This is a genomic window from Nesterenkonia maliinae (genome assembly GCF_051262655.1).
In the GTDB taxonomy this organism is placed as follows: domain Bacteria; phylum Actinomycetota; class Actinomycetes; order Actinomycetales; family Micrococcaceae; genus Nesterenkonia.
In genome coordinates this window covers 55,819-168,642 of record NZ_JBIMEY010000006.1, presented here as the reverse complement: position 1 = coordinate 168,642, position 112,824 = coordinate 55,819, and the positions used below count along the sequence as shown (strand labels likewise).

Annotated in this window: 105 protein-coding genes and 1 tRNA gene (2 of these 106 cut by a window edge); 40 read left to right on the top strand and 66 right to left on the bottom strand. The window is 68.3% G+C overall.

What is annotated here, in order from left to right:
- Positions 1–384: the 5' portion of a calcium/sodium antiporter gene (locus tag ACHAA4_RS11775; RefSeq protein ID WP_435774402.1), read on the bottom strand. It extends 864 nt beyond the left edge of the window; the window shows 384 of its 1,248 coding nt (coding positions 1–384); the start codon lies at positions 382–384; its stop codon lies beyond the left edge, outside the window.
- Positions 385–473: 89 nt separating this feature from the next.
- Between ACHAA4_RS11775 and ACHAA4_RS11770 the strand changes: the two genes are divergently transcribed.
- Entirely contained in the window at positions 474–977 is a 504-nt protein-coding gene (locus ACHAA4_RS11770; RefSeq protein WP_435774362.1) for a DUF2505 domain-containing protein, read from the top strand.
- A 54-nt stretch (positions 978–1,031) separates the two neighbouring features.
- On the opposite strand, the gene ACHAA4_RS11765 is transcribed toward ACHAA4_RS11770, so the two are convergent.
- The 11 genes from ACHAA4_RS11765 to ACHAA4_RS11715 all read right to left on the bottom strand — a co-directional run bounded on the left by ACHAA4_RS11765 (position 1,032) and on the right by ACHAA4_RS11715 (position 9,921).
- Entirely contained in the window at positions 1,032–1,232 is a 201-nt protein-coding gene (locus tag ACHAA4_RS11765) for a hypothetical protein (RefSeq protein ID WP_435774361.1), read from the bottom strand.
- Between the two features lie 40 nt (positions 1,233–1,272).
- On the bottom strand, positions 1,273–1,467 hold the full coding sequence (locus tag ACHAA4_RS11760) for a hypothetical protein (RefSeq protein WP_435774360.1): 195 nt from the start codon (positions 1,465–1,467) through the stop codon (positions 1,273–1,275).
- Positions 1,468–1,545: 78 nt separating this feature from the next.
- Positions 1,546–2,217 carry a BON domain-containing protein gene (locus tag ACHAA4_RS11755; protein ID WP_435774359.1) on the bottom strand — a complete coding sequence of 224 codons (672 nt, stop codon included), beginning with the start codon at positions 2,215–2,217 and terminating at the stop codon, positions 1,546–1,548.
- 123 nt (positions 2,218–2,340) lie between these two features.
- Positions 2,341–2,988, bottom strand: a complete 648-nt coding sequence (locus ACHAA4_RS11750) for a response regulator (protein ID WP_435774358.1) — start codon at positions 2,986–2,988, stop codon at positions 2,341–2,343.
- A complete protein-coding gene (locus ACHAA4_RS11745; RefSeq protein WP_435774357.1) occupies positions 2,985–4,658 on the bottom strand; it encodes a GAF domain-containing sensor histidine kinase in 1,674 nt (557 codons plus the stop codon). The genes ACHAA4_RS11750 and ACHAA4_RS11745 overlap by 4 nt, the downstream gene beginning before the upstream one ends.
- Before the next feature lie 116 nt (positions 4,659–4,774).
- Positions 4,775–5,353 carry an aminoacyl-tRNA hydrolase gene (gene pth, locus ACHAA4_RS11740; protein WP_435774356.1) on the bottom strand — a complete coding sequence of 193 codons (579 nt, stop codon included), beginning with the start codon at positions 5,351–5,353 and terminating at the stop codon, positions 4,775–4,777.
- A gap of 35 nt (positions 5,354–5,388) precedes the next feature.
- Positions 5,389–6,027, bottom strand: a complete 639-nt coding sequence (locus ACHAA4_RS11735; protein ID WP_435774355.1) for a 50S ribosomal protein L25/general stress protein Ctc — start codon at positions 6,025–6,027, stop codon at positions 5,389–5,391.
- 195 nt (positions 6,028–6,222) lie between these two features.
- Positions 6,223–6,969: a 3-oxoacid CoA-transferase subunit B gene (locus ACHAA4_RS11730; RefSeq protein WP_435774354.1), complete on the bottom strand. Its 747-nt coding sequence runs from the start codon at positions 6,967–6,969 to the stop codon at positions 6,223–6,225.
- Positions 6,966–7,655, bottom strand: coding sequence for a 3-oxoacid CoA-transferase subunit A (locus tag ACHAA4_RS11725; RefSeq protein WP_435774353.1), 690 nt, complete (start codon positions 7,653–7,655; stop codon positions 6,966–6,968). The genes ACHAA4_RS11730 and ACHAA4_RS11725 overlap by 4 nt, the downstream gene beginning before the upstream one ends.
- Positions 7,656–7,659: 4 nt before the next feature.
- On the bottom strand, positions 7,660–8,910 hold the full coding sequence (locus ACHAA4_RS11720) for a thiolase family protein (protein WP_435774352.1): 1,251 nt from the start codon (positions 8,908–8,910) through the stop codon (positions 7,660–7,662).
- A gap of 180 nt (positions 8,911–9,090) precedes the next feature.
- Positions 9,091–9,921: an IclR family transcriptional regulator domain-containing protein gene (locus ACHAA4_RS11715; protein ID WP_435774351.1), complete on the bottom strand. Its 831-nt coding sequence runs from the start codon at positions 9,919–9,921 to the stop codon at positions 9,091–9,093.
- Positions 9,922–10,066: 145 nt separating this feature from the next.
- Here ACHAA4_RS11715 and ACHAA4_RS11710 point away from each other — a divergent pair, with 145 nt between their 5' ends.
- Positions 10,067–11,854, top strand: coding sequence for a bifunctional sugar phosphate isomerase/epimerase/4-hydroxyphenylpyruvate dioxygenase family protein (locus ACHAA4_RS11710; RefSeq protein ID WP_435774350.1), 1,788 nt, complete (start codon positions 10,067–10,069; stop codon positions 11,852–11,854).
- A gap of 198 nt (positions 11,855–12,052) precedes the next feature.
- Positions 12,053–13,534: a sodium/glutamate symporter gene (locus tag ACHAA4_RS11705; protein WP_435774349.1), complete on the top strand. Its 1,482-nt coding sequence runs from the start codon at positions 12,053–12,055 to the stop codon at positions 13,532–13,534.
- Positions 13,535–13,551: 17 nt separating this feature from the next.
- Here ACHAA4_RS11705 and ACHAA4_RS11700 read toward each other — a convergent pair whose 3' ends face one another.
- A complete protein-coding gene (locus tag ACHAA4_RS11700; protein WP_435774348.1) occupies positions 13,552–15,015 on the bottom strand; it encodes a dihydrolipoyl dehydrogenase family protein in 1,464 nt (487 codons plus the stop codon).
- Between the two features lie 232 nt (positions 15,016–15,247).
- On the opposite strand from ACHAA4_RS11700, the gene ACHAA4_RS11695 reads away from it, so the two are divergent.
- The 6 genes from ACHAA4_RS11695 to ACHAA4_RS11670 all read left to right on the top strand — a co-directional run bounded on the left by ACHAA4_RS11695 (position 15,248) and on the right by ACHAA4_RS11670 (position 20,692).
- On the top strand, positions 15,248–15,787 hold the full coding sequence (locus ACHAA4_RS11695) for a TRAP transporter small permease (protein WP_435774347.1): 540 nt from the start codon (positions 15,248–15,250) through the stop codon (positions 15,785–15,787).
- The gene (locus ACHAA4_RS11690; RefSeq protein WP_435774346.1) at positions 15,784–17,058 is read left to right on the top strand and encodes a TRAP transporter large permease; all 1,275 of its coding nucleotides are present in this window, start codon (positions 15,784–15,786) and stop codon (positions 17,056–17,058) included. The genes ACHAA4_RS11695 and ACHAA4_RS11690 overlap by 4 nt, the downstream gene beginning before the upstream one ends.
- Positions 17,055–17,957: a shikimate dehydrogenase gene (locus ACHAA4_RS11685; protein WP_435774345.1), complete on the top strand. Its 903-nt coding sequence runs from the start codon at positions 17,055–17,057 to the stop codon at positions 17,955–17,957. The genes ACHAA4_RS11690 and ACHAA4_RS11685 overlap by 4 nt, the downstream gene beginning before the upstream one ends.
- The gene (locus ACHAA4_RS11680; RefSeq protein WP_435774344.1) at positions 17,954–19,006 is read left to right on the top strand and encodes a DctP family TRAP transporter solute-binding subunit; all 1,053 of its coding nucleotides are present in this window, start codon (positions 17,954–17,956) and stop codon (positions 19,004–19,006) included. The genes ACHAA4_RS11685 and ACHAA4_RS11680 overlap by 4 nt, the downstream gene beginning before the upstream one ends.
- Positions 19,007–19,025: 19 nt before the next feature.
- The gene (locus ACHAA4_RS11675) at positions 19,026–19,988 is read left to right on the top strand and encodes a phosphotriesterase family protein (RefSeq protein ID WP_435774343.1); all 963 of its coding nucleotides are present in this window, start codon (positions 19,026–19,028) and stop codon (positions 19,986–19,988) included.
- 62 nt (positions 19,989–20,050) lie between these two features.
- Positions 20,051–20,692, top strand: coding sequence for a TetR family transcriptional regulator (locus ACHAA4_RS11670; RefSeq protein WP_435774342.1), 642 nt, complete (start codon positions 20,051–20,053; stop codon positions 20,690–20,692).
- A 123-nt stretch (positions 20,693–20,815) separates the two neighbouring features.
- Here the strand turns inward: ACHAA4_RS11670 and ACHAA4_RS11665 are convergent, their stop codons facing one another.
- The 3 genes from ACHAA4_RS11665 to ACHAA4_RS11655 all read right to left on the bottom strand — a co-directional run bounded on the left by ACHAA4_RS11665 (position 20,816) and on the right by ACHAA4_RS11655 (position 23,540).
- The gene (locus ACHAA4_RS11665) at positions 20,816–21,796 is read right to left on the bottom strand and encodes a ribose-phosphate diphosphokinase (RefSeq protein WP_435774341.1); all 981 of its coding nucleotides are present in this window, start codon (positions 21,794–21,796) and stop codon (positions 20,816–20,818) included.
- Between the two features lie 56 nt (positions 21,797–21,852).
- Positions 21,853–23,334: a bifunctional UDP-N-acetylglucosamine diphosphorylase/glucosamine-1-phosphate N-acetyltransferase GlmU gene (glmU, locus tag ACHAA4_RS11660; RefSeq protein ID WP_435774401.1), complete on the bottom strand. Its 1,482-nt coding sequence runs from the start codon at positions 23,332–23,334 to the stop codon at positions 21,853–21,855.
- A gap of 134 nt (positions 23,335–23,468) precedes the next feature.
- A tRNA-Gln gene (locus tag ACHAA4_RS11655) sits at positions 23,469–23,540 on the bottom strand.
- Positions 23,541–23,727: 187 nt separating this feature from the next.
- Between ACHAA4_RS11655 and ACHAA4_RS11650 the strand changes: the two genes are divergently transcribed.
- Positions 23,728–25,605, top strand: coding sequence for an ABC-F family ATP-binding cassette domain-containing protein (locus ACHAA4_RS11650; protein WP_435774340.1), 1,878 nt, complete (start codon positions 23,728–23,730; stop codon positions 25,603–25,605).
- 16 nt (positions 25,606–25,621) lie between these two features.
- On the opposite strand, the gene ACHAA4_RS11645 is transcribed toward ACHAA4_RS11650, so the two are convergent.
- The 5 genes from ACHAA4_RS11645 to ACHAA4_RS11625 all read right to left on the bottom strand — a co-directional run bounded on the left by ACHAA4_RS11645 (position 25,622) and on the right by ACHAA4_RS11625 (position 29,561).
- Positions 25,622–25,942 (bottom strand): hypothetical protein, encoded by a 321-nt coding sequence (locus ACHAA4_RS11645; protein WP_435774339.1) that lies wholly within the window; start codon positions 25,940–25,942, stop codon positions 25,622–25,624.
- A 102-nt stretch (positions 25,943–26,044) separates the two neighbouring features.
- A complete protein-coding gene (locus ACHAA4_RS11640; RefSeq protein WP_435774338.1) occupies positions 26,045–26,362 on the bottom strand; it encodes a hypothetical protein in 318 nt (105 codons plus the stop codon).
- A 212-nt stretch (positions 26,363–26,574) separates the two neighbouring features.
- A complete protein-coding gene (locus ACHAA4_RS11635; RefSeq protein WP_435774337.1) occupies positions 26,575–27,561 on the bottom strand; it encodes a 4-(cytidine 5'-diphospho)-2-C-methyl-D-erythritol kinase in 987 nt (328 codons plus the stop codon).
- Between the two features lie 9 nt (positions 27,562–27,570).
- Positions 27,571–28,590, bottom strand: coding sequence for a 16S rRNA (adenine(1518)-N(6)/adenine(1519)-N(6))-dimethyltransferase RsmA (rsmA, locus tag ACHAA4_RS11630; protein ID WP_435774336.1), 1,020 nt, complete (start codon positions 28,588–28,590; stop codon positions 27,571–27,573).
- Positions 28,587–29,561: a TatD family hydrolase gene (locus tag ACHAA4_RS11625; protein WP_435774400.1), complete on the bottom strand. Its 975-nt coding sequence runs from the start codon at positions 29,559–29,561 to the stop codon at positions 28,587–28,589. The genes rsmA and ACHAA4_RS11625 overlap by 4 nt, the downstream gene beginning before the upstream one ends.
- Positions 29,562–29,879: 318 nt before the next feature.
- Here ACHAA4_RS11625 and ACHAA4_RS11620 point away from each other — a divergent pair, with 318 nt between their 5' ends.
- Positions 29,880–30,824 carry an endonuclease domain-containing protein gene (locus ACHAA4_RS11620; protein WP_435774335.1) on the top strand — a complete coding sequence of 315 codons (945 nt, stop codon included), beginning with the start codon at positions 29,880–29,882 and terminating at the stop codon, positions 30,822–30,824.
- Between the two features lie 308 nt (positions 30,825–31,132).
- Here ACHAA4_RS11620 and ACHAA4_RS11615 read toward each other — a convergent pair whose 3' ends face one another.
- On the bottom strand, positions 31,133–33,007 hold the full coding sequence (locus ACHAA4_RS11615) for an AMP-dependent synthetase/ligase (protein ID WP_435774334.1): 1,875 nt from the start codon (positions 33,005–33,007) through the stop codon (positions 31,133–31,135).
- Between the two features lie 66 nt (positions 33,008–33,073).
- Positions 33,074–33,997 (bottom strand): 16S rRNA (cytidine(1402)-2'-O)-methyltransferase, encoded by a 924-nt coding sequence (rsmI, locus tag ACHAA4_RS11610; protein ID WP_435774333.1) that lies wholly within the window; start codon positions 33,995–33,997, stop codon positions 33,074–33,076.
- A gap of 52 nt (positions 33,998–34,049) precedes the next feature.
- Between rsmI and ACHAA4_RS11605 the strand changes: the two genes are divergently transcribed.
- From ACHAA4_RS11605 to ACHAA4_RS11590, 4 genes are all read left to right on the top strand, one after another.
- Positions 34,050–35,720 (top strand): dolichyl-phosphate-mannose--protein mannosyltransferase, encoded by a 1,671-nt coding sequence (locus ACHAA4_RS11605; RefSeq protein ID WP_435774332.1) that lies wholly within the window; start codon positions 34,050–34,052, stop codon positions 35,718–35,720.
- Between the two features lie 92 nt (positions 35,721–35,812).
- Positions 35,813–36,985 carry a hypothetical protein gene (locus tag ACHAA4_RS11600; RefSeq protein WP_435774331.1) on the top strand — a complete coding sequence of 391 codons (1,173 nt, stop codon included), beginning with the start codon at positions 35,813–35,815 and terminating at the stop codon, positions 36,983–36,985.
- A gap of 4 nt (positions 36,986–36,989) precedes the next feature.
- Positions 36,990–37,787 (top strand): 5-formyltetrahydrofolate cyclo-ligase, encoded by a 798-nt coding sequence (locus ACHAA4_RS11595; RefSeq protein WP_435774330.1) that lies wholly within the window; start codon positions 36,990–36,992, stop codon positions 37,785–37,787.
- 73 nt (positions 37,788–37,860) lie between these two features.
- Positions 37,861–38,208 carry an FmdB family zinc ribbon protein gene (locus ACHAA4_RS11590; RefSeq protein ID WP_435774329.1) on the top strand — a complete coding sequence of 116 codons (348 nt, stop codon included), beginning with the start codon at positions 37,861–37,863 and terminating at the stop codon, positions 38,206–38,208.
- Here ACHAA4_RS11590 and cpaB read toward each other — a convergent pair.
- The 5 genes from cpaB to guaA form a co-directional block, all read right to left on the bottom strand.
- Entirely contained in the window at positions 38,188–38,937 is a 750-nt protein-coding gene (gene cpaB / locus ACHAA4_RS11585; RefSeq protein ID WP_435774328.1) for a Flp pilus assembly protein CpaB, read from the bottom strand. The two genes, ACHAA4_RS11590 and cpaB, sit on opposite strands and share 21 nt — an antisense overlap.
- Positions 38,938–39,396: 459 nt before the next feature.
- The gene (locus ACHAA4_RS11580) at positions 39,397–39,765 is read right to left on the bottom strand and encodes a hypothetical protein (protein WP_435774327.1); all 369 of its coding nucleotides are present in this window, start codon (positions 39,763–39,765) and stop codon (positions 39,397–39,399) included.
- A complete protein-coding gene (locus tag ACHAA4_RS11575) occupies positions 39,753–44,039 on the bottom strand; it encodes a DUF4011 domain-containing protein (protein WP_435774326.1) in 4,287 nt (1,428 codons plus the stop codon). The genes ACHAA4_RS11580 and ACHAA4_RS11575 overlap by 13 nt, the downstream gene beginning before the upstream one ends.
- Positions 44,040–44,211: 172 nt before the next feature.
- Complete coding sequence (locus ACHAA4_RS11570) at positions 44,212–44,724, bottom strand: DUF456 domain-containing protein (protein WP_435774325.1); 513 nt, start codon at positions 44,722–44,724, stop codon at positions 44,212–44,214.
- A gap of 12 nt (positions 44,725–44,736) precedes the next feature.
- A complete protein-coding gene (guaA, locus tag ACHAA4_RS11565) occupies positions 44,737–46,317 on the bottom strand; it encodes a glutamine-hydrolyzing GMP synthase (protein WP_435774399.1) in 1,581 nt (526 codons plus the stop codon).
- A gap of 156 nt (positions 46,318–46,473) precedes the next feature.
- Between guaA and ACHAA4_RS11560 the strand changes: the two genes are divergently transcribed.
- Positions 46,474–47,301, top strand: coding sequence for an alpha/beta fold hydrolase (locus ACHAA4_RS11560; protein WP_435774324.1), 828 nt, complete (start codon positions 46,474–46,476; stop codon positions 47,299–47,301).
- 14 nt (positions 47,302–47,315) lie between these two features.
- Positions 47,316–48,617 (top strand): MFS transporter, encoded by a 1,302-nt coding sequence (locus ACHAA4_RS11555; RefSeq protein ID WP_435774323.1) that lies wholly within the window; start codon positions 47,316–47,318, stop codon positions 48,615–48,617.
- Here the strand turns inward: ACHAA4_RS11555 and ACHAA4_RS11550 are convergent.
- Both ACHAA4_RS11550 and ACHAA4_RS11545 read right to left on the bottom strand, forming a co-directional pair.
- Positions 48,611–49,177, bottom strand: a complete 567-nt coding sequence (locus ACHAA4_RS11550; RefSeq protein WP_435774322.1) for a DUF3817 domain-containing protein — start codon at positions 49,175–49,177, stop codon at positions 48,611–48,613. The genes ACHAA4_RS11555 and ACHAA4_RS11550 overlap by 7 nt on opposite strands.
- Before the next feature lie 6 nt (positions 49,178–49,183).
- Positions 49,184–50,029 (bottom strand): SURF1 family protein, encoded by an 846-nt coding sequence (locus tag ACHAA4_RS11545; RefSeq protein WP_435774321.1) that lies wholly within the window; start codon positions 50,027–50,029, stop codon positions 49,184–49,186.
- A 137-nt stretch (positions 50,030–50,166) separates the two neighbouring features.
- Between ACHAA4_RS11545 and ACHAA4_RS11540 the strand changes: the two genes are divergently transcribed.
- Entirely contained in the window at positions 50,167–50,811 is a 645-nt protein-coding gene (locus tag ACHAA4_RS11540) for a VOC family protein (RefSeq protein ID WP_435774320.1), read from the top strand.
- A 73-nt stretch (positions 50,812–50,884) separates the two neighbouring features.
- Here ACHAA4_RS11540 and cuyB read toward each other — a convergent pair whose 3' ends face one another.
- The 4 genes from cuyB to ACHAA4_RS11520 form a co-directional block, all read right to left on the bottom strand.
- On the bottom strand, positions 50,885–51,616 hold the full coding sequence (cuyB, locus tag ACHAA4_RS11535) for a cysteate racemase (protein ID WP_435774319.1): 732 nt from the start codon (positions 51,614–51,616) through the stop codon (positions 50,885–50,887).
- Positions 51,617–51,671: 55 nt separating this feature from the next.
- On the bottom strand, positions 51,672–53,405 hold the full coding sequence (locus ACHAA4_RS11530) for a TIGR01906 family membrane protein (RefSeq protein ID WP_435774318.1): 1,734 nt from the start codon (positions 53,403–53,405) through the stop codon (positions 51,672–51,674).
- A gap of 193 nt (positions 53,406–53,598) precedes the next feature.
- Entirely contained in the window at positions 53,599–54,201 is a 603-nt protein-coding gene (locus ACHAA4_RS11525) for a signal peptidase I (RefSeq protein ID WP_435774317.1), read from the bottom strand.
- 480 nt (positions 54,202–54,681) lie between these two features.
- Positions 54,682–55,215: an alternate-type signal peptide domain-containing protein gene (locus ACHAA4_RS11520; RefSeq protein WP_435774316.1), complete on the bottom strand. Its 534-nt coding sequence runs from the start codon at positions 55,213–55,215 to the stop codon at positions 54,682–54,684.
- Between the two features lie 287 nt (positions 55,216–55,502).
- Between ACHAA4_RS11520 and ACHAA4_RS11515 the strand changes: the two genes are divergently transcribed.
- Entirely contained in the window at positions 55,503–56,216 is a 714-nt protein-coding gene (locus ACHAA4_RS11515; protein ID WP_435774315.1) for a helix-turn-helix domain-containing protein, read from the top strand.
- 132 nt (positions 56,217–56,348) lie between these two features.
- Here the strand turns inward: ACHAA4_RS11515 and ACHAA4_RS11510 are convergent, their stop codons facing one another.
- Both ACHAA4_RS11510 and ACHAA4_RS11505 read right to left on the bottom strand, forming a co-directional pair.
- Positions 56,349–59,267: a helix-turn-helix transcriptional regulator gene (locus ACHAA4_RS11510; RefSeq protein WP_435774314.1), complete on the bottom strand. Its 2,919-nt coding sequence runs from the start codon at positions 59,265–59,267 to the stop codon at positions 56,349–56,351.
- Between the two features lie 164 nt (positions 59,268–59,431).
- Positions 59,432–60,421 carry a stage II sporulation protein M gene (locus tag ACHAA4_RS11505; protein WP_435774313.1) on the bottom strand — a complete coding sequence of 330 codons (990 nt, stop codon included), beginning with the start codon at positions 60,419–60,421 and terminating at the stop codon, positions 59,432–59,434.
- An 88-nt stretch (positions 60,422–60,509) separates the two neighbouring features.
- Here ACHAA4_RS11505 and ACHAA4_RS11500 point away from each other — a divergent pair, with 88 nt between their 5' ends.
- Both ACHAA4_RS11500 and ACHAA4_RS11495 read left to right on the top strand, forming a co-directional pair.
- Positions 60,510–61,283, top strand: coding sequence for an isocitrate lyase/PEP mutase family protein (locus ACHAA4_RS11500; protein ID WP_435774312.1), 774 nt, complete (start codon positions 60,510–60,512; stop codon positions 61,281–61,283).
- Between the two features lie 67 nt (positions 61,284–61,350).
- Positions 61,351–62,163, top strand: coding sequence for an RDD family protein (locus ACHAA4_RS11495; RefSeq protein WP_435774311.1), 813 nt, complete (start codon positions 61,351–61,353; stop codon positions 62,161–62,163).
- Here ACHAA4_RS11495 and ACHAA4_RS11490 read toward each other — a convergent pair.
- Positions 62,154–62,642 (bottom strand): DUF4188 domain-containing protein, encoded by a 489-nt coding sequence (locus tag ACHAA4_RS11490; protein ID WP_435774310.1) that lies wholly within the window; start codon positions 62,640–62,642, stop codon positions 62,154–62,156. The two genes, ACHAA4_RS11495 and ACHAA4_RS11490, sit on opposite strands and share 10 nt — an antisense overlap.
- A gap of 130 nt (positions 62,643–62,772) precedes the next feature.
- Between ACHAA4_RS11490 and ACHAA4_RS11485 the strand changes: the two genes are divergently transcribed.
- Positions 62,773–64,203 (top strand): aminobutyraldehyde dehydrogenase, encoded by a 1,431-nt coding sequence (locus ACHAA4_RS11485; RefSeq protein ID WP_435774309.1) that lies wholly within the window; start codon positions 62,773–62,775, stop codon positions 64,201–64,203.
- Here ACHAA4_RS11485 and ACHAA4_RS11480 read toward each other — a convergent pair.
- Complete coding sequence (locus ACHAA4_RS11480) at positions 64,184–64,867, bottom strand: TetR/AcrR family transcriptional regulator (protein ID WP_435774308.1); 684 nt, start codon at positions 64,865–64,867, stop codon at positions 64,184–64,186. The genes ACHAA4_RS11485 and ACHAA4_RS11480 overlap by 20 nt on opposite strands.
- 194 nt (positions 64,868–65,061) lie before the next feature.
- On the opposite strand from ACHAA4_RS11480, the gene ACHAA4_RS11475 reads away from it, so the two are divergent.
- The 5 genes from ACHAA4_RS11475 to ACHAA4_RS11455 are packed head-to-tail and all read left to right on the top strand — an operon-like array spanning position 65,062 to position 71,807.
- Entirely contained in the window at positions 65,062–66,504 is a 1,443-nt protein-coding gene (locus ACHAA4_RS11475) for a flavin monoamine oxidase family protein (RefSeq protein WP_435774307.1), read from the top strand.
- On the top strand, positions 66,497–67,378 hold the full coding sequence (locus ACHAA4_RS11470) for a universal stress protein (RefSeq protein ID WP_435774306.1): 882 nt from the start codon (positions 66,497–66,499) through the stop codon (positions 67,376–67,378). Before ACHAA4_RS11475 ends, ACHAA4_RS11470 begins: the two co-directional genes overlap by 8 nt.
- A gap of 14 nt (positions 67,379–67,392) precedes the next feature.
- On the top strand, positions 67,393–68,919 hold the full coding sequence (locus tag ACHAA4_RS11465; protein WP_435774305.1) for an APC family permease: 1,527 nt from the start codon (positions 67,393–67,395) through the stop codon (positions 68,917–68,919).
- 9 nt (positions 68,920–68,928) lie between these two features.
- Positions 68,929–70,014 (top strand): agmatine deiminase family protein, encoded by a 1,086-nt coding sequence (locus tag ACHAA4_RS11460; protein WP_435774304.1) that lies wholly within the window; start codon positions 68,929–68,931, stop codon positions 70,012–70,014.
- On the top strand, positions 70,011–71,807 hold the full coding sequence (locus ACHAA4_RS11455) for an amidase (RefSeq protein WP_435774303.1): 1,797 nt from the start codon (positions 70,011–70,013) through the stop codon (positions 71,805–71,807). The genes ACHAA4_RS11460 and ACHAA4_RS11455 overlap by 4 nt, the downstream gene beginning before the upstream one ends.
- 58 nt (positions 71,808–71,865) lie before the next feature.
- On the opposite strand, the gene ACHAA4_RS11450 is transcribed toward ACHAA4_RS11455, so the two are convergent.
- From ACHAA4_RS11450 to ACHAA4_RS11425, 6 genes are all read right to left on the bottom strand, one after another.
- Positions 71,866–72,123, bottom strand: a complete 258-nt coding sequence (locus ACHAA4_RS11450; protein WP_435774302.1) for a hypothetical protein — start codon at positions 72,121–72,123, stop codon at positions 71,866–71,868.
- A gap of 34 nt (positions 72,124–72,157) precedes the next feature.
- Positions 72,158–73,648: an adenosylhomocysteinase gene (ahcY, locus tag ACHAA4_RS11445; protein WP_435774301.1), complete on the bottom strand. Its 1,491-nt coding sequence runs from the start codon at positions 73,646–73,648 to the stop codon at positions 72,158–72,160.
- A gap of 82 nt (positions 73,649–73,730) precedes the next feature.
- On the bottom strand, positions 73,731–73,937 hold the full coding sequence (locus ACHAA4_RS11440) for a hypothetical protein (RefSeq protein WP_435774300.1): 207 nt from the start codon (positions 73,935–73,937) through the stop codon (positions 73,731–73,733).
- A gap of 92 nt (positions 73,938–74,029) precedes the next feature.
- The gene (locus ACHAA4_RS11435) at positions 74,030–75,553 is read right to left on the bottom strand and encodes a SulP family inorganic anion transporter (RefSeq protein ID WP_435774299.1); all 1,524 of its coding nucleotides are present in this window, start codon (positions 75,551–75,553) and stop codon (positions 74,030–74,032) included.
- 191 nt (positions 75,554–75,744) lie between these two features.
- A complete protein-coding gene (locus tag ACHAA4_RS11430; RefSeq protein ID WP_435774298.1) occupies positions 75,745–76,125 on the bottom strand; it encodes a helix-turn-helix domain-containing protein in 381 nt (126 codons plus the stop codon).
- An 81-nt stretch (positions 76,126–76,206) separates the two neighbouring features.
- Positions 76,207–76,659, bottom strand: a complete 453-nt coding sequence (locus ACHAA4_RS11425; protein ID WP_435774297.1) for a DUF3499 domain-containing protein — start codon at positions 76,657–76,659, stop codon at positions 76,207–76,209.
- Positions 76,660–76,865: 206 nt separating this feature from the next.
- Between ACHAA4_RS11425 and ACHAA4_RS11420 the strand changes: the two genes are divergently transcribed.
- Positions 76,866–77,447 carry a dihydrofolate reductase family protein gene (locus tag ACHAA4_RS11420; protein WP_435774296.1) on the top strand — a complete coding sequence of 194 codons (582 nt, stop codon included), beginning with the start codon at positions 76,866–76,868 and terminating at the stop codon, positions 77,445–77,447.
- Between the two features lie 76 nt (positions 77,448–77,523).
- On the opposite strand, the gene ACHAA4_RS11415 is transcribed toward ACHAA4_RS11420, so the two are convergent.
- The 4 genes from ACHAA4_RS11415 to ACHAA4_RS11400 are packed head-to-tail and all read right to left on the bottom strand — an operon-like array spanning position 77,524 to position 84,459.
- Positions 77,524–78,360 (bottom strand): alpha/beta fold hydrolase, encoded by an 837-nt coding sequence (locus ACHAA4_RS11415; RefSeq protein ID WP_435774295.1) that lies wholly within the window; start codon positions 78,358–78,360, stop codon positions 77,524–77,526.
- A 53-nt stretch (positions 78,361–78,413) separates the two neighbouring features.
- Positions 78,414–80,120 (bottom strand): DUF5719 family protein, encoded by a 1,707-nt coding sequence (locus ACHAA4_RS11410; RefSeq protein ID WP_435774294.1) that lies wholly within the window; start codon positions 80,118–80,120, stop codon positions 78,414–78,416.
- Positions 80,117–83,794 carry a hypothetical protein gene (locus tag ACHAA4_RS11405; RefSeq protein ID WP_435774293.1) on the bottom strand — a complete coding sequence of 1,226 codons (3,678 nt, stop codon included), beginning with the start codon at positions 83,792–83,794 and terminating at the stop codon, positions 80,117–80,119. Before ACHAA4_RS11405 ends, ACHAA4_RS11410 begins: the two co-directional genes overlap by 4 nt.
- 56 nt (positions 83,795–83,850) lie before the next feature.
- Entirely contained in the window at positions 83,851–84,459 is a 609-nt protein-coding gene (locus ACHAA4_RS11400; protein WP_435774292.1) for a WhiB family transcriptional regulator, read from the bottom strand.
- Between the two features lie 178 nt (positions 84,460–84,637).
- Here ACHAA4_RS11400 and ACHAA4_RS11395 point away from each other — a divergent pair, with 178 nt between their 5' ends.
- Complete coding sequence (locus ACHAA4_RS11395) at positions 84,638–85,462, top strand: TIGR03089 family protein (RefSeq protein ID WP_435774291.1); 825 nt, start codon at positions 84,638–84,640, stop codon at positions 85,460–85,462.
- Between the two features lie 171 nt (positions 85,463–85,633).
- On the opposite strand, the gene ACHAA4_RS11390 is transcribed toward ACHAA4_RS11395, so the two are convergent.
- Genes ACHAA4_RS11390 through ACHAA4_RS11370 form a run of 5 tightly spaced genes read right to left on the bottom strand, consistent with a single transcriptional unit; the run spans position 85,634 to position 91,043 of the window.
- Complete coding sequence (locus ACHAA4_RS11390) at positions 85,634–86,146, bottom strand: GtrA family protein (RefSeq protein WP_435774290.1); 513 nt, start codon at positions 86,144–86,146, stop codon at positions 85,634–85,636.
- Positions 86,143–87,495, bottom strand: coding sequence for a mannose-6-phosphate isomerase, class I (manA, locus tag ACHAA4_RS11385; protein ID WP_435774289.1), 1,353 nt, complete (start codon positions 87,493–87,495; stop codon positions 86,143–86,145). Before manA ends, ACHAA4_RS11390 begins: the two co-directional genes overlap by 4 nt.
- A 19-nt stretch (positions 87,496–87,514) precedes the next feature.
- A complete protein-coding gene (locus ACHAA4_RS11380; RefSeq protein ID WP_435774288.1) occupies positions 87,515–89,152 on the bottom strand; it encodes an LCP family protein in 1,638 nt (545 codons plus the stop codon).
- Positions 89,149–89,760, bottom strand: a complete 612-nt coding sequence (gene purE, locus ACHAA4_RS11375; RefSeq protein ID WP_435774287.1) for a 5-(carboxyamino)imidazole ribonucleotide mutase — start codon at positions 89,758–89,760, stop codon at positions 89,149–89,151. The genes ACHAA4_RS11380 and purE overlap by 4 nt, the downstream gene beginning before the upstream one ends.
- A complete protein-coding gene (locus ACHAA4_RS11370; RefSeq protein WP_435774286.1) occupies positions 89,757–91,043 on the bottom strand; it encodes a 5-(carboxyamino)imidazole ribonucleotide synthase in 1,287 nt (428 codons plus the stop codon). Before ACHAA4_RS11370 ends, purE begins: the two co-directional genes overlap by 4 nt.
- Positions 91,044–91,221: 178 nt before the next feature.
- On the opposite strand from ACHAA4_RS11370, the gene ACHAA4_RS11365 reads away from it, so the two are divergent.
- Positions 91,222–92,409, top strand: coding sequence for a S8 family serine peptidase (locus ACHAA4_RS11365; RefSeq protein WP_435774285.1), 1,188 nt, complete (start codon positions 91,222–91,224; stop codon positions 92,407–92,409).
- Positions 92,410–92,411: 2 nt separating this feature from the next.
- Positions 92,412–92,678, top strand: a complete 267-nt coding sequence (locus tag ACHAA4_RS11360; protein ID WP_435774284.1) for a hypothetical protein — start codon at positions 92,412–92,414, stop codon at positions 92,676–92,678.
- A gap of 32 nt (positions 92,679–92,710) precedes the next feature.
- Here the strand turns inward: ACHAA4_RS11360 and ACHAA4_RS11355 are convergent, their stop codons facing one another.
- The 4 genes from ACHAA4_RS11355 to glpX all read right to left on the bottom strand — a co-directional run bounded on the left by ACHAA4_RS11355 (position 92,711) and on the right by glpX (position 95,353).
- The gene (locus tag ACHAA4_RS11355; protein ID WP_435774283.1) at positions 92,711–93,013 is read right to left on the bottom strand and encodes a putative quinol monooxygenase; all 303 of its coding nucleotides are present in this window, start codon (positions 93,011–93,013) and stop codon (positions 92,711–92,713) included.
- Positions 93,014–93,122: 109 nt separating this feature from the next.
- Positions 93,123–93,827: a nuclease-related domain-containing protein gene (locus tag ACHAA4_RS11350; protein ID WP_435774282.1), complete on the bottom strand. Its 705-nt coding sequence runs from the start codon at positions 93,825–93,827 to the stop codon at positions 93,123–93,125.
- A 234-nt stretch (positions 93,828–94,061) separates the two neighbouring features.
- Positions 94,062–94,253 (bottom strand): hypothetical protein, encoded by a 192-nt coding sequence (locus ACHAA4_RS11345; protein ID WP_435774281.1) that lies wholly within the window; start codon positions 94,251–94,253, stop codon positions 94,062–94,064.
- Positions 94,254–94,288: 35 nt separating this feature from the next.
- Positions 94,289–95,353 (bottom strand): class II fructose-bisphosphatase, encoded by a 1,065-nt coding sequence (gene glpX, locus ACHAA4_RS11340; protein ID WP_435774280.1) that lies wholly within the window; start codon positions 95,351–95,353, stop codon positions 94,289–94,291.
- 134 nt (positions 95,354–95,487) lie between these two features.
- Between glpX and ACHAA4_RS11335 the strand changes: the two genes are divergently transcribed.
- The 4 genes from ACHAA4_RS11335 (at position 95,488) to ACHAA4_RS11320 (ending at position 97,899) form a co-directional block, all read left to right on the top strand.
- A complete protein-coding gene (locus tag ACHAA4_RS11335) occupies positions 95,488–96,111 on the top strand; it encodes a DUF4245 domain-containing protein (protein WP_435774279.1) in 624 nt (207 codons plus the stop codon).
- Positions 96,108–96,737 (top strand): carbonic anhydrase, encoded by a 630-nt coding sequence (locus ACHAA4_RS11330; RefSeq protein WP_435774278.1) that lies wholly within the window; start codon positions 96,108–96,110, stop codon positions 96,735–96,737. The genes ACHAA4_RS11335 and ACHAA4_RS11330 overlap by 4 nt, the downstream gene beginning before the upstream one ends.
- An 88-nt stretch (positions 96,738–96,825) precedes the next feature.
- On the top strand, positions 96,826–97,353 hold the full coding sequence (locus tag ACHAA4_RS11325) for a prepilin peptidase (protein WP_435774277.1): 528 nt from the start codon (positions 96,826–96,828) through the stop codon (positions 97,351–97,353).
- A gap of 9 nt (positions 97,354–97,362) precedes the next feature.
- Positions 97,363–97,899, top strand: coding sequence for an NUDIX domain-containing protein (locus tag ACHAA4_RS11320; RefSeq protein ID WP_435774276.1), 537 nt, complete (start codon positions 97,363–97,365; stop codon positions 97,897–97,899).
- Between the two features lie 79 nt (positions 97,900–97,978).
- Here ACHAA4_RS11320 and ACHAA4_RS11315 read toward each other — a convergent pair whose 3' ends face one another.
- Together ACHAA4_RS11315 and ACHAA4_RS11310 are read right to left on the bottom strand one after the other, a co-directional pair.
- A complete protein-coding gene (locus ACHAA4_RS11315; protein WP_435774275.1) occupies positions 97,979–99,400 on the bottom strand; it encodes a class II fumarate hydratase in 1,422 nt (473 codons plus the stop codon).
- Between the two features lie 140 nt (positions 99,401–99,540).
- Positions 99,541–99,882: a MarR family winged helix-turn-helix transcriptional regulator gene (locus tag ACHAA4_RS11310; RefSeq protein WP_435774274.1), complete on the bottom strand. Its 342-nt coding sequence runs from the start codon at positions 99,880–99,882 to the stop codon at positions 99,541–99,543.
- Positions 99,883–100,276: 394 nt separating this feature from the next.
- Here ACHAA4_RS11310 and ACHAA4_RS11305 point away from each other — a divergent pair, with 394 nt between their 5' ends.
- Positions 100,277–100,987 (top strand): rhomboid family intramembrane serine protease, encoded by a 711-nt coding sequence (locus ACHAA4_RS11305; protein WP_435774273.1) that lies wholly within the window; start codon positions 100,277–100,279, stop codon positions 100,985–100,987.
- A gap of 84 nt (positions 100,988–101,071) precedes the next feature.
- Here the strand turns inward: ACHAA4_RS11305 and phoH2 are convergent, their stop codons facing one another.
- The gene (gene phoH2, locus ACHAA4_RS11300) at positions 101,072–102,421 is read right to left on the bottom strand and encodes an RNA 5'-3' helicase PhoH2 (RefSeq protein WP_435774398.1); all 1,350 of its coding nucleotides are present in this window, start codon (positions 102,419–102,421) and stop codon (positions 101,072–101,074) included.
- A gap of 360 nt (positions 102,422–102,781) precedes the next feature.
- Positions 102,782–103,564: an isoprenyl transferase gene (locus tag ACHAA4_RS11295; RefSeq protein ID WP_435774272.1), complete on the bottom strand. Its 783-nt coding sequence runs from the start codon at positions 103,562–103,564 to the stop codon at positions 102,782–102,784.
- A gap of 173 nt (positions 103,565–103,737) precedes the next feature.
- Here ACHAA4_RS11295 and trhA point away from each other — a divergent pair, with 173 nt between their 5' ends.
- Positions 103,738–104,415 carry a PAQR family membrane homeostasis protein TrhA gene (trhA, locus tag ACHAA4_RS11290; protein WP_435774397.1) on the top strand — a complete coding sequence of 226 codons (678 nt, stop codon included), beginning with the start codon at positions 103,738–103,740 and terminating at the stop codon, positions 104,413–104,415.
- Positions 104,416–104,419: 4 nt separating this feature from the next.
- Here trhA and ACHAA4_RS11285 read toward each other — a convergent pair whose 3' ends face one another.
- From ACHAA4_RS11285 to mca, 4 genes are all read right to left on the bottom strand, one after another.
- Complete coding sequence (locus ACHAA4_RS11285) at positions 104,420–106,660, bottom strand: thioredoxin domain-containing protein (protein WP_435774271.1); 2,241 nt, start codon at positions 106,658–106,660, stop codon at positions 104,420–104,422.
- A 99-nt stretch (positions 106,661–106,759) separates the two neighbouring features.
- Positions 106,760–108,928 carry a dipeptidyl-peptidase 5 gene (locus ACHAA4_RS11280; protein ID WP_435774270.1) on the bottom strand — a complete coding sequence of 723 codons (2,169 nt, stop codon included), beginning with the start codon at positions 108,926–108,928 and terminating at the stop codon, positions 106,760–106,762.
- 135 nt (positions 108,929–109,063) lie between these two features.
- Complete coding sequence (locus ACHAA4_RS11275; RefSeq protein ID WP_435774269.1) at positions 109,064–109,438, bottom strand: hypothetical protein; 375 nt, start codon at positions 109,436–109,438, stop codon at positions 109,064–109,066.
- 118 nt (positions 109,439–109,556) lie between these two features.
- Entirely contained in the window at positions 109,557–110,414 is an 858-nt protein-coding gene (gene mca, locus ACHAA4_RS11270) for a mycothiol conjugate amidase Mca (RefSeq protein WP_435774396.1), read from the bottom strand.
- 212 nt (positions 110,415–110,626) lie between these two features.
- Between mca and ACHAA4_RS11265 the strand changes: the two genes are divergently transcribed.
- The 3 genes from ACHAA4_RS11265 to greA all read left to right on the top strand — a co-directional run bounded on the left by ACHAA4_RS11265 (position 110,627) and on the right by greA (position 112,639).
- Positions 110,627–111,064 carry a DUF4307 domain-containing protein gene (locus tag ACHAA4_RS11265; RefSeq protein ID WP_435774268.1) on the top strand — a complete coding sequence of 146 codons (438 nt, stop codon included), beginning with the start codon at positions 110,627–110,629 and terminating at the stop codon, positions 111,062–111,064.
- Between the two features lie 108 nt (positions 111,065–111,172).
- Entirely contained in the window at positions 111,173–111,994 is an 822-nt protein-coding gene (locus ACHAA4_RS11260) for a molybdate ABC transporter substrate-binding protein (protein WP_435774267.1), read from the top strand.
- Between the two features lie 144 nt (positions 111,995–112,138).
- The gene (gene greA / locus ACHAA4_RS11255; RefSeq protein ID WP_435774266.1) at positions 112,139–112,639 is read left to right on the top strand and encodes a transcription elongation factor GreA; all 501 of its coding nucleotides are present in this window, start codon (positions 112,139–112,141) and stop codon (positions 112,637–112,639) included.
- 108 nt (positions 112,640–112,747) lie between these two features.
- Here greA and ilvA read toward each other — a convergent pair whose 3' ends face one another.
- Positions 112,748–112,824 carry the final stretch of a threonine ammonia-lyase gene (ilvA, locus tag ACHAA4_RS11250; RefSeq protein WP_435774265.1) on the bottom strand. The gene runs 1,210 nt beyond the window's last position, so only the last 77 of its 1,287 coding nucleotides appear in the window; its start codon lies beyond the right edge, outside the window; the stop codon is at positions 112,748–112,750.

The following is a 112,824-nucleotide window of genomic DNA, read 5'->3' as shown; positions in this document are numbered from 1 at the left end:
CGACCCCTCAAGCGTGCTGATGTTGCCGTCGAGGGCCATGAGCAGCGCGATCACGGAGAACCCGATCATGATCGGGATGTCGATCTTGATCAGCTGGACCTTGACCACCAGCGCACCGAAGATGGCCGTGAGGCCCAGCACGAAGAGGATGTTCACGATGTTGCTGCCCACGACGTTGCCCAGCGCGAGCCCGGGAGAGCCGCTCAGCGCGGCGCCGGTGCTCACCGCGAGCTCCGGAGCCGAGGTGGCGGAGGAGACCACGGTCAGGCCGATGATCAGGGAGGACAGGCCCACGGTGCGGCCCAGCGAGGCTGCGCCCCGCACCAGGGCCTCACCACCGCCGACGAGCAGGACGAAACCGCCGAGGAGCAGGAGAAGAGTCATGATAGTCACCGGTGCAACTTTACAATGAGTAGGTTCCGTGACCGCCGTCGCAGAACGCCTTCAGCAAGACGTCAACGAGGAGACCATCAGTGGCACTTGAATCAGAGCTTGTGATTCCGCACAGCGCGCAGGACATCATCGAGGCCTACGCCGACCGAGACTTCAATGAGCACCTGTCCAAGAAGGTCGGGGCGAAGCTGCTCAGCTTCGAGGTCGTCGGCCCGCTGGACGGCCCCTTCGAGATCGTCACCGAGCAGTCGATGTCGGCGGAGAAGCTTCCGGAGATCGCCAAGAAGGTCATCAAGGGGGAGGTCACCGTGCGCGTCACGCATTCCTGGGGCGCACCCGATGAGGCCGGGTCACGTCGCGCGGACACTGCGGTGAAGATCGCCTCCGCCCCGGTCTCGGCGCAGTCCGCGCAGAATCTGCATGTGCGCGGGGCCTCCGAGACGCTCTCCACGGTCCGCGGCGATGTCAACGTCAGCATCCCGATCGTCGGCAAGAAGATCAAGGCGGCCGCTGAGCCGTATATGCGCAAGTTCGTGGATCTGCAGGCCAGAGAAGTCAGCGCCTGGATCTCCAGCCGCGGCTGATCGGTCTGCCATCCCTCGACGAGGGCCGCGTGACCCTCCGGAATGATCCGGAGCTCATGCGGCCCTCTTCGTGGGGTTCTCCCCGACCGCGCCGGCTCCCGGAGTGTCGGGCCGGGCGGCGCTCCGGGCGCCCCGGCGAGCTCTGGGTGCCCGGGTCACGACGTAGATCATCACGATGAACACCGGGATGAACACGAGCGAGAGCAGCGTGAAGAAGGACCAGATGAGGTTCCAGAAATAGAGCCAGTCGAACATCACGCCCCCTGTCGCTTGACGGTCGCCGGTCGCGCCGGAGTCAGTTCTTGGAGTGTCCGCGGGTGATCGGGATCGGATGGGAACCTGTTCCCGGCGTCGGCAGGACGGGCACGCTCAGCACGCCGATGCTCGACGTCCCTCCGCGCAGGCCGCGAAAGGTGCCGGCGTCGAACGGGTCACGGCGCAGACTGTCCAACCCTTCCAGCGGGTCGAGACGGGCGAGATGATCGGGCATCGTGGTTTCCTCTCCTGGACCTGATCCTGAGGCGGAGTCGCTGGGCCGTGCCGCCTTTGTTGACTCAGGGTGGGCGCCTCAATAGGGGCGCACGTTGAGGCGGTTGTCGAGCGTGGTGACATCGGGTGAGGCCCAGGCGACGGCGCCGGCCTGGGTCTTCTGCACCAGCGACTTCACGTATCCGGTCAGCACTGCGGTGTTGCCCAGGACCGAGACCCGGATGTGTCCGGCGTCGAGCTGCGGGTTTCGGGACAGGGCGCTCTTGATCTGTTCCGCCGCATCCTCGGAGACCGGGCGCGGGATCAGCGTGATCTCATTGCGCACGGTGTGCACACCGCGGATGTTCTCCACGGCTCGCTCAGCGGCCTCGCGCTGGAAGTCCCAGTCGACCTGCCCCGTGAGCGTGACGCACCCGGCCTCGACCTTGGACCTGACCGAACCAGGGATGTTGGCGGACCAGGTCAGGACGCGTTCAGCCACGCGCCCGATGTCGGCGTCGGTGACCCACCTCGCGGATCGGGGGATCACGGTCAGCCTGTTGAACACCGCGGCGATCCCATGGACACGTCTCATGGCGCGCGAGGCGGCGAGGTACTCGAAGTAGTCGCCGACTTCACCGGACAGCGTGACGACTCCCGCCTCGACCTCGACCTGAACCTCCGCGGCGTCGACCTCCGGCGTCCACTCGAGTTCGGCAAGGACGAGCGAATGGATCTTGTTGTCTGACCGGTTTCTTGTGGCGATGATCACAGCTGGATTCCCTTCATGTCGCGTGCAGTGCTGCAGGCTGGGTCCAGCCTCTCCCATCGAGGTCGGGGCGCTGTAGGGCCATTGGTCCTACCGCACCGCGGCGGTCCCCGCCAGGCCCTCATCTCAGCTGTGGAGATCCCGGCCCTGGCCAGTGGCCCCGTAGGCGGCGACCTGGGTCCTGCGCTGCATCCCGAGCTTGGCCAGCAGCCCGGAGACGTAGTTCTTCACGGTCTTCTCCGCGAGACCCAGACGCTGCCCGATCTGCCGATTGGTCAGCCCCTCGGTGATCAGCCCAAGCACCTGCTGCTCGCGCAGCGTGAGGGTCACGCCTGGACGCGGCGCGTGCTTGGCCTGGGCCGAGAGGTCGCGGCGCACCCGCTCGGCGATGGACCCGGTGATCAGACTTCCACCCTGGGCCACCCGTTGGATGGCATCGACCAGGTGCCCCCCGCGGATGGTCTTGAGCACGTACCCCGAGGCCCCGGCGATCACCGCCGCGGCGCTGGCGCTCTCGTCATCGTCGGCGGTGAGCATCAGACAAGGGATCTCCGGGTGCGCGGATCGGATGCTGCGGCAGAGGTCGATCCCGGTGCCGTCGGGCAGGTGCACGTCCAGCACGACGACGTCGGGGCGCATGGCCTCCACCCGGTCGAGGGTTCCGCGCACCGCTGCGGACTCTCCCACCACCCCCAGGCCTGGTTCGGCGTCGATGAGCCCAGCGATGCCGCGACGCACGATCTCGTGGTCATCGACGAGGAACACCCTGATCATCGATCATCCTCACCTTCGAAGGGAACGTGCCAGCGGGCCCGAACACCCCCGGTCCGCCGGTGGGTCAGCTCGAAGACGCCGTCGCGGGCTCGGGCCCTGGCCCGCAGATTCGCGGTTCCACTCTCGGCCTTGTCACAGGCCGAAAGGCCGACGCCGTCGTCCTCCACGAGGACGGTGATGCCCGCCTCTGCGGCTTGAACCTCGATCGACACCGCCGTCGCCCTGGCGTGACGGGCCACATTGGTGACCGTCTCGCGCAGGACGGCGACGACGTCGTCGGCGAGACCTCCTCTGATGTCCTCATCCACCGGACCCGTGAAGGTGACCTGCGGCGCTAGACCCAGTCCGGCGGAGAGCTCGGTGACCACGTCGAGGAGCCGATGTCGGGTGGTCCTGGCGGTCTTGCGCGTGCGCAGGGTGAAGATGGCATTGCGGATGTCCTCGATCGCGGCGTCGATCTCCACGACGTGACGGTCGATCGTCGCTGCATGGCGGGGGTGGGCCGAGGCGAAGGCCTGGAGTCCCAGGCCCGTGGCGAAGAGCCGCTGGATCACATGATCATGGAGGTCACGGGCGGTGCGCGCCCGGTCCTCGATGACGCTCAGTCGCTGCCGATCCGCCCGAGCCCAGGACAGTGCCACCGCCAGCCCCGCCTGGGTGGCGAAGTCCGAGAGCAGCGCGAGGTCACCGGCTTCGAATGCAGGCCGATCTGCGGCGCGTGTCGCGCAGATCGCGCCGATCCGGTCCCCCGAGACGACCAGCGGAACGGCGATCACTGAGGCGCCAGGGACCAGACCCCCGAACGGTGGTTCGTCAGCTGCCTCGGGTGACGAGATGCTCGGCTCGCCCTCCATGGCGCAGCAGACTGCTCCGTCGGCCCAAGGCAGCACCTCCCCCTCGATCAGCGACGCCCCCTGTCCGCGGGCGGTGTCCACGAACATCTCCTCACCGACGTCGTCGGAGGTCACGATGGCCGCGAAGTCCGCCTGGGTCAGGGTGACGACGCCGTGGGAGAGCACGCCGAAGACGTCGATGCTCTCGGAGGCGAGCAGCGCCGAAGTCACGTCGCCGAGGATGGCGCTGAGCTGCTGCGCCCGGCGGGCCTCTTCGTAGAGCCGGGCATTGTTGATCGCGGTGGCGGCCGTGGCCGCCAGCGCGGTGACCAGCTCCTCGTCCTCCGCGGTGAACGGGCCATCGGCGCGGTTCGTGAGGTAGAGGTTCCCGTAGGTCTCACCGCGGATCGTGATCGGGACCCCCAGAAAGCTCGTCATCGGGGGGTGGTGGTCGGGGAAGCCGACGGCCCGGGGGTCGGTCGTGAGCTCGGTCAGCCGGATCGGGTTCCTGCTCTCGATCACCGCGCCGAGGACCCCGTGCCCTGCTGGGAGATTTCCGATCTGCTCGGAGACGTCCCGCGGCATCCCGACGTGGATGAACCGCTCGAGGTGACCATCTGCTGCGATCACGCCGAGCGCCGCGAACTGGGCATCGGCGACCGTGAGGGCCTCCTCGGCGATGCGGCGCAGCACCCGCTCCAGATCCAGGTCGCTGGCGACCACGTTGCTCGCGTCGAGCAGGGTCTGCAGGCGGCGCTGGGAGCTCAGGACCCGGATGGTCCGGGCAATGGAGTCCCCCACCACGCCGTTGACCTCCAGCGTAGGCAGGTCAGCCACACGAAGTTCCTCGGGATCCATAACCATCCTTGCGCCAAGAAGTCACCCTATTCTAGGCGTTCGTCCAGGAAACGGAGAAGCCCTTCGACTCCGCGCTGCGGGGAGGTCGTCGAGGGTCAGTGCACCGCGTTCTGGGCTGCCGGGAGCCCGTCGGAGATCAGCAGCTCCGCCGCGTCGGCCAGCCGGGAGATGAAGATGCCCAGCTCCTTCTGCTCGGCGGCGCTGAACTTCTGCAGCACGTAGTCGGCGCTGTCCATGCGTCCGGGGGGCCTGCCCACACCGGCGCGCACGCGAAGATAGTCGCGGTCTCCGCCCAGGTGAGTGGTGATGGATTTCAGCCCGTTGTGCCCGCCCTCGGATCCGCCCCGCTTGAGCTTGGCCCGACCGAAGTCGAGGTCGAGCTCGTCGTGGACCACGATCAGGTTCTGCGTGGGGACGGAGAAGTAGTCCATGAGTCCGCGCACCGGCTTGCCGGAGAGGTTCATATATCCCTCGGAGATCGCGAAGACCACCTTCGGACCACCGGGGCCCAGCCGGGCCGCGACGGCCTTGGCCCCGACCTTGGTGCGCGTGTACTTCGCGTCCATGCGGTCGAGGAGTTCATCGAGCACCATGTGCCCGATATTGTGCCGGGTATGACGATAGCGGGACCCGGGGTTCCCGAGTCCCGCTATCAACCACGTCTCTGAAGCCATGCTTCGAGCCTAGTGGAGTCTCAGCGCCAGCTTGTTCAGCTGTCTTCGCCTTCGGCGTTCTCTTCGGACTCGCCCTCGGCGGCCTCGTCCTCAGCGGCCTCGTCCTCGGTGGTCTCTTCCTCGTCGCCCAGGTCCTGCTCGACGGGCTCGTGGATGGAGACGACCGGGGACTCCAGGTCGGTCAGGGCCAGCGTGACACCCTTGGGCAGCTGGATGTGCTCCGGCAGCGCGTTCTCGTCGCGGTCGGTGATGTCCACGGTGACGTGCTCGGGCAGGTGGGTCGCCTCGGCCTCGACGGAGACGGTGGCCTGCTCGAGAATCCACTCGAAGCCGACGGCGGGCTCGCCGGTGACCTCGACGTAGACGTCGACGATGACCTTCTCGCCGCGGCGCACGGTCAGCAGGTCCATGTGGTCGATCGAGCGCTTGATGATGTCGCGCTGGATGGCCTTGGGGATCACCATCTGCTCGGTGCCCTCGATGTCCAGGGTGATCAGCGCGTTGGGGTTACGCACTGCCAGGTGGGTCTGGTGACCGGGAAGCACCACGTGGATGGGGTCTTCGCCGTGGCCGTAGACCACTGCCGGGATCAGGTCGTCGCGGCGGGCCTTGCGGGCTGCGCCCTTGCCGAACTCGGTGCGCTTGGTGGCGGGAATGACGATCTTGTCAGCCATGGTGTTGTCCTTCGTTGGTTGGATTCGTATTGATCCAGGCACCAACGACAAGTGAATTCCAGGCTCTCCGCGCTGTGAGCGGCGGTGATGTTCTCCTGCAAGTTCGCCTCGTCGATCACGGGGCTGACGTCCGCCGGAATGGATCCTGCGACGTCGCCCCCTCGCCTGGGCACAGCTGTTGACTATACCAGCTGACTAGCCGGCGATCACCACGGGGAAGTCGAACCGCTTGACGAGTTCCTCGGGGGCGATGCCGTAGGCCTCGCGAAGCACCAGCCGGGGTCCGGCCTCGTGCGCCTCGATGAGGAACACCCCATGGTCGGTGTACACCCGGCTCACGCAGCCCAGCCCGGTGATCGGGTAGGTGCAGTCGGCGACGATCTTCGGCGTCCCATCCTTTGCGAACAGCGACATCATCACGAACACCTCTTTGGCGCCGATGGCGAGATCCATGGCGCCTCCGACGGCGGGGATGGCATCGGGGGCGCCGGTGGACCAGTTCGCCAGGTCTCCGCCGGCCGAGACCTGAAAGGCTCCCAGAACGCAGACGTCGAGGTGTCCGCCGCGCATCATCGCGAAGGAGTCGGCGTGATGGAAGTAGCTGGCTCCCGGCAGTTCGGTGACCGGGATCTTTCCCGCGTTGATCAGCTCGTCGTCGATGTCCTCACCTTGCGCCTGCGGGCCCATGCCGAGCATCCCGTTCTCGGTGTGCAGGGTGACCTGCTGCTCGGGGGTCAGGTAGTCCGAGACCTTCGTGGGCTGGCCGATGCCCAGGTTCACATAGGCTCCCGGCGCGATGTCGGCGGCGACGAGCTTCGCGAGGTCCTCGCGGGAGAGCGGCTGGCCGGGCCGGGCCGCGTCGTCGGGCTGGCTGTTCTGGCTTGGAGGGCTGGGCTGGCTTGGAGGGCTGGGCTGGCTCGTGGGGCTGGTCTGGCTGCTCATGCTGGTTTCACTTCCTGGGTCTCGCGCGGGGTCAGGGCGGTCACCATGTCGACATAGATCCCGGGGGTGACCACGTTCTCCGGGTCGAGGGAGCCGCTGGGGACCAGCTCCGCGACCTGCACCACGGTGTGGGAGGCGGCTGCAGCCATCACCGGGCCGAAGTTCCGTGCCGTCTTGCGGTAGACGAGGTTGCCGGCATCGTCGGCGGCCAGCGCCTTGATCAGTGCGACGTCGCCGCGGATCGGGTGCTCGAGCACGTAGTGCCGGCCCTCGATCTCGCGGGTCTCCTTGCCCTCGGCGAGGCTGGTGCCGTAGCCGGTGGGGGTGAAGAACGCCCCGATGCCGGCTCCGGCGGCGCGCAGCCGCTCGGCGAGGTTGCCCTGCGGGACCAGCTCGAGCTCGAGCTCTCCGGCACGGTAGGCCGCGTCGAAGTGCCAGGAGTCGGACTGCCGCGGGAAGGAGCAGATCACCTTGCGCACCCGGCGCTCCTTGATCAGCAGCGCAAGTCCGCGATCCCCCTGCCCGGCATTGTTGCTCACCACGGTGAGGTCGGTGGTGCCGGACTCTAGTAGCGCGTCGATGAGCTCCATGGGTTGTCCGGCGTTGCCGAAGCCGCCGAGAAGGACGGTGGCGCCGTCGCGCACGCCGGCCACCGCCTCGGCGGCGGTGTCTACAAATTCAGTCATAGGTTCATCCCTCGTGGTTCTGGGTGGTCTGAATGGACGGTGTGGGCTGGACGGGCTGGCTGGCGACGTTCTCGAGGACCACTGCCAGGCCCTGGCCGACCCCGATGCACAGCGTGGCCACCCCCCAGCGTTCGCCGCTGAGCTGCATCCGCTTCGCCAGCGTGGCCAGGACCCGGGTGCCGGAGGCTCCGAGGGGATGGCCGATGGCGATCGCGCCGCCCCAGGCGTTGACGATCTCCGGGTCGACCTGCCAGGCGTCCAGGCAGGCCAGGGACTGTGCGGCGAAGGCCTCGTTGAGCTCCACCGCGCCGACGTCTCCCCAGCCGATGCCGGCGCGCTTGAGCGCCTTGTTGCTCGCCTCCACGGGGGCATAGCCGAAGTACTGCGGCTCATTTCCCGCGGCGGCCCATCCGGCGATCCGCACCTGCGGGGTCAGACCCAGCTGCTCGCCGCCTGCGGCGGAACCGAGCCAGACGGCGGAGGCGCCGTCGTTCATCGGGGAGGCGTTGCCGGCGGTGACGGTGCCGTTCTCGCGGCGGAAGACGGTCCGCAGACCGGCGAGCTTCTCCGTCGTGACGCCGCCCCGGATGGTCTCATCGGTGTCCAGGTCCACGCCGGGCACTGCCACGGTGAGGTCACTCAGGTGCCCCTGCGCCCAGGCGCGGGCGGCGAGCTCATGGGAGCGGGCGGCGAACGCGTCCATCCGTTCACGGTCGATGCCGTGGCGCTCACGCAGCTGCTCGGTGGCCTCGCCGAGGGAGACCGTCCACTCCCTGGGCATGCGCTCGTTGATCAGGCGCCAGCCCAGCGTGGAGTTGACCAGCTCCAGGTTGGTCATTGGGAAGGGCCGCTCGGTCTTGGGCAGCACCCAGGGTGCCCGCGACATGGATTCCACACCGCCGGCGAGGATCACGTCGGTCTCCCCCAGCGCGATCTGCCGGGCACCGGAGATCGCGGCGTCCAGGGATGAGCCGCACAGCCGGTTGATCGTGGTGGCGGGCACGCTCACGGGCAGCCTGCCCAGCAGCCAGGCCATCCGGGCCACATTGCGGTTCTCCTCGCCGGCGCCGTTGGCGTTGCCGAAGATCACCTCACCGACGATCTCGCCGACGTTCTCCGGGTTCAGCCCCGGGGCCTGTTCCACGAGGCTCGAGATGACCAGCTCGGCCAGATCATCGGGACGCTGCCCGGCCAGGGCACCGCCGACCTTGCCGAAGGGGGTGCGCAGACCCTGGTAGACGAAGACATCCTGCATTGCGGCTCCCTGCTCACGATCCGGTGCGCCTTGGCCCCACAGGACCAATATGTTCGCTATGCAAACATGTGTGCGCTATGTGACATGAGCATAGTCCCACCGGGCGGGTATTTCCAGAGGCGACGCGTCATGAGCCTCGACGCCGGAGCGCAGAGGTCCCGAAGCTCAGGGCTCCGCAGCTCAGAGACCCTGGGGCACGGTGAGTCGCTGGACGTCGTCGCCGAGGGAGCGGATGAGATCTTCCACCGCTGCGGCGCAGCGCTGCAGGTCCGGCAGCGTCCGGTCCAGAGACTCCTGGGCAGTCTCCCTGCCGGCCGAGAGCGAGGTGTTCAAGGCCAGCACGATGTTTCCGCCCACGTCGCGGACCGGGACGGCCAGCGAGCGCAGCCCCTCCTCCAGCTCCTCATCCACGAGGGCATAGCCCTCATTCCGGACGGCTGCGATGATCTCGCGCAGCCGCCCCGGGTCGGTGACGGTGCGCGCGGTATACGCGCGTCGGTCTGCGGTGCGCAGGCGCTCCCCGAGCGCCTCCTCCCCCAGGCCGGCGAGCAGCACCCGTCCCATGGAGGTGGCCAGCGCCGGCAGCTTGGTGCCCAGTCCAAGGTCGATCCGCATGATTCGACGCGTGTGCACCCGGCAGACGTACATCACCTCATCGCCGAGGAGCAGCGCGGCCGAACAAGATTCGGTCAGCTTCGCGGAGAGCTCGCCGAGCGAGGGCTGCAGCAGCTCGTGCCAGCCGCGCCCGGACCAGTATCCCTGTCCCAGGCCCAGCACCTTCGGGGTCAGTTCGAAGAACCGACCGTCCGTGTACGCGTACCCCTCCTGGACCAGGGTGAGCAGCATGCGTCGGGCGGTGGCCCGGCTGACTCCGGCACGCCGGGCGACATCGGAGAGCGTGAGCTTAGGGTCCGAGGCCGAGAAGGACTCAAGCACCCGCAGGCCGGTGGAGAGCGATCGGACGAACTCGTTGCGATTGACGCCGGGCGCTCCGGGGGGCTCCTGATCCATGCTGTGATCCTATCCACCCGCCCGACCTCCTCCCTCGGTGCGGGACGGATCCTCCGACTGGCTGGCGCAGCTTTCGAGTCTGAATACCCGAAAGATCCGCCGCTCAGCACTGACCCACGAATGTAATGTTTGGTACATTGCCGCTATGCGCACCTCAATCGCCACCGTCTGCCTCTCCGGAAGCCTCACCGACAAACTCCAGGCCTGCGCCGAGGCGGGGTTCGACGGCGTCGAGATCATGGACACCGACCTCACGGTCTCCTACGAGTCCCCCGAGGAGATCCGCGCGCTGTGTCAGCGCCTGGGGCTGAGCATCGACCTCTTTCAGCCCTTCCGTGACTTTGAGGGCGTCAGCGAGGAGCTCCTGGCGGAGAACCTGCGTCGCGCCGAGGCAAAGTTCCAGCTGATGAACCGACTGGGCGCCGACACCATCCTGGTCTGCAGCAACGCCGGCACCGCGACCGTGGACGACGACGCGGTCGTCGCCCGACAGCTGGGGGCGCTGGCCGACCTCGCCGCCGGCTACGGCATCCGGATCGCGTACGAGGCTCTGGCCTGGGGACGCTACGTCAACGACTACCGCCACGCCTGGCGGCTGGTGCAGCTCGCCGACCGCCCGAATCTGGGCACCTGCCTGGACAGCTTCCATATCCTGGCCCGCGGGCACGATCCGGCGGAGATCGAGACCATCGACGGGGAGAAGATCTTCTTCATCCAGCTCGCCGACGCCCCGCAGCTGGACATGGACGTCCTGTCCTGGAGCCGGCACCATCGGCTGTTCCCGGGTGAGGGCTCCTTCGACCTCAGCGGCTTCCTGACCCATGTGCTCAAGGCCGGGTACACCGGCCCGCTCTCGCTCGAAGTCTTCAATGACACCTTCCGGCAGACCGACGTCACCAGCACCGCCGCCCATGCGCGCCGGTCGCTGACCTGGCTGGCGGACCGCGCCTCGGCGTCGAACGGGTGGAGCACCGATCGCCTGCCCTCCGCGCAGAGTCCGCGCAGCGTGGACTTCGTGGAGATCACCGGCTCCGACCTGGGCACCGCCGATGAGACCCTGAACCAGCTTGGCTTCACCTTCCGCGGCAAGCACCGCACCAAACAGGTGCGGCTCTGGACCATAGGCTCGACCCGGATCATCCTCAACGAGCAGAGCCAGCAGCCCGATCCACACCTCTCCGCGATCGGCCTGCTGGTCGACGACGCCGGCCAGGCCCTCGCCCGCGGAGCTGCGCTCGGGGCACCGGTGGTCTTCCGCCGGACCTATGCCGGGGACCATGAGCTGCGTGCCCTCGGCGCCCCGGACGGGACGGTCATCTACTTCAGCGATGCTCCCGCCGAAGACACCTGGGTCACCGAGTTCGAAGGCGGTCAGCCCGCGCATGACTCGACCCACGCGGTGGACCACATCAACCTCTCCTACCGCTGGCACGAGTTCGAGGAGACGGTGCTCTTCTTCCACAGCGTGCTCGGCCTGCAGGCGCAGACCCCGGAGAACGTGCCCAGCCCCCAGGGTCTGGTGCGCAGCCAGGTGATGCGCACCGCCGACGCCACGGTGCGGCTGCCGCTGAACCTGGCCCCGCCCACCGCGCCGCTGCCTCCTCGGCATATCGCGGTGACCTGCACGGACATCGTCGAGCTGGCGAGCCGGGCACAGGAACGCGGGCTGCGCTTCCTCTCCATCCCGGACAACTACTACGCAGATCTCCATGCGCGCTTCGGGCTGGACGCGGACTATCTGGCGCAGCTCGAGCGACTCAACCTGCTCTACGATCGCGATGCCGACGGCGAGTTCATCCATTTCTACACCCCGACCATCGGCGGGCTCTTCCTGGAGATGGTCCAGCGCGTGGGCAGCTATGACGGCTACGGCGCCGCGAACGCGCCGGTCCGCCTGGCGGCCCAGCGGCGGCAGCCCCGGCGCACCCACTGAGGACCCGCCCCCGTCCACCTCTTTGTCGAGGGGAGGAATCTCTGGACAGCTGACCCGATCTTCGGCCCCGGGCGGTCGTAGAAGGCACGCCTCGACGGGGTTCGTCTCCGGGGGCCCTCGCCAGCACGCGCGATGTGTGATGTGCTTCTCAGCAAGTCGCGGCCGCTCTCGGCGGCCCGTTGCGGAGAGGGGCGTCCGATGAGTCCAGAAGTAGTCGGGTTCGCGATCGTGCTGCTGGCAGCTGTGATGCTGATCGGCAAATTCGTGCGCGTCAAGGTGAAGTTCATCCAGAAGCTTCTGCTGCCCAGTGCGATCATCGCTGGGTTCATCGGACTCATCGTCGGCCCCCAGGTCATCGGACGCCTTGCCGAACCCCTCGGCTGGGGATGGCTGGGAGACGGTGGACTGCTCACCCAGGGCATCTACGACGTCTGGGGAGAACTCCCGGGTCTGCTGATCTCAGTGGTCTTCGCGACCCTCTTCCTGGGCTCCCGGATTCCGTCCCCGGTCCGAGTGGCCAAGCTGGTCGGGCCCCAGCTCTCGATCGGTGTGGCCTACGGCTCCGGTCAGTACGTGGTGGGCATCGTGCTGGGGCTGCTGGTGCTCTCCCCGCTGTTCGGTGTCGACCCGGTCTTCGGTGCGCTGCTGGAGATCGCCTTCGAGGGCGGCCACGGCACGGCGGCGGGCATGGAGCCCGCCTTCGACGACATGGGCATTCCCGAGGCCACGGATCTCGCCCTGGCCATCGCCACCGTGGGCCTGGTCTTCGGCATCATCATCGGCATCTCGGTGATCAACTGGGGTGTGCGCACCGGCCGGACCCGCGTGATCAAGAACGTATCGAAGCAGTCCAAGGCCGAGCTGCGCGGACTCTACAGCGACAGCGAGAACGTCTCCACCGGCCGGATGACCTCGCGACCCAGCTCGATCGAGCCGCTGACCCTGCATGTCGCCGTCGTCGGACTGGCCATCATCATCGGCTGGCTGATCCTTGAAGGACTGGTCTGGATCGAGGATCAGCTTTGGGGACAGCCCGGGTCGCCCTGGTCCGAGGAGGGCCTGACCCTGCTGGGTTATGTGCCGCTGTTCCCGCTGGCGATGATCGGCGGGGTGATCATCCAGGTGATCCTGGATCGCACCGGCAACACCAGCCTGCTGGACCACGAGACGATGAAGCGGATCCAGGGTCTCGCCCTGGACATCCTGATCGTCGCGGCGCTGGCGACCATCTCGCTCGACGCCATCGCCGCCTACTGGGAGACCTTCCTGGTCATCTCGATCGCCGGGATCCTGTTCTGCACCACGGTCCTGCTGGTCTTCACCCCGCGGATCATCCCGGAGTTCTGGCTCGAGCGCGGCATCGCCGACTTCGGCCAGTCGATGGGCGTCACGGCCACCGGCCTGGTCCTGCTCCGCGTGGCGGACCCCTACGACGAGTCCCCTGCCCTGGAGGCCTTCGGATATAAGCAGCTGTTCTTCGAGCCGTTCTTCGGCGGCGGACTGGTCACTGCTCTGGCGATCCCGATCATGGTCGCCACCGGCAACGTCTACATCGTCCTGATCCCGATGGCCGTGCTGTTCGTCGGCTCCCTGGTGGCGGGCCACATCTACTTCCGCGGGGTGCGCTCGGGCCGGTGGCGGGACCCCTCCGTGGAAGCGGCCAAGGCGCAGCAGGAGTGAGCCGGCACCAGCTGAGCTCAAACCGTTGAGGGGCGGCCGTAGGTCTCCAGCAGGCGCAGCCAGATCTCGTTGATCGTGGGATAGGCCGGCACGGCGTGCCAGAGCCGGTCCAGCGGCACCTCGGCGCTGACCGCGATGGTCGCGGCATGCAGCAGCTCCGCCACGTCAGGACCGACGAAGGTCACGCCGAGGATCACGCGTCGATCCTCGTCGACCACCATGCGCGCCTGACCGGAGTAGCCGTCGGCGTGCAGGGCCGAACCCGCGACGTCGCCCAGCGCGTAGTCGACCACACGGATCCGGTGGCCCGCCTCCCGCGCCGCGGCCGCGTTGAGCCCGACGGAGGCCACCTCGGGATCCGTGAAGGTCACCTGGGGCACCGCGGCGTGATCCGCCGTGGCGACATGTGCACCCCAGGGCGCGTCATCGACCCTGCGACCCTGGGCGCGGGCAGTGATCACATCCCCGGCAGCCCGGGCCTGGTACTTCCCCTGGTGGGTCAGCAGCGCGCGATGGGTGACGTCGCCGACGGCGTAGAGCCAGTCGAACCCGGGGACCCGCAGAGTGTCATCGGTGTCGATCCAGGTGCCCGGCTCCAGACCGATGCTCTCCAGGCCGAGGTCGTCCGTGCGTGGGGTGCGGCCCGTGGCGGTGAGCACCTCCTCGACCAGCAGCGGTTCACCGTGCTCGGTCTCGATCCTCACCCCCTCTGCTGTGCGGGAGACCCGCTGGGGAGAGGTGTTCAGCCGCAGGGTCACGCCTTGGGCCTGCAGCGCCTCCGCCACGAGCTCGCCGGCGAAGGGCTCCATTCCGCCGAGCAGCCCGCTGCGCGCCAGCAGGGTGACCTCGGCGCCGAAGGCCGCGTAGGCGGTGGCGAGTTCGGCGGCCACCGCGCCTCCGCCGATGATCGCGAGGCTGCGCGGCACGATCTGGACACTGGTTCCCTCGCGGCTGGTCCAGGGATGGGAATCATGCAGCCCCTCCACTTCCGGGATGGCCGCGGCGGAACCGGTGGCGATGGTCACGGCGTGCCGGGCGGTGAGCGTGGTGGCGCTCCCATCGGCCGCGGTGACGGTGACCTGCTTGGGTCCGGTGATCCGGCCATGGCCGCGCACCAGCGCGATCCCGGCGTCCTCGAGCCAGCGCACCTGCCCGGCGTCCTTCCATCCGCTGGTGAAGGAGTCACGCCGGGCCAGCACCGCCGCGACGTCGAGCTCCCCGGTGACGGCCTGGGCGGCGCCGTCGACGCTGCGGGCGGCCCGCAGCGCCTGGGTCGAGCGCAGCAGCGCCTTCGAGGGCATGCACGCCCAGTAGGAGCATTCCCCGCCGATGAGCTCAGCCTCCACGAGCACCACGCTCAGGCCGCCCTGCACCGCGCGACCGGCCGCGTTCTCTCCCACGGCCCCGCCCCCGATGACGATCACATCGAAGGTCTGTTCCTGCGGGGTCTGCTGGTCGGGTGCTTGCGAAGGGGATTCCATGGCTGCTCCTGAGGGTCCGGTGACGCTGAGGTTCTGAAGAGGCGGGGGTCTGGTGGGGCTCGGTCCACAGGATGCCACTGTGCCCGCTGTCGAGGTCAACACCCCATCGCTTCGGCGTATTCGTCGCCTGAAGAGCCGAAGCCCGCTGTGACCTTTGACACCTAATGTACGAACCGGTACGTTTGTTTCAGTCGATGTGGCACACGCCACTTTTCATGATCAAAGGAACCCCGTGACCGACACCAGGAAACCCCTGAGCCGCCGAGTGGTGGACACGCTCACGCGCATCGAACTCGGCTTCGCGGGCGTGATGCTTCTCGTGATCCTCGTCCTCGTCTTCACCCAGGCCGCCCAGCGCTACACGTCTTTCGAGGGCATCGCGTGGACGGGCGAGATCTCTCGCTTCGGTCTGGCGTGGATGACCTTCTCCGTGGCCGGCGTTCTGATCACCCTGCGCGGGCACATCGCCCTCGAGGTGGTGGACACCCTGCCGGCTCCGCGGCTGATCCGCACCGTCCAGGTCCTGTCCCTGGTCATCGTCGCCGTCATCGCCATCGGTCTGACCATGGAGGCCTGGAGCCTGGTCCAGACGCAGGGGGCGCTGCGCTCCCCCGTGCTGGGCATGTCCATGGCGCTGGTCTATCTCCCGGTGCTCGCCGGGATGGTCAGCACCGTCATCCGCTCCCTGGTCGCCGCGTTCATGATCGCCAAGCACGGCCCGATCCTGCCCACCGTCGACCAGACGCCCGCCACCGTGAAGGACCCCTCGTGACTCTCCTCCTGCTGGGCGTGGCCATCGCCGTACTGCTGATCATCCGCGTACCGGTCGCCTTCGCCTTCCTCGGCCCCTCGCTGGTCTACATGCTGCTCGACGGACAGTCCTCCGGCACCAGCCTGCGCCAGGTCACCAACGCGGTGCAGAGCTTCCCGCTGCTGGCCGTGCCGCTCTTCGTCTTCCTGGGCACCCTCGCCAACCACGCGGGCCTGGCGGACCGGCTCTTCCGTTTCGCGATGGCGGCGCTGGCCAAGATCCGTGGCAACCTCGGCTACGTGACCGTCGGCGCCAGCGTCGGGTTCTCCTGGATGAGCGGCTCCGCCGTGGCCGACGCCGCCGCGCTGGGCAAGGTGCAGATCCCGGCCATGCTGCGCAACGGCTACACCCGCCGGTTCGCCACCGGCCTCTCCGCCGCCTCCTCGCTGATCGCCCCGGTCATGCCGCCCAGCATCCCCGCCGTCATCTACGCCGGCCTCGCCGCGGCGTCCACCGGTGCACTCTTCGCCGCGTCGGTGGTCCCCGCGCTGCTCATGGCATTCGGCCTGTGCGTGGTGGTCTGGATCCTGGTCCGCCGGAACCCCAACCTCACCGCCGGTCGCTTCGACCGCCACGAGCTGGTCGCCTCGACCAAGGGCGTCCTGCTGCCGGCCGTGACTCCGGTGATCATCCTGGGCGGCATCCTCGGCGGCCTGTTCACCCCCACCGAAGCGGCCGCCGTCGCCGTCTTCTGGGTGCTGCTGATCTCGCTGATCCAGCGCTCGCTGTCCTGGAAGGGCTTCCTCGCCGCGATCCGCGAGACCGCGATCACCACCGGCGCGATCATGCTGATCGTGGCGTCGGCCGCACTGCTGGGCCACATCATGGCGCTGGAACGGCTGCCGCAGCTGCTCACCGAGACCCTGCTGGGGATCACCGAGAGCCCCCTGGTGTTCCTGCTCCTGGTCGCCCTGCTGATGCTGATCCTGGGCACGGTCATCGACGCCACCGCCATCCTGGTGCTCGTGGTCCCGATCCTGCTGCCCATCGCCCTGCAGTACCAGATCGACCCGATCGTGCTGGGCGTGGTGCTGATCCTCTCGCTCATGATCGGCCTTCTCACCCCACCGGTGGGCACCGCGCTGTTCGTCACCGCCTCAGTCTCCGACACCCGGGTCGGAGAGGTCTTCAAGGGAGCGCTGCCCTTCGCGATGCCTGCGGTGATCGTGCTGCTGCTGGTGATCATCTTCCCCGACGCGCTGATGTTCTTCCCGGAGGTGCTCGGACTGTGAGCGCACCAGACACCGGACGCAGCATTCTGGCCGGGCTGATCGGCCACGGCGTCGGACCTTCGCTGACCCCGCCGATGCACGAGCTCGAAGGCACCCGGCACGGCATGCGATACATCTACCGCAGCATCGAGTTCGCCGGCGGGGAGGATTCCCTGGACGAGCTGGGCCAGCTGCTCGCGATGGCGCAGCGGCTGGGCTTCAACGGACTCAACATCACCTTCCCGGCGAAGCAGAACATCATCCCGCTGCTCGACGAGCTGGGCCCCTCCGCCGTCATGATCGGTGCGGTGAACACCGTGGTGTTCGACGACGGCGCCGCCATCGGGCACAACACCGATGTCACCGGCTTCAAGGCGTCCATCGACGACGCCCTGGCGCAGACCCGATGCGGGCACGTGGTGCTCGTGGGTTCCGGAGGTGCCGGCTCCGCCGTGGCGCATGCCCTGGTCATGCGCGGAGTGGAGAGCCTGCAGGTGGTGGACGTGGACGCACAGAAGTCCGCCGCCCTCGCGGCGAGCGTGCACGCCGCCCACGATTTCAGCATCGGGCAGGCCACCCCGGCACAGCTGCCCGAGCTGCTCACCCAGGCCGACGGCGTGGTCAACGCCACTCCGTTCGGCATGGCCCACCACCCCGGCACCCCGTTCGACCCTGACCTGCTGCTACCGCGGCACTGGGTGGCCGACGTCGTCTACCGCCCGGTGGACACTGCGCTGCTCCTCGCAGCGCAGAGGCGCGGCTGCCTCACCATCTCGGGGCTCGGCATGGCCATGCACCAGGCCGCCGACGCCTTCGAGATCTTCACCGGCGAGACCGCGAACCGGTCCTCCATGCTCAATGACCTCAATGCCCTGATCACTGCTGAATCACTCCCCCCTCGTGCAGCGTTGCACCGATGAAAGGAACACCCATCATGTTCAAGTCCAAGAAGACCCTCAGCAAGGCAGCCGTGTTCGCCGCCGTCCCGATCCTGGCCCTCACGGCCTGCGGCGACAACGGCGACGGCGGAGACGGCGGAGACGCAGGCGGCGACGGAGAGTCCGTCGAGCTGACCCTCGCGCACAGCTACAACGACGACCAGCCGCAGGCCCGCTGCGGCGCCGACGTGATCAAGGAAGAGGTCGAGGCCGCCGACGTCGGACTGACCATCGAGATCTATGGCTCCAGCCAGCTCGGCGGCGACGCCGACCGCATCGCATCGGTGGCCTCGGGTGACGTGGATATCGACATCCAGGGCGCCTCGGCGCTGGGTGCGGTCTACGAGCCGATCAGCGTGCTCGACGCTGCCTACGCCTTCGACGACGCGGATCACCTCGCTCGTTTCATGGAGAGCGAGGACGGCATGGCGCTGACCGAGTCCTTCGCCGAGGAGGCCGGGATCCAGACCTTGGGCGCCTGGTCCGCCGGAGCCCGCCACTTCACCTCCAACGAGCCGATCAGCTCTCCCGAGGACCTCGAAGGCATGCAGATCCGCTTCCCCGGTTCGCCCCAGTTCCTGATGAACGCTGATGCCATGGGTGCGAACGCGGTGGAGGTCGCCTACGAGGAGCTCTACCTCTCGCTGCAGCAGGGCGCCGTCGACGGCCAGGAGAACCCGATCACCAACATCGAGTCGGAGAACCTCAACGAGGTCCAGGACTACCTGAACCTCACCTCCCACCAGCTCAACACCAACCTGGTGATCATGTCTGAGCGGTGGAACGAGCTCGACGAGGAGCAGCAGGAGGCGCTGAGCAGCGCCGTGGAGACTGCCGTGACCGAGGTGACCGACTGCGTCGCCACCGACGAGGAGGAGACCCTGGCCGAGTGGCAGGAGGGCTCCGACTGGGAGGTCAACGACGACGTCGATGTCGACGCGTTCCAGGAACAGACCGTGAGCAACCTTGAATCCGCCCTCGAGGGCGAGTCCCTGGAGGCCTTCGAGGCCATCCGCGGCACCAGCGAGTGATTCGACCACTATGTCCAGCATGATCCCCACTCTCACCGGAGAGGTCTCCGGCGCGCAGCTGGGCACCACCCTGGTGCACGAGCACCTGATCGTCGGCGATCCTCAGCTCGATCGAGATCTCCCGCATCCTGAGTGGGATGCCGAGGCCGTGATGGCCGCGGCGCAGACGCAGCTGCAGGGGCTCGCCGCGCTGGGCGTAGACACGATCGTGGACCTCACCGTCCCCGGTCTCGGACGAGATGTGCGGCGGGTCGCTGAACTGGCCCGCCGCACCTCGGTCCGCATCCTGGCGGCCACCGGCTGGTACACCAGCAACGTGCTGCCGCACTTCTTCCACCTCAATGGTCCCGGCCGTCTGGTCCAGGGTCCCGATCCGCTCCTGCAGCTGTTCCTGGGCGACATCCAGTCAGGCATCGCCGGCACCGAGCTGCGCGCGGCGATCATCAAGGTCTGCTCGGACACGGCCGGGATCACCGACGACGTGGCCCAGGTCTTCACCGCGGCGGCCCAGGCGCACCGGATCACCGGCGTTCCGATCACCACCCACTCGGACCCGAGCTCACGCGGAGGCCTCGACCAGCAGCGGCTGCTCGGGCGCCTCGGCGTGGACCTGACCCGGGTCGTCATCGGGCACAGCGGCGACTCCACCGATCTGGAGTACCTGGTGGAGCTCGCCCAGGCCGGGTCCTTCCTCGGCTTCGACCGCTTCGGCATGCGCCACACCGGGTCCGACGCGGACCGGGTCACGATGCTGCTGAACCTGCTGGAGCTCGGCTTCGAAGATCAGCTGCTGCTCTCCCACGACGCAGCCGTCTTCAGCCGGATCACCCCGCCCTCCTGGCGGGCGGAGCACGCCCCGCACTGGAGGATGGATCACCTGCATCGACGCATCCTGCCCCAGCTGCGGACACAGGGCATGGACTCTGCCCTGGAGCATCGACTGCTGGTGGAGAACCCGCGCCGGATGCTGACAGGGGCATGAGCGACGGCGGCCCTGGCGGTGGAGCATCTGATACTCTCGCGGCTGAGCCAGAGGAGAATACCGTGACGCAGACGCCCGCCCGACAGCGAGACGCCGTGCGCACCCGCGCCGAGGTCTTGGCGGTGGCCACCGAGGCCTTCGCCGATGATGGGTATTCCGGCGCCCGAATCGATGAGATCGCCCGCCGCACCCGCACGACCAAGCGGATGATCTACTACTACTTCGGCGGCAAGGAGAAGCTCTACCTTGCGGTGCTGGAGAACGCCTACCGCGGCATCCGCAAGGCCGAGCAGTCACTGCACGTCGATGAGATGCAACCGATCGACGCCCTGCGCCAGCTCGCCGAGCTGACCTATGAGCACCACCTGCGCAATACCGCCTTCATCCGGCTGGTCTCGATCGAGAACATCCACCGCGGCAAGTTCATCCGGAAGCTGGAGACCCTCGGCGACCTCGGCATGCCGGCCGTGACGATCCTGGACGGGATCATCGCCGAGGGCAAGAAGCAGGGCGCCTTCAGCGAAGAGGTCAACGCCCTGGATCTGCACCTGTTGATCAGCTCCTACTGCGTGTTCCAGGTCGCGAACCGCTACACCTTCGGACACCTCTTCGACCCGGACTTCACCACCGAGGCCCGCCAGGCGCACATGCGCCGGTTCATCGGCGACGTCGTCGTCGCCTGGGCCACCCAGCCGCAGAGCTGACCCCACCCCGCTCCCCCACCCAAACACGTTGAGGGGCGGATTCTGCGGGTATCTGACCCCTCTCGAGGCCTCAGATAGTCGCAGAATCCGCCCCTCAACGTAGAGGTGGGGTGCGGCGGGTGCTTATGCGTGACCGTCGAAGAGTGAGGTCACCGAGCCGTCGGTGAAGACCTCCTTGATCGCGCGGGCCAGGATCGGCGCGATGGAGAGCACCGTGAGGGTCTCGAAGCGTTTGTCCTCGGGGATCGGCAGCGTATCGGTCACCACGATCTCGCGGGCACCGCAGTTCGCCAGCCGCTCGGCGGCGGGATCGGAGAACACCGCGTGGGTCGCGGCGATGATGACGTCCTTGGCGCCGGCATCCTTGAGCACCTGCACGGCGCCGGAGATGGTGCCGCCGGTGTCGATCATGTCGTCGATGAGCACGCAGGTGCGACCCTCGACCTGACCCACGACCTGCTTGGAGACCGCCTTGTTGGGCTGGGTGACGTCGCGGGTCTTGTGCACGAAGGCCAGCGGCGCGCCGCCCAGGCGCTCGGCCCACTGCTCGGCGACGCGGACGCGACCGGTGTCCGGGGAGACCACGGTGACCTCGTCGTCGGCGACGCGGCCACGGATGTGATCAGCCAGCAGCGGCACCGCGAAGAGGTGGTCCACCGGGCCGTTGAAGAAGCCCTGGATCTGCGCGGTGTGCAGGTCCACGCTCATGATCCGGTCGGCGCCGGCCGCCTTGTAGAGGTCAGCGACCAGTCGCGCCGAGATCGGCTCGCGGCCGCGGCCCTTCTTGTCCTGACGCGCATAGGGGTAGAAGGGAGAGACCACGGTGATCCGCTTGGCCGAGGCGCGCTTCATGGAGTCGACCATGATGAGCTGTTCCATGAGCCAGTTGTTCATCGGCGCCGGGTGGGACTGCAGCAGGAAGATGTCCTTGCCGCGGACCGACTCCGAGGATCGGACGTAGATCTCTCCGTTGGCGAAGTCGTAGGCGCTGATCGGCAGCAGCTCGGTGCCGAGCTCCTTCGCGATCGCCTCGGCCAGCTCCGGGTGTGCGCGCCCGGATGCCAGCACCAGGGTCTTTTCCCCGCTCAGCCTGATTTCGTCCATGGGTGTTGTTGCCTCTCGCCGGCGTTGCTGGTGTGGGTGGGTGAAGTGGGTGGTGTCTAGCCGGCGTCGGGCCGGGTGGTGCCGGCGTCGGGCCGGGTGGTGCCGGCGTCGGGCCGGGTGGTGCCGGCGTCGGGCCGGGTGGTGCCGGTGTCGGGCCGGGTGGCCTCGGCGGCGTCGGCGGCTGCGGATCCGGGGCGCTTGGCCTGGACCCAGCCCTCGGCGTTGCGCTGCGGCGCGATGGAGAGCGCCAAGGCTCCGGCGGGCACGTCCTTTCGCACCACGGCGCCGGCGCCGGTGTAGGCGCCGTCGCCCACCGAGACCGGGGCGACGAAGACGGTGTTGGAGCTGGTCCGCACGTGGGAGCCGATCTGCGTCCGGTGCTTGTTCACGCCGTCGTAGTTGGCGGTGATGTTGCCGCAGCCGATGTTGGTGAACTCGCCGATGGTCGCGTCCCCGGCGTAGCCCAGGTGGCTGAGCTTGCTGCCGCGGCCGATCTCCACGTTCTTGGTCTCGTAGAAGGCCCCGATCTTGCCGTCCTCGCCCAGCACGGTGCCCGGGCGGATGTAGGTGTACGGCCCCACGCTCGCACCGGCGCCGATCTGAGCTCCGGAGCCGTGGACCCGGGTCAGCGTGGCGGCTTCCCCGACGATCACGTCGGTCAGCGTGGTGTCTGGTCCGATCACGGCGTTGCGGCTGATGTGCGTGGCGCCGTGGAGCTGGGTCCCGGGGAGGATCGTGGTGTCCTCCTCCAGGGTGACGGTGGCGTCGATCCAGGTGGTGGACGGGTCGATCACGGTGGTGCCGGCGCGCATGGCGCGCTCTACGATGCGTCGGTTCATCTCGGCACCGAGCGCCTGCAGCTGGACCCGGTCGTTGGCGCCCTCGACCTGCCAGCGGTCCTCGGTGACCACGGCGGAGACCCGGCCGCCCTCGGCGCGGGCGATGGAGAGCACATCGGTGAGATACATCTCGCCCTGGGCGTTGTCGGTGGTGACCTGTGCCAGGGCGCGGGTGAGCACGGCGGCGTCGAAGGCGTAGATCCCGGAGTTGATCTCGGTGATGCTGCGCTGCTGCGCGGTGGCGTCCTTGTGCTCCACGATCCCGAGCACGTCCTGCGGGTTCTCCTGGCTGCGCAGGATCCGGCCGTAGCCAGCGGCGTCGTCGAGCACCGCGGTCAGCACGGTCACGGCGTTGCGGTCGCGCTCATGGGTGTCGACGAGCTCGGCGAGCATCTGGGTCTGCAGCAGCGGCACATCGCCGTAGGTGACGACGACGGTGCCGGTCTCGGCGGGGGCTCCTGCGGCGGTGAGCGCGTCCAGGGCGCAGGCAACGGCGCGTCCGGTGCCGGGGACCTCGTCCTGATCGGCGATCACGGCGCGAGGTTCGAACCCGGCGATGTGCCCGGCGACCTTCTCGCGCTGGTGCCGCACGACGGCGACCAGGTGGTGCGGGTCCAGACCCTTGGCGGCGGCCAGTGCGTGCCCGATCATCGAGACGCCACCCATCGGGTGCATGACCTTCGGCGTGCTGGATTTCATCCGGGTCCCGGCTCCGGCCGCGAGGACGATCACGGCGGTGGGCTGGGAGGGCTGGGCGTTGGTCACGAAGGCTGCTCCTCGACGCGGTTCATGGGACTACCCAGTGTAGGCAGGCCCGGCGATCTAGATTGCCGTTCCGCCTCTAGGATTCGAACCTAGACTGCACAGCTCCAAAGGCTGGCGTGCTGCCATTACACCAAGGCGGAGTGCGACGGCGGTCCGAGAGTGCTCGGCGCTACGAACACCCTCATCTCCGGCCACGCGCTGGTCCATCTTCGCATGAGCGGACTCACCAGATGAAACTGCCGGAAACGCCGGATGAGACGCAGGAGCCGCTGCGCGCTGAAACGGGACGATGAAACCCGGTCGGGAGCGTGGCATTACCCTGGACGGGTGGCACATCTTCTCGGGGCCGAGGCCCTACACCTGGAATTCCCTACTCGCACCGTCTTCAACTCGGTGACCATCGGCATCAACGAGGGCGACCGCGTCGGCGTCGTCGGTCGCAACGGTGACGGCAAGTCATCGCTGCTGGCCATGCTCACCGGCCGCCTGGAACCCGACTCGGGGCAGGTCACCCGGCGCAAAGGCGTGCAGTTCGGCGTCCTGGACCAGTCCGATGACCTCCTCGACGAGCACACGGTGGGCTATTCGGTAGTGGGGGACGCCGACGACCACGAATGGGCCTCGGACGCGAAGATCCGCGACGTGATCGCCGGACTGGTGGCCGACATCCCCTGGGAGTCGAAGATCTCCGAGCTCTCCGGCGGGCAGCGCCGCCGCGTCGCGCTGGCCAAGCTGCTGGTGGGCGAATGGGACATCATCGCCCTGGATGAGCCGACGAACCACCTCGACGTGGAGGGCATCTCCTGGCTGGCGAACCACCTGAACCGGCGCTGGCCGCGCAGCTCCGGCGGGCTGCTGGTGGTCACGCACGACCGCTGGTTCCTCGACGAGATCAGCACCACCACCTGGGAGGTCCACGACGGCATGGTCGAGCCGTTCGACGGCGGCTATGCGGCGTACGTGCTGCAGCGCGTGGAACGCGACCGCCAGGCGGCCACCGTGGAGGCCAAGCGGCAGAACCTGATGAAGAAGGAGCTCGCCTGGCTGCGCCGCGGCGCTCCCGCCCGCAGCACCAAGCCGAAGTTCCGCATCGAGGCGGCCAATGAGCTCATCGCCGACGTGCCTCCCCCGCGCAACCCGATCGAGCTGAAGAAGATGGCCACCGCCCGGCTGGGCAAGGACGTGGTCGACGTCCTCGACGTCTCCATCGCCTTCGCCGGCAAGCCGATCCTCAACGAGGTCACCTGGCGGATCGGCCCGGGTGAGCGCACCGGCATCCTCGGTGCCAACGGCGCCGGGAAGTCCACGCTGCTGAACCTGATCGCCGGAAAGCTCGAGCCCGACGACGGCCGGGTCAAGCGCGGCAAGACCGTGCGCCTGGCCACCCTGGACCAGCAGTTCTCCCAGCTGGCCGACATCGAGGGCGACCGGGTCCGCGAGGTGCTGGCCCGTGAGAAGACCCAGGTGGTCATCGACGGCAAGGAACACACCCCCGCCCAGCTGCTGGAGCGCCTCGGCTTCTCCACCGCTCACCTCTCCGCACGGGTCGGGGAGCTCTCCGGCGGACAACGACGACGCCTGCAGCTGCTGCTGGTGCTGCTCTCCGAGCCCAACGTGATGATCCTCGACGAGCCCACGAACGATCTCGACATCGACATGCTCGCCGCTATGGAGGACCTGCTGGACTCCTGGCCGGGCACGCTGATCGTGGTCTCCCACGACCGGTACCTGCTCGAGCGCGTGACCGATCAGCAGTACGCGATCTTCGACGGTCGGATGCGCCACGTGCCCGGCGGCGTGGAGGAGTACCTCCGGCTCAAGGCCGCGCGGGCCAACGGCGCCTCCGCTGCCTCGTCTGGTTCGGGCACGTCAGGTTCAGGCGGCGCCGTTGGCGCCGCCGGCGGATCTGGCAAGGCCGCGGCTGCGGCACGCCGCGAGGCGATGAAGTCTGCCTCCTCGCCCTCCGCAGGCGCCCCGCAGCTGAGCAGCGCCGAGGAGCGTGAGGTGCGCAAGGAGGTCGGTGCTCTGGAGCGCAAGATGCAGAAGCTGATCACCCAGATCGAGAAGAAGCAGCGCCAGATGTCCGACCACGACCCGAGTGACTTCGAGGGCCTGGGCAAGCTCACCGCCGATGTGACTCGGCTGCAGGGCGAGAACGAGAAGCTCGAGGAACGCTGGCTGGAGCTCTCCGAAAAGGTCGGCTGATGACGCAGATGCTCCGTCACAGCCACTCGTCGCCGACTTCGAGGTAGTTGTCGGCCCCTTCGGGGGCAAGCGTGCCGGCATCGATCACCCAGGTGCCGTCCTGTGCCTTGTTGAGCTCGATCGGCGCCTGGGCCTCGATCAGCGCCCAGACATGCTCTTCGGAGCAGCCGCCTGATGAACCCTCCACCTCTGGGTTCGGGACGATGTACACCTGCGCGTGCGTCCCTTGGTCATCGACGACGATGTAGTCATTGTCAAAGATCATGTACCGGGTCTCGAGCTCGTTGAAGAAGGCATACGCGTACTGGAAGTACGACGTGTGGGAGAAGGCGAGCACGACGTCGTCGATCTCCTCCGGGCTGGCGCGGCTCTCCTCGTCGGCGACGTTCCCGGCGTAGTCCGTGTGCTCGAGGACCTCGCCGAGGTGTCCTCTCGATTCTTAGTAGACCAGGGGCTTGTACTGCGCCCACCCCACGTCCGCCTCTTCGGGCAGCCGCTCATAGATGCCGTCGACATCGACCTCCCCGACGGAGTCATTGAAGTCATCGATGGCCGCGCGCACCTCGAGGACGTCGGCAGGGTCAGATGTGTTCTCCCCGGGGGCTCGTGAATCTTCATCCCGGTCCGTCTCGACACAGCCCGTCGCGGTTGAGACGATCCCCTCGAGGACGGAGGACGGAGGACGCCGGTGCGCAGGGACGCCGGTGAGCGCCACGGCAATAATCAGGAGGACTGCGTGGAGCGCTCGAGGTGTCAAGGATGGAGCTGTTTCGCGAGGAATGAGTTCAGCTGAGTGAAGTATGCCGCGGAATCCACTTCTGCGGAACCGGCCCACGCATTTCCGCACTGAGGCGATCCGCGAGTGCGCCGAGGTGGCGTGAAGACTCGCGTGTTCCGGGTGGAAGATTCTTACTGGACGCGGACGGTCGAGCTGGCTGTCGCCCTTGCTGGAGGCGGATGTCTGGAGGGCTATTTCTCGCGGCTGTTGATCAGCCGTGCCCCGGAGGCCGGCCCGGTGACCGGGATGGCCCAGACCTCGGTGCGCTCTTCGAAGCTGGTGCAGAGCTGGTGCGCGGACTCCGCATCCCGGGCGAGGAACACCAGCGTGGGCCCGGAGCCGGACACCATGCCCTGCAGCGCGCCTTCGATCATGCCGACGTCCATCATGTCCTCCAGGGAGGGCAGGCTGGCCACGGCGGGGGCCTGGAGGTCATTGGCCATCAGTGACGCCACAAGCTCGGCGTCGGCGGTGCAGACGGCCCTGACGAGGTCCGGGTCCAGTTCCGGCGGCTCGGCCTCCACGCCGGCCTCCGCGCGCATCTCATCGAGCGTGGCGTACACGCTGGGGGTGGAGAGCCCGGTGTTCGCCGGGACCAGGACGAGATGCAGCTCTCCCCGGGTCAGCAGCGGCGAGAGCTCGTCTCCCACCCCCTGACCCACGGCTGCCCCGCCGAGGATCGCGAATGGCACGTCGGCCCCGAGCTCGGAGCCGATCTCGGCCAGCTGCTCCTTGGAGAGGCCAGCCTCCCAGAGGGCCGAACAGGCCACCAGGGCGGCGGCGGCATCGGCGGAGCCTCCGCCCATTCCACCCGCCACGGGGACGTTCTTGGTGATGGTGAGGTCCACTCCGTCGGTGATGCCGAGCCGTTCGCGCAGCTTCGAGGCGGCCTGGTGGACCAGGTTGCGCTCATCGAGCGGGATGGCGGCGGCGACCATCTCCTGGGTATCCGGGTCTCGGGTCTGCACCTCGGTGAAGGCGGAGCGCTCCGACAGGCTCACGGTGATCGCGCCGTCATCGCGGCGCGCGGCGCTGACCTCTTCGTAGAGCGAGACTGCGAGGTAGAGCGTGGCGACCTCGTGGTAGCCGTCCTCGCGCAGCGGACCGACCCGCAGACTCACATTGACCTTGCCCGGAGCCACGGCGGTGACATGTCCGAAGAATTCACTTTCGCGCATGCTTCGACCCTACTTGTCGCCACTGACACGCGGGACCGCGTCAGCTGGACCCGAGCTGGCCGCGCCGTCGTCGGCCACGGTCTCCGCTGCGGGCGGGACCTCGCGCAGGGCGGCCGCGATCGCGGTGAATCCGTGGATGTCGAGGGTCTCCCCGCGGGCGGAGGGGTCCACACCGGCGGCCCGCAGCACCGCCTCGGCGCGGGTCGGCGAGCCGGCGATCCCGGCCAGGCAGGCGCGCAGGGTCTTGCGCCGAGTGGCGAAGGCGGCGTCGATCACGGCGAAGACCTCCTCCCGGTTCAGCTCGGCGGAGGCCTCCGCGCGGCGGTCGAACCGGACCAGCCCGGAGGAGATGCGCGGCTCGGGCCAGAACACGCGCTTGCCGACCACTCCTGCTTTGCGCATGTTCGTGTCCCAGGCGGCCTTCACACTGGGAACACCGTAGATCTTGGAGCCGGGTCCCGCGCAGAGCCGGTCCGCGACCTCCTCCTGAACCATGACCAGGCCCTTCTGCAGCGAGGGCAGGATCTGGAGCAGGTGCAGCACCACCGGGACCGCCACGTTGTAGGGCAGGTTCGCGACCAGGACCGACGGCCCCTCGCCGTCGCCGAAGCCGGTGAAGGACTCAGGCGTGAGCTTCAGCGCGTCCTGCTCCATCACGCGCAGGTTGGCTGCGCGTTCGGGGCGGAACCGCTGCACGGTGTCGGCGAGCCGACCGGCCAGCTTGGGATCGATCTCCACGGCGCTGACCAGTGCCGATTCATCCAGGAGGCCCAGGGTGAGCGAGCCCAGCCCGGGTCCGACCTCCAGCACGTGCTCGCTGCCGTCGAGGTCGGCGAGGCTGACGATCCGACGGATCGTATTGGGGTCGATGACGAAGTTCTGCCCCCACTGCTTGGTCGGGCGCACGCCCAGCTGGTCTGCCAGTGCCCGGACATGGGCGGCGGAGAGCAGCTGCGGCGGCGACTGCTGGGGTGACTGCTGCGCTGCATCTGGCTGCGCTGATTCTTCCGGCGTCTGCTGATCGCTCATGTCCAGCTCCCATAGGCCTGTGTGGTGTTGAACATGACCTGCTGGCACAGCGAGTCCAGGCTGGTGCCGCGCACCTCGGCCATGAGTCGCATGGTCTGCGGGATCAGATACGGCGCGTTGGGCTGTCCACGGTAAGGATGTGGGGTCAGGAAGGGAGTGTCGGTCTCGACCAGGATCAGCTGCGGATCCGCGATCGCGAGCGCCTCGCGCAGGGCGCGGGCGTTCTTGAAGGTGACCGTCCCGGCGAAGGACATGTACCACCCGTTGGCGTTGCAGAGCCGGGCCAGATCAGCGTCCCCGGAGAAGCAGTGGAAGACCACGGCGCTGGGCAGGGTGGGGGCGGCGTTGAGCACCTCGACCACTTCTGCGTGGGCCTCGCGGTCATGGATCTGCATGGCGAGTCCACGCTCGACGGCGAGCGCGATGTGATCCTCGAAGCTGCGCCGCTGCGCCGCGATCCCCTCCTCGCCTGTGCGGTAGAAGTCCAGGCCGGTCTCCCCGATCGCGACGACCTGCTCGTGGCGGGCCAGCTCGGTGATCCGGGCGAAGGCGGTCTCATAATCACCCTGGGCGGCGAGCACCGGGGCGTCGTTGGGGTGCAGTGCGACGGCAGCCTTCAGCGCAGGATGCTTCGCGGCGGCGTTTACGGAGAACTCCGAGGAGGCCACGTCATAGCCCACGCACAGCGCGCCCACCACGCCCACGGTCTGGGCGGCGTCGAGAGCCTGCTGCACCGAGACCGTGATCTCCCCATCCCGGAAGTCCAGGTGGGCGTGGTTGTCGATCACCGGCACCGGCAGCGGCTCCGGTGCCGGCGGGTACTGCATCCGCCGCTTCTTCCCGGACTTCTCCTCCGCGTGGGCCCGCGCGGGGGCCTGCTCGGCGCCAGGAGCGGCGGCGGCCGGAGCCGGGCGCGCGGCGTCGTCGTCGGACTGTGCCGGACGGTAGGCGGGCGGGGTCTCCCCCGTCACCACGGCGGCGCCGGATTCGGCGTCTGCAGGGATTCGGTGCTGTTGGCTCACGGTGGTCAACTCTATCGCCCACCCCCTGCCCCACCGTCCTCGGCCCGCCCTGCTCGGCGCGCCGTCGCTGGTGCGCCTGCCCATACGCTCCCCCTGCGGCGGGTCTCGCCTCGCGCCCCACCGGTTGGGCACCTTGCGGTGGAATCCGAGGGTGCCGACCCCCTGATAGCGCCGCAAAGTGCCCTAAGGATGCCGCGGGGGCGGTGACGAGAGAACAGGACCTGTGGATAACCGGGAAAACCCACGTCTCCTCGCCAAGATGGTCCTATGCGACGGCCCGGTGAGCTTCCCTCCCAGCTCGCCGGGCCGTCGTTCGGTCAGGTGGACCTCGCCAACGCCGGGGTGTCGCGTGACCGCGTGCGGCGCAGGGACGTCGTCACCCTCTCGAGGGGCATCTACGCCCAGGAGCGCGTCCTCCTTGAACCGGGAGAAGCACGAGTCCTCCACCAGGCGCTGACCCTGGCGCGCACCCTCCCCGACGTGTGGATCTCCCATGTCACCGCCGCGCAGATCCACCGGCTTCCGCTGCCGGAGCGGCTGCTGCGCGACACCAGGGTCCATCTGTCACATGCGGCAGGCACGACGCGCCGGATCAGGCGCCCGGAGGTCAGCAGTCATCGCGTGCATGTCCTCCCTGAACAGCTCGTTCGTTGGAAGGGGGCCTGGCTGAGTTCCCGCGTTCGGACCTGGTGGGAGCTGACGACGCTGCTCACGGAGGAGGAGCTGGTCATCGTCGGCGATCATCTGCTCCGCCGCCCCTATCGTTCCTTCGAGGCCCGCACCACGCCGTTCGCGGTGGTGACCGAGCTGCAGGAGATCGTGGAACAGATGGGGAGGGCGCCGGGACTTCAACCCGCGCTCGCAGCTCTGGCGCTGATGCGGGTGGGCTCGGACTCCGCGACGGAGACCCGGCTGCGACTCGCGCTGGTCCGGGCGGGGCTGCCCGAGCCCACCCTTCAGGTGCCGGCGCGTCCGAACTGGCGGCACTCGCCCTGCGCCGATATGGGCTACCCGGACTGGAAGATCGCGCTGGAGTACGACGGCGGCACTCACTTCACGCCGGAGCAGGCCCGGTCTGACCAGCGCCGGGACAACGTCTTCATCAGCGCCGGTTGGACCGTGCTGCACTTCAACGCGGTCGACGACGCGGAGGGGTTCGCCTCCGCCGTGGCGCAGGTCCGAGAGCTGCTCGCGCGGCGACGGGCCTCCTGAGGCGGGTCCACGCGCGTTTGGGGCGTCCTGGGGGGCGTATCGGGGCGTCCTGAGAGCGTCCCCGTGATTCGCCGCATGGAGTGGGCACTTTGCGGTGGAATGGGGACGCTCGGCCATGCCCATTCCACCGCGAAGTGCCCACTCGATGGTGGGGGCGACGCCGTGCGCAAGCCACCTGTAGGGCGACGCCGTGCGCAAGCCACCTGTAGGGCGACGCCGGGCGCGAGCCACCTGTAGGGCGACGCCGGGCGCGGGCCATCCTCGGGGGAACACCGCACGCAACAGGCCACCGCCGGGGCGGACCCTGCCTAGTTCGCGTAGACCGAATCGATGACGCCCTCGAAGTCGGCCAGTACCCGGTGGCGCTGCAGCTTCAGCGACGGAGTCATGTGACCGGACTCTTCGGAGAGCTCGACGTCGAGCAGCTCGAACTTGCGGATGGACTCGGCGCGCGAGACCCGGCGGTTCGCGGCCTCCACCGAGATTCCGATCTCCTGACGGACCTTGGGGTGTTTCGCGGCGTCGATCAGCGACAGCGACCGGTACCCGTTGGCCCGGCACCAGTCCGCGACCGCGTCAGCGTCCAGAGTGATCAGCGCCGCCACATAGGGCCGGTCGTCGCCGACCACGAGGGCCTGCGCGACCAGTGGGTGCGCCCGGATGATCTCTTCCATCGGCATCGGGTAGACGTTCTTGCCGCCCGCGGTCACGATCAGGTCCTTCTTGCGCCCGGTCAGGGTGAGGAAACCGTCCTCGTCCAGGGAGCCGAGGTCCCCGGTGCGGAAGAAGCCCTCCGCGTCGAAGGACTCCGCGGTGGACTCGGGCTGGTTGTGGTAGCCGGCGAAGATCACCGGCCCCTTGAGCAGCACCTCGGAATCCGCGGCGATCCTCACGGTGTTGCCGGGCACGGGGATGCCTACGGTGCCGACGCGGGTGGCGCCGGGGATGTTCAGCGTGATCGGCGCGGTGGACTCGGTGAGGCCGTAGCCCTCCTGAACGGGGAGCCCGATGCCGGTGAAGAAGTGTGCGATCTCGGGATTCAGCGTGGAGGCTCCGGAGATCATGTAGCGGACGCTACCGCCGAGGCGGGCGTGGAGCTTCGAGTAGACGAGCTTGGCGAACATCGCGCGACGCGCTCGCAGCCGCACCGAGGGGCCGGGGCCCTCACCCATCGCCTCAGCCTGCAGCGCCTTGGAGTACGCGATCGCGGTCTCCTTGGCGGTCTCGAAGATCTTTCCCTTGCCCTCGGCGCGGGCCTTGGCGGAGGCACCGTTGTAGACCTTCTCGAAGACTCGCGGCACGGCGAGCAGCCAGGTGGGGCGGAAGCTGCCGAGATCCTCGAGCAGCGTCGCGGCGCTCGCCGAATGCGCCACCTGCACCCCGCGGTGCAGGCACATCAGCTGCACGGCGCGCGCCAGCACATGAGCCAGCGGCAGGAAGATCAGCGTGCGGGACTCGTTCTCGCCGAGGATCTGGTCGGCGAAGGGCAGGATGTTCGCCGCCCCTTCGGCCAGGTTGCGGTGGGTGATGCGCACGCCCTTGGGCTGCCCGGTGGTGCCGGAGGTGTAGACCAGCGTGGCGACGTCGTCGAGGTTGGCGTGGGAGCGGGCGGCTTCGAGCCGCTCATCCGAGATGTGCTCTCCCGAGGCGGCGAGGTCGTCGAGCTGACGGACCTCTCCGATGGGCAGCACTGTGGGACGGTTGCCGTTGAGCTTCACCGCGGCTGCCCGCAGGACGTCTTGCAGCGCGACGCTTCCCGCGAGCGCGAACTTCGCGCCGGAGTCCTGAATCAGCGCGCTGACCTGGTGCGGGGAGCTCGTTTCGTAGATCGGCACTGAGATCGCGCCGGCGAACCAGATGGCCTGATCGATCACCGCCCAGCTGTAGCTGGTGGGCGCCATCACCGCGATCCGGTCCCCTGGCTCGGCCCCGAGCGCGATCAGCCCTTTGGAGACTCCCCGGACCTGGTCCAGGAAGCTGGTGATGGAGACGTCCACCCAGCCGCCGGTCCCATTGGGCACCGCGTAGACCGGCTGGTGCGGGCGAGCGATCCAGAGATCCAGGACCCCATCAGTGGCATTCGTGTCTGGCTCCAGCCACGCGACCTGCGCGGTGGCGGCTTCTCGGATCTGGTTGCTGCTCGTCTGGGCAGCACGTTCGCTGCCCGAATACTCCTCGGTCATGGCTCCGCCTGCTCATCGATTCCCCCGCGGTGGAGTGCCTCTCCGCTGTGCAGGCCATTCTACTGTTCAACCAGACTTTTCGGCGCGCCTCCGGGCCAGTGCGGCGTCATAGATCTCACTGGCGGGAACCGAGTGCACAGCACCGATCTCCTTGGCCGCAGTCTTGAGCTTGGCGCCTTCGGCGACCCGCTGCAGAACGACGTCGGCCAGCTGTGTCAGACTCATCGGCTCAGCGCCTGCCCCGGCGGCCGAGCCGCCGCCGATCACCAGGACCATCTCGCCGCGCAGGTGCCGTTCGGCGGCCACGGCGGCCAGCTCACCCAGGCCTCCGCGCAGCACCTCCTCGTAGCGCTTGGTGAGTTCCCGGGCCAGCGCCGCGGGACGCTGCTCCCCCAGCGCTGCGGAGAACTCGCGCAGCGTGGCGGCGACCCGGTGCGGGGATTCGAAGAGCACCGTGGTCCATTCCTCAGTGTCGAGCCGGTCGAGCAGCTTCTTGCGCTCTCCGGCCTTGCGCGGGACGAACCCGGCGAAGGTGAACCGGTCGGTGGGCAGCCCGGAGAGCGCCAGCGCGGTGGTCACCGCTGAGGCGCCGGGGGCCACGGTGACCCCCACACCTGCGGCGATGGCGGTCTCGACAAGACGGAACCCGGGGTCCGAGACCGAGGGCATGCCGGCGTCGGAGACGACCAGGACCCGGGTGCCCTGCCGGGCCTGTTCGACGAGCTCCTCGGAGCGGGACGCCTCGTTGTGCTCGTGCAGGCTGACCAATCGGGCGTGGAAGGTGATCTGAAGCGCCCGGGCCAGATGGCGCGCGGTGCGCGTGTCCTCGGCGGCGATGACCTCCGCACTGCCGAGCAGCCGTTTGAGCCGGTCGGTCGCGTCACCGAGATTCCCGATCGGGGTCGCGGCGAGCACGATCGGGGTGTCCCAGAGATGGGAATCTGCTGGCTCCAGGGTGCTCTCGGATCGGTCTGCCTCGCCTGACTCCATGACACGCCCGCTTCTGATAGGTGACCGGCTTGCGCCAAGTAGCATACCCACAGTGAACCCCACCGAGCCTGCCCGCCGCCTCCCGGCCCCCGCCGGGGTGGCCGGCGCCCTGGTCGGGGGCCATACCGAGCGGCTCTCCCGGATGCAGCGCCGGCTCCACGCCGAGCCGTACCGCCCCGGGATCTGGGGCTGGATCCTGCCCGCACTGATCACGCTCTTCGCCGCGATCCTGCGGGTCCGCGACCTCGCGACCCCGCACCTGCTGATGTTCGACGAGACCTACTACGCCAAAGACGCCTACGCGCTGCTGCTCACCGGCTACGAGCTGGCCTGGCCGGAGGACGCCGACGACGCCTGGCTCGCCGGTGATCCGCAGCCCGAGGACGACGGCTCCTACGTGGTGCACCCGCCGCTGGGCAAGTGGCTGATCGCGCTGGGGCTGCGGGTCTTCGGCCAGGACAGCGCGTTCGGCTGGCGGATCTCGGCCGCGGTCGCGGGAACCCTCGCGGTGCTGCTGGTCATGCTGATCGCGCAGCGGATGTTCCGCTCGGTCTTCCTCGGCGCCTTCGCCGGGATGCTCACCGCGATCGACGGCCATCACCTGGTGATGAGCCGGGTGGCGCTGTTGGACATCTTCATGATGCTCTTCCTCCTGGGAGCCTTCGGAGCGCTGCTGGCCGACCGATACAGCGGACGACGGCGGCTCGCCGCCTGGGCGGTCAGCCGCGCGTCCGACGATCGGCGGGCCGGCCCGTGGCTGGTCCTCCGTCCCTGGCGACTGCTCGCCGGGGTGCTGCTGGGCGCGGCGGTGGCGGTCAAACTCTCTGCCCTGGCGTTCATCCCCGTCTTCGGCGTCATGGTCATCCTCTGGGACCTGCAGGCCCGGCGCCTGGCGGGCGTCGCACGCTGGGCCCGATCCGGGCTGCTCCGGGATGCGCTCCCGGCGGTGGCTACGGTGCTTCCCCTCGCGGCCGCCACCTACCTCGCGAGTTGGACCGGCTGGCTGAGCTCGCAGGGCGGCTGGGGCCGGCAGTGGCACCTGGGGCACCCCGCCGAGGGGCTGGCCCGGTTGATCCCGGACCCGATCCGGTCACTGGCGAACTATCACGCCTCGGCCGCAGACTTCCATCAGGGACTCGACAGCGCACACGACTACGCCTCCTCACCCTGGACCTGGCCGTTCATGGGACGCCCCGTCTCGATGCACTACGACTCCGTCTCGGCCGGAGAGGTCTATGAACAGACCGGTGAGCTCTGCGCCGCCGAGACCTGCTCCTCAGCGGTGTTGGACCTGGCGAACCCGCTGATCTGGTGGGCAGGCCTGATCGCGCTGGTGCTGGTGACGCTGCTCTGGCTCGGACGCCGGGATTGGCGCTACGGCGCGATCCTCTCCGGCGTGGCCGCAGGACATCTGGTCTGGCTGCTCTTCCCCGACCGGACCACCTTCTTCTTCTACACAATCAGCTATCACCCGTTCCTGATCCTCGCGCTCACCGCGGTCGCCGCCCTGGTGCTGCGCCTGGGCACTGCGGATCGTCGCCCCGACGGGTCGCTGCGCGGCGCGGCGACGATCCTGGCGGCACGCCAGCGCAACACCGTGATCCTGCTGTGCTTCGTGATGCTGTGCGTGGCGACCTCGGCGTTCTTCCTGCCGCTCTGGACCGCGGAGCTGATCCCCTATGAGCAGTGGCGGATGCGGATCTGGATCGATTCCTGGCTCTGAATCTGCGCCCACCCACCGTTGCCAGCGGATCTCTGCGGGTGTCCGGGCCTAAGCTGGAGGCAGCCGAACAGGTCGAAAGGAACATCTCGAGCATGCTTCATCCCGCCGCATCACTGCCTTCACGCATCCTCTCGGCCGAGGGAACCCGCTGGTCGGTGGAACGTGTCTGGCCGGTTCCGGGAGAATCCGAGGTGCTGGCGGTGGAGGTCACGACCGCGGACGGGGTCGATGACGTCGACGGCGCAGGGCCCTCTCCGGCGGAGACGGGGCGCTCACCCGCAGCGCCCGCCGATGCTCCTGCACCCCGGCGCGCCCGCCGGGCCGGCCACTTCCGGATCCAGCAGCACGCCGGCACAGCTCGACCCAGCGAGCAGCTCGAGCTGTTCCCGCCCAACACCGATCCCCAGCTGCCTGCCCTGGAGCGCGCCGCCCGCGACGGACTGGTGATCGCCCATGAACCAGGCCTGCGCGCCGTGGTCCGGCATCGCGACGGAACACGGGAGACCTACACGGTGGTGCTGCCGGACGGCGGGGCGGCTGAGCTGCTCGCCGGCATGCGACGGGCCCAGGCCTTTTCCGGGCCCTTCCGGCTCCCCCACCTGATCAGCCAGGACGACTCCACCGCCACCTTCCAGGCCTTGGCCGGCGTCTCCCTGCACAGACCGCACCGGATCGGCGTTGAAGCCTGGGAGACCGCCTGGGACCAGTCCCTGGACGCCTGGTCCACCGCCATCCAGCATCCCGGCGAGCTCCCGGCCAGCACGCCCGTCCACGGGGCCGCCACGGAGATCCGTCGGCTGCAGCGGTGGGAAGCGCTGACCCGGCCCTACATCGTCGGGGCGGAGCTGTTCCAGGCGAGCGTCACGGCCGCCTGCGAGGCTCTGGCATCCGTTCCCGAGCGCCGGATGGTGCCCGCCCACCGGCAGCTCCGGGACGACGATCTGCTCTACTCCGCCGAACTCGGTCCGGGGCTCGTGAAGGTGTCCAGCGCCGGGTGGGCACACCCCGCGCTGGACCTGGGCGGACTGCGGGCCGGGGCCAAATGGAACGAGCTGCGCGGTCTGTGGGACGCCCCCCGTCGCGCGGTGGTCGACCGGCTGATCAACGACACCGCATACCGCAACGGGGTCCCCGCCCACGCGCTGGACGCCTACGAACGGGCTGCGCTGCTGCGCCTCAGCGCCCAGTTCACCTTCTCGCCCAGCCTTGCGGACGCCGCAGAGGCCCTGCGCGCCAACCTCGTCCAGTCCGAGCAGCGACGCTGAGCCGATGCCCCGACCGGAGCCCGAGACGACGCCCGAGCCACCCCGGGAGCGCGCGCCCGACGTCGCACCTGGCGTCTCGCCCGACACCGCACCCGCGACCGCACCTGCGACCGCACCTGCCGCCGCCCCTGTCGCAGGCCGGGCCTCGGTCGACGCGGCGAAGGCCGCCGCTCGATCCCGCCTCCGGGCTGCCCGACGGACGTTGACCGCCGAGCAGCTCGCGGCCCGCGGACAGGCCCTGGCACGGGTCCTGCCATCGGTGGTGCCGACCGGCTCCGCAGTGGCCGGATATATGCCGATGCCCGGCGAGCCGGATGTGCGCCCATTCCTCCTCGACCATGTCGCCGACGGCGGTGCCGTGTATGTCCCGGTGATCGCCAGCCCGCAGAGTCGAGTCCTCGAATGGGTGCGCTGGACTGCCGAGGCGCAGCTGCAGCGCAGCGCGTTCGCGGCCATCCAGGAGCCCCGGGGGGATCGGCTGAGCACGACCGCGCTGCGCGAGCTCCACCCCGAGGGGCTCACCGTCCTGGTTCCCGGACTGGCGGTGGACCATCACGGTGCGCGCATGGGCCAGGGCGGAGGCTTCTACGACACGGCTTTCGGAGCCGCACCCGACCGTGGGACCTCGACCCGTGTGGAGTCCTCGACCCGAAGCCCCCTCCCGCGAGGTGCGGTGCGCTTCATCGCTGTGGTGCACGCCGCCGAGGTGGTGAGCCCCGGAACGTTCCCAGTGGAGTCCCATGACCTGCGGGTGCATGTCATCGTGACCGAACTCGGAGCCACCACGCTGAGGGCTCTATAATCGTTGGGCAGCGTCGCCGCAGTCTGCCCGACTGCGCGCGACCGTCCACCGTCATTCACCTCTGAGGAACTTGATGCCCACCTACGCCTATGCCTGCAAAGACTGCAGCCATGCCTTCGACATCGTGCAGAAGTTCAGCGAGGACTCGCTGACCGTGTGCCCCGAGTGCCAGGGCACACTGCGCAAGAAGTTCGGCTCGGTCGGAGTCTCGTTCAAGGGCTCCGGCTTCTACCGGACCGACTCCCGCGCGGCGGCCAGCTCGGGCACGGACTCCTCGAAGAGCTCCAACTCCGAGGGGTCATCCTCCGCCTCCAGCAGCTCCTCCGATTCCTCCGGGTCAGGTTCCAGCACCACCAAGGCGGCCTCCTCCGCGGGATCCTCCAGCGCCGCCTCCTCCGGCTCATCGAGCTCCTCCAGCTGACTCCTCCGCGGTCTGACCCTCCGATTCTCTGGTAGACGGCGGCTCCCCCGCACCGCGCAGGCTCAGGTGCAGCCTCCCCTCCTGAGTCGCCTGGGCGATCGCCTCCGCCGTGGCAGGGTCCACGGCGAGAATCACGACGCCGCCCGCCTCAGATCCGCTGGGCAGCCAGTTCTCCGAATCATCCTGCGGGCTCCACAGCACCGGCACGGCGGTCGCGACCAGGGCTGACGAGGAGCCCCGCTCGAGCGTGTCGCTGGAGGCCAGCACATCCACCCGCTGACCGGGCGTGAGCATGCCGACCATCGCCGGATCGGCCGGACGCACCGGCACCGCGACCGTGCCAGGGTCCTGCCCCGCGAGCAGGCCGGGACCCACCAGCTGATCCGGGTGGATCAGCGCTCCCGCGGGCAGGGGGACCGCGACCTGTCGGCCCAGCACCTCCTCCGGTCGTGCGGCGTAGTCGCGAGGAACCGCCGCCACGTCGACCTGGACCTCCTCGATCACGGTGGCGCTGAGCCGCTCACCGGCCCCGACATCGGAACTGACCCGCAGCGCCGCGGTCGTCTCCACCTGTCCCTCAGCGCCCGTGAGGACCGCCGCCCCGGCTGCGCCCAGTCCCAGCACCAGCGCCAGGGGTATCCGGAACCGCTGGATCAGTCGGGGCAGCCCGGAGCCGCGGAGTCGACGACGGATCCGCGGCGGCCTGGACGGCTGCGGCGGGGACTTCACCGGCGGATGCCGCGAGGGCGGGAGCTGCAGCGACGGGGCTGACTGGACTGACGGCGGTGACCGACGTGACCGCCGTTCCTGTACCGGCGGGGATGACGGGGGTGGCGGCAGCCGTACCGGCTGCATCGACTTCGGCTGCCGCACCGGCAACAGGGTCCGTGGTCCAGGTCTCCTGGCCCGGCGGGGACGCTGCGGAATGAACGGCTCCGTCGGTTCCCGGGCGGGCGGCGGGGTGCGCACCGGCCGGGGAGCCGCGTCGGAAACCGACGTGGGTAGTCGACGATGGGCCGAGTCGCCGCTGCGAGGGCGCCGATCGGGGCTGATGCTCTGCATGCCCACCAGCGTCCACCAGAATCTCGCTCGGAACGCGTTTCATCCTCGCACTGTGGAGGACGCGCGCGACCCGCGTCTCTACGACCGCCTGGGGAAAAGTCAGGCGCTCCCGAAGGGTCGCGCGGATCAGCCCCAGTGCGGCGGGCGCTGACTCAAGATCCACTGCTCGTGCGCGGTCAGCGGCGCCGGGGGCGCACTTTCCGCGGAGTCCCGCGCCTGCACAGGCTGGTCCGCGCCGGCCTTCCCCGGAGCCCCGGCAGGATCCGGGGCCGACGTCCCGGCACCGGAGCCGGAGCCGGGGCGGCCCTTGGCGTCCTCAGACGGGAAGGCATCGGCGCGGAACGGATCGGTGAAGTCAGACTCCACCTCGTGAGACTGACCCGAGGTGGGTGGGGCGACCACGCGTCGTCGTCCGCGCCGCCCGGCACGCCCGGCCCCGGCATCGTCGCCGCCGCCAGCCCCGGTGAACCCGGTCCCGGAGCCTACTGCTTCCATGCCCCGCGCTCCCGCGGCGGCAGCCACTTCTTGGACTTGCGGTGTGAGTCCTCATCCTCGAGGTCCGCCGCGCCGCCGAAGCGGATGCCCTCACCGCGGGTGTCCTGCTCGCGGGCCTGACGGCTGCGTGGCGCCTCCCCCGCGGTGTGCACGGTGATCCGGCCCGCCTCGGCGAACTCCGGCCCCGAGGCGAGACCGACCTGTTCGGCGACCACCTCGGTGCAGCGCACCGGGTTGGAGAACACCTCGATGGTCCAGAGCGCCATATAGCTCCAGCCCAGCACCTCGAACGCGGCGGGGCGCTGCCGGGACCGTTCGCGCACCGACATTGCGCCGTAGCTCTTGGAACCGTCGGAGACCATCGCCACCGGAACCATGGGCTGGTCCGGGGTGAACCTGCGCGAGCACGCGGCGAGGTCCAGGGTTCCGCGGAACCCGTCCTCCACCCGTCCGCCGCGGGCGCGGATCCGGTCCACCAGGTCCAGCACCAGCGGGTCGGTCAGCTGCGCCGAGGCCGTGGGGTTGTCCGAGCCTTCCAGGCCCAGTCGGATCAAGTCATACAACTCCTGGGCACCCCCGGTCAGGGAGGGACGGTGCATATCGGCATAGGAGAGTGAGGTCACGACCCGCAGGTGCTCGCGCGCCCTGGTCAGCGCGACCGCAAAGTGCTCGCGACCGCGGCCCTCAGAGAGCTCCCCGAAGCGAGTCGCCGCCTCCCCCTTCACCGAACGCCCGAAGCCCAGGCTGAAGATCACGTCATCGCGGACCAGACCGGCCGCGCGCTCGACGGGGGCCACCACGAAACCTTCGCCGTGGGCGCCTTCGGTGAAGAACGGCTTGGCCCAGCCATGGTTGGCCAGGTTCAGCCGGATCGCGTCCGCAAGCCTGCGGGCGTGCCAGGCTGAACCGGTGATCACGGCGAGGGAGTGCCCGCGGCGGGAGCGCACATGCTCGAAGACCATGTCCACGACCCGGTTGACCTCACCGGTGGGTGATTCCACCGCGTCGCGATATCCGGCCTGTCCGCCGGCCACCAGTTCCACCGTGAAGCGTCGGTCCTGGCCGGTCAGCTGCGCGGCATCGGGAAGCCGGGTGAGCTCGCCATCGTAGAGCGCCGAGGAGAGCAGCCCGGTGAGCTCCTGATCGACCCCACGGTGCACCTGGCACAGCGCATACTGCGGCAGCACCGCGGCGAGCTCGGCGTAGATCGAGGCCGGGCGGTGCTGCTCGGCCTCTCGGGCCACCGGATCGGCGGACACGTGGAAGGGGGTGGGTGAGCCGGCCCGGGGGTCACCGAAGGCGACCACCTGTGCGGCGCGGGACACCGCGTTCAGCGCCGTGGGCACGGCCAGGGATTCGGCGTCGAGCAGGATGACGACGTCGGCGCGGAAGTCGTTCGGGAACTGCTCGCCGAGCCCCAGCGGGGAGGTGGTCCAGATCGGGACCAGCGGCTGCGTCACCTTGGGGTTGATGGCCTCCAGGGCCTCGATGGTGGGGGTGGAGTCGCGCAGCAGGGCGCGCAGGCTCGCGGCCGCCTGCGGGTGGGCCTCCACGGCGGACTTCCAGCGCACGGACAGGGCGTGGCCCAGCCGCTGCGCGCTGGACTCGATGTGCGCTGCGTCGGAATCTCGGAAGGTCTGCTCGACGCTGCGCAGGTTCTCCCCGGTGGTCATCGCCAGGTAGTCGTCCCCGGAGATCATGGCCTCCAGGGCGGACTGCCACCAGGCGAGCTCCAGCTCATCGGCGACGACGTTGGCGCTGATCTCACGCTCGGAGAAGTCCTCGATGAGGTCGCGGAAGCCCTGCTCGCGCAGCTGCTCACCGAGCAGCGTGCGCTCCGGGAGCGACTCCAGGGGCTTCTCATCCGCCGCGAGGGTCTCCACGGTCTCGAGCAGCTGCTCGATCGGGATCTCGGTCAGCGGTCCGGTCTCGAGGACCTCGTCGAGGCGCTGCAGCCGAGCCTGGACCTGGCCGAAGGTGTCACAGAGCCGGTCCAGCTGGTGCGGGACCTTCGGCGCGGAACCTGCGGTGGACCACTGGTTCCATTCCTCACGTTCGGACTGCACATCGATCAGCGAGGAGTGCAGATCCCCGATGGCCGCACCCGGACGTACGTACTCCTTGGCGACCCGGCGCAGCCGTGAGCGGGCCACGGAGGTCATCTCCACATTGTTCTGTCGGCGCCACCATCCGGGGGCGGTGGCAGCGATAAGGTCATCCACCGCGCGGGCGTAGATGTCGTGGCTGAACCTGCCCAGCGATTCCTGCACCCGCTGGAAGAGCAGCACCTGGCTGTTCCACTCGCTGAACGTCGCGCCCGGGGTGATCTCGGCAGCCTGGCAGGCTGAGACCATCATCTGCTGCAGCTGCGGCAGATCCTCACGCAGCTGGATGACCAGGGCCATCGCGTCCCGGGTCTCCTGACGGTTGGAGAGTCGGGCGTTGAACCAGGGGCTGTTGCGGGTCTCGGCGGAGAACGCCCCCAGCTCGGCGGCGCGCTTGAGCTTCACGGTGATCTGGCTGCGGTCCACGGTGTTGTCCAGCACCGAACGCTTGAGCCGGACAGAGGTCGACGGCGCCGGGCTCAGGCTGGTCAGCGCGGCAAGCGCCTGCATGGCCTGGTAGGGCGAGCAGTCCCAGCGACGGCGCACGTTGTGCAGCGACTTCACGTGGTCCACCAGCTGGTGGCGGGACTCCTTCAGCTTCGAATGCAGGGTGCCCAGGCGCGGCGGCTCAGCCCGCTCATTGCGGCGGATCGCGCGGATGAGCTGGTCGCGGATGTCATCAGAGGTCGCGGCGGCGGAGATGTTGCCCGCCAGAGTGCCCAGGTGGACCTCGGTGAGCCGGTGCTTGAACTGCTGGAGGGTGGCGGTCCGCTCGGCGAGGACCAACACCCGTCGGCCCTGCCAGGCGAGTCCGGCTGCGGCGTTGATCGCGGTCTGGGTCTGGCCGGTGCCGGCGGGGGCGGAGATGACCGCGGACTGCCCGGCGAGGATCGCGTCCAGGGCTGCCTGCTGATGCGGGTCCGCATCAGCCACCAGGCGCTCTTCGCGGGGGTCACGCTGGTCCACCGACGCCAGCTCCTGCAGCGCACGGTCGGCCCGGGTCTGGCTCAGGGGCTCACCGGTGGCCATCGCGTGGATGACGGGGTGATCGAGGTCCAGCCCCATGGGGTCGCCCAGGAAGGTCAGGTCAGCGAAGGTGGAGACGTAGAGCTGGCGCGACACCTGCACCGAGTGCAGGGTCTCGACATTGCCGGCGATTCGGGCGAGCGTGTCGACTGGTCGGTTCGGGTCGAAGCGAGCGGTCACATAGCCGGTGTTGTGGAACTCCACCGGGTCCAGCCGGGTGCCGTGCCGAGTGGCCAGGTGTCGGATCAGGGCAGGGTTGAGCCGGGCGGGTGCGCTGAACTGGATCTCGAAGTCGCCGCTGCCGTCCTCACGGGGACGCAGCGTGATCGGCACCAGCATGACCGGGGCGGTGAAGTCCTCGGTGAGCTGCTCCCCGGAGGCGCCCTCTCCGGCGTCCTCGGTCCAGCTGACCACGCCGGCGGCGAGGAAGCCGACGTCGACCCCGCGCTCCTCGGACATCTCCCGGGTCTTGGCCCGGATGCCCTGGGCGGCCTGCTTGCCGATGGTGAACGCGTTCTGATCATGGAGCAGCGTGGAGAGTCGGGTCTTGCGGCCCGCCAAGAGCTGCATCATGCCCGAGGAGTTGGCATCGGTGAGGTCGATGGCGTTGTGCCGGCTCGGGGAGAAGCGCAGCATCGTGTCGTTCTCGGCGCTTGAGCCCACTGCCTCCAGCCAGCCGTTCACCGGGTCTCGCCCGTCGGCACGGAAGGATTCGGCACGGGAAGATTCGGCGCCGGCGGATCCAAGGTCCGAATATCCAAAGTCGGAGTGCGCAGCATCTGGGGATGCGGAGTCTGGGGATGCGGAGTCTGGAGACGGCGCCGAGTCGGCAGATCCCGGGGAGGCGGGCGATCCAGGTGACGCCGGGGACCCGGGCGAGGCCGGGGAGCCGGGCGAGGCCGGGGAGCCCGGCGAACCTGGAGACCCGGCAGAGTCCGCAGGGTCAGAAACATCCGGGGTCGCCGCCGACTCTGCCGAGCTCGCGAGGTCCGCGGTCACCGGGGACTCCGCGGACCCGGCCGACCCCGAGGCGGCGCGGGCGGCGTCGTCGTCGCGGGTGTGCGGGTGCTGCTGCACTGCAGGTGCTGCGGGCTCGTCCTTGGACGACCTGTCCCACTCCTGCACGGCTGGTTCTTTGCTCACAGACGACCTTCCACAATCCCCAACGGGAGGGGCACACGCCCGCTCCCGCGCCCCCGTCTCCCTCAGGAATGACGAGGATCGCCGATAATTACATGCGTTGAAGTCTAATGAGCCCGGAGGCACATCCTGCAATAGGTTTCAGCCTGACCTTGAAACCGCTGGCCAGCCCGGGTCAAAAGACGAAGTAGATCAACGATCCGATCAGGAACGCCGAGATCGCGAGTCCGGCCAGCAGAAATTCGAGCAGGATCCCGAGCCCGACGGCGCGCAGCGCATACAGGCTCGCGGTCCCCGCGGCGCGCCAGTCGCGCTCACGACGCACGAACTCCGCGCCGAAGAGGCCCACGGCGAAGCCGATGAAGAGTCCCAGCGGCGGGAAGGCGATCAGCCCGACGAGCGCCGCCACGATGGCGACCATGATCGGGCCGCGCGGGATCTGCTGCCGGTGCAGCGACCGGCCGGTCAGGATCGTGGAGCTGCCCCAGCCGATCACGGCCAGGACGGTGCCGAGGATCGCCGCCGTCCACGCGACCGGGCCGCCGATCAGCACCGCCCAGACGATCAGGGTGCCGATGATCAGCAGCGAGCCCGGCAGGATCGGCAGCACCACGCCGAGCGCACCGACGATCAGCAGCAGCCCCGCGATGACGGTGGTGATCGCCTCAGCGGTGGTGGAGTCGAGCATGCGTCTTCCGACTCACTCCCATTCGATGGTGCCTGGCGGCTTGGAGGTGACGTCCAGGGTGACCCGGTTGACCTCTTCGACCTCGTTGGTGATCCGGTTGGAGATCTTGGCGAGCAGCTCATAGGGCAGCCGTGACCAGTCCGCAGTCATCGCGTCCTCGGAGGAGACCGGGCGGAGCACGATCGGGTGCCCGTAGGTGCGACCGTCGCCCTGCACGCCGACGGACCGGACATCGGCGAGCAGCACGACCGGCATCTGCCAGACCTCCTGGTCCAGCCCGGAGGCGGTGAGCTCTTCGCGGGCGATCGCGTCGGCCTTGCGCAGGATCCGCAGCCGGTCCTCGGAGACCGAGCCGATGATCCGGATGCCCAGGCCGGGGCCAGGGAACGGCTGGCGCTGGACGATCTCCGCGGGCAGGCCCAGCTCGGCGCCGACCGCGCGGACCTCGTCCTTGAACAGCGCGCGCAGCGGTTCGACCAGCTTGAAGATCATGTCCTCGGGCAGACCGCCGACGTTGTGGTGGGACTTGATGTTCGCCGCACCCTCGCCACCGCCGGATTCCACGACGTCGGGGTACAGGGTGCCCTGGACCAGGAACTCGACCTTGGCGCCGTCGGCGGCAGCCTCGGCGAGCACGGCCTTCTCCGCGTCCTCGAAGGCGCGGATGAACTCGCGCCCGATGATCTTGCGCTTGGTCTCGGGATCGGTGACACCTTCGAGCGCGGCGAGGAAGCGTTCGCGCTCGTCAGCCACGTAGAGCTTCGCACCGGTGGCGGCGACGAAATCGCGTTCGACCTGCTCGGCCTCGCCTTCGCGCAGCAGCCCGTGGTCGACGAACACGCAGGTGAGCTGGTCCCCGATGGCTTTCTGCACGAGGGCGGCGGCCACTGCGGAGTCCACGCCGCCGGAGAGGCCGCAGATCACGCGGGAATCTCCGACCTGAGCGCGGATCGCGGCGACCTGCTCCTCGACGATGTTGCCGGTGGTCCACTCCGGCGTCAGCCCGGCCCCGTTGTAGAGGAAGTTCTCGATGACCTGCTGGCCCTGGGGCGAGTGGCGCACCTCGGGGTGCCACTGCACGCCGTAGAGCTTGCGCTCTTCATCGGCGAAGGCCGCGACCGGGGCGCCTTCGGAGGAGGCCAGCACCTGGAAGCCCTCGGGGGCCTTCTGCACGGCGTCGCTGTGCGACATCCAGGTGGACTGGACCGCATCGGTGCCGGTGAGCAGCGAGTGCGGAGCGTTGACGCTGCGCACCTCGGTCTTGCCATATTCGCGGTCGCCGGTGCGGGCGACCTCGCCGCCGAGGCTGTGCGCCATGGCCTGGAAGCCGTAGCAGATGCCCATCACCGGGATGCCGGCCTCGAAGAGCTCGGACTCGACCCCGGGAGCGCCCTCGGCGTAGACCGAGGAGGGTCCTCCGGAGAGGATCACCGCAGAGGGGTTGCGCGAGATGATCTCGGATGCGGCGAGGGTGTGCGGGACGACCTCGGAGTAGACGCGGGCCTCGCGCACCCGGCGGGCGATGAGCTGGGCGTACTGCGCGCCGTAGTCCACCACCAGAACGGTCTGGGCCTCGGAGTTCGATCGCTCCACGGCGGGGACGGCAGAGTCTGCGGAATCAGGCTGAGAAGTCACCGCTCCATCCTAGGCGACTGCACGCCCTGCCGACCGACCCGCCCCGGAGGTCCTGCTCACAGCCGGCGTCATGGAGGACGGGATGAGGGCCCGCCGTAGGATGAACTCGACCAGATGCGCACCGCCGAACAGGAGAGACTCACCGTGACTGCCGAATCACCCCCGCTCAACGCCCAGCAGGTGGGTCAGTCCGGCGAGACCGTCGTGTTCCTGCACGGACTGTTCGGACAGGGGAAGAACTTCACACAGATCGCGAAGGCTCTCTCCCCCGAGCTGCGCTCGATCCTGATCGACCTGCCCAACCACGGCGGTTCAGAGTGGACTGAGCGCTTCGACTACCTCGAGCAGGCCGATCTGGTCGCAGATCAGCTTCGCAGCACCGTGGCCAGCGACGGCCCGGTGCACCTGGTGGGCCACTCGATGGGCGGCAAGGTCGCGATGGTGCTGGCCCTGCGGCACCCTGAGCTGATCAGCCGCCTCGCCGTCGTCGACATCTCGCCGGTCGCCCGGGAGTCGATGGGCGAGTTCGACCACCTCATCGGCACTCTGAGCCGACTGGACCTGGCGGACCTCTCCTCCCGCGGCGAGGCTGACCAGATGCTGCAGGAGCCGATCCCAGAGCGGATGGTCCGCGGCTTCCTGCTGCAGAGCCTGGTGCGCGACGGCGACTCCTTCCGCTGGCGGGTGAATCTGGACCTGCTCCATGAATCCCTGCCCGAGATCGGGGGGTTCCCGGAGTTCACCGATGAACAGTTCGAGGGCCCCGTCCTGTGGATCGCAGGAGCTGAGTCCGACTACGTGCAGGATGAGTTCGCCGCCGCCATGAGGCAGCTGTTCCCACGCGTGAGCCTCACGACGATCAAGGATGCGGGCCACTGGGTCCACGCCGAGAAGCCCGAGGTCTTCACCGCCGTGCTCAAGTCCTTCTTCACCGCGGAGTAGGCAAGGCACCGGGGATGCTTCCACAGCGGGCACAGGTGCAGCGGCGCACGCTCACCGTCGTCGTCTTCAGCCAGCTCCTGGGCGGTGCCGGACTGGCCGCGGGCGTCACCGTGGGAGCGCTGCTGGCTCAGGAGATGCTCGGCTCGGCGAGCCTGGCGGGACTGCCGATCGCACTGTTCACGGTGGGATCAGCGCTGGCGGCGTTCACCGTGGGGCGGCTGAGTCAGCGCTGGGGCCGCCGAGTCGGGCTGGGAATCGGTTTCAGCGCCGGCGGACTCGGAGCGCTCGGAGTCGTGGCCGCGGCGACCGCAGATCAGATCCCGCTGCTCTTCCTGGCCCTGTTCATCTACGGCGCCGGGACCGCGACGAATCTGCAGGCCCGCTACGCCGGTACCGACCTCGCGCCAGAGTCACGCCGGGCCACCGCGATCAGCATCGCCATGGTCTCCACGACCCTCGGGGCGGTGGCCGGACCCAATCTGGTGGAACCGCTCGGGGACCTCGCGACGCGCCTCGGAATCCCTCCGCTGGCGGGCCCCTTCCTGCTCGCGGCGGCGGCCTACCTCGCGGCAGGCGCGATCCTCTTCGCCTTCCTGCGCCCGGACCCGTTCCTGCTCGCGCGAGAGCTCGCTGAGCTCGAGGCGGCCGAGGCCGCGACTGCTGAGCAGGCCCCAGGCATCGAGGAGGCCGGGTCCGCTCCCCCGCCCGCTCCCCGACCTGAGACCGGTGCCTATATCGGGGCCACGGTCATGGTGCTGACCCAGATCGCGATGGTCGCGATCATGACCATGACCCCGATCCACATGCTCGCCCACGGCCACGGTCTGGGCTCGGTGGGGCTGGTGATCGGCCTGCATGTGGGCGCGATGTGGCTGCCCTCGCTGGTCACCGGGGTGCTGGTGGACCGGTTCGGTCGGATCCCGATGAGCGTCGTCGCCGCGGTGATTCTGCTCGGCGCGGGCCTGGTGGGCGCCGTCGCTCCGGGGGATTCCCTGGGGCTGCTGATCCTGGCGCTGATCCTGCTCGGGGTGGGCTGGAACGTGGGGCTCATCGCCGGCACCGCGCTGGTCGTGGACGCGACGGTCCCGGAGAACCGTCCGCGCACCCAGGGCGGCATCGATGTGCTGATCGCGCTCGCCGGAGCCGGTGGCGGGGCCATGTCCGGGATGGTGATGTCAGCGACGAGCTTCGAGCAGCTCTCCCTCGGCGGCGGGCTGCTCGCACTGCTGCTGATTCCGGTGCTCTTCTGGGCCCGCCGCAGCCACGCACGGTCTGCGCCAGCATCGGCTAGCGCTGCCCGAGGCTCAGCTCAGTAACGCCGCACGGCCTCGGGGTTGGACTCCACGTCCGTCCTGACCTCGCGGGCGATCTTGCGCTCCACCACGAAGCTCAAGAAGGGCACGACGCCGCCGAGAACGATGGTGACCAGCCGGCCGACCTTCCAGGTCATCAGGTACCAGAGTCGGAACCCGGCGATGATGTAGATGACGTAGATCCAGCCGTGGATCACCGCGATCCAGTACGAGATGCCGGTGCCGTCGATCACCGAGTCCTTCGGGTGAAAGCCCAGCGAGTTCTCCGCGCCGTCGGCGGTGGTGCCGCCGGCGTAGAGCTCGTAGCCGAAGCCGTAGTCCATGATCATCTTGGCGACCAGGATCAGCAGCATGATGCCGGTGATGAAGGCGAAGACCTTGTAGAGCTTCAGCGCGCCCTGGATCTGCGCGGCGGTGCCGCCGAAGCGGCGCTGCTTGGGCCGTGGGGGCGCCGGCGGAATGTCATCGGCCATCTGGGCGTCACTGGTCCGAGATCCACTGGTCTGAGCGTCAGCGGTCGGGGCATCGGTCAGGTGGGAATCGCCTGTGCGGGAATCACTCATACGTCACTAGTCTTTCGCTTGGGTCTGCTGCCGCAGGGCGAGCTGCTCGGCGCGCCACTGCTCCTGCCATTCGCGGTCCAGCCGCTCTTCCTCCAGCTGCTTCTCGTGGGCGTCCTTGACCAGGCGCCACCAGAAGAAGAACGCGAAGCCGGCGAAGAGGGTCCATTCCACGCCGTAGAAGAGGTTCAACCAGTTGATGTCGGAGGTCTCGGGCTGCGGGTCGACCTGGACCGGTTCCATGCCCGAGGACGACGACGCCGCGCCCAGCTCCGCGCCGCTGGCGTCGAGGGTCTCGAAGGCCACGAGGAAGCCGGAGTATCCCGGCTCGTCCCAGACATTGATGAGCTCCGCCGGGGAGAGTGTGGGGAAGATCTGTGTGCCGTCGGCGGACATTCCGCGCTGACCCGGGCCTGGGGCCTCGGGGGGAAGCAGCCTGCCCTGGATCTCGACCGATTCTCCGGCGGGGAGCTCGTCAGCGTCGGCGGGGTCGGCGACCCAGCCGCGGACCACCGGGATGATGTTGTCATCCGGGGCGTCCTCGGGGCGGAACGCGGCGATGACCCAATAGCCGGAGTCCCCGTTCTGCAGGCGTTCGTCGACGAGGACCTGGGTGTCTTCGAGGAACTCGCCGCTGGCGTCCACGATCCGGTCCGCCTCGGCCACCGTCATCGGCCTTTGGGGCTCGTGGACCTCGGTGAGCGGGACCGGAGTCTCGGTGATCTCCTGGGTCGGGGGCGGTTCAGCACTTGATTCGCTGAACTGCCAGGCGCTCAGCACCACGAAGACTGTGGCCAGGACCAGCGCCAGGGCTAGGGTCCCGATCCATTTGGGCTGCAGAGCGGTCTTGAGCACCTATCAAGGATACGCGCCATACCGGGGCCAGTTGCGCCGTCGTCGTGATATTTCTACAACCGGTAGAAAAATGCAGGATAAGTATGAGTGATCAACGCGATTTATCGCTCTGCGGCGAGGGGTGTCATGATGTCCTCATGATGCGCCTCGATCACGTCTCTTACGCAGTCGGTCCTGATGGAATGGAATCCACGGTGGAACGAATCACCGATGCCCTGGGCGTGGAGCGCGTCCGCGGCGGCATCCATCCACGCTTCGGCACTCGCAATGCCATCATCCCGCTGGAGAACAGGCAGTACCTCGAGATCGTCGAGGTGCTGGACCATCCCAGCGCAGACAAGGCCCCCTTCGGACAGGCGGTGCGCAACCGCTCCCTGGTCGGAGGCGGCTGGATGGGCTGGTGTGTGAGCGTCGACGACCTCACGCCCTTCGAGGAGCGTCTGGGTCGCAAGGCGGTCCCGGGCAACCGCAAGTTCCCCGACGGCCAGGAGCTGACCTGGCAGCAGATCGGGATCAAGGGGCTCATCGCTGACCCTCAGGTCCCCTACCTGCTGCGCTGGAACGAAGGCACCGACGGTCTGCACCCCTCCCAGGCCTATCCTCCGGAGGCGGCGCTGACCAAGCTGAGCATCGCGGGTTCCCCGGACCGGGTGACCGAGTGGCTGGCATGCCCGAACGTGGACCCCTTCGAGGATGTCGACGTCGAGTGGATCGCCCCGTCCGGCACTCCCGGCATCATGTCGGTCACCTTCCGCAGCCCCAAGGGCACCATCACCATCTGAGCGGGCGCTACATCCGCCCCAGCCAGGCTCCTCGGATTCACCGTCCCGGGAGCCTGCTGCGCTTCGGTACTGGTCAGCGCAGCCTGTTGGCCCTCGTGACCACGTGGTTGGCCAGCAGCACCGCAGGGTCCACCAGTGGGCGCGGAGACTCCTCGGTGGTCATCGCCAGCGGGATCTCGGTGCAGGCCGCGACGATCACGTCGGCGCCCTGGGCCACCAGGGATTCAGCGACCCGGACCAGGGCGGCGCGCAGCTCTGTCCCGAGGTTGCCGGCCTTGACCGCGTAGATCGCTTCCATCACGGTGTGCTGATCCGCTGCCTCGGGAACGATCGGCTCGACCCCGTAGGCGGCGAGGCTGTCCTGGTAGAGCCCCGCGGTCAGGGTGGCGTCTGTGGCGAGCAGCCCTGCGGCCTTCACGTAGGGAAGCGCGCTGAGGTGCTCGGCGGTCACCTCGATCATGGAGACATAGTCCAGCTCGACCTGCTCGCGGACGCGCGGCAGAAAGGCGTGGGACCCGTTGCACGCGGCGACGTAGAACGCGGCTCCGGCGTCCTTGAGCCGCTGGGCGCCTTCAACGAGCTTCGGGGTGGGGTCCTCCCCCTGGCCCACGATCGCCTGGGAACGGTCCGGGACGGTGGGATCGGCCCAGATCATCACGCGCAGGTGCTGCTGGTCTGTGGCGGCGGGAGTGGCCGCGATCAGCTTTGAATAGAAGTCGACTGTGGCGGCAGGACCCATGCCGCCCAGGATCCCCACGAGGGGACCCTGGGCGGCTGGGGCTGCGGCGGTGTTGTCACTGGTCATCAGCGAAGAGTGTACCCGTCAGCACCCCTTGGTCAGGCGCCGTCGGAGACAAGTCTCAGCGCGTCGCTGCGGTCTGGCCCCGATCGAGGTTGCCGTCCCGTGTTCGGGTCGAGGTCTCGCTGTAGTCTCCGTTGTTCTTGTTGAGCTCATCGACCAGCTTGACCTTGCGGCGCTCGTGCACCTCGGCCAGGCGTGCCGCCCGGCGTGCACGACGACGGCGGGTCGGCCAGGTCGCGATGAGCAGGATCACGGCGAACAGCACTGCCAGGGCGACCACGGCGACGCCGGCGTCGATCCAGAACTGCTCGGGGTAGAGCTGGATCAGCGTGGAATCGGCCGGGAAGGTCCAGGTGCCGTCGGCGAAGAAGATCCGGTGGAACTCGGCGAAGAAGAGCTGCCAGTCGATGATCGCCAGGACCGCGACGGCGATGATGATGCCCAGCGTCACCCAGGCGCCGGCGAAGAGCCCGCGGGCCACTCCCCCGGGACGCCAGGCGCGCAGCAGCAGCGCCAGGATCAAGGTGATCACCAGCAGGACGATTCCGATGAGCATGACCCAGAGGACCACGAACTTCACATCGACCATGTGCGAGACCTCACCGTCGGTGAACAGCTGCTCACCGCCGGGCGCGAGTTCCGAGAGGTAGCGTCCGTTCGCGAGGTTGGTCAGGAAGTCTGTGCCGTAGGAGCCGTAGACCAGCCGGTCTTCGGCGTCCATGCTGTAGGCGCCCTCCGGGATCCACGGGCGGTTGTACGCCACCCAGAGGAAGAGCGGGGAGGCCACCAGGCGCACGGCGGCGACCAGCAGCAGGATCGGGGTGAAGATCGCGATCAGGACCTGGAAGAGGCGGGAGACGCCGCGCTTGGAGCGGGCCACCTCGTCGTTCAAATCGGCATCGGTGACCGACTCGTCCGAGCCGGAGACCGCGTGAGCAGGCCCGGGACCGGGGCGGTTGGAGTTCTCCACGGATCCGCTGCGGGTGCTGGCACCTGCCGAGCTGCCGGCGGCGACCGCGCCAGCACCGGCCGCTGCACCAGCTGCGCCGGTTCCGGCGGCGGGGACCACGGCGGTGTCCTGGTCATCGGACTTCGCGGCGTCCCGATCCCGACGACGCTGCTCGCGACGGCTCAGCTCGGCGGCGTTCTCCGTGGGCTCATGGGTGTCAGCACCCCGGTTGGGTTCGCCGGCGGAGTCCTGGCTCGAGACCGCCGGAGTCGGGCGAGGGGTGTCCTGCGCCGCGGACGTGGAGTCCGCCCCGGGTGTCGAAGCTTCAGCGTTGGATGCTCCGGTGCCAGATGGCGCAGCGCCCGAGCTTGCGGCAGTCGCTCCACCGGTGCCCGCGGCGGCTGCCCCGGTGAACGTGGTGGTGTCATCCATCGACCGGGTGTCCCGGGAGGTGCGCAGGTCGTCGAGGGACCGCGTGGCGTTGGGATTCTCCGCGCCGGCGTCCCGCGGGGGAGTGCGCGGAATGTTCTCGGTGGGGGCGTCATGGTTCTGATCGTGACGAGCGGGAGCACCCTGCGACTCGCGGGTCACCGGCATCGCCTGGGTGGCCTGATCGTCGGCCTGCCCGGTCCCCGACTGCGCCGCACCGGACTGTGCCGCACTGGGCTGGCCGGCGTCGGCCCGGCTCGCCCGCGATGGGCGCTGGTCACGCTCGGCACTCAGGGTGTCATCGGGGAAAACGGGCTCTTCTGATGCAAAGGCGCCGTAGTCCAGCCCGGATTCAAAATCTTCGTTCTCGTCGGCAGGCCTTCCGGCCTCGTTCCGATCAGAATTCGCGCTCATATCTGCCTCTCCACACATTACTGACTCTTCTCAACAGTATGAGCGCGGCACCCCTAATGTTGGGAGGAAGCCCGGAGAGTCGGCGTTGGGCATTTCCCGCTGACTGCAGAAACTTGGCTCCACCCCGGTCCTCTGACCTTCGACTACGTTAAAGGGTCACATCGGAAGTGATCGATGCACGTGAGCGCAAGAGTCAGGACGGTGTTACACGGGAGGTAGACGTCTTGGAGCGTATTGCACTGGCCACTAGAAACAGCGAGTACGCGATCAGTACTCCACCAATGCCGGTGATGACCCAGGCTCTATCCGCAGTGGGTAGGGCCGAAGTGAGGTAGCCGACGAAAGGGACGCTGTAGATGACCTTGCCCATGATCTGGTCTTCCACAATCGGATCATCTGCGGCGCCTGAATTGTCACCTTGAAGCACATATGTGGAGCCAGCTTCGCCATAGCCGACCGAGATCACACGGTGCGTGATCAAGGTCCTGTTGCCCGACTCGGGCTGGTAGGTGATCACGTCCCCTATGCCCACTTCCGCAGGATCAACCGGCTGCGATACCACCAGCGTGCCGGGCGGCAATGAGGGCTCCATCGAGCTGGTCAGGACTGCCAGCGGGACGGCACCCAGAAGGCGCGGGATGACCAGAACTAGGAGCACGAGGAGGACTACAGTCGTGAGGAACGCCCAGGACACCAGAGTGAATGCCCGGCGCGCGGTAGACCGCTTCCTGAAGTTAGGCCTGCGATGCCTGGGCACATTCGTTGCCGACGAGGTCTGCGGTGCAATTCTGGGCATCATTCGTTCACCTCAGGTAAAGCTGACTCAGTGAGCTCATCGTTGGGCTCGCCGGTCGCACTCTCGGTCGGCGTTGCTGCCTCGATGGAGGTTGGTGCTTCGGCAGACGTGGGGGCCTCCTCAGCAGGGACTTCGCGGGACTGCTCGGGTTCAGCCGTGGCTTCCCCGGAGGACACGGGATCTCGCGTGGGCTCCGGGGAAGTTACGGCAGAACTGTCATCGCGGTCCGCAAAATCGGACTCGATGACCTCAGACGTGGGGGACGGGGTCTCTGATTCGCTTGGTGCTGGTCGCCCAGAATCTCGCGGCGTGAGATCCACCGAGAGCGTCACGCCGCCGAATGTCACCTGATCAGACCAGGCCGCCTGGGTAACGCCCGATGCCCCTAACAGGAGCGCCGAGACACATAAAATAGTTCCAGAAACCGGCTTCACAGTCCTCATCCCTCCACTAGCTCGTGCTGCGATCTAGCTCGATGGGCTACTGACCCAGTGATTCCTGCGTGAGGGTCACCTGACCGTTGGACAGGACGATCTGTCCGTTCTGGCCGACCGTGTCGCCGAGATCCGACACCTCAATGTCCACTGTCACCGAGACGGTCTGAGATTCATCTGAGCTACTGACTGTCGTGACAGGGGCGCCGTTGAGCGTGAACTCCGAGACCACGCTCACAGCGTCCCCCGACAGTTCACCCACGCTGGCATTGGCCATGCCTGTTGTATCAAGCACCGCAGTCAGGTTGTCACCTGAGGCGTTGACCGCGAAGTCGGCGGCGTACTGAAGGCGAGCACCTGGAATGGCCTCGTAGGCGGTGATGTCCGTGATCACCGCTGGTTCCGTCCCGCTAAGGTCGGTCCACTCGATGTTCGATGCTGGCGACAGGGTCAAGGTACCTGAACTAATCTCGGCATCAGGGACTGGCTCACTGTCGCTCCACAGGGCGAAGGTCGCGCCTCCGGCGAGGAGGCCAAGTCCAGCTACGCCGGCGATTGATGCCCGAGTAATTTTCTCCATGGTTTATTCCATTCTATTTGCACTCACCAAGGTCCTCACCGGACCGAACTCAAGCCCTTTTTGAGATTCACTCCTTGCCTCAACCAAGACTCCAGCGTCCCCAAATGACTGAAGCTACCAGCACCTGGATGGTTGACGCTGGTGGAATGTAGGGCTCGAAATGATTATAATTTGCGCACAGTAAAAAACGTCCCGACAATCGTCGGGTGTTAGTTAGTTAACATAAACACTTAGATGGACTAATATTTCAGTAAAGGCGACTCATAATCTATTTAAGATAGAGGTACATGAATCGGGAACGTGAACCCTACGCGATGGCAGAGCGCCTTCTCGGTCAAATGGACGACCGTGATCAAGCCGCGCGGACGCCGGTTCCGGAGCGACTCTCTCGATATGCGGCCGTTATGGTGTTCCGGGGCTGGAGCTTTGCACACCTCCGGGCGCGCATCGAGAGGGCTGCACCGGGGAGCCTGGTGACCCCATGGGCTGACGGGGCGGTGGTGCTCTCCGATGAAGTGACAGCCCTTCGACGGTTGGCGGAGAATGCACACGATCTTTGTCTCGGCCTGGACCACGTCTTGTCAGACCAGCCAATCGAGCAGTCCTGCATTCAAGCCACACAGGCCCTGGGGTTCACCCACTTTGGTTCCGCCGTCTCTCGCGCGATGTCATTCCGTGAGCTCGGCGGCCTCACGGTGTTGTACTCGTTCACGTCACAGGGGCTTCAGGACCTGCCGAGCATGGACGCCGTTCAAATGATCGGCAGCACCGATGGCGGCCGTGCAGACCTCGACGCGGTGGAAGCGCTCTGCCGGCTCGGGTCCTTGAGAAAAGCTGCGGTGGCGCTGCACATGCATCATTCATCCGTCGCGATTCGAATCAGGAGTGTCGAGGACGAGCTGGGTTACCGATTCACCGGAGCGATTCCACTCACGACCGCGTATGCGGCGATACTCGGAGCGCGGCTGCTGTCAGCTCGGAAGCCAGACTGCCCTGACTGACGATTCATCGTCGCGAAGCGGGCTTGCCTGTTCCTGATCCTCCACGCAGCGCATCACGGCGGTCCAAGACCAACCTCTCTCCGTGAACAGCGATCGACTCGATCTTTGGATCTGAGGCTGGCCGCGGATTAGTCATTGCCGCGAGGGGACCGACGTGGTCAGGCGGCGCCTGAGCGTCTTCCGGCTGTCCAGCTCCAGCTTCACCAAGATGTTGCGGACATGGGTCTCCACGGTCCGCACGGAGAGCACGAGATGTTCGGCGACCTCGCGGTTAGTGAGACCCCGGGCGACGTGTCTGGCGACCTCGCGCTCCCGGCGGGTGAGCACCTGCAGACCGGCATCAAAGTGACCCCCCGCGCCGTTCTCGCCGACCCCAGGACGCAGACCCTTCTGCAGGCGGAATCGGGTCTGGGTGCCATGTTCGGCAAGCGACTCCACTCCGCACCGGGTGAACACCACCTCGGCCCAGGCCAGCAGGTCCAGTGCGCGGGGCCGATGCTCCCCGAGCGCATCGAGGTGGGCCGCGCACAGGTCCGCGATATCGAGCGCCAGCAACGCCCGGTGCAGCCTGAAACTTCCGCGCTCGGCCTCTCCAGGAGATCTCTGGGGATGCGTGATGAGGTCCAACAGGTCGATCGCCGCAAGCAGACGCTCGATCCCCCGCCGCGGGTTGTCCGCGGTCAGACCGGTCAGGTAGGTCTCGGCATAGCGGCGTGAGGCCGGCGTCGCCGGAATGCTGATGTCTCGGATCGAGTGGATCAGATCGCGAGCCTCCTCGACACGGCCCTGTTGGCAGAGCAGCCGTCCCAGGAGAGTGACCTGCATCAGTCCAATCACGGCCCAGGGAGACTGCCGTTCCTTCAGTCCCAGCAACAGGTCCAAGGCCGATCCATTCTCCTCCCGCAGGATGCAGCCCCAGACCTCGACGAAGGCACCGATCGTGTCAGCCGCAGTGGGCTCGGGACCATGCTGGGCGTTCTTCACAACCTCGAGCAGCCGCTGGCCGCGCACCTGTCCTCGGGCCAGGGGCACCAGTGCGGCGAACGCGTAGCTGACGAGCGCATGGACGTCCTCACCGTTCTTCAGCCCCTCGGCTGCGACACCGGTGGCCAGCTGCTCGGCCTCATCCCAGCGTCCCGCGTAGAACAGCGAGAGTGCGAAATTCAATCGTGCGTAGGCCAGATAGTCGGTGGCCGGCTGCTGGACCAGGGTCTCGAGCATCCGGAATGACGACCGGGATTCTCCGGCGAGCCGCAATCGTCCAGCCAGCACGGACCGCACGGCGCTCGCTGCAAGTGCCGTCGTCGGTTCGGGAACCCGACGGTTCATCAGGTCTCGCAGCTCCGTGACGCTCTCGTCCGGTGCCCGGTCTCCGCGCGGCTTGGCCAGCAGATGCCACATCTCGATGATGATCATCAGCTGCCCCAGATAGTCGTCCTCCGCGGTCGCCTCCTTTGCGACAGCTTCGACGGCGTCCTGCGTTGCACCGGAGACCTGACGCTCAGCGCCGCGCCAGCCTTCGATCGCAGTGCAGGCGGAGACGAAGAACTCTGGACTGGGAACCCCGAGCCCATACGGGATGGCGAGCCGCCCGCACTCACTCACCGCATAGGCGAAGACCACGACGTCCTCGGTCCGGCTCTCAGGGCTGGGCGGGAACCGCTGCAACGAGGAGACTGCCTCGCCGGTGGATCCGGCGCGCAGGAATATCAGGGCGTTCCAAGCCGCCTTGAGGGTCCCCTCGGCCATGCTGCCGAAGGCCACGTCGAGACCATCGTTGATCACCTGCGGCAGCGCGCGGCGACGGACAGCCAGGCTGATCAGCGCACGCAGGCCGCCCTCCTGGGGCAGCGCGGTGGTGACCTGCTGGATCAGACTCTCGGCCTTCGCACCGAGCCCCTGCTGCTCCAGCTCGGAGGTGCGCTCGACGCCGAGTTCGCCGAGCATCACCAGGTACTCCTGATCCTCGCCGAGGCGAGCGGCGCTGAGCCGGAACGCGAAGCTCTCCGGACCGTCGTCGGACTCTGCCAGCGCCAGCAGAAGCCTGACCCGGTCCACAGGGGAGATGAGGTCACGAAGCCCGCTCTGCCAGCTGGAACTGCGCAGCCGGTAGTCCACACCGGAGAAATCGGTGCTGACCAGTTCCCGGGTTCTCAACTCCGCCAGATCACTCTCCTGCGCGCTGAGCGCACGCAGCAGGTACCCCGCGGACAGCGGCACCCCCGCCAGCGCCAGCAGTCCCAGCACGTCCCGCGCGTTCGTGGAGAGTTCCTCCATGCTGCGCTCGATGTGTTGGCGGTATCGGTTGGAGCCTTCCTGCATGGCGGACTGGACCCGCGCCACCACGTGCTGGATGCTGCGCCCGGGGAAGGACGCCGTGTGCTCGAGCCAGGTGGCGGCCTCATAGACCACCAGGGGCAACCCACCGGTGATGTGGTGGATCGCAGCGGCGGTGTGGTCGGAGATCGGCAGTCCGGTGGCGGCGCTGAGGTGCTGCCGAACCCCGTACTCAGTGAGGGTGGACATCACGATGTGGGAGGCCGCCGGGTTCGACTGAGCCAGCTGGACCAGACGTTTGAGATCTTTGCGCTCGGCGCGCTTCATGGTGATCAGTAACAGACCCGGGAAGGCGGTCAGGGGGCGGAGCCCCCGCATCAGGGCTTCGACCGACACCGGGTCGGCCCAGTGGAAATCCTCGACGACGACGACGAAGGGGCTCTGCTGGGAGGCAACGGCGGAACGGGCCGCCTCTACGAGCGCCTCGGGCGTCTGAGAATCAGGGTATGGCTCATCGCTGAACAGGATCCCTGACAGTGACGCCGGGGTCTCCTGGTCCTCCTCCAGCACCGTGGTGGAAAATGTCCGGAAGCCTTCGATCGAGTCCAAGAATTCCCTGACCAGAGTGGTCTTTCCGACCCCCTTCTCCCCCTCGATGACCACAAGCTGAGCGGACCCCTGACGTGCTCGCTCTGCGTGGCCCTGCAGAACTTGCATGTCAGCGGATCGACCGAGGAGTTCTCTGCGGGATATCCCAAAAACGCTGGCGCTCACAACTGGTGTCTCTCTGGGTAGGTGGCTTCAAGTGTGCTCAAGATTGTCATTCGCACTGCGTTCGACGCGGCGGGGTCAGCTCCGACTACTTAGTTATCTCAGTAGTCTGCGCGAGAAGGATGCGGAGACCTAGGGTCGAGGTCCTGCCCCGCACCAGGTGAAGTTCAGGCCGTCAGCTCCACCGTGCCGGCGTCGTACTTTCCGAGGTCGCCGGTGACTCCGGCACGGTATGCCCGACCCCCCAACACCAGGGTGTAGACCCAGTACGCGGCGAGCACGGCGGCGCCGATGCCGATCCTCAGCCAGTGCGGCAGATCCGAGGGCGTCACGAAGCCTTCCACCACCCCGGAGATCAGCAGCACCAGCACCAGCCCGAAGGCCACGGTGATGAGCTTGCGTCCTTCGGCGGCCAGCGCGGCGGAGCGTCGCATCTGCCCCGGAGCGACCCAGGCCCAGAAGATCCGCAGCCCGGCCGCGCCGGCGATGAAGATCGCGGTGATCTCCATCAGCCCGTGGGGCAGGATGTAGAGCCAGAAGGTGGAGGCCTCGCCCTGTTCAGCCATGACTCCGGCTGCCATGCCCAGGCCCTGGGCGTTGACGAAGAGCACGAAGGGCACGAAGACCCCGGTCACCCCGAAGGCCACCTCCTGCGCGGCGATCCACGCGTTGTTGGTCCATACCTGCGCGGCGAAGCTGGAGTTCGGGTGCTCCGAGTAGTAGTTGATGAACTCGGTCCCGGCGTAGCTCTGCCGGGCCTCCTCGGGCATGAGCAGATCGATCTGCGGATGGTTGATCGTCCAGAGCGCGAAGGCGATGGTGACCGCGATGAACGCCGCCCCCAGGATCACGGTGAGCCAACGGATCCGGTAGAACGCCACCGGCAGGGTCTGGGTGAAGAAATAGGCGCTGGAGACGAAGACGTTCTCCCCGGTCCCGGTCAGGTGCGCGCGGGCCCGACCCAGCGGCGCTGACAACGAGGCCACCACCGGGGAGTCCGGCTCGGCCGCGCGGATCATGGACAGGTGGGTGGAGGTGCGCTCGTAGAGCCGCAGCATCTCATCGGCCTCGCCGGCAGAGAGCCGACGCCGCGAGGCCAGCTTCGAGAGTCGGTCCCACTCGTGCTGATGCACGGCGATGAAGGCATCGATATCCACGCCATGAGACTACCGTCTCCTCAGGGCAGTATCACGGCACCTGCAGGACCGTCTTCCCTCAGGGTCTCGCATGTGCCACGATGCGAAGATGACTTCCACCGAACAGCACGCCACACGTCTCCTCGAGCTCCACCACCAGGCCACTCCGGTCATCCTGCCCACCGTCTGGGACGCCTGGTCGGCCGAGGCCTGCGCCTCCCTCGGGTTCTCCGCGCTGACCATCGGCAGCCATCCGGTGGCGGACTCGCTCGGTGAGGCCGACGGCGAGGCGATGGATCTGGCCGACGTCCTCGCCGTGGTGCGGCGCATCACCGACGTCGTCGAGATCCCGGTCTCGGTCGACCTGGAATCCGGATACGACACCCCCGCCGAGGAGCTGGTCCACCGCACCCTGGAGGCCGGTGCCGTCGGAATCAACATCGAGGACACGGTCCATTCGATGGACGAGATGCGCTCGGCCGAGGAGCATGCCGCCTACATCGCCGCGATCCGTGCCGCCGCGGATGCCACCGGCACACACCTGGTGATCAACGGCCGCACCGACGCCTTCACCACCGACGCAGACCCGGAGGCTCAGCTGAAGGACGCGCTGCACCGGCTGCGCCTGCTGGAGCAGGCCGGCGCCGATTCGCTGTACCCGGTGAAGGTCCCCTCCCGGGACTACCTCGAGCAGATCCTGGCCGCCGTGAAGACCCCGCTGAATGTGACCGCCCACCCGGTCAACGGCGCCGTCCCCGAGGGACTGAGCCTCGAGGAGCTCACGACGCTGGGCGTGAAGCGCGTGTCCTTCGGCCCGCTGCTGCAGCGCAGCCTCACCGAGGCCATGACCACGATCCTGCAGCCCTGGACTCCTCGGGCCTAGTGCTGGTCCGGGGCCTCGTCGCTGGCGGCGCCGCCCGAGCTCGCCCTCGTGACGCTAGGCTTGGCCCATGCGCAATGTGATCACCGGTGAAGGCGTCGAGCTGGAGCTTCCAGCCGCCTCGCTGATCACCCGTGCCGCCTCGCTGATCGTGGATCTGATCATCTCCTGGGCCGCGCTGGTGGCCTTCCTGATCCTCTCCGGCATGGCTGCCGGCGCCGGCGTCGTCGATCCGGCGCTGGAGGCCGCCGTCATGCTCGGCGGGGCCGTGCTGTGCCTGGTGATGCTGCCGATGACGGTGGAGACCCTGACCCGGGGCCGATCCGTGGGACGGCTGATCTTCGGCACCCGGGTGGTGCGCGACGACGGCGGCGCGATCCGGCTGCGCCATGCCGGAATCCGCGCGCTGGTCGGCTTCGGGGAGATCTACCTCAGCTTTGGGATCATCCCGCTCTTCGCCGGGATGTTCAGCCGGCGCACCAAACGCCTGGGTGACATGGTGGCCGGCACCTACGTGATCCGGGTCCGCCAGCCCGCCGTGAAGCCGATGATGCTGCCGGTGCCCGCGCAGCTGACCTCCTGGACCCAGATCGCAGACCTGGGCCGGATCCCCGACACGGTGGCCGCCCGTGCTTCGCGGTTCCTGCGAACGATCCAGGACTCGCCCCGCGGACACAACACCCAGGCCCTGGAGCACACCGCCAACCGGCTCGCCAATGAGATCGCCGGCCATGTCGCTCCCCCGGCCCCACCCTCCTCGGCCACCGAATTCCTGGTCGCGGTCATGGCCGAGCGGCGCAATCGCGAGTACCGGCGGCTGCGCATCCAGGCGGAGCGCCAGCAGCGGCTCGGCCAGCGGCTGCACCAGCTGCCCTACAGCTGAGCCGGGCGCAGCTGCTTGAGCCGGTCGCGCGCCCGCTCCTTCCCGCGTCCCACCGGGACCGAGGACGTGGCTTCACTGAGCCCCGTCACCGGGGTGTTCACATAGGCAGATTCGGCCTGCTCGACCACATAGGTCTCATGCCAGATGCCCACCGCCCCCGGGGTCTTCATCGCTCCCCGGTTGAACGCCGCCCAGGCGGGGCGGTGCAGCGCCTCTCGATCTGAGGCGTAGTCGAAGAGCTTCTCCGTGGAGGACCAGTACTGGACGCTGATCGGTCCTCCGGGGCCGATCCCCAGACGGTGGCCCAACAGCCCCGACTCCGGGTCCGCCGAGAGCTCCTCGAGCATCTTCGGCATCGCAGCGAAGACCGGCATCCACCGATCCACACGCCACGGCTTGTTGATCGTCATGCCGAGCACGAATACCACCAGCTCGCCCTCGTGCTGATGTGTCCGCTGCCCGTCCATCACCTTGCGCATCTGAGGCTCCTCTTCTCACCAGATTCAGCCCAGCAGTACACCCGAGACAGATTCTCCAACAGTGTTGCGCGGCACATCTACCCATCGTAAAATGAACCCTAATCATTATCTGAGTGTGGAGGAGATCTCTGTGAGCGCGCGGCTTGAGAACTACATCAACGGGTCCTTCGTCGCGGCCAGCGGATCGACGGACCTAGAGCTGATCAGCCCCGTCACCGGCAAGCGCGTGGCCCTCTCTCCGGTCTCCGACGCGGCCGACGTCGACGCCGCCTTCGCCGCGGCCAGCACCGCCTTCAGCACCTGGAAGTCGGCGACGCCCTCGGAGCGTCAGCGCTGTCTGCTCGCCCTGGCCGACAAGCTGGAACAGCACTCAGATGAGCTGGTCGAGGCCCAGCATCGCAACACCGGACAGCCGCGCCGGATCATCGCCGAGGAGGAGGTGGCCGCCGGCGCCGACCAGCTGCGCTTCTTCGCCGGGGCCGCACGGCTGCTCGAAGGCCGCGGTGCCGCGGAGTATCTGGAAGGGCACACCTCCTATGTGCGGCGCGAGCCGGTCGGCGTCGTCGCGCAGATCACCCCGTGGAACTTCCCGCTGATGATGGCCCTCTGGAAGATCGGGCCCGCCCTGGCCGCCGGCAACACCATCGTGCTCAAACCCTCAGAGACCACCCCCGAGTCCACCCTGGTCCTGGCCCGCCTGGCCGGGGAGGTGCTGCCCGCCGGCGTGTTCAACGTGGTGCTCGGCGACCGCAGCACCGGAGAGCTGCTCACCGAGCACGACACCCCTGCCATGGTGGCCATCACCGGTTCAGTGCGCGCAGGTCAGGCGGTCGCGACCTCCGCCGCGAAATCGGTCAAGCGTACCCATCTGGAGCTCGGCGGAAAGGCTCCTGCCGTGGTCTTCGCCGACGCGGACCTGCACAAGGCCGCCGAGCTGATCCTGACCTTCGGCACCTTCAACGCCGGTCAGGACTGCACCGCGGTGACCCGCGTGCTGGTCCAGGACAGCGTGCATGACGAGTTCGTCGAGCTGCTGGCCGCCCAGGCTGCGAAGCTGACCACCGGTGATCTCGACGACGCGCAGAACGACTATGGACCGCTGAACAACGTGCGCCACTTCGAGACCGTCCGCACCAAGCTGGAGAGCATCCCCGATCACGCCACGGTGATCACCGGCGGCGCGCCGCCAGCGGACGCCAAGGGATTCTTCGTGCAGCCCACCATCATCACCGGGGTTCGCCAGGAGGACCAGCTGGTCCAGGAGGAGACCTTCGCGCCCGTGCTCACGGTGCAGCCCTTCGCCACTGAGGAGGAGGCGATCACGCTGGCCAACGGCGTGGACTACGCGCTGGCCTCCAGCGTCTGGACGACGGATCAGGGACAGGCGATGCGGATGAGCCGCGATCTCGACTTCGGCTGCGTGTGGGTCAACACCCACCTGCTGCTGGTCGCCGAGATGCCGCACGGCGGCTTCAAGTCCTCCGGCTACGGCAAGGACCTCTCGCTCTACTCAGTCGAGGAATACACGCGGGTCAAGCACGTCATGCATGCCTTGGACTGAACGTCTCACCAGTCTCCACCCGTCGGAGAAGCCCATCGACGAGGACCTCCAGGGTCATCTCGAAGGCACGATCGGCGGAGGCGCGGGCATCGGCGGCGCGCAGCGCGGCGGCCTGGGCGAAGGTCGGCGCGATGTCCCCGAGGCTGCCCGGGTCGAAGATGTCCGCAGGGGCCGAGGCGTCGAAGGCCGCGCCGAAGACCAGCGCCTCGATCCCGGCGATGATGTCGACCGCGTCGCGGTCGTCGATCCCGGCGGAGTGCAGCGCGACGAAGACCCGCTCATACATCTCAAGAGACTTCGGGGCGTCGGCGATCGGCAGCACCGCGATCAGCGGAATCAGCTCGGTGTGCTCCACATAGGACTCACGATACGAGCGCGCCCAGGCGCTCAGCGCCTCGGGCCAGGGAAGCCGACCGAAGGCGCTGCAGTCGATCTCGGCGTTCAACCGGTCCTGGATCAGCACCAGGACGTCATGCTTGGAGGAGACGTGGTTGTACAGCGCTGACGCTGAGACGCCGAGCCTGCGCGCCAGTCCGGCCATGGTCAGATGGTCATACCCGCGTTCAGCCACCAGGGTCATGGCCCTCGCCGCGATCGCCTCACGCGAGAGCACCGGGGATGTGGGGCGGCCCCGCCCTCTGGATCGCGTCGTCTCCGCCGTCATTGTGCCTTTCCTCCGCTCCGCTCGCGTCGTCGGCGACACCGTCGACCCGGTGATATGTCCAGTCAGACCGTCGGCCGCGAGGACCCAGTCTATGGGCCCGGATTTGGCCCCGTGAAAATATCCAGGAGGTCTTGACAACTGTCCTGGACTACCCGTTAATGAATATAGTTAATTTACACGTGAAGAGGAACAGCATGGACGCTCAACGATCACTGGGCAGCAGCGAAGCGCGCGAGTGCGACGTCGTCGTCGTCGGCGCGGGACCGGCCGGCCTGATGGCCGCCCGGACGCTGCATGCCGCGGGACACTCCACCATCGTGTTGGAGGCGCGCGACCGCGTCGGTGGGCGCACCTGGTCCCAGGAGATCGACGGCGCCTTCCTGGAGATCGGTGGACAGTGGGTCTCCCCGGACCAGAGCGCACTCCTGGAGCTCCTCGATGAGCTGGGCATGGAGACCTTCACCCGCTACCGGGATGGCGCGAACGTCTACCTCGACCGCGAGGGCGTCCGCCATGAGTTCACTGGGGAGATGTTCCCCGCACCGGAGCAGACCGTGGCAGAGATGCGGCGGATCATCCGAATCATCGACGAGCTGGCCGCCTCCATCGGGCCCTCAGAGCCCTGGGCGCATCCGCAGGCCCGCGAGCTCGACACCGTGACCTTCAACGAGTGGCTGCGCAGCCAGACCGAGGACGTGGCAGCTCGGGAGAACATCGCGATCTTCCTCGCCGGGGGCATGCTCACCAAACCCGACCACGCCTTCTCCGCGCTGCAGGCGGTCCTGATGGCCACCTCCGCCGGGTCCTTCAGCAACCTGGTGGACGAGGACTTCATTCTGGACCGACGGGTGGTCGGCGGGATGCAGAGCGTCTCGGAGGCGATGGAGGCCCAACTGCCCGCAGACTCGGTGCAGCTCTCCACCCCGGTGCGCACCATCGCCTGGCACCGCGAGGGAGGCGCCACAGTCTTCTCCGACCGGCTCACCGTGCGGGCCCGCGAGGTCATCGTCGCGGTGCCGCCGAACCTCTACTCACGGATCAGCTTCGAGCCGCCGCTGCCCCGGCTCCAGCACCAGATGCACCAGCACCAGTCCATGGGCCAGGTGATCAAGGTCCACGCGGTCTATGGCCGACCGTTCTGGCGCGAGGCGGGCCTCTCGGGCACCGGCTTCGGTCCCAACGAGATCGTCCAGGAGGTCTACGACAACACCAACCACCAGGACCGCCGCGGCACCCTGGTCGGCTTCGTCTCAGATGAGGTCGCCGATGACATGTTCAGCCTCACCGCGGCGGAGCGGCGTGAGGCGATCCTCGGTTCACTGGCCGCCTATCTGGGCGAGAAGGCGCTGACCCCCGAGGTCTACTACGAGTCGGATTTCGGCGCCGAGGAGTGGACCCGCGGCGCCTATGCCGCGAGCTTCGACATCGGCGGACTCTCCCGCTACGGAGCGCATCAGCGCAGTGCGGTGGGTCCGCTGCACTGGGCCTGCTCCGACCTTGCGGCAGAGGGCTATCAGCACGTCGACGGAGCGCTGCGGCAGGGTCGCCGGGCCGCGTCCGACGTCGTGCACCGGCTGACGGAGCACACAGCACGCTCCGCAGAGCACACCGATCACGCGGAGGCGAGCTATGGCTGAACACAAGATCCATCGGGTGGCGGTGGGCTTCGGCGGTGATGAACGCAGCCACGACGCCCTGGCGCTGGGCATCGCGCTGGCCCGCGCCGCCGGGGCGCGGCTCGACCTGATTCTGATCATCCGCCAGGACTCGGCGTTCAAACAGGAGTATCCCCCGGTGGGCAGCGTCGTGGGGATCATCGCCGAACAGGCGCAGCAGTGGATCGCCGAGGCCGAGGAGGTCATCCCGGCCGAGATCCGGCACCACAGCCATATCCGCCCGGCAGGCTCGATCGCCGAGGGACTCGTCTCCGCGGTGCAGGAGCTGGACTCTGATGTGCTGGTCACCGGATCCGGCATCGGGTTCGGCCGGATCATGACCCACCCGGCGGTCACCGCGCTGCTGCACAGCTCACCCGTCCCGGTGGCGCTGGCCCCCTCCGGCTACCGGTCCAAGACCGTGATCACCGACGTGTTGGCCGCGATCTCCCCCGCTCACCCCGATCACCAGGTCAGCCGCTCCAGCGAATCCTGGTCCGCTCAGCTGGGTGCCTCGCTGACCTTCGTGACCTTCGAGGACAAGGAGTCCAGCCCGGCCCGGGACGACACCGGCAACGAGTCCAGCGTCGGGCCGGGGTCGAACCAGCCGAGCAGGCACATCTTCGCCACCGGACGCACGCTGCGCCACGCCGTGGACACAGTGGATTGGCCGCCGGGCGGACTGCTGCTCATCGGCTCCTCCCCGCTGGCCCGACGCCGGCACATCTTCCTGGGCATGACGGCGGCCCGGGTGCTCTCCCACCTGCCGATCCCCATGGTCCTGCTGCCCCGAAACCCTGAAGTCAGCAGCCCTGACCTCAGCAGCCCTGACACCAACGCCCCCACCACGCGCTGACCGAGGAGACGATGATGAGCGAACCACGCGGCGCAGGCGTCCAGACAGCTCAACAGCACGCCCACAGCAAGGGACTCAGCATCGGCAGCATCGGGGCGCTGGGCGCGGTGGTCATCGGAGTCTCCACGATCGCCCCGGCCTACACGCTCTCCGGGGCGCTGGGGCCCACCGCCTCCGCCGTGGGCGATCATCTGCCGGCGGTGCTCATCGTCGGGTTCATCCCGATGCTGCTGGTCGCGCTGGGCTACCGCCAGCTGAACCGGGCGATGCCCGACGCCGGCACCACCTTCACCTGGGCGTCGAAGTCCTTCGGCCCCTGGATCGGCTGGATGGGAAGCTGGGGGCTGCTCGCGGCCACGATCCTGGTGCTCTCCAATCTCGCCGGGATCGCGGTGGACTTCTTCTACCTCGCGATCAGCCAGATCACCGGGGTCGAGTCGATCGCCGAGCTGACCCGCAACGTCCCGGTCAACGTGATCACCTGTGTGATCTTTATGGCCGCTGCCGCCTACGTCTCCTACCGGGGCATGGAGACCACCAAGACCGTGCAGTACGTGCTGGTCTCCTTCCAGGTGCTGGTGCTGCTCTGGTTCGCCGTCGCGGCATTCCGCCAGGTCTCCGCCGGCTCGGCCTTCGACGCCACGGCCCTCAGCTGGGAATGGTTCAACCCCTTCGGCATCGAGTCCTTCTCCGCCTTCTCCGCCGGGATCGCGCTCTCGGTCTTCATCTACTGGGGATGGGACGTGGTGCTGACGATGAACGAGGAGTCCCGCGGCACCACCACCACACCCGGGAGGGCCGCGATCCTGACCATCCTGGTTGTCGTGAGCCTCTACACCGTGGTCACCCTCGGGGCACTGACCTTCGCGGGGGTCTCCGACGGCGCGTTCGGGCTGGGCAACCCCGACATCCAGGAGAACGTCTTCGCCGCGCTGGCCGGACCCGTGATGGGACCGATGGCGATCCTGATGTCGCTGGCGGTGCTCTCCTCCTCCGCCGCCTCGCTGCAGTCCACCATGATCTCCCCGGCCCGCACGATGCTGGCGATGGGCCACTATGGCGCGCTCGACAAGAAGTACTCCCAGGTCAGCCCGCGGTACCAGACGCCGGCCTACGCGACCGTGGTCGCAGTGGTCATCGCCTCGGTGTTCTACGTGGTGATGCGCATCATTTCGGAGAACGTCCTCTGGGACACCATCACCACGCTGGGCATGATGGTCTGCTTCTACTACGGGATCACCGCGCTGGCCTGCGTCTGGTACTTCCGCGGCGAGTCCACTGCCTCCGTCGGGGACTTCTTCAACAAGCTGCTCGCTCCCCTGGTCGGCGGGATCCTGCTGCTGATCTTCTTCTTCCAGACCATCTGGGACTCGATGGACCCCGACTACGGCTCCGGCTCGGAGATCGGCGGCGTCGGCCTGGTGTTCATCTTGGGAATGTTGGTCTTCACCCTCGGCATTGCGGCGATGTTCTGGCAATATCACAAGCGGCCGGAGTTCTTCCGCCGTCGCTTTGAGACCACCGAGTTCCCCACCACCTGACGGAGCCCTATGACCTCCTCACCCGACACGCTGCGGATGCCCCCGGAATGGGCGCCGCATGAACGGACCTGGATGGCGTTCCCCCCTGCCAACGACACCTTCGGCGAGCCGGGATCCGCCACCTTGGAGGCGGCTCGCGCGGCCTGGGCCCGGGTCGCCCGGGTGATCGCCGAGCACGAACCCGTCACCGTGGTCGTGGCGCCGGGAGACCTCCCTGTGGCCCAGGAACAGCTCGGCGACGCGATCACGCTGCTGTCGCTGCCGCTGGACGACGCCTGGATGCGCGATATCGGGCCGACCTTCGTGCACCGGGCCGATGGCGAGCTGGCTGCGGTGGACTGGATCTTCAACGGCTGGGGTGCGCAGAGCTGGGCCAGCTGGGCCCGGGATGAGCACATCGCCTCCGCGGTGACTGCGCAGACCCGCGCGGCGCGGGTCAGCAGCCCGTTGGTCAACGAGGGCGGGGCCATCCATGTCGATGGGCGCGGCACGGTGCTGCTGACCGAGACGGTCCAGCGCGACGTCTCTCGCAATCCCGACCTGTCCCATGCCGAGGTCGAGGCCGAGATCCACACAGCGCTGGGCACCACTCACGCCGTCTGGTTCCCACGCGGGCTGACAAGGGACTACGAGGAGTTCGGCACCCGCGGCCACGTGGACATGTTCGCCGCCTTCACCCCCTCCGGGAGCATCCTGCTGCACCGCCAGAACGATCCGTCCCATCCGGACCACGAGGTCACCCGCACCCTGCGCGCCTTCCTGGAGACGGCGCGCGACGCCGCCGGAGAACCCCTCCACATCATCGACGTCCCGGCCCCCGCCACCATTCTTCAGGACGGCGAGCACGTGGACTGGACCTACATCAACCACTACGTGGCCAACGGGGTGGTGGTGCTCTGCGCCTACGACGACCCCCACGACGACGACGCCGCCGCGATCCTCGCCCAGGCCTACCCCGACCGGCGCATCGAGCTCGTCGACGCTAGGGACATCCTGCGCTTCGGTGGGGGCATCCACTGCATCACGCAGCAGCAGCCCGCCCCGGTGAGCCACGCCGCACCGCTGGAGCAGCTCAGTGGGGACGGCGAGCGATGAGCGAGTCCTCCGCGAACGCCGGATCCCGGGGGGAGGGATCCCCGGACGGGGCGGGCTTCGACGTCGTCGAGGCCTCCATCGCGCAGCTGCGCGAGGCCCTGGAAGGCGGGAGGCTCACCAGCGAGCAGCTGGTGCAGGCCTATCTGGACCGGATCGAGGCCTATGACCGGCAGGACTCCGGGCACGGGCCCCGGCTCAACGCCCTGGTGGTGATGAACCCGCGGGCCTTGGAGGAGGCGCGGGCCTCCGATGCTCGACGAGCCTCCGGTGAGCCGCTGGGTTCGCTGGAAGGGATCCCGTATACCGCGAAGGACAGCTATAAGGCCGCCGGAATGACCGTGGCGGCCGGCTCTCCGGCCTTCGCGGAGCTGGTGGCGCAGCAGGATTCCTTCGTCGTGGAGCGGCTCCGCGGCGCGGGCGCGATCCTGCTCGGGCTCACGAACATGCCCCCGATGGCCAACGGCGGGATGCAGCGCGGGCTCTATGGCAGGGCCGAGAGTCCGTACAACTCCGCCTACCTGACCTCGGCCTTCGCCTCCGGCTCCTCCAACGGCTCCGGGACGGCGACGGCGGCCAGCTTCGCGAGCTTCGGGCTTGCCGAGGAGACCTGGTCCTCCGGTCGGGCACCGGCCTCGAACAACGCGCTCTGCGCCTACACCCCGTCCTGGGGCGTGATCTCGATGCGCGGAAACTGGCCGCTGGTGCCGACCATGGATGTCGTCGTGCCTCACACCCGCACCATGGCGGATCTGCTCGAGGTGCTGGAGGTGATCGTCGCCGATGATCCCCAGCCCCGCGGGGACTTCTGGCGTGTCCAGCCCTGGCACGCGCTGCCGCCGGCCTCGTCGCTGCGCCCGGCCCCCTATACCGGACTCGCGGTGGCTGACCGGGATGCGGCGCGCGACGTGCTGGCCGGGCTGAGCATCGGAGCTCCCCGGATGTACCTGGGGGAAGACCCCGAGGCCGGCACCGCCGCCGTGGAATCCGACGGGGTCACCGGCATCGGCGGTTCCACCGGACGGCCGGTGTTCCCGCGCGACTCGGTGCTGCACCTCTGGGAGTCCGCGGTCGAGAGCCTCACCGCGGCCGGGGCGAAGCTCACGCGCAGTGATCTGCCGGCGGTGTCGAACTACGAAGGTGACCGCCCCGGCGCACCGAACATCAAGACCCGCGGACTGGTCCCGGAGGAGTACCTGCGCCACGAGGTGGGGCTGCTCTCCGCCTGGGCCTGTGACGACTTTCTGGCGGCCAACGCCGACCCCGCGCTGCACAGCATGGTGCGAGTCGATGGCAGCCAGATCTTCCCGCCGCCGACCGGGGCGCTGCCGGACCGCTACGACGGTTTCGACGATGACATCGCGACCCTGCCGGAGCTGGTGCGCGCCCATGCCGACCTGCACCTGGAGACGATTCCGCTGATGCAGAACGGCATCGAAGGGCTGGTCCGCACCCGGGAGCTGGACTTCGACCAGTGGATGGATCGGCACGGGTTCGATGTCATCGCCTTCCCCGCGGTGGCCGACGTGGGACCGGCGGATGCTGACGTCTCTCCTGAATCAGCCGAGCTGGCCTGGCGCAACGGGGTGTGGGTCGCGAACGGGAATCTCGTCTGGCGCCACCTGGGCATCCCCACGGTCACCGTGCCGATGGGCACCATGGCCGACACCGGGATGCCCGTGGGGCTCACCTTCGCAGGGCGCGCCTACGACGACGCCCGACTGCTGCAGATCGCCGCGGCCTTCGAGGCCACCGGGCAGCGTCGCACCGAGCCGCCGCTGACGCCGCGGCTCTGAGTGCCACCGGCCCTCGACCGATGCGACGGACGTGGGGAACGGCGCGAGAGCCCGACGCTCAGGGCCCTCCGACCGCGTAGACGAGGAAGATCCACGCCGGCAGGACCAAGATTCCGACCATCACGCTCACCACAGCAAGTCCGATGCTGCGTCCCCAGAGCGCGAAGGCGGCACCGGCCAGGCCACACGCCAACGGCACACCCAGCAGCCAGGGGCTGCCGAGCGCGCCGTCGTCGTTGTAGTCCCACAGCATCACCGGGGACACCACAGCCAGCCCCACCAAGACCAGGGCGGCGGTGAGCCGGCGGCGGTACATGCGGGATCAGTGGCTGAGCATCAGTGCTGCAGGATCAGTAGCGGTAGTGCTCTGGCTTATACGGGCCGGCCACGTCCACACCGAGGTAGTCAGCCTGTTCCTTCGAGAGCTCGGTAAGCCGCGCACCCAGGGCGTCGAGGTGCAGCCGGGCGACCTTCTCATCCAGGACCTTGGGCAGCACGTAGACGTCGGTCTCGTAGCGGTCCTCGCCGGTGTAGTCCGGGGCGGTCTTGGCGAAGAGCTCGATCTGCGCGATGGTCTGGTTCGCGAAGGAGGAGCTCATCACGAAGCTGGGGTGCCCGGTGGCGTTGCCCAGGTTCAGCAGGCGGCCCTCGGAGAGCAGGATGATCGAGTAACCCTCGGCGCGGGTGCCGTCGGCGGGCATGACCCACTCGTGCACCTGCGGCTTGATCTCGACCTTCTGCACGCCGGGGATGGCGGCCAGACCGGCGATGTCCACCTCGTTGTCGAAGTGTCCGACGTTGCCGACGATGGCCTTGTTCTTCATCTTCTGCATCGCCTCGGCGGAGATGATGTCCTTGCCGCCGGTGGTGGTGATGAAGATGTCGCCGGTCTCCAGCACGTCCTCCAGCCGGGCGACCTGGTAGCCGTCCATGGCTGCCTGCAGCGCGTTGATCGGATCGATCTCGGTGATGATGACCCGGGAGCCCTGGCCGCGCAGCGCCTCAGCGGCACCCTTGCCCACGTCCCCGTAGCCGCAGACGACGGAGACCTTGCCACCGATGAGCACATCGGTGGCGCGCATGATGCCGTCGGGCAGCGAGTGGCGGACGCCGTACTTGTTGTCGAACTTGGACTTGGTGACCGAGTCGTTGACGTTGATCGCCGGGAAGAGCAGCTTGCCGTCACGGGCGAACTGGTAGAGCCGGTTCACGCCGGTGGTGGTCTCCTCGGTGACCCCACGCAGGTTCTTCGCGATCCCGGTCCAGCGCTGCGGGTTCTCCTCAAGGGACTTCCGCAGCGTGGCCAGCACGTAGTGGTACTCCTCGGGATCGGAGTCCTGCGCGGAGGGGACCGCGCCGGCGGCCTCGAACTCCACGCCCTTGTGCACCAGCATGGTGGCGTCGGCGCCGTCGTCGAGGATCATGTTGGCGCCCACGGTGGGGTCCTCATCGACTCCGGGCCAGGCGAAGATCTGGCTGGCGGTCCACCAGTACTCTTCGAGGGTCTCGTTCTTCCAGGCGAAGACCGGGACGCCCTGCGGGTCCTCCGGGGTGCCGTGCGGACCGACGACGACGGCGGCTGCCGCCTCGTCCTGGGTGGAGAAGATGTTGCAGGAGGCCCAGCGGACCTCGGCGCCGAGAGCGGTCAGGGTCTCGATCAGCACGGCGGTCTGCACGGTCATGTGCAGCGAACCGGCGATCCGGGCTCCGGCGAGGGGCTGGGAGTCACCGTACTCCGCGCGCAGGGACATCAGCCCGGGCATCTCGTGCTCGGCCAGACGGATCTGGTGGCGGCCGGCTTCGTGCGCGGAGATGTCCGCGATGCGGTAGTCAAAACTCATGGGTATAGAAATCCTTCTGCTGTCTCGGGTGGAGGTTCGATGCCGTGCTTGGTGACGTGCCTGTCGGTGCGCGGGCTGGAGCTCAGCGCGGGGCGAGCAGCTTCGGCACGCCGCGTTCGATCGCGTAGCGGAGGCTGGGATCGCCGGTGGCGATGAGCTGGTCCCCGTCCTGGCGCAGGGTGCTGCCGCTGACCGGGCAGCGCAGGATCTCGAGCAGGTCGTCAGAGAGTGCGACGGCGGGCCGGCCCGGTGTGGGGCTGGGCGCGGCGGAAGACTGGGCGCTGAGCATGGCTCAAGCCTACCGCGCAGGGCACCGCAGAGGGCCGGCGTCGTCATCCGAGGACACCGGCCCTCTGTCGGGTCATTCTGATGCGGCGGTGGTCAGTGACCGGCGCCGAGGTTGCCGGCCATCCGCTCGTGCAGCGCGGCGCTGGCGGTGTTGAGACCCGAGATCTCCACCCGCTTGCCGTATTTGGAGTACTTCTCGGTGATCGCGTCCAGGGAGGCCACGGTGGAGGCGTCCCAGACGTGGGAGTTGTACATGTCGATCACGACGTGGTCGGGATCCTCGGCGTAGTTGAACTGGGTGTAGAGGTCGTTGGAGGAGGCGAAGAACAGCTCACCGGTGACCTCATACTTCGCGATCTCCTCACCGAAGTGCTGCTCGATCCGGCGCTCCACCGTGGCCAGGTGGGCCACCCGGCGGGCGAAGAGCACCATCGCGGTGAGCACGCCGGAGCCGACGCCGATGGCCAGGTTGTGCGTCCAGACGGTGGCGATCACGGTGACCAGCATGACCGAGGTCTCGGACTTGGGCATCATCTTCAGCGTGGCGGGCTTGATGCTGTGCCAGTCGAAGGTGGCGGCCGCGACGAAGATCATCACCGCGACCAGCGCGGCCATCGGGATCATCGCGACGACGTCACCGAGGCTCACCGCGAGGATCAGGACGAAGATGCCGGCGAGGAAGGTGGAGATCCGGGTCCGGGCTCCGGAGGCCTTCACATTGATCATGGTCTGCCCGACGACTGCGCAGCCACCGATGCCGCCGAGGAACCCGCTGATGATGTTGGCCGCGCCCTGGCCCCAGGATTCGCGGACCTTGTCGGAGCGGGTGTCGGTGACATCGTCTACCAGCTTCGCCGTCATCAGCGACTCCAGCAGTCCGACCGCGGCCATGCCCAGTGCGTAGGGGGCGATGATCTGGAAGGTCTCCAGGGTGAGGGGGACCTCCGGGATGAACAGCTCGGGGAGCGACTGTGGCAGCTCGCCCTTGTCCCCCACGGTGGGTACGTTGAGCGCGAAGACCACGGCGAGCACGGTGATCAGCACGATGGCGATCAGCGGCGCCGGGACCACCGTGGTGATCCGCGGCAGCAGGTAGATGATCACCAGCCCGAGGGCGACCAGCGGGTAGACCAGCCACGGGACGCCGATGAGATCGGGGAACTGCGAGGTGAAGACCAGGATCGCGAGCGCGTTGACGAATCCGACCATCACCGAGCGCGGGATGAAGCGCATCAGCTTGGCTACCCCGAGCACTGCCAGCAGCACTTGGAAGACACCGGCCAGAATGACGGTGGCGATGAGGTATTCGACTCCGTGACTCGCCATCAGAGGCGCGATCACCAGCGCGGTGGCGGCGGTGGCCGCGGAGATCATCGCGGGGCGTCCGCCGAGGAAGGCGATCGAGACGGCCATGGTGAAGGAGGCGAAGAGCCCATAGCGCGGGTCCACGCCGGCGATGATCGAGAACGCGATGGCCTCGGGGATCAGCGCGAGTGCCACCACCAGCCCGGCGAACAGCTCCGTCTTGAGCAGGCGCGGAGACTTGAGCGTGCGAAGGACTGACTGGCGCTGTTCCGGGGTCAATTCCTCGGCGACGGCCGTGGGCGTGCGTGCCATGAGGCTCCGTTCTCGGGTGGTGGACACGGCGGTGTCCCTCGGATGACGTGCGGCGGGCGCGGAGGCGACGCTGCGCAGAGAAGAGTGGGGCACCGGTGAGACGAGCTCCAACCGGTCACGACAGAAACCCTACCCTAACGTAAGGGTAGGGTTTGATTCCTGTGAGCAAGCTCTCACGCTATGGAGAGACTTCAGCCGCTGAGCTGATCGCGGAGCTGCTCGGCCAGCAGGTCGGCCTGGTTGAGGTAGGCGGCGAGCTTCTCGCGCTCCCGCACCACGTGGTCCAGGGATGCCTGGGCTCGTTCACGCTGTTCGACGTCCAGCGAATCCAGCTCCAGCAGCGCGACCACCTCGGTGAGCTCCTCGAGGCTGAACCCCAGTGGCTTCAGGTACTTGATCCGCATCAGTCGCTGCTGATCCGCCTCGCTGTAGAGCCGGAAACCCCCCTCGGTCCTGCCGCTCGCTGGGAGCAGGCCGACGTCGCCGTAGTGGCGGATGGTCCGCAGGGACAGGCCGGTGCGATCCGCGAGCTCGCCGATGTGCATCGTCTTGGCGTGCGGACCTGTTGTCACATGACCTCCCGGAGTCTTTGGCACGTCACTCTATCAACGCCCGCAGTGGCCGAAGCGGCAGCCGGCGGTTCGGCGGCTCGCTCAGTCGTCGAGCATGCGAAGGTGCCCGCGGGAGATCCCGGGCCCGCCGGTGCGGACGGGCGGAGCCATGCGGTCACGGGTGGAGCGCGTAGGCAGCTCAGGCTCCGCGGCGCGATCAGACGGCTCTGCCTGGCCGGACTGCTCGGCCTCGCGCTGCGCCTTCTGAGCCAGCGCCCAGGCGGCCTGGACCTCGGGAGACTCGCGCACGGCGTCGGCCAGTGCCAAGAGGTCATCCTCCTGCGTCGGCGCTGAGTTGAGGGTCAGCCGCAGCACCTCCCAGCCGCGTGGCGGCGTGACCGAGGCGGCGTGGCGGTCGCAGAGGTCGTAGGTGTGCGGCTCCGCGTAGACGCTCAGCGGGCCTACCACCACGGTGGAGTCTTTATAGGAGTAGGTCAGGGTGGCGGCGGCAGGCCGCTCACAGCTGTTTCGGGTGCATCGGCGCGAGGAATCCACGAGAGACCACCCTAGCAACGACTCCCCCGGACGTCCCTCAGGCGCGACGGCGGAGGGACCAGCCCGCAGTGGCCAGCGGTTCTGGAGTCGCGCACGTCCGCGCGATTACCGTGGTCGTTCCGCGCGCCTCACACAAGGCCGAGCGCCTCACGGAGGCATGTGTGAGGCTTGCAGGCGCGATCCGCCCACCACGAATGGACCCTGCCATGGCCGCCCTCTACACCTGGGACGTCTTCTCCACGCTCGATGGCTACGGCTCCTTCGCCGAGGACGCCGACTGGGGCGGCTACTGGAACAGACAGGGCCCCGAGCTGCTGGACCATCGCGCCAGCCAGTTCACGCCCGATCAGCTCATGGTCTTCGGCGCCACCACGTTCCGCGAGGTCGCCGAGATCATGGCGGAGGGCACCGATCCGAACGCCCTCGATGAATGGAATCAGCATCTGCTGAGGAAGCCTGCGGTGGTGGTGTCATCGAGCCTGGAGAGCACCCTGGGCTGGCCCGACGCGACGATCCTGCGCGGAGACGCCGCCACGATCATACGGGGGCTGAAGGCTGAGTCTGCGGTGCCGCTGCGCTCCCAGGCGAGCTTGTCGTTGAACTGGTCGCTGCTCGCCGCCGGTCTGGTTGACCGCATCCAGGTGACCGTCTTTCCGGTCATCTCTGGCCACACCGGGACCAGCCCGATCCTCAGAGGAGCGGGAGACTTCGATCTCCAGCTGCTGGAGAGTCGGACGCTCGACGGGCACATCCAGGAGCTCGTGTACCGCCCGACGCCGCACAGGTGAGCCGTCCGGGAATCTGCTCCTCGGGCAAGGGCTCCTCGCGGGCGCCTCGCGGGCGGTGCTGCACACCAGGAGGGCCTCAGGCGCGGGGGCCCATACTCTCCAGGAATTCCAGGATCGCTCGCTCGGTGATCTCCGGCTGCTGGGACTGCGGGTAATGGCCTGCCTGCGGCACCATCACGACGTCGGCCTTCAGGGTCTCTCCGATCCAGTGTGCCTCCCCCGCAGGATCCTTGAAGTCAGGGTCGCGCTCGCCCATCACCACGAGCACCGGAGCGCGCACCTCGAGGAGCCTGGCCTCGGCGGGGTCGTGGTCGGTCTGCCGGGTGGTGAGCGAGAAGGCTCGGCCATATTCGGGGCGGCGCAGGCTGGCGGTCACGGCATCGCGGTATTCCTTGAAGTCCTCCGGCTTCCGGCCCGAGTAGAGGGTGGGCATATAGGACTTCCACATCAAAGCCACCCAGAACGGAGCAGTCATCGCCCGGAACATCGCCAGGCTGATCCGTCCAGCCGGCGGGTTCCGCACGAAGGGGCCGAGCAGGACCAGCCCGGTGACCTGCTCGGGATGATCGGCCGCCACGATGACGCCCGCCCCGGCGGCGAGAGAGTTGCCGATGATCACCGCGGAGCTGCCGAGCGAATCGATCAGCGCGCTGATGTCGGAGGCGGTCTCGGGATCCCCGTAGGCCGAGAAGGTGGTGTCGCTCTCGCCGTGACCGCGCAGATCGGTGGTCACCACGGTGTAGCCCGCCTCCACCAGCCGGGGGGTCAGGAAGCGATAGGAGGACCGCAGCTCCCCCATCCCAGGCACCAGCACCAGGAGCGGACCGACACCCTGGACGTCATAGGCGATCCTGCCTTCGGGACGCTCCAGGAACTGCGTGGACGGGGCGGCCGCGGCGGGAGATGCACTCATGGCGGCAATGCTCCATAGTCGCTGCCGCGACTGTCAATGGTCCCCGGAGGGACTCACCGCAGCAGCCTCACGGGCACGTACTCCTCGGGGCCGCCCAGCGGCGAGACCGGGGTCAGACTGAACTGACCTTCGTCGGTGGCGGTGATCATGGTCGCGTGCACGGTGCCCTCGCCGTCGAGCTGCGGATCGGCGAACGAGATCATCACGGGGCCCTCCTGGCTGCCCTCCGGCGCGGCCGAGGCCAGATCCTCCGCGGAGATGACGCCGGCGCCGTCGGCGGTGAGCTCGAGAGTCTGTTCGGACCCGAACTCGCCCTCGGCATCGAGCACCCGGTAGCCGATGCTGCCTGAGGCGCCGGAGGCGAACAGGTGCAGCTCCGTCTCGCCTGCCTCGGGCAGGAGCGTTCCCGACCCCTCCACCAGGGTCGCGGCGGATGCGGCCCAGCTGAAGTCCGTGCCGTCCTCGGTCTCGCTGCGCACCCCCACGTAGGCGGGAACGTCGGTGCGCACCCGGATGTCGCTGACGCCGGGTTCGATGCCGCGCAGATCCACCGCGTCGATCTCGCCGCCGTCGACGGTGAAGACGCCGGGGGTCTCGATGGCCTGCTGGCCGTCCTCGCCATAGACCTGCAGCTCCACGGTCGCGCCCTCGTCGCCGGGGACATGGATCCAGAGCTCAGGCGGTGCGGTGGACTCTTCGTCGTCCTCCTCGCCGGAGTCGCGGACGCCGTCGGGGATCGGGACGCCGGGCATCAGGTGCTCGGCGCCCGGTGCGGTCATCCCGGGTAGGAACTCTACTCCGGTGCCGGTCAGTCCGGAGGCGCGGGAGGACTGCAGCTGCGCAGTCACCGGTGCTCCAGCCGAGCGGACCAGGACGCCGAGCTCATTGCCCGCGGATGCCAGTCCGGCGATGTTCACCGAGCGGGTGGTCTGGCCGGGGACGACGACGGACCGGGTGCCGGTGGTCCCTCGATCGCCGTCGGAGTCGACGCTCGTGACCTCCACCGTGGCGGACCGGTCGAACGGATTGCCCAGGGTCAGCAGCGAGGAGGACCCGGCGGCGATCTCAGGACCGAAGAACCATTGGCTGCGTTCGGGGGCGGTGCACGTTCCGACGGCGAGTCCGGTCACTGGGCCGGCCTCTGCCTCGTACTCATACAGCGCTGCCGCCGCCGGGGCGCTGCCGTCGGCGGCAGCGGAGCTCTCCAGCAGCGGGGGTCGGGCGAGGTCGCCGGTGGAGGTGTAGACCGCCTCGCGCTCACTCAGCGGGGCATCGGTGTCGGCGGCATCGGCAGGGTCGGCGTCGTCGGAGGAGGCGGACTCGGTCACGGTGGTCTCGTTGACGCGCCCATCCTCGTTGAGCTGGGCCCACGAGGAGTCAGAGAATGTTCCGGAGAGGTCCGAGGCGAAGAGCACCGCCGAGAACCGGGAGGACGCTGAGGAGTCTCGGTCTCGATACTCCAGCTGACCATCCGTGGTCAGCGAATCCGGCTGGCCGGGCATCGGCGGGCAGATGAAGGTCTGTCCGGCCTGGGGCGCGGCCACCGAGGCGGCGCCCAGCGCGGCCGAGGCTCCGAGACCGGAAGTGCCGCGGGCAGCCTGGGAGCCGCCATCCGTCAGCCCGTCCAGCGCCATCGAACCCACCATGGCGGCGAGCACTCCGGCGGTGATGACGACGGATGCGGTGCGGGTCTTGGCTCCGCTGCGGGCCTGACGCTGCTCCCTGATGAGCTTCTTGACTCTGACCTTCTTGGCGCTCATCCTCGGCGTCCTTCCAGCTCATCGGTGTCTGCCACGGGAAGCATGCGGCTTCCGCGGGGCAGCGGGACCGCGATCAGCGCCACCAGCAGCAGGAAGACTCCCAGGGTGATCAGCACCGGAAGCTGATAGGCGCTGCGGTGGTCGGCGCTGAGCTCTCCCCGCAGCCCAGCACCTTCAGCGGTCAGCGCCTCAGCGGGCAGCTCGAACCGCTGCATCCAGGCGGCGGTGCCATCGGACTCCTGTGCGGACGCCTCGGCTTCGACCGGCACGGACTCGAGGTCCTGGCCGTCCCAGCTGGCTCGCCAGCCGTCGGCGTGCTGAGTGGAGAGTTCCAGCAGGTAATCGCCCTGCGGATCCAGCCCCGCGCCGTCGTCGGCGGTGACCTGCTCCAGATCGACGTCGAGCGCCTGTGACCGGCTCGGCAACAGCGCCTGGACCTCGCCCTCGGCGTCCACGATCCGCGCCCAGCTGGTGGGAACTCCGAAGAGACCCTCGGCGGAGGGTAGGGGCGCGTCCTCGTCGACTTCGGCGCGCCACAGCTCGCCGCGATCGGTCGCCCCGACCGACACCAGGCCGGCGGCGGTGTCCACAGCGTCGGTGAGCACCGCGGGCTCGCCCTGATCGATGAGCACATAGCCCACACCGAGCTCGGCCAGCAGGCCTTCGGTCTCCACGGCCCCGGGAGTGATCAGCGAGGCGATCAGCGCGGCCAGGCGCTGCTCTGCGGCGGAGAACTCGGCGGTTTCGGCTGTCGCGTCACTGGGCGCGGCGGCGGCCGGGCCGACGGCTGGATCGGCCGCGGAGCCGGCGTCGTCGCGGGTGCCTCCGAGCAGGTTCGGGAGACGTTCCGGCTGGGCCCAGAGGGGCAGGTCACCGGCGGCGACCACGGCGCGGGACTTGTCCAGCGTGCGGCCCTCGCCGGAGACCAGTTCACCGATCACGCCGGGATCCGCCGCCGAGAGCACCAGCGTGCGCAGCTGTGCGGGCCCGGTGCCCTGATCCGCCGCGGTGGCGGGAAGCTGTCGCACCGCGCCGGACTCGATGAGGGTGGGGGCGGCGTTCACCGCGGTCAGCGGCTGACCGGTCAGGGGTGCGCCGGGCATGACGCGAGGGCTGTAGAACAGGACCAGCGAGGCGCCGATGGCCAGCACCAGCAGCGTGGAGATCACCGGGGTGATCGTGCGGCCGACGCGGGGGAACGCCAGCGGGAAGCGGTCCAGGGACGCCATGCCTGCGGCGAGCAGGCAGAAGAGCATCACCGAGACCACCGGGCCCGGGTTTCCTGTGATCACCGCGGTGCCGTCGGTACCTGCGGCGAGGAGCCCGACCAGGGCGGAGAGGCCGAGGCTCGCAAGCAGCAGGGTGCCGGCCACGATCGGCAGCGGCCGGGTCCGGCTGCCGGTGAAGATCCCCAGCAGCGCGATCAGCAGCAGCGGCAGTCCGATCAGCAGTGCGATGCGCAGGCTCCAGAAGTCCCCGGCCAGGTAGGCGGGCAGCCAGGATCCGGCGGCACCGGCGGAGGCGAGTCCCGCGGCGGGATCGAAGGCTCGGGAGAAGCCCAGGAGCTGCTGCCAGAGCGGAGCGGCGTCGACGGCCAGCGTCCGGCCCGGCTCGTGCAGGAGCACCGCGGCGAGGTTCTTGCCCTGCATCAGGGCGGAGGCGATCATCGGGGTCGCCACGGCGAGCGAGGTCAGCGGGATCAGCCACAGCGGCCGGCCGCGGCGGCCCAGGACCAGGGCGAGCACGACGCCGACGGCGATCACCAGCGGCAGCAGCGCCGGGGAGGCGGCGGTGAGCACCATCAGCAGCACTGCGGCACCGGTGGCGTACTCCCAGCTTCCGGCGACGCCCACTCCGACGGCGGCGCGGCCCACCGCGCGGACGGTGGCCACCACTGCCACCGGCAGCAGGATGTGGACCAGCACGGCGCCTATGCGGCCCTCCCCCACGGCGATGTGCAGGGTGGGCATCGCGGTCCAGAGCAGCGCTGAGACGACTCGGCGGGAGGCCTTGGTGGACCAGAGCCCGGCGGCGTACCAGGCGCTGAGCGCGCTCAGCGGCAGCGCGAGGATCAGCAGCCAGACCAGCACGGCGGAACCGTGCCCGAAGCTCAGCGCGGAGATCGCCAGCAGGAGCAGGTTGAAAGGGTCTGCGGCGGAGAGCGCGCCGAGGCTGTCAGCGGCCAGGAAGCTCACCGAGTCGGCGAAGACCTGGCTGAGCGAACCGGCCACCGGCAGCGCGGCGCCGCCGGTGATGGCTTCCGCCGAGAGCAGGTCCCGGAACGCCAGCAGGGAGGCGCCGGCAAGCACCAGCAGCATCAGGAACAGGCCGAGCCGGTCTCCGGAGCGGCGCGAGGGCATCTCGTCGAACTCCCCGTCGGAGGCGCCGATCTCGAGCAGCGCGTCTTCGTTGTTCTCGCGCTCCCTGGTGTCGTCGGGCTCGCCGTAGAAGACGGGGGTGAACCGGGTGCGCGGGACCGAGACGGTCTCCGCGGTCATCGCGGAGCGGCGCTGCGCCCGGACCTCCGCGGCGCCGAACAGCATCCGCGCCTCGGCCTGGCGGCCGGAGCGCACGACGTCGTTCGGGGAGCTGATCTGTTCGTCGCGACTGAGCCGGGCGAGCACGGCTCCCCGGCCCTTCGCGGAGAACCGACGGGTGTGGGCGATCGCGCCCCAGTTCAGCAGGGCGCGCACCGAGGCGAAGAACTGGCCGGCGCCGGCGTCGGGGGCCTTCACCACGGTCAGCCCGATCAGTCGCAGGAGGGCGGCGATCCACATGCCCAGCCAGAGGAACGGGACCGCGAGCGGGGTCGCCATGGCCAGCCGACGGCGGATCTGGCTGACCCGCTGGGGCGGGGGCAGGTGCAGGGTGCCGCCGAGGCGGTGGACGGTGTCCCGGCGGGGCGGCTCCTCGCGGAGCACCCGGGCGGTGGGTTCGATCACGATGTACGCGCCGACCTCGCGGGCGCAGCGGCAGAACTGCGCGGCGGCGTAGTCCCCGCTCAGCAACGGATCGAAACCGCCGAGGTCACCGAAGAGCGGGGCGTGGACCAGCATCCCCTCCGCAGAGACCGCGGGGACGGCGTCGCGGCCGTCGTACTGGCCCTGGTCCAGCTCCTTGGGCTCGGTGGCGGTGAGCACCTCGGCGGAGTGGGCGCTGTAGAGACCGACATCGACCAGCCGCTCCGGGGACTCGGCGGAGAGCTGCTTGGCGCCCACGATCTGGATCTGAGCGTGATGGTCCTCGTCCTTGACCGTGAAGAGGCGCTCTTCGAGCCGTTCCAGGGCGTCGGAGGTGGGGATGGTGCCCGCCGGGATGATCCAGAGCCACTGGTGGCGGGGGTTGAAGCCGTCGGGCAGCTGCCGTTCGAGGCTGCGCCAGAGCTGGGTGGCATTGGTCCCGCCCGAGCCCCTGCGCGCGGTGCTGCGCGCCTGCCGGCGGTCTTCGAGCAGCTCGGAGCGGACCGAGCGGGAGAGGTCCTGGACTCCGCGGTAGCTCGGGGCGGAGAGCTCGATGATGTGATCCGGGGCGCGGGTCTGCACGGCGAGCCCGGCTCGGGTCCGCTGCACCGCGGTGCTGGACTCGCCGGCGAGGTCCGTCGAGGGGTCGAAGTCGTTCGGAGGGTGGGTCTCACTCGGGGCGGCAGACCCGACGTGTCCTCGATCGGACGACAAATCGCCGCCGTCGTGCAGGACGACGGCGGCGATATGAGGGCGAGACTGCCCGTTGATCAGAGAGCTCTCTTTCGCAGCTTTCGCCGCTCCCGCTCAGACAGTCCGCCCCAGATGCCGAAGCGCTCATCATTGCCCAGCGCGTACTCCAGGCATTCCTGCTTCACGTTGCACGCGCCGCAGACCTTCTTGGCGTCCCGGGTGGAGCCGCCCTTCTCGGGGAAGAAGGCTTCCGGGTCGGTCTGCGCGCAGAGGGCGTCCGCCTGCCAGGCGAGCTCCCCCTCGATCTCATCGGTGGGGACCAGGGCGGGCAGGCCCAGCCAGGTGGTCCGGCTGGAGTCCGCGGGCCGGGTCTCCGGCGCGGCGGTCTCCCGGTCGGGAAGCTCATGGGTCGGAGCCTCAGTGCGGCGGGAAGGAGCCTCACTGAGAGAGGTGACCGAGGAGCCGGAGTCTTGCGAGAGGCTGTCTGCAGAGAGGCGCTCGGCCTCTTCATGGGCGGCAAGGAAGGCAGTCGCCTGGTCCTCTAGGGTCTTGCCGTGCTCCAGCCGCTCGGCGGCCTGGGGATCAGCAGGGTCCACGAACCAATCAGCAGGAACCTCAAGACCCGTCCTGCGGGCTATGGCCGTGGTGCCGGGCTGTTCTGTGCCCAGCCGCTCTGCGTTCCCCATCAAAGGGCCTCCCGAGATTGATCATGCGTGTACTGCTCCTAATTACACTGGCGTAAGCAATGATCCGTCAAGTGAGCGACCGAAGTCGCCACTACCAGACCGACAACCCCTCGATCACGCCCGACACGCCGTCAAAAATCAGCTGATCGCGAGGCGTGGCGAGCTCAGGAGAAAAAATATGACCCCGCTCACACTTGGCGGCTCGGCCGCCCAACAGCCCCGCACCTTCCCCGCCCTGTTGGATCTGCTCGAATCACGTCCGCAGCCCGCGTTGATCTGGTACGGGGCTGGTGAGGAGCAGGAACGGGTGGAGCTCTCCGGACGGGTGCTGCAGAACTGGACGATCAAATTGATCGGCCTCTTCAGCCAGGAATCCGAGATCGAAGACGATGACGCGGTTCTTCTCGACGCTGCGGCGCACTGGAAGGCCACCGCCGTTCTGCTGGCCTCCGGGGCGCTCGGCTGGGAGATCTCCCTGATCGGGCCCGGAGCGTCGCAGAACGACGACGACGCCCGCGCAGCCACGGTCTCGGCGCTGGAGCCGGGACTGATCATCACCGATCGGCCTGGCGACTGGACCGGAGCCGGCGCGCTGGCGCAGCTTCTGAGCGACGCTGAGCTCGCGGCGATCTCCCCCGGCCTGCTGGACGCCTCCTTCGAGGAGTCCACCGGGCAGCGACTTCCAGCCTGGGCGCTGGACGTCTCCGCGGAGGTCCGCCAGCATCCGGACCAGCTGCCGGCGCCGCTGCCGCCGCTGGAGCTCCCGCGGGCGGCCTCCGAGGCCGAGGCCGCCGGGAGTGCAGGCGGCGGGCTCGTCGTCGTCGGCGCCGCGACACAGGTGAACCTGCAGGACTGGCAGGTGGCGCGCTGGGGCGGCAAGGATCTCTTTGCGCAGATGCTCACGACCTGGGCGCAGAGCCGCCCGGTGGTGCTGTTCCAGGGCGATCCGGCCGCGCAGCCCGAGGCCTGGGACCAGATGATGCGCAACGAAGGCGTCCGCTGACCGGGGCTCCACCGAGTCGATCCCCCTTGCCGCCCCCGGCCACCCTCGAGACGGCACTTTGTGGCGGAATGACGCCCGCCCCTACGCGCCATTCCACCGCAAAGTGCCCACGCGGTGGCGTTGGAGTAACAGCAGAGCACCCTCGGGGGTCAGGGAACCCCCAGCCTCGGGTCAGCGGGAGGTGGCCTCGGCGGCGTCGGCGGCTGGATCCTGCTCGGTGGGCAGGTCGGCGGTCTCCGTGCGGTCGGTGGTGAAGACCCAGTATTTGTACGCGAAGAAGCGGAAGATGGTGGCGAGCACCAGGCCGATCACGTTGCCGGCGATGAAGACCTCGCTCACCGAGTCCATGCCGAGCACGTACTTGGCAATGCCCACGCAGCCGGTCTGGATGCCCAGGCCGATCGCGTTCATCACCAGGAACATCACCAGTTCGCGGGTCTTGCCGGTGGATCGCCTGTGCCGGAAGGTCCAATAGCGGTTCGCCACCCACGAGAACAGCGTGGCGACGACGCCGGAGACCACCTTGGCCTTCAGCTGAGAGTCGTCCATGGGGCCGCTGATCAGCCAGAGGAAGATGGCGGAGTCGATGATGAACGCGACCCCACCCACGGCGCCGAACTTCGCGACCTCGCGCCAGAGCGTGAGGAAGAGGTTCACTAGGCGCCGCGAGAGCTTGCTGATCATGGGCGAGGGTGCTCCTGGTCTTGGCGTTCGGAGGTGGCCCTGGCCACGAAGGCCTGGGCGTGAGCGGAGGCGCTCAGCCGGTGACCCGTGGAGTCCGGCAGGAAGGCTGACTCGCCCGGGTTCAGGGTCAGCGTATGAGAGGTTCCTGGGCCTTCGATGGGTCTGGCGCCGTCAGTGTCCGCAGTCGAGGTCCCGTTCCGGGCATCGTCGGGCACGACGGCCGAAGCATGCAGAGTCAGCTGACCTGCGGTGCAGAGCACGATGCCGTGGCCGGGCTGGTCCAGCACCGTCTCGCCCGGAAATTCGATCCGCTCGAGCGTGAAGTCCTTGAAGGGTGCCTCGTAACGGATGCGGTGCGGCGTGGAGCCGGACTGCTGCACCGGACAGTGCGGGACGGGCAGCACCTCGCAGTCGGTGACGCTGAGCAGTTCGTCGACATCCAGGTGCTTGCCGGTCAGACCGCCGCGGAGCACGTTGTCGGAGTTGCCCATGAGCTCGACGCCGACCCCGTGGAGGTAGGCGTGGAGATTGCCCGCCGGGAGGTAGATGGACTCGCCGGGCTGGAGCGTGACCCAGTTGAGCAGCAGGGTGACGAAGATGCCTGGGTCCGCGGGGAATGCGGCGCTGACATGGGCCAGCATCTCCCGGGTGCCCGGGTCCAGCGTCTCGCGCAGCGCAGCGCCGTCTTCCTCTACAGGCTCTTCACGCAGATCCAGATGTCTGTGCAGCTCGGCGGCGGCGACGACGGCGGCATCGCGTTCGCCGCGGAGCAGATGTTCAAGCGCTCCGCGGTAGTCCTTCCGCGCCACGAACTCACGGAGTCGATCCAGCAGCACGAGGAGCTGCTGGTCTGCCGCGGCGCTCTCGAGACCGGCCAGTCCCGTGCGCAGCGCATTCAGCCCGGCCTCGGCTTCCGCGTAGGGCCTAAAGCCGCACAACGCGGAGAACTCGGTCAGCGCGACGATCAGCTCCGGTTTGGCGTTGGGGTCCTTATAGCTGCGATGCGGAGCGTCCAGCGCGACGCCCGCGGACTCCTCCGCCGCGAAGCCGTGCCGGGCTCGTTCCACGGAGGGGTGGGACTGGATCGAGAGCGGCTGCTCGGCGGCGAGGACCTTCAGCAGAAAGGAGAAGTCCGCCGCGACCTCCGCTTCGCCACGCAGGTACTCCGGGAGGGGGACCGGTTGCTGCCGCGACTCCGGGCTCAGCGTCAGGGAGGAAGGATCTCCAGGATGCGCCCCCATCCAGATCTCTGCCCGCGGGGTCGTCGAGGCGGCCCAGCCGAAGAGCTCGCTGAACGCAGTGGTGGAGCCCCACGCATATTCGCGGACGGGGTTGATCATCTTGAACATCGGGAGAACCTTATCAGCCCTAATTCACCGGTTCGCAGAGGTAGTTGGTGGAGGCGGCCTCCTCCAATACCCCGGTCTGCCCGTTGAGCTGGGCCTCGATGAGATACTCTCGGGTCAGCTCAGAGCCGTCTGGCTGGGTGGGCGGCGGGGTGGGGTCGATCGATGGTTCGTCCTCCTCCACCGCATCCGCGGCCTGCCCGGTGGCCTGAGGTGTCGCGAGCATCACACCGAGCGCGCCGGACTGTGCGGGCAGAAGCCCTGCGGAGCCGAAGAGCCCGCCTCCGCCCTGCTGCTCCTCATTGGCGATTAGCTCATCCACCCGCTGCTGGATCTGCTCGAAGTCGGGGTAGGTGGAGAACAGGTCCCCGGACGTGCCGAAGTCCGGGGCGCCGAGCACCAGTCGCTGCGGCTCCTGGCCCTGCGCGTCGGCCGCGAGGTCCAGGAAGGACCCCAGCTGGGACTGCGGCAGGTTGGTCTCGACCACGTTCTCCCCGGCCTGCATGATCTCGCTGAAACGGGTCAGCAGCGTCTGCGGGTTGAACTGGGACATCATCGCCTGCTGGATGCACTGCTGACGCTGGATCCGGTTGTAGTCGGAGCTGAAGGTGCGCGAGCGCGCATAGGCCAGCGCCTGTTCACCGGAGAACTCGTGGACACCGGGTTCCCACCAGTTGTCGCCCCAGCTGCCGTCGGGCATCGGGCCACGGTAGGGAACCCAGCCCCCGGAGTCCACGGTGATGCCGCCCATCGCGTCGATCAGGCTCTCGAAGCCGCCCATGTCGACCATCACGTAGCCGGAGACGTCGAGGTTCAGGCTGCCGGAGACCGCGTCCATCATGGCTTCGGCGCCGGGATCCTCGGCCTCGGGATAGAGGTCCTGGTGGTTGTTCATCACGTCGGTGTAGAGGAAGTTGATGATGCATTCGTCGCCGCAGTCGTAGCCGTCGGGGTAGACGGCGTTGAGCGGGGAGTCCTCGTTGAACTGGGCGTTCTGGAAATTGCGCGGGATCGAGAAGATGATCGTCTCCGCGGAGTCCTCGTTGACGCTGACCACGTGGATCGAGTCCGGGCGCAGTCCTTCGCGCCCCTCGTCGGCGTCGGCGCCCATGAGCAGGAAGTTGTACCGACCGTCCACGGCATCGATCGCGGGCCCAGCCGCGAAGATCCCGTCCAGCGCGGTCCGGCCATCGTTGACCAGCTTTGCGCCGTAGCCCAGCGAGCCGGAGGTCACGGTCATCAGCACCACCAGGACGACGACGACGACCGGTTTCAGTCCCCGCGTGAGGGAGGTGAAGTGGATCAGCCGGAAGGTGTCCAGCCATAGGACGAGCCAGCCGATGGCCAGCGCGCCGAGCACGACGGCACCGAGCCAGAGCATGAACGGCTGGGTCAGCAGCGAGAGCGCCACGCCGCGCATGGTGAGGAACATCAGTCCCAGCAGCAGCGCGGAGAACCAGCAGGCCACCGTCACCGCCAGAGCGGTGCGGCCGAGCTTCTTGGAGCCGGCGGCGATCTGCGCAGCGCCGGGGATGAAGAGGGTCAGCGCCAGGAGCATGAGGGCGCGTCGGGTGCGGTCGGTCTCGGAGCCGCGCTGAGGGCTGCGGAGCACATCCGGTTCGCTGTCGAACCGGTGGTAGCTGATCGTGGAGTCGGTCATCGCGCCCTGTACGTGCCCAGCTCGGCGGCTTCTTCACGCAGTGCGGCACCCTTGGCGTGGGCCTCGGCCGCCAGTGACCTCTGGAAGTCGAGCAGCTTCTCACGCAGCTGTGCGGCCTGGGCGGAGTCTCCCGCGGCCAGGGTGCGCACAGCGAGCAGCCCGGCGTTGCGGGCACCGCCGACGGAGACGGTGGCGACCGGGACGCCGGCCGGCATCTGCACGATGCTCAGGAGTGAGTCCATGCCGTCGAGGTATTTCAGCGGCACCGGGACGCCGATCACCGGCAGCGGGGTGACCGAGGCGAGCATGCCCGGCAGATGGGCGGCTCCCCCAGCCCCGGCGATGATCACGCGGAGGCCGCGTTCGTGCGCCGTCTTGCCGTAGCTGATCATCTCTTCGGCCATCCGGTGGGCGGAGACGACGTCGGCTTCGAAGCTGATGCCGAACTCGTCCAGCACCTGTGCGGCGGCCTTCATGACCGGCCAGTCGGAGTTGGACCCCATGACCAGGCTGACCTGGGCGGTGGAGTGCGGGCCGGGTCCGGCCTCGCTGGGGAGCCCCTCGGGGGCCGGGGCCTCGGAGGGGTGATTGTCGGTGAGCGCGCTCATTGGGCGGGTCCTTCCACGATGATCTCGGCCACGTCTGCTGCAGCTCGGCGCACACGCTGGAGCCTGGCTCGACGTGCCTCCCAGGTCTCCTGCGTGGAATGGGTCTGGGTGAGGATGTTCACGTGTCCGATCTTGCGTCCTGGACGCGCCTCTTTGCCGTAGAGGTGGATCTTCGAGCCCTGCGAGCGGCGCATCGCCGCGGCGAAGGATCCGTGCAGGGATCGCTCACCCGCGGCCGCGCTGCCGAGCAGGTTCTTCATCACCGTGTAGCCGCCGACGCCGCCCTTGACCTCGGTGGCCCCGAGCGGCAGCCCGAGCACCGCGCGCAGGTGCTGTTCGAACTGGCTGGTGATGGACCCGTCCATGGTCCAGTGCCCGGAGTTGTGCGGGCGCATGGCGAGCTCGTTGATGTAGATCCCGGCGGTGACTCCGGTCTCGGGGTCTGCGGCGTCTTCGCTGATCTCGAAGAGCTCTACCGCCAGCATCCCGGTGACCTGGAGCTTCTCAGCGATCGTGCGGGCGATCCGCTCGGCCGTCTCCAGGTGGTCCTCGCTGGTCAGCGGGGCGGGGGCGATCACCTCGTCACAGACGCCGTTGGTCTGTGTGGATTCCACCACGGGGTAGGTGACGGTCTCCCCGCTGGCTGAGCGCGCGACCTGGGCGGAGAGCTCGCGGGTGTAGGGCACCTTCTGTTCGGCGAGCAGACCGGTGACGGATTCCGCGGCGCGGGTGAACCAGTCGTGGGCCGTCGCGGCCTGTTCGGGAGAGTCGATCATCCGCACGCCCTTGCCGTCATAGCCGCCACGTGGGGTTTTCAGCACCACGGGCCAGCCGGTCTCGGCGCCGAAGCTCAGCAGCTCATCCACGCTGTGCACCTCGGCCCAGCGCGGGTTCGGCAGGCCGAGGTGCTCCACGGCGCGGCGCATGGCGAGCTTGTCCTGGGCGTAGAGGAGCGCCTCGGGCCCCGGGTGCATCGCGATGCCGTTCGCGGTGAGCGCTGCGAGCACCTCCGCGGGGACTTGTTCGTGGTCGAAGGTGATCACGTCCAGCCCGGCGGCGAAGGCGGTGACGTCTGCGGGATCGGTGTAGTCACCGAGCGTGGTGTGCGGGATGACCTGGGCGGCCGAGGAGTCGGCGGAACCGGCGAGCAGGTGCAGCTCGATGCCCAGCTCGACGGCGGCGGGGGCCATCATGCGGGCGAGCTGGCCGTCGCCGATGACCCCGATCTTCGGGGTGCCGGCGGGGCCGCTGGGCGGGGCTGGGTTACTGTCCTGTCGTGTCACAGTCCCCAATTATGCGTCATGAGCTCTGTCCCCTCGCACAGGAAAACACCCCTCGAGCGGAGTCACCCGTGGCGGACAGATGGCCGCAAGGGACAATCTCCAGGTCACTCGGCTGACGTGCAGGTTGCGACCCTAGCCTGGTGCCCACTTGTCGGCGCGGCACAGGGATTGGACAGCCATGGAACGTTTCGTAGTGACCTTTGACACCACAGATTCCGAGATGCTGGAACGAGGGGCTCCCGGGCTGCTCAGCGCCCAGGGCTTCTCCACCGACGTCTACTTCCCGCGGCTCGGCGTGGGCGTGGTGGACGGGGAACCCGGTGAGCTGGAGGCGTTCAGCGGTCGCTGCCTGGAGCGCCGGGCACCGATGAGCTACAGCCGCGAGCTGACCTACTACGCAATCGGCGCGACCCCCGCTGACGGTGCGGCGGTGGACCCCACCTCCTTAGACAGGACTGTCGCCGCAGATCCGGTCACCGCGGCCGAGTTCACCGACACGGCGGCGCTGACCTGGGGGTTGCAGGCCGTCGAGATTGGTCGCGCCCAAGCTGCCGGGCTCACCGGCGCCGGAGTCCGCGTCGCGGTGCTCGACACCGGCTTCGACGTCGGACACCCGGACTTCGCCGGACGGAACGTGACCGCAGAGTCCTTCATCACCGGGGAAGGACCCGAGGATGTGCACGGGCACGGCACACACTGTGTGGGCACTGCCTGTGGACCCTGGAACTCACCCTCCGGGCCAGGCTTCGGGGTCGCGTCCGGGGTGGAGATCTTCTCGGCCAAGGTGTTGGGCGAGGACGGGTCCGGCTCGGACGCGTCGATCCTCGCCGGCATCGACTGGGCGCTGGCGAACGGCTGCCAGATCATCTCGATGTCGTTGGGCGCCGATGTGCGTGAAGTCCATCCGCCGTACGTGACCGCCGGTCGGCGGGCGCTGGAGCAGGGCGCGGTGCTGGTCGCGGCGGCAGGCAACAATGCCGGGCGTCGTGCGGGCAATCCCGGGTTCGTCGGAGCGCCGGCGAACAGCCCGTACGTCATGGCGGTCGCGGCACTGGACTCTGGTCTTCGCGTGGCGGACTTCTCGGCCCGCTCACTGGCGCACGACGGCGGCGAGGTCGACATCGCTGCCCCCGGGGTGGACATCTATTCCTCCTGGCCCCGCCCCGAGCTGCACCGCAGCATCAGCGGCACCTCGATGGCCACTCCGCATGTCACCGGCGTCGCGGCGCTGCTCTCCGCCTCGACTGGTCTGCGCGGACAGGGCCTGTGGGACGAGCTGATCCGGACCGCGCGGCCCCTCGAGGGCGCTGACGTCGAGGACGTCGGGGCGGGACTGGCCGTGGTCGCACCCGGGGAGGGTCAGTGAGCATGACCGAGCAGCAGTGGATCATCACCGTCGATGAGGAGCATCTGGACGGGATCGATGCGGTCGTCACCGAGCTGGAGGCCGCAGGACTCGTGGTGGACCGGGTCCTGCGCAGCCTGGGGCAGATCACCGGGCACACGTCTGCGTCCCAGGGAGTCCAGACCCAGACCTCGGGTGGGTCGCCGAGCTTCTCTGCGGTGCCAGGCGTGGCCTCCGCCGACGGCGCCCAGCGGCACCACATCGCACCGCCCGACGCGGAGGTCCAGTAGGGCTCCGATGGGGCCGCACCGAGGCATCGACGTCACTGCCTGAGCGGGGACCCGACCACATCGAACTGGTGGCCGCCCATGTCGCCCGTGAGGAGAGGCATCGCCTCCGCGATGAGAGCCCGGACGCCTGGCAGCTGGAGCGACTCCCGATGCGCCTCGGCCGAGGTCCACAGCTCGGTGACGAACACCGTCTCCGGCTGCTCCTCGCTGATGCCGACCTCGTAGAGAAGACACCCGGCCGGTTCCAGATCGGGGTTGTGGCGGGTCAAGATGGCGACGACCTGGTCTCGCTTCCCCGGCGCAACTCCCAGCGTTCCCACGTTCGCGAAGGTCATGACACCACGATAGACAGGCGGCTCGGTCCTGTCAGGCCCCCCGGGCGGGGCCAGCCCGAAGCTGTCGGGCGGCGCTGGAGCTGACGGGTCTCACTGGAGCTGTCGGGTCTCACTCAGCGGCGGCGAAGTGGGCCGCGAGCTGCGCGCCGACGAGGTCGACGTCGATGCGGATCCGCGTCCGGGCCCCCGCGACCTGCTTGACGCGTCTGGGCCAGAGAACGTGGACTCCCCGAGTGCGCGGATGACCACCCATGGGCCATTCAGCGCGGTAGAAACACAGCATTCCCGAGACAGGAACGTCGGGGGTGCAGCCGCGCACCAGGTCAACCTGTTTGAGCACCTGATCCACCAGGTGGGTGCAGTCTCGACCACGCACGGTGAGCTTCTCCACCCGCGGAGTCAGCAGTCCTCCGCTGCGCCGGAGTTCCACCCTGCCCGTGTACTTCTTGGAGTCGATCACCCAGACCCCGGAGGGCACGATCAGGATGTGATCGATGTTGGCGCGGGACCCGGGGATCTTCCGATCGTGCAGCACCAGGCCGCCCAGTTCCAGAGCCACCCTGTCCAGGCGGGCTCCGACCCGGCGCTCCCCCTCGGCGCCGATCGCCCAGGCGGCCGTGCTCTGCTTCTCCTTGCTCAGCGCGACCGCGATGCCGCCGAAGCGCCCCCACTTCTCGCGTATCCGCGCTTCGTCATTCGCTCGACGTCTCGCGTACTCCCGCTGCGCGCCGGTCCCGGCGCGTCCACGGTGAAAAGCTGTGGGGACTGCATGCTCCGCCGCGGGTGACGCTGCGCCCTCCGAGGGCAGCGTCACCCGCGGCGGCGGGGCCTCGGTCGGGGGTGGAGGCGGTGGCGCCCCCACCGAGAGCGGCACTCGATCTTCAGAGAGTTCGCGGGAACCATCGTTGCAGGGGAGGCAGAACACCTTCCTGCGGCTTCCGGAGTGAAAGGCATCGGCTCCCGCTCGGAGCGGCTCTGCGCAGACGGCGCAGACTCCGGCGTATCGAAGCCGCAGCGGTCTGATGTCCTCGGGGATGTCTGCGGGCATCTACGAAGCCCCCACAGCCTGCCGGGAGCGCCAGCTGCTGCGCACGGTCATGAGCACGGACAGCACGAACCCACCGATGAAGAGCCCCACCAGCGGCGCCGCAAGGGCGTCCCCGATCACAGACTGGCTTCGCAGCTCCATGACCAGGAGTGCCGCCGCCAGGAGTCCCGCCGAACGCATGAGCTGCCCCATACTTTTCTCCTCGAGATTCCGCGCGAACCGGATGACTACTGCCTGGTGTAGGACTCCCACTTGCGCGCCTGGTGCTCGGCGTCGATGATCCGGACCGTTCCGGACTTCGAACGCATCACGATGGACTGCGTGGTGACCTTGTCGCCCTGGTACCGGACGCCGCGCAGCAGGTCACCGTCGGTGATGCCGGTGGCGGCGAAGTAGCAGTTGTCACCGGTGACCAGCTCGTTGGTGGTCAGCACCCGGCTGACGTCGTGGCCAGCGTCGAGCGCCTTCTGCGCCTCCTCGTCGTCCACGGGGGCAAGGCGGCCCTGGATGACGCCGCCGACGGCCTTGATCGCGCAGGCGGTGATGATGCCCTCGGGTGTGCCGCCGACTCCCATCAGGACATCGATGCCGGAGCCTTCGCGGGCCGCGGCGATGCCGCCGGCGACGTCGCCGTCCATGATGAAGCGCACGCGGGCACCGGCCTCGCGGATCTCGGTGACCAGCTTGGAGTGGCGCGGGCGGTCCAGCACGCAGACGTTGAGCTGGCTGATCCGCTTGTTCTTGGCCTTCGCGATCAGGTGCAGGTTCTGCTTGACCGGCAGGCGCAGGTCGACCATGTCGGCGGCCTCAGGCCCGGTGATCAGCTTGTCCATGTAGAAGACCGCTGAGGGGTCGAACATGGTGCCGCGCTCGGCCACGGCCAGGACTGCCAGGGCGTTGTTGTAGCCCAGTGCGGTCAGTCGGGTGCCGTCGATCGGGTCCACCGCCACGTCGGCCTCAGGTCCGGCACCGTTGCCGACCCGCTCGCCGTTGTAGAGCATGGGGGCTTCGTCCTTCTCGCCCTCGCCGATGACGACGATGCCGTTGAGGTTCACGGTGTCAAGCAGGGATCGCATGGCATCTACTGCAGCACCATCGGCGGTGAGCTTGTCCCCCATGCCCACCCAGGCGCCGCCGGCGATCGCCGCGGCCTCGGTGACGCGCACCAGCTCCATGGCCAGGTGCCGGTCGGGCTCGGAGTCCCCGACGGCCAGGCGGGCCGAGAGGTGGGAGAAGTCCTGGGAGGAGCCGTCGTCGGAGCGTTTGCCGCCGTGCTGCGAAGAATCGTTCATGGGCTTGGTCCACCTTCTCGTGTCGGCTTCTGTCCGGCCTCGTCGCCGGCTCTGCGGCCATCATAGCCGCGAGCGGTGACGCGGCACCGAGTCACGAGCCCGGGCATGTCAGTCCACGGTGACACAATAGGAGGGTGAGCGAGCCAGAAGAAACCCCGACCCCGCAGCTGACGCAGTCCCAGGCGAAGCGGATGCGCCAGCCCATGATCGGCGTCGTGATCACCGTCGCCATCACCATGCTCGCGGTGTTCGCCGTGATGGGACTCCGTCCGGAGCGGGACGTCACCTTCACCCCGGACGTCGACGTCGAAGAGGCCGCCGGCTGGACCAGTGACGTCGCCGGGTACACCGCCATCGTCCCGGATGTCCCTGAAGGGTGGACCGCGAACTACGCCCGGTGGGAGAACCGGGCCGAGCTCGGGGTCACCGCCTGGGAGGTCGGGTACTCGGTCGAGGAGCAGAGCTTCCTGAGCTTCGCGCAGACCGATGAGCCCAACCCCGCCTGGGTCAATGAGATGACACGTCAGATCAGACCCACCGGGGAGGAGACCGTCGGCGGGCTCACCTTCGAGGTGCGGGAGGACGACGAATACCGGTACTACGTCCTGGAGGCGGAGGCGAACACGGTCGACGGCACGGCCATCGTGCTCGGCGGCGAGGCCCCGGCCGAACAGTTCGATTACTTCGCCGAGTCGGTCGTCGAATCGGTCGATGTTGAGGTAGAAACAGAGGACGACAACGGAGGTTCCACAGGATGACCGCATTGACCCCACCCGTCCAGCCGCTGCCCGCTGAAGTCTGGGAGCTGCTCAAGACCGGCAATGAACGCTTCGTCTCCGGTGAATCGAAGCACCCGAACCAGAATGCGGCGCGCCGCTCCTCCCTGACCGAGTCCCAGCACCCGGTGGCCGCGATCTTCGGCTGCTCGGACTCCCGGCTCGCCGCAGAGATCATCTTCGACGTCGGCCTGGGCGACGTCTTCGTGGTCCGCACGGCGGGCCAGGTCACCGACGACGCCGTGCTCGGCTCCCTGGAGTTCAGCGTCGCGGAGCTGAAGGTCCCGCTCATCGTGATCCTCGGCCACGACTCTTGCGGAGCCGTCTCCGCCGCTCTGCAGGCCAACGAGTCCGGCGTGACCCCCACAGGTTTCGTGCGCAGCCTCGTCGAACGCATCACTCCCTCGGTGATGGCCGCTCAGCGTGCCGGGATCACCGGCGTCAACGAGACCGTGGAAGAACACGTCAAGCAGACCGCGCACCGGATCCTGGATCACTCGCGGGTGCTCCACGATGCCGTGGCCGAGGGTCGCACCGCCGTCATGGGCGTGACCTACCGTCTCTCTGAAGGACGCGCCGACGTCGTCACCAGCATCGGCGAGGTCTGAGCGCCCGAGCTCCGCGACCTCGAGGCTGACTTTCCACAGGAAAGTCAGGGCCATTCCCTCATGAGCTCCTGACGCTTAGGGTGGTGCCGTGATCGCGTTCGTCACCGAACTTCTGAGCTCAGGATCGCTGCACCAGGCCCTGGCGGGACTGTTGCTGCTGCTCGGCGGGGTCGCCTTCGCGGTCTGCGCCCTTGCGCTGAGCTTCATCGATCTGCGCGAGCACCGACTGCCCAATCGAATCCTCTACCCCTGGGCAGGGATCACGCTCGGGCTGCTGATGCCCAGCGCTCTGCTTCTGGGCGAACCGTGGGCGGCGCTGCGCGCCCTGGCTGCAGGCCTGGTCTGGGGCGGGCTCTTCCTGCTCGTGCGCCTCGCCGCTCCCCCAGCGCTGGGCATGGGAGACGTGAAGCTCGCCGTGGTGCTGGGCCTCTACACCGGGTTCGTCAGCTGGGACACCGTGCTGGCCGCCGTCGTCCTGTCGTTCCTGCTCGGCGGAATGGTCTCGGCGGGGCTGCTGATCTCGGGCCGCGGCACGGCCAAGACCGCGGTCCCGTTCGGACCCTTCCTGCTGGTGGGCACGGCCATTGCGCTGATGCTCAGCGGCGGCACTCACTAGGCTGGGCACATGCCCACCCCTGACTTCATCAAAGAACTGCGTCAAGACATCGGGACCAAGGAGCTCTGGGTCCCTGCGACCCGCGGAGTGGTGCTGCGCCGTCCTCCGGTCCACGACGACGCCGCCGACTCCGCCTCCAGCCTCGCCGAGAGCGGCTCCCCCGCCGAGACCGAGGTGCTGCTGGTGCGCCGGGCCGACAACGGGGCCTGGACCGTGACCTCTGGAATCCTTGATCCCGGGGAGGATCCGGCGGTCGGCGCGGTCCGCGAGATCGAGGAGGAGACGGGCGTCATCGCCCGCCCGGTCCGCGTGGCAGGGGTCTTTGCGACCGGACTGGTGCGCTACCCCAATGGGGACGCCTGCCGATATCTGGACACGGTCCTGGAGATGGAACCGGTCTCGGGGCAGGCGCGGGTCAACGATGAGGAGTCCGTGGAGGTCGGCTGGTTCCCGGTCTCGGAGCTCCCGGAGCCGATCAGCGAGGACCAGCGGATGGTCATCGACTGGGCGCTGGACGCCGAGGCCCCCGCCCGATTCCGCAGCTGACGTCAATCCACCCGGCTGGTTGCGTTCTCCGGTCGAAACGTACCGACCGGAGAACGCAACCGCCCAGGATGGGAGGGGATCAGCCCGGGCGGGTCATGCTCATCAGGTCGAGGGACTCATCCAGCTGCGCCTCAGTGAGGTCGCCGCGCTCGATGTAGCCCAGCTCGATCACGGCGTCGCGCACGGTGAGCTTGTTCTTCACCGCGTGCTTGGCGATCTCTGCCGCCGCCTCGTAGCCGATGTGTTTGTTCAGCGGGGTGACCACCGAGGGTGACGCGGCGGCGAGGAACGCTGCGCGCTCCTCGTTGGCGGTCAGGCCCTTGATCATCTTGTCCGCCATCACGTAGCTGGTGTTCTTCAGCAGCCGGATCGACTCGAGCAGATTCGCGGCCATCACCGGGATGCCGACGTTGAGCTCGAAGGCGCCGTTGGTCGAGGACAGTGCGACGGTCGTGTCGTTGCCGATCACCTGTGCGCAGACCTGGATCGCTGACTCGCAGATCACCGGGTTGACCTTGCCGGGCATGATCGAGGAACCGGGCTGCAGATCCGGGAGCGAGATCTCGCCGAGCCCGGTGTTCGGACCCGAACCCATCCAACGCAGGTCGTTGTTGATCTTCATCAGCGAATAGGCGATGTTGCGCAGCTGCCCGGAGGCCTCCACGAGCCCGTCCCGGTTGGCCTGAGCCTCGAAGTGGTCGCGAGCCTCGGTCAGCGGCAGTCCGGTGTCCTTGGCCAGGCTGGCGATGGCCTTCTCGGCGAAGCCCAGCGGGGTGTTGATCCCTGTGCCCACGGCGGTTCCGCCCAGGGGCACCTCGGCCACGCGCGGCAGGGCCGATTCGATGCGTTCGACGCCGTAGCGCACCTGAGCGGCGTAGCCACCGAACTCCTGGCCCAGCGTCACCGGGGTGGCGTCCATCAGGTGGGTGCGGCCGGACTTCACCACGGAGGCGAACTCCGAAGACTTCGCCTCCAGCGCCTCGGCGAGGTAGGCCAGGGCCGGCTGCAGGTCATTGACCAGCGCGGAGGTGGCTGCCACGTGCACCGACGTGGGGAAGACGTCATTGGAGGACTGTGAGGCGTTGACGTGGTCGTTGGGGTGGACTTCCTTGTCCGAACCCTTCTCGGCCAGGTAGCGGTTGGCCAGGGTGGCCAGCACCTCGTTGGTGTTCATGTTGGAGGAGGTCCCGGAGCCGGTCTGGAACACGTCGATCGGGAAGTGCTCGTCGAGGTCTCCGGTCTCGACCAGCTCGGCGGCATGGACGATGGCCTCGGCGAGCTCGGCGTCGAGCACCCCGAGCTCCTGGTTCGCCCGGGCGGCGGCCTTCTTCACCCGTGCCAGTGCTTCGATGTGGGCGCGCTCAAGGGTGCGTCCCGAGATCGGGAAGTTCTCCACGGCGCGCTGGGTCTGCGCGCGATACAGGGCCTGGGCGGGCACCTTCACCTCACCCATGGTGTCGCGCTCGATACGGTATTCGGTCTCAGCAGTGTTCTCGGTCATAGCCTCAGTCTAGTAACCGATCGCTCACGGCCAGGACAGTGACGCGCAGCCGGGCGGCTTGAGGACTGCAGGAACCCGGGAGACGCGCAGGACCTCGGAGAACCACAGGACCCTCCGAGGACAGGACGCAGGATCTGTGCTCAGTCGATGCTGGCGATCAGTCCGCTGAGGAACTTGGCCACCGCGGCGCGTTCGTCCTCGGTAAGGGTCTCTACGGTCTCGAGCATCCGGCGGTGCATCTCGCTGAGCGTCTCGCGCACCTCGTGGTCCCCGGCGATGGTCGGTTCGACCGCGACCGAGCGACGGTCCCCGGGGACGGGCACGCGGCGGACGTAGCCATACCGGATGAGTCGGTCCACCAGCACGCTGACCGAGGCGGCGCTGATATCGAGCTCCTGGGCGAGATCACGCTGGCGAAGCAGCTCTCCGGCGGACTGGGCGCGGAGCACGTAGCGCAGCGCGAGGAGATCGGTCTCCCCCATGCTCATGGACTCCCTGGTTCGCGAGCGCATCCTGCGCTCGGACTCTCGGTACCTGCGCAACAGGTTAAGCACATCCACCGAGCTCGCCGCATGGGGCATGCCTCGGTACCAGTAACCCCCTGGCCGGGACTGCGGGGAGTCGTGGGGGCCGGGATCCGGCATCCTCGGATCCGACGGCACAGTGCTAGGGCTCTCGGGACCGACCTCGGGAGCCTGGTGTCCGTGTTCGTCCCTCGACATCTCCACCTCGGGGCGACTTGCGTGCCCACATCTCGATAGTTGCAAGAACTAGTTTTTAGCTCCTTAAGCAATGGTATGCCACCAGAATTCCGCAGGCCACCGCAGAACAAGCACTGAGGCACGATGCAGTCCCTCGCCTGCGTAGCATGGGGTGATGAGCAGAGCATTCCAGCGAGGCCGTGCAGACGGACCGATCAGCGCCGACTCCGGTGATTCCTGGCAGTCGCTGGGCACCGACCTGAAGTCCACCTTCGGACGGACCTTCCTGCCCGTCGTCGTGCCGCTGGTCGGCATGTGGGCGGTCTATCTGGTGATGGTGTTCACCGGGAACTGGATGAACCGGGCGCTGGGACTTCAGGCGCGGGAGGTCGACGGACTTCTCGGGATCTTGTTCATGCCGCTGCTGCACGGCGGCTTCGGCCACCTTCTGGGCAATTCGATGTCCTGGCTGGTCCTCGGCGGCATGCTCTCGCTGTTGACCCGGCACTTCATGAAGATCACTGCGATGATCTGGCTGCTCTCCGGCGTGCTTCTGTGGATCGGGGGGACGCCTTGGGTCTGCCATGCTCCGGAGGGCTTCGACTGCGGCGGTCTGCACATCGGCGCCTCTGCGGTCATCTACGGCTTCGCGAGCTTCCTGGTCGCCTACGGCTTCATCACGCGCCGGATCCTCGCGGTGATCTTCTCCCTCGCGGTGCTGTTCCTCTACGGATTGAGCATGCTCGTGGCGATGACGCCGCTGAGCCCCGGGGGGATCTCCTGGTCCGGCCACCTGGCAGGGGCGCTGGCCGGTGTCGTCGTGGCCTTCGTCTTCACCAGGTCCCTCCGCGCGGAGAAGTCCCAGAGGAAGCTCGCGCGGAGCTGAGCCGAACAGAGCTGAGCTGAGAGGCCCCGCCTACCGAGGTGGACGGGGCTTCTCAGCCGTCGCGGATCTCCAGCCGCAGCGAACCTAGGCGTCTTCGAGCAGCTCGGTCACCAGGGCCGCGATCCGCGAGCGCTCCGAGCGGGTCAGCGTGATGTGGCCGAAGAGCGGGTTGCCCTTGAGGATCTCCACCACCGCCGCGATGCCGTCGTGACGGCCCACCCGGAGGTTGTCCCGCTGGGCGACGTCGTGGGTGAGCACGATCTTGGAGTTCTGTCCCATCCGGGACATCACGGTGAGCAGCACGTTCTTCTCCAGCGACTGCGCCTCATCGACGATCACCCATGCGTCATGGAGCGAGCGCCCGCGGATGTGGGTCAGCGGCAGCACCTCGAGCAGCCCGCGGTGCATCACCTCATCCAGCGCGTTCTCCGAGACCAGCGCGCCGAGCGTGTCGTAGACCGCCTGTCCCCAGGGGTTCATCTTCTCCGCCTCGGAGCCGGGCAGATAGCCCAGCTCCTGACCGCCCACTGCGTAGAGCGGCCGGAAGACGATGATCTTCTTGTGCTCGCCCCGCTCCAGGACGGCTTCGAGCCCGGCGCAGAGGGCCAGCGCGGACTTCCCCGTTCCGGCTCGACCTCCCATCGAGACGATGCCCAGCTCCGGATCCATCAGCATGTCGATGGCCAGTCGCTGTTCGGCGGAGCGCCCGTGCAGCCCGAAGACCTCGCGATCTCCGCGGACCACCTGGACGTATTTGTGCGCGGCGCCGTTCTGCTTGACTCGGCCCAGCGCGGAGCCGCGGTCGGAGGAGATCACCAGTCCGGTGTTCACCGGCAGCTCTTCGGCGTCCTCGAGATCGATCTTCTCGCCTTCGTAGAGCTGAGTGACCTGCTCGGAGCTGGCGCTGACCTCGGCAAGTCCGGTCCAGCCGGAGTCGGTGACCCATTCGTTGCGGTACTCATCGGCGGCGAGGCCCATGGCGGAGGCCTTCACCCGCATCGGCAGGTCCTTGGAGACCACTACGACCTCACGGCCCTCGTCGGCGAAGTTCTTGGCCACCGCGAGGATCCGAGCGTCATTGTCGGAGCCTCGAAATCCGTGCGGAAGGACGTCCAGCGAGATGTGATTCAGTTCGACCAGCAGCGCTCCGCCGAGATCATTGAGCGGGATCGGTCGATTCAGCGCCCCGTGCTTCACGCGCAGCTCATCGAGCAGTCGCAGCGCCGACCGGGCGAAGTAGCCCAGCTCCGCGTCGTGACGCTTCTTCTCCAGCTCGGAGATGACGACGACGGGGAGGATCACCTCATGCTCGGCGAACCTCAGGAAGGCCTTCGGATCCGAGAGCAGCACCGAGGTGTCGATCACATAGGACTTCTGCGCGATCGCTCCGGCGATCGCGGAGTCGAGCGCGTCGCTGCTGACGGCGTCAGGCATTGCGGGGGTCAGATTCGAGGAGGCCACGGTTTCTCCATATCCGGAAACACAGAAGGTCCCGACCTCGAGTCGTGGTGGATGGCACCTGGTGGCACATCCGGCTCGTGGCGGAACCTTGAGCTGTCCCCGTTGTGATTCTCAGGGGTGGTCGGTTCGGCCCTCTGGGGCCAGTCCGACCCCTTCCACCTGATGCCTCTGGCATACGTGATCGGGCCTCTCCGGTCAGTGTTCTGACACTTCGAAGCGTACTCCCAGATGGAACTACATGGCAGTAGTTCTTGATGATGTTCGTGTGACGAACGGGTAAACAGCTCGACCCCCGACGCCCATGACACAGGCTCCGACCACCAGAAGCTGGGGTCAGTTTCCGAAGCGCCGTTGCCGCTGTGCGTAGTCGCGAAGCGCGCGGATGAAGTCCACGCGGCGGAAGTCCGGCCACAGCGCCTCGCAGAAGTAGAACTCGGAGTACGCCGACTGCCACATCAGGAAGCCGGAGAGGCGCTGCTCCCCGGAGGTGCGGATGATCAGATCGGGGTCGGGCTGACCGCGGGTGTAGAGCCAGTCGGCGATCGACCCGGGAGTGAGCTCCTCGGCCACCTCACTGATGCTGCGGCCCTGCGACTCGGCGTCGCGCAGCAGCTCCTTGACCGCGTCGACGATCTCCTGTCGCCCGCCATAGCCCACCGCCACATTCACGTGCACGGCCGGCTCCTGCTCGGCCCGGGCGAGCTCGGCATCCACGCAGCGCAGCCGCTCGGCGAGCGGCGCCGGCAGCAGCTCGGGCTGGCCCACGGGGTGGACCCGCACGGGGCGTCCGCCGGGCCGGGATTCACAGAGCCGCTCCAAGGTGTCGGCGATGATCTCCATGAGCTGGTCCAGCTCTTCGGCGGAGCGGCTCATGTTGTCGGTGGAGAGCATGTAGAGGGTCACCGTGGGCACGCCGAGCTCGGCGCACCAGTCGATGAACTCCACGATCTTGTTCGCGCCTGCCAGGTGCCCGTCCGCGGTGGGCGTGCCGGCAAGCTTGGCCCAGCGTCGGTTGCCGTCCACGACCACGCCGATATGCTGCGGGATCCGGTCCTGCGGCAGGGCGCGGCTGATCTGCCGTTCATAGACGGCATAGGCGAGAGAACGCAGCCCCATAGGACCTCCTGCAGTGTGGACGCATTCCCACCCTAAGGGACGGCACCGGGATCTGGGCCAGAGCCGGGCGGGGGTCCGGGTGCGGCGTGTGACACACTAAGTTACCGACCGGTTATAAGTGGCTCTACACTGGTGGCGTGGCCACGAGACGACACGACACGAAGCCCTCCCCCCTGGAATCTGCCCAAGAGGGTCCGGGCGGCGGATCCATCGACGGCTCCGCCGGGCGCAAGCCGCGGCTCCGCGGATGGCTGCACGCCGGCATGATTCCCCTGGCGCTGGCCGCGGGCATCGTCCTGATCGTGCTGGCCCCCGCAGGCGCTCTGCGCGCGGCCTCCGTGATCTACGTGATCACCGGACTGATGCTGTTCACCGTCTCGGCCACCTACCACGTGGGCAACTGGTCACAGCGCACGGGAATGGTGCTCAAGCGGCTGGACCACACCAACATCATGCTGATCATCGCGGGCACCTATACCCCGCTGACACTGGCGCTGCTGCCCGAACCCAGAGACACGATCCTGCTGGTCGCGGTCTGGATCGGCGCACTGGCCGGAGTCGCCTTCCGCGTGCTCTGGACCAGCGCGCCGCGCTGGCTCTACACCCCGAGCTATGTGATCCTCGGACTCGCGGCCCTGGTCTTCATGGGTGACTTCTTCGCGGCGGACCCGGCCGCGGCCACCTTGATCTGCGTCGGGGGTGCCGCCTACATCACCGGCGCGGTCTTCTACGCGATCAAGCGCCCCAACATCTCACCCGAATGGTTCGGCTTCCACGAGCTCTTCCACGCCTGCACCCTGGTCGGTTTCACCTGCCACTACATCGCCATCATGCTCGCCCTGCTCGGCTGAGTCCTCACCCGCGGATCGCCTCCAGCGCCTGATCCACCGATCCCACCGGGGGCAGGCACACCATCGAGCCCACGGAGTTCAGGCACACGCTCAGCCGGAGCTCCGCATCAGGACCCACCGTCCCGGCTGTGACCGGTTCCACCGGCACCCCGTGGAGTGCGCCGATCCGACGCACCTGAGCCAGATCCTCGGCAGTCCCGGAGAGGAAACGGAAGGCCGGCGATCTGCGGGCTGCGCGGCGCGCGACCAGCAGGGAGGCCCCGATCACCGTGGGCGCCTTCGCTGCGGCGAGCTTCACGTGCTGCAGGATCTGTGCCGGCCTGAGGTCCTCGATGCCGAGCAGCTCCAGTGCTTCGGCCATCTGCAGCGCCTGGGCCAGTGCGGCGACGCTGCTGGGCTCGGGCCCATCCAGCGGGGTCGCCAGCAGCGGCCCCTGCGCAGCGGCGGCGAGCGGCCCCGTGGTGTCCGAGCTCTCCAACAGCTGCAGCTCCCCGTCCTCGCGGCGCACGAGGTTCTCCAGGATCTGGCGCAGCACAGCATGCCCGCGGTGCACCCATTCGGCGTCCGCGCCGGCGGAGCTGAGCTGGAAGCAGGCCACCGCGAGATGTGCGTGATCGGCGAGACCCCCCAGCTCGACCGCGGGCACTCCGGCGTAGGAGATGCGCCGGACGCTCGCCCGGCCGACTGTGGTCTCGAGCGTGACGTGGATCTGCCAGAGCCGCTCGGCGAGCGCCTCGGCCTGGGCCAGCAGCGCGGCGTCGTCCCAGAGCGCCGCGGCCGTCGCCATCGAGGAGATCGCCTGCGCATTCCAGGCGGCGACGACCTTCTCGTCCCGTGCGGGCTGATCGCGCAGCGCACGACGACGGCGCAGCTCGGGCGCGATCTGTTCCCAGAGCTGTCTCTGCGCCCCGGTCAGCGGCTCATCGAAGTGCAGCGTGCGCGGAGTCTGCGCGCTGATGTTCAGCGGTGCGCCCTGGGTGATCGACTGCTCGTCGGCGGGGACGCCCCGGTTCAGGCCCACCAGCTCGCGGGCCTGCTCCTCCCCCAGGCCTGCGGCCGCGGCGGCTTCGAGCAGCTCGGTGTCGGAGAACAGGTAGGTGGCGCCTTCGGCGTGCTGGCCCTGGGCATCCACGGTGTCGGCGTCGAGGGAGGAGGCGAGCAGGCCGGAGTCCGGCAGCAGCATGCGCTCGGTGAGCCAGTCCAGGCTGAGCCGGGTTTGGCGTTCGGCGCGTCCACGGGACTCCTCATCTGCGGCGGGGTGCACGCTGAGCCGGGCACAGTGGCCGATGAGCTGGGCATTGTCGTAGAGCATCTTCTCGAAGTGCGGCAGCGCCCAGGCGAGATCGGTGGCGTAGCGGGCGAAGCCGCCCTCGACCTGGTCGAAGAGTGCCGACCGGCCGAGGGTCTCCAGGGTGCGGACAGCCATCGCCGCGGCGGCGGAGGCGGGGTCCCAGGCCGACTCCTCGAGCAGGAAGCCCAGCAGCGCCGACGGTGGGAACTTCGGCGCGGAGCCGAAGCCGCCATGGACCGGGTCCTCCTGCTCGCCCAGCACCGCCAGCGCGTCGAGGACCAGGCCGTCGAGCTCGGCGGGGTCGACCGTGACCTGGTCAGTCGCCGTGTCTGGCGTCGCCGCGTCCGCGCTCCCCTTGACCCCCGTCGCGGCGCCGGGTGACGCGTCGGTAGGGCGGCGCGCGCCGTCGTCGTCGTGGGTGTAGATCGTGGTGGCCAGTCCCGCCTGCTGCCGGCGCTGAGCTCCGAGGGATTCGGCGATCTTGCCCGCGGAGGTCTCGACCTCTGAGCGGCGCTCGGTCCAGGCCTGGTGGACGGCGTCGAGGACCTCGGCGAAGGAGGGGACCTGGCCGATCCGGCGAGGCGGGAAGTAGGTGCCGGCGTGGAAGACCCGGGCGTCGGGGAGGGTGAAGACGCTCATCGGCCAGCCGCCCTGCCCGGTCATCGCCTGGGTGGCGGCCATATAGGTGTCATCCACATCGGGGTGCTCTTCGCGGTCCACCTTGATCGCGACGAACCTCTCGTTGAGCGTCTCCGCCAGCGCCGGGTCCGCGAAGGACTCACGCGCCATCACATGGCACCAGTGGCAGGCCGCGTAGCCGATGGACACGAAGACCGGGACATCCCGGCGACGCGCCTCCGCGAAGGCCTCGGCTCCCCAGGGTCGCCAGTCCACGGGATTATCCGCGTGGGAGCGGAGGTAGAGCGACGAGCTTGCGGCGAGGCGGTGTCCCATCCGGCCAGTCTGGCGCACCCCCGACCCGGCGTCGAGAGCCCTCCAGGGATCGAGAAGCGGGACACCCTCGCGTCGAGGGACGCAGACCTCAGCGGGCCATCAGCGGCTGAGCTCGAGGTGCGGGATCCCCTCAGGCTCGAAGCCGAAGATCTGGCCGTAGAAGCTGAGCGAGGCCTCGAAGCTGGTGATGATGTTCTCGGCCTTGCGGAACCCGTGCTGCTCCCCGGCGAAGAGCAGAAACGCGTGCGGGATGGACTTCGCCGCCAGGGCGTCGCGGAACATCTCCGCCTGGTTCGGAGGCACGATCGGATCCTCATCACCCTGGAGCAGCAGCACCGGGCAGTTGAGTGAGTCCACGTGGTTCAGCGGCGCCCGCTCGCGGTAGATCTCGGCCGCCTCGGGATAGGGCCCGACGAGCCCGTCGAGGTAGCGGGACTCGAAGTCGTGGGTGTCCTCGGCCAGCGCGACCAGGTCGGCCACGCCATAGTTGGAGACTCCCGCCGCGAAGGTCTCGGTGCGGGTCAGGCACGCCAGGGTGGTCCAGCCTCCGGCGCTGCCTCCCTCGATCCCCAGCCGCGCAGGATCAGCGACGCCTTCCGCGACGAGGTGCTCCATCACCGCGACGGTGTCCGCGACGTCCACCACGCCCCACTGGCCCTTGAGCCGGTCGCGATAGGCCCGGCCGAACCCGGTGGATCCGCCGTAGTTGATGTCCACCACCCCGATGCCGCGCGAGGTGTAGTACGCGATCCCCAGCGAGAGACCGACGGCGGCCTGGCCGGTGGGTCCGCCGTGCACCTGGGCGATGAACGGGGGCAGCTCCCCCGCTGGTGCGGTAAATCCCGCCTGCCGTGGCCGGTAGAGCACCGCGTGGATCTCCTGACCGGCCTCATCACGCACCGTGATCGGCTCCGGTTCCGGCAGCAGACCGGGCTCGGGGGCGTCATCACGGGAGGACCGGACGACGGCGAGGCGGTCGAGCTGCCACTGCTCGTCAGTGCTGCCGAGCTGACCCAGGCTGATCCCGGCGAACTCGGTCCTCGAGGCGCCGTGGACCGCGAGCGCCCCGTCGTGACGCAGGCTGACTCCGGAGATCGTGGTGTGCGGGAGCTCCAGCGGCGTCACATCCCCGGTGGCAAGATTCAGCACGCCCAGTGAATCCGTGGCGGTGCCGTGGATGCTCAGCGCGTGGTCGGCGTCGACCAGGGTGAGCCAGCGCGCACCGAGCTGCCACAGCGGCCCGGCGTACTCCTGCTCGTCGACCAGCAGCTGCCGCGGCCGCTCGGTCCCGGGACTGGTTGCGGTCTGTATCTTTTTCAGGGCCGTGGTCTGCACGGTCCAGGGGTTCCACCAGCCGGAGCGGTCGCTGAGGTAGAGCAGCTCCCCGTCACGGCGCCACTGTGGCTGCAGCACCGAAACCTCAGGGCCGCCGTCGAGGACGGTCTCCTCGACCACGATCCCGCCGGCGACCCGGCCCAGATGCAGCTCGGTGCCGTCCCAGGGCATCTGCGGGTGCTCCCAGGAGATCCAGGCCAGCTGAGTCCCATCCGGGGAGAGCTGCGGATGCGCGACGAAGCGCGAGGACGGGGTGACCTTGCGCACCGCGAGCTGGTCCTCGGCGGCGGTCCCGTCCAGCGGGAGCGCCGCGATATGGCGTTCGATCAGCGGCGCACCGTGAGCATCCTCTGCGTCGAGGTGCTCCTCGCAGACCCACCAGACCTCGAAGCTCCCCTCGGCGAGCGAGACCGCCGTGGGCTGGGCCCAGCGCAGCGAGGGGCCGCCTGCGGACCTCACCTCGGGACCCACCGGGCTGATCGGCTGCGGAACGCCGCCTTCGACGAAGGCATAGACCCGCTGGTCGGCGAAGTTCACGAACAACACTAGCGGCGCACCCGACGCGGCGTCCGCAGGCCGCGCACCCGCGGGCAGCGCAAGACCCGCCACGTCATCTGCGGGCAGGGCGATCCACGAGGAGCCGCCGTACTCGTGGACGCGGGATCGTGCGTTGAACGGCGCGGGCAGCACCGTCACCGGGTCGGGGCGCTTCGGAGGAGACGGGCGGGCCGCGTCGTCGTCGTGAGGGGGTGCCGTCAACGGATCTGCCTCGGTCCGGACGATGGTCTGCCGTCCGCCCTCGGCGGCGAGCGCCTCGCTCCACCAGAGCTGCTCGCCCACCCATTGCGGCGAGCCCAGCCGGTTGCCGCCGACGGCGAGCTGTTCGGCGGAGATGGTCGATGGCCAGGACCCGAACGGGAGAGTTGTCACCATGGCGCCAGTGTAGGACACCCCACCCGCTCGCCGAGTGGCGGAATCTGCGGGGATCTGGGGCCGGTAACCCACTCAATCAGTCTGAGACTCCGCCCCTGAGCGCGGAGGCTCAAGGCCTGCGGGACAGGACCGGGCTCAGCGGGAGGGTGGGTGCGGTTCGTTCTCGGCGGGCGGGGCCGGCGTCGTCGAGGCGGGGCCGAAGCGGGCCTCGGCGGCGGCGTCGCGGGAGCGCTGCTGGGCGGCGGAGATCTCGGACTCGGTGATCTCACCGGGGAACTCGGCCTCGTCCTCGCCGTACTCGGCCTCCACCTGTGCCCGGTATTTCATCCGGCGCATCCGCTTGACCAGGTCGCGGACCACCACGATGAGCAGCACCACCACCAGGGCGGTGAAGAGAAAGCCTTCGATCCCCGGGGTGATGTCAGCCTCTTCGAGCCCAGGACGGAGCTCGGGAGCGTCACCGCCGCCCCCACCTGGCCACGGGTTGTTGACCGAGGGAATTAGAACCACAGGTGTCTCTGCCTTTGAACGTCGTCAGTCCTGGCGGACCGGGCTTCTTAGGCGGCCGCCGACGGCGACCACTGGCGCAAGTCTACGCGTTGCAGAAATTCGGCGGCGAACCGAGTCGTCAGCGCAGACCGCTGAAGAGATCGTGTTCCGGCAGCTCGGTCTTGACCCGGGAATCGACCAGGACGTAGTCGTCATAGGGCCATACCTCGCGCAGGAAGTCGTTGGGCGTCGCAAAGAAGAACCCGTCGGGCTCCACCTGGGTCCGGTGGGCGCGCAGCGCACGGTCACGGTGCTCGAGGAAGGTGCCCACCGGGATCTGCGTGGTCACCTCGTGATCGGTCATCCACGGGATCGACCCGTCGCGGAAGCGCAGGAGTCGATCTTCATAGGGAGACTCATGCCCGGCGTCGACCAGGGCCTGGTGGAGCGCCTCGAACCGGCCAGGGTTGAAGGCCCGGTCGTAGTAGAGCTTCTGCGGCTCCCAGGCCTCGCCGAGACCCTGGTATCGGGTCGCGTCACCGGCAGCCTGGTAGGCCTCCACCGTGATCTTGTGACTCATGATGTGGTCCGGGTGCGGGTATCCGCCCGCCTCGTCGTAGGAGAGGATCACGTGCGGCTTGAACCGGCGCACCAGGCGCACCAGCGGGGCCGCGGCCTGCTCCAGCGGCAGCGTGGCGAAGCTGCCGAAGGGCAGCGGCGGAGTGGGGTCCCCCTCGGGCAGCCCTGAATCGGCGAAGCCCAGCCAGACGTGGGAGATGTTCAGCGCCTCGGCAGCCTCAGCCATCTCCATTCGGCGGACCCCGGGCAGGTCGCGGTGGGTCTGCAGGATCTCCCCAGCGGCGGGGTTGAGCAGGTCGCCCTGCTCGCCGCCGGTGGCGGTGGCCACCATGACTTCTGCCCCGGCGGCCGCGTAGGCCGCCATCATCGCGGCCCCCTTCGAGGACTCGTCATCCGGGTGTGCGTGCACGGCCAGCATCCGCAGGCCCGAGGACCTCGGGAGGCCCTGCGCCTTGGCACCGGCGACCGCGGCGGCCACCACGTCGGTGCTGACATCGGTGCCGTGGTGGACGTCGGCATCGTAGCCCGCCGGGGAGCTCGCCTCCTCCGCTGTGCGGGTCGAGGCATCCGGGGAGGACTTCTGGGGGAGAGTGCGGTGTGAGCTCTGCATAAGCACCTAGAATAGTCCCGATGACTGAGTCCAGCACCACCGACGCCGCTGCCTCCACCGAGCTGGAGTCACGCTACGGCGCCCCGAAGCGCAGCGTGTCCGGGAAGTCCCAGCGCTGGATGATCATCGGCGCCCTGGTGCTCGCGTTCGGTGCGATGGTCTACGTCACCGTGGGCAATGCGGTGGGTCAGCTCACCCATAACGACGTCGGATACACGATCAGCTCAGACACCGAAGCCTCGGTCGATTTCGAAGTCTCGAAAGACCAGGATGCTACTGTTCAGTGCATGATCCACGTGTTGGACAACAGCTACGCAGTTGTCGGCGCCCGGGTCATCACGATCGGCCCGCATGAAGGGTCGAACCCAGGAGATCGCAGCGAGTATTACCGCACTGACGTGCGGACCGAGTCCCGCGGAGTCACCGGAGTGGTGGACTCGTGCTGGGGCATCGACTGATCGCTGCATCACCCGCATCACACATAGAGCTCTAGCAGACGGGCTCCACACCCTTTCCTTGGGGGCCTGTCCTTGAAACCCGACTCTCTGTTCTTCCGACTCCGCGGCGTGATCGCGCTCGTCCTCCTGCTCTGCTTCGTGGCGGCCTTCGTGCTCAGCGCCTGTGGTCCCGCGGCTCAGGTCTCGACGAGTGAGCAGCGCAGCGTGACCGTGCTCGCGGCACCGTCCACCGCGCCGGCGCTCCACGCGCTCAACGCCGATCTCCACGACCGGCAGAGCGGGGTCTCTGCCCGGGTGGAATACCTCGGGGCCGAGGACCTCCAGCGCAGGATCGAGTCCGGCCCCGACGCCGACCTGGTCCTCACCGCCTCACGGGAGCATATGCAGACGCTCGCCCAGGCCGGCAGCATCGAGGGTGATCCGCTGCCGCTGGCGAGCAATCGTCTGGTGCTCGTCGCCACCGCGGAGAACCCGCACAGCATCGATGGGTTCGACGACTTCGCCGCACGCGTCGCTGAGCTGAGGGTGAGCACCTGTGCCGGAGACTCTCCCTGCACCGAGCAGGTCACCGACCTGTCCGGCTCCTTCGACCTGGACCTCACCGGTGAGGACTTCGAGGTCGCCACCGCTGGGTTCTCCGTCGGAGACGACACCGCACTCGAGACGCTCACCGCCGGCGAGAGCGACGCCGCCCTGGCCTACGTCACCGATGTGCTGGCCCAGGACGCCGCGCTGCAGACCTTCGAGCTGCCGGAGTTCCAGCAGAGCACCACTCAGGTCTGGGCCGGCGTGCTCGACGAGACGCAGAGCTCAGGCGCCGCCAACGAATTCTTCGGCATCCTCGCCGGGGAGCACTCGCGTTCCGCGTTCAGCGGAGCCGGCTTCCTTCCCGCTCCTGTCGCGGAAGCGGAGGCCAGAACCGATCACTAGGCACGGTCCTGATTGAGAATCCGGAGCGCCCCCACTAGCATGTGGGGAACGCATCAACACCCCGCCGAGGCATGTTCCGGGCTCAAGGCCGAACACCATGCCGTCCCACGGCGGGGTCTTTGCATGAATAAGGAGAGATGAACAGTGTCAACGAACACCCCCGAGATCGACGAGAACGCTCAGTGGCTGACCCAGGAGGCCTACGATCGGCTGAAGGGCGAGCTCAAGCACCTCAGCGGACCCGGTCGCCAGGAGATCGTTGACCGCATCGAGTCCGCCCGCGAAGAAGGCGACCTCAAGGAGAACGGCGGCTACCACGCCGCCAAGGAGGAGCAGGGCAAGGCCGAGGCACGCATCCGCTACCTCAACGATCTGCTGGAGAACGCCTACGTCGGCGAGGCTCCCACCGGTGACACCGTGGTCCCAGGAATGCTCGTCGAGGCCAAGATCGCCAACAACACGATCAAGTTCCTCTTCGGCAACCGCGAGATCGCCGGAGACTCAGGCCTGGAGGTCTACTCCGAGCGCTCCCCGATCGGCGAGGCCATCAACGGCGCCAAGCCCGGAGACAAGTTCAGCTACTCCGCTCCCAACGGCAAGGACATCCCGGTGGAGATCCTCTCCGCCGAGCCGTACCGCGGCTGATCATCACCGCAGACACAGCAACGCAGCAAAACGACGGCGGCCCCCTCCACTCGGAGGGGGCCGCCGTCGTTTTCGGGCCGGTGCGTCGGCTCACGCGGCCGAAAAAGCTCAGTGCTGCGGGACCATGGGCTCGTAGCCCTGGGCGCGCAGTCGGTTGAGCACCTTCTCGGAGTGCTCGGCACCCT

Coding starts and splice junctions, on each gene's coding strand:
- ACHAA4_RS11765 (WP_435774361.1), bottom strand. CDS start 1,232: ATGTTCGACTGGCTCTATTTCTGGAACCTCATCTGGTCCTTCTTCACG.
- ACHAA4_RS11760 (WP_435774360.1), bottom strand. CDS start 1,467: ATGCCCGATCATCTCGCCCGTCTCGACCCGCTGGAAGGGTTGGACAGT.
- ACHAA4_RS11750 (WP_435774358.1), bottom strand. CDS start 2,988: ATGATCAGGGTGTTCCTCGTCGATGACCACGAGATCGTGCGTCGCGGC.
- pth (WP_435774356.1), bottom strand. CDS start 5,353: ATGGCTTCAGAGACGTGGTTGATAGCGGGACTCGGGAACCCCGGGTCC.
- ACHAA4_RS11735 (WP_435774355.1), bottom strand. CDS start 6,027: ATGGCTGACAAGATCGTCATTCCCGCCACCAAGCGCACCGAGTTCGGC.
- ACHAA4_RS11730 (WP_435774354.1), bottom strand. CDS start 6,969: ATGAGCAGCCAGACCAGCCCCACGAGCCAGCCCAGCCCTCCAAGCCAG.
- ACHAA4_RS11725 (WP_435774353.1), bottom strand. CDS start 7,655: ATGACTGAATTTGTAGACACCGCCGCCGAGGCGGTGGCCGGCGTGCGC.
- ACHAA4_RS11720 (WP_435774352.1), bottom strand. CDS start 8,910: ATGCAGGATGTCTTCGTCTACCAGGGTCTGCGCACCCCCTTCGGCAAG.
- ACHAA4_RS11715 (WP_435774351.1), bottom strand. CDS start 9,921: ATGGATCAGGAGCCCCCCGGAGCGCCCGGCGTCAATCGCAACGAGTTC.
- ACHAA4_RS11710 (WP_435774350.1), top strand. CDS start 10,067: ATGCGCACCTCAATCGCCACCGTCTGCCTCTCCGGAAGCCTCACCGAC.
- ACHAA4_RS11705 (WP_435774349.1), top strand. CDS start 12,053: ATGAGTCCAGAAGTAGTCGGGTTCGCGATCGTGCTGCTGGCAGCTGTG.
- ACHAA4_RS11700 (WP_435774348.1), bottom strand. CDS start 15,015: ATGGAATCCCCTTCGCAAGCACCCGACCAGCAGACCCCGCAGGAACAG.
- ACHAA4_RS11680 (WP_435774344.1), top strand. CDS start 17,954: ATGAAAGGAACACCCATCATGTTCAAGTCCAAGAAGACCCTCAGCAAG.
- ACHAA4_RS11675 (WP_435774343.1), top strand. CDS start 19,026: ATGATCCCCACTCTCACCGGAGAGGTCTCCGGCGCGCAGCTGGGCACC.
- ACHAA4_RS11665 (WP_435774341.1), bottom strand. CDS start 21,796: ATGGACGAAATCAGGCTGAGCGGGGAAAAGACCCTGGTGCTGGCATCC.
- glmU (WP_435774401.1), bottom strand. CDS start 23,334: ATGAAATCCAGCACGCCGAAGGTCATGCACCCGATGGGTGGCGTCTCG.
- ACHAA4_RS11635 (WP_435774337.1), bottom strand. CDS start 27,561: ATGCGCGAAAGTGAATTCTTCGGACATGTCACCGCCGTGGCTCCGGGC.
- rsmA (WP_435774336.1), bottom strand. CDS start 28,590: ATGAGCGATCAGCAGACGCCGGAAGAATCAGCGCAGCCAGATGCAGCG.
- ACHAA4_RS11620 (WP_435774335.1), top strand. CDS start 29,880: ATGCGACGGCCCGGTGAGCTTCCCTCCCAGCTCGCCGGGCCGTCGTTC.
- ACHAA4_RS11615 (WP_435774334.1), bottom strand. CDS start 33,007: ATGACCGAGGAGTATTCGGGCAGCGAACGTGCTGCCCAGACGAGCAGC.
- rsmI (WP_435774333.1), bottom strand. CDS start 33,997: ATGGAGTCAGGCGAGGCAGACCGATCCGAGAGCACCCTGGAGCCAGCA.
- ACHAA4_RS11600 (WP_435774331.1), top strand. CDS start 35,813: ATGCTTCATCCCGCCGCATCACTGCCTTCACGCATCCTCTCGGCCGAG.
- ACHAA4_RS11595 (WP_435774330.1), top strand. CDS start 36,990: ATGCCCCGACCGGAGCCCGAGACGACGCCCGAGCCACCCCGGGAGCGC.
- ACHAA4_RS11590 (WP_435774329.1), top strand. CDS start 37,861: ATGCCCACCTACGCCTATGCCTGCAAAGACTGCAGCCATGCCTTCGAC.
- ACHAA4_RS11580 (WP_435774327.1), bottom strand. CDS start 39,765: ATGGAAGCAGTAGGCTCCGGGACCGGGTTCACCGGGGCTGGCGGCGGC.
- ACHAA4_RS11570 (WP_435774325.1), bottom strand. CDS start 44,724: ATGCTCGACTCCACCACCGCTGAGGCGATCACCACCGTCATCGCGGGG.
- ACHAA4_RS11560 (WP_435774324.1), top strand. CDS start 46,474: ATGCGCACCGCCGAACAGGAGAGACTCACCGTGACTGCCGAATCACCC.
- ACHAA4_RS11555 (WP_435774323.1), top strand. CDS start 47,316: ATGCTTCCACAGCGGGCACAGGTGCAGCGGCGCACGCTCACCGTCGTC.
- ACHAA4_RS11550 (WP_435774322.1), bottom strand. CDS start 49,177: ATGAGTGATTCCCGCACAGGCGATTCCCACCTGACCGATGCCCCGACC.
- ACHAA4_RS11540 (WP_435774320.1), top strand. CDS start 50,167: ATGATGCGCCTCGATCACGTCTCTTACGCAGTCGGTCCTGATGGAATG.
- cuyB (WP_435774319.1), bottom strand. CDS start 51,616: ATGACCAGTGACAACACCGCCGCAGCCCCAGCCGCCCAGGGTCCCCTC.
- ACHAA4_RS11530 (WP_435774318.1), bottom strand. CDS start 53,405: ATGAGCGCGAATTCTGATCGGAACGAGGCCGGAAGGCCTGCCGACGAG.
- ACHAA4_RS11525 (WP_435774317.1), bottom strand. CDS start 54,201: ATGCCCAGAATTGCACCGCAGACCTCGTCGGCAACGAATGTGCCCAGG.
- ACHAA4_RS11520 (WP_435774316.1), bottom strand. CDS start 55,215: ATGGAGAAAATTACTCGGGCATCAATCGCCGGCGTAGCTGGACTTGGC.
- ACHAA4_RS11515 (WP_435774315.1), top strand. CDS start 55,503: ATGAATCGGGAACGTGAACCCTACGCGATGGCAGAGCGCCTTCTCGGT.
- ACHAA4_RS11500 (WP_435774312.1), top strand. CDS start 60,510: ATGACTTCCACCGAACAGCACGCCACACGTCTCCTCGAGCTCCACCAC.
- ACHAA4_RS11495 (WP_435774311.1), top strand. CDS start 61,351: ATGCGCAATGTGATCACCGGTGAAGGCGTCGAGCTGGAGCTTCCAGCC.
- ACHAA4_RS11490 (WP_435774310.1), bottom strand. CDS start 62,642: ATGCGCAAGGTGATGGACGGGCAGCGGACACATCAGCACGAGGGCGAG.
- ACHAA4_RS11480 (WP_435774308.1), bottom strand. CDS start 64,867: ATGACGGCGGAGACGACGCGATCCAGAGGGCGGGGCCGCCCCACATCC.
- ACHAA4_RS11475 (WP_435774307.1), top strand. CDS start 65,062: ATGGACGCTCAACGATCACTGGGCAGCAGCGAAGCGCGCGAGTGCGAC.
- ACHAA4_RS11470 (WP_435774306.1), top strand. CDS start 66,497: ATGGCTGAACACAAGATCCATCGGGTGGCGGTGGGCTTCGGCGGTGAT.
- ACHAA4_RS11465 (WP_435774305.1), top strand. CDS start 67,393: ATGAGCGAACCACGCGGCGCAGGCGTCCAGACAGCTCAACAGCACGCC.
- ACHAA4_RS11460 (WP_435774304.1), top strand. CDS start 68,929: ATGACCTCCTCACCCGACACGCTGCGGATGCCCCCGGAATGGGCGCCG.
- ACHAA4_RS11455 (WP_435774303.1), top strand. CDS start 70,011: ATGAGCGAGTCCTCCGCGAACGCCGGATCCCGGGGGGAGGGATCCCCG.
- ACHAA4_RS11450 (WP_435774302.1), bottom strand. CDS start 72,123: ATGTACCGCCGCCGGCTCACCGCCGCCCTGGTCTTGGTGGGGCTGGCT.
- ahcY (WP_435774301.1), bottom strand. CDS start 73,648: ATGAGTTTTGACTACCGCATCGCGGACATCTCCGCGCACGAAGCCGGC.
- ACHAA4_RS11440 (WP_435774300.1), bottom strand. CDS start 73,937: ATGCTCAGCGCCCAGTCTTCCGCCGCGCCCAGCCCCACACCGGGCCGG.
- ACHAA4_RS11435 (WP_435774299.1), bottom strand. CDS start 75,553: ATGGCACGCACGCCCACGGCCGTCGCCGAGGAATTGACCCCGGAACAG.
- ACHAA4_RS11420 (WP_435774296.1), top strand. CDS start 76,866: ATGGCCGCCCTCTACACCTGGGACGTCTTCTCCACGCTCGATGGCTAC.
- ACHAA4_RS11415 (WP_435774295.1), bottom strand. CDS start 78,360: ATGAGTGCATCTCCCGCCGCGGCCGCCCCGTCCACGCAGTTCCTGGAG.
- ACHAA4_RS11410 (WP_435774294.1), bottom strand. CDS start 80,120: ATGAGCGCCAAGAAGGTCAGAGTCAAGAAGCTCATCAGGGAGCAGCGT.
- ACHAA4_RS11400 (WP_435774292.1), bottom strand. CDS start 84,459: ATGGGGAACGCAGAGCGGCTGGGCACAGAACAGCCCGGCACCACGGCC.
- ACHAA4_RS11395 (WP_435774291.1), top strand. CDS start 84,638: ATGACCCCGCTCACACTTGGCGGCTCGGCCGCCCAACAGCCCCGCACC.
- ACHAA4_RS11390 (WP_435774290.1), bottom strand. CDS start 86,146: ATGATCAGCAAGCTCTCGCGGCGCCTAGTGAACCTCTTCCTCACGCTC.
- manA (WP_435774289.1), bottom strand. CDS start 87,495: ATGTTCAAGATGATCAACCCCGTCCGCGAATATGCGTGGGGCTCCACC.
- ACHAA4_RS11380 (WP_435774288.1), bottom strand. CDS start 89,152: ATGACCGACTCCACGATCAGCTACCACCGGTTCGACAGCGAACCGGAT.
- purE (WP_435774287.1), bottom strand. CDS start 89,760: ATGAGCGCGCTCACCGACAATCACCCCTCCGAGGCCCCGGCCCCCGAG.
- ACHAA4_RS11365 (WP_435774285.1), top strand. CDS start 91,222: ATGGAACGTTTCGTAGTGACCTTTGACACCACAGATTCCGAGATGCTG.
- ACHAA4_RS11360 (WP_435774284.1), top strand. CDS start 92,412: ATGACCGAGCAGCAGTGGATCATCACCGTCGATGAGGAGCATCTGGAC.
- ACHAA4_RS11355 (WP_435774283.1), bottom strand. CDS start 93,013: ATGACCTTCGCGAACGTGGGAACGCTGGGAGTTGCGCCGGGGAAGCGA.
- ACHAA4_RS11345 (WP_435774281.1), bottom strand. CDS start 94,253: ATGGGGCAGCTCATGCGTTCGGCGGGACTCCTGGCGGCGGCACTCCTG.
- glpX (WP_435774280.1), bottom strand. CDS start 95,353: ATGAACGATTCTTCGCAGCACGGCGGCAAACGCTCCGACGACGGCTCC.
- ACHAA4_RS11330 (WP_435774278.1), top strand. CDS start 96,108: ATGACCGCATTGACCCCACCCGTCCAGCCGCTGCCCGCTGAAGTCTGG.
- ACHAA4_RS11320 (WP_435774276.1), top strand. CDS start 97,363: ATGCCCACCCCTGACTTCATCAAAGAACTGCGTCAAGACATCGGGACC.
- ACHAA4_RS11315 (WP_435774275.1), bottom strand. CDS start 99,400: ATGACCGAGAACACTGCTGAGACCGAATACCGTATCGAGCGCGACACC.
- ACHAA4_RS11310 (WP_435774274.1), bottom strand. CDS start 99,882: ATGGGGGAGACCGATCTCCTCGCGCTGCGCTACGTGCTCCGCGCCCAG.
- ACHAA4_RS11305 (WP_435774273.1), top strand. CDS start 100,277: ATGAGCAGAGCATTCCAGCGAGGCCGTGCAGACGGACCGATCAGCGCC.
- phoH2 (WP_435774398.1), bottom strand. CDS start 102,421: ATGCCTGACGCCGTCAGCAGCGACGCGCTCGACTCCGCGATCGCCGGA.
- ACHAA4_RS11295 (WP_435774272.1), bottom strand. CDS start 103,564: ATGGGGCTGCGTTCTCTCGCCTATGCCGTCTATGAACGGCAGATCAGC.
- ACHAA4_RS11285 (WP_435774271.1), bottom strand. CDS start 106,660: ATGGGACACCGCCTCGCCGCAAGCTCGTCGCTCTACCTCCGCTCCCAC.
- ACHAA4_RS11280 (WP_435774270.1), bottom strand. CDS start 108,928: ATGGTGACAACTCTCCCGTTCGGGTCCTGGCCATCGACCATCTCCGCC.
- mca (WP_435774396.1), bottom strand. CDS start 110,414: ATGCTGGCCGTGCACGCACACCCGGATGACGAGTCCTCGAAGGGGGCC.
- ACHAA4_RS11265 (WP_435774268.1), top strand. CDS start 110,627: ATGACTGAGTCCAGCACCACCGACGCCGCTGCCTCCACCGAGCTGGAG.